Annotated in this window: 94 protein-coding genes, 2 tRNA genes and 1 pseudogene (2 of these 97 only partly in view); 43 read left to right on the top strand and 54 right to left on the bottom strand. The window is 66.0% G+C overall.

The features are described 5' to 3' along the window. Together SKC41_RS16470 and SKC41_RS16465 are read right to left on the bottom strand one after the other, a co-directional pair. Positions 1-1319, bottom strand: partial view of an acetyl/propionyl/methylcrotonyl-CoA carboxylase subunit alpha gene (locus SKC41_RS16470; RefSeq protein ID WP_330978546.1) — the 5' portion only. The gene continues 667 nt to the left of window position 1, outside the view; only the first 1319 of its 1986 coding nucleotides appear in the window; it begins with the start codon at positions 1317-1319; its stop codon lies off the left edge, out of view. A 5-nt stretch (positions 1320-1324) separates the two neighbouring features. After that, positions 1325-2911: a carboxyl transferase domain-containing protein gene (locus tag SKC41_RS16465; RefSeq protein ID WP_330978545.1), complete on the bottom strand. Its 1587-nt coding sequence runs from the start codon at positions 2909-2911 to the stop codon at positions 1325-1327. A gap of 250 nt (positions 2912-3161) precedes the next feature. On the opposite strand from SKC41_RS16465, the gene SKC41_RS16460 reads away from it, so the two are divergent. Together SKC41_RS16460 and SKC41_RS16455 are read left to right on the top strand one after the other, a co-directional pair. Then, entirely contained in the window at positions 3162-3806 is a 645-nt protein-coding gene (locus SKC41_RS16460; RefSeq protein WP_330978544.1) for an SACE_7040 family transcriptional regulator, read from the top strand. A gap of 69 nt (positions 3807-3875) precedes the next feature. Then, a complete protein-coding gene (locus SKC41_RS16455) occupies positions 3876-4676 on the top strand; it encodes an MmpS family transport accessory protein (RefSeq protein ID WP_330978543.1) in 801 nt (266 codons plus the stop codon). Here SKC41_RS16455 and SKC41_RS16450 read toward each other — a convergent pair. Then, positions 4673-6022 (bottom strand): MFS transporter, encoded by a 1350-nt coding sequence (locus SKC41_RS16450; RefSeq protein WP_330978542.1) that lies wholly within the window; start codon positions 6020-6022, stop codon positions 4673-4675. The two genes, SKC41_RS16455 and SKC41_RS16450, sit on opposite strands and share 4 nt — an antisense overlap. A gap of 88 nt (positions 6023-6110) precedes the next feature. Here SKC41_RS16450 and cmrA point away from each other — a divergent pair, with 88 nt between their 5' ends. Next, entirely contained in the window at positions 6111-6917 is an 807-nt protein-coding gene (gene cmrA, locus SKC41_RS16445) for a mycolate reductase (protein WP_330978541.1), read from the top strand. Positions 6918-6920: 3 nt separating this feature from the next. Here cmrA and SKC41_RS16440 read toward each other — a convergent pair whose 3' ends face one another. Continuing rightward, complete coding sequence (locus SKC41_RS16440) at positions 6921-8495, bottom strand: helicase HerA-like domain-containing protein (protein ID WP_330978540.1); 1575 nt, start codon at positions 8493-8495, stop codon at positions 6921-6923. Between the two features lie 96 nt (positions 8496-8591). Here SKC41_RS16440 and orn point away from each other — a divergent pair, with 96 nt between their 5' ends. The 3 genes from orn to SKC41_RS16425 all read left to right on the top strand — a co-directional run bounded on the left by orn (position 8592) and on the right by SKC41_RS16425 (position 11487). Beyond that, positions 8592-9239 (top strand): oligoribonuclease, encoded by a 648-nt coding sequence (gene orn, locus SKC41_RS16435; protein WP_330978539.1) that lies wholly within the window; start codon positions 8592-8594, stop codon positions 9237-9239. A gap of 34 nt (positions 9240-9273) precedes the next feature. Continuing rightward, positions 9274-9349: transfer RNA gene (locus SKC41_RS16430), tRNA-His, on the top strand. A gap of 476 nt (positions 9350-9825) precedes the next feature. Continuing rightward, positions 9826-11487: a cyclic nucleotide-binding domain-containing protein gene (locus SKC41_RS16425; protein WP_330978538.1), complete on the top strand. Its 1662-nt coding sequence runs from the start codon at positions 9826-9828 to the stop codon at positions 11485-11487. 5 nt (positions 11488-11492) lie between these two features. On the opposite strand, the gene SKC41_RS16420 is transcribed toward SKC41_RS16425, so the two are convergent. Continuing rightward, positions 11493-12689 (bottom strand): L,D-transpeptidase, encoded by a 1197-nt coding sequence (locus SKC41_RS16420; protein WP_330978925.1) that lies wholly within the window; start codon positions 12687-12689, stop codon positions 11493-11495. Positions 12690-12937: 248 nt separating this feature from the next. Between SKC41_RS16420 and SKC41_RS16415 the strand changes: the two genes are divergently transcribed. Beyond that, positions 12938-13013 (top strand) — tRNA-Lys (locus SKC41_RS16415). Positions 13014-13102: 89 nt separating this feature from the next. On the opposite strand, the gene SKC41_RS16410 is transcribed toward SKC41_RS16415, so the two are convergent. Beyond that, positions 13103-15511, bottom strand: a complete 2409-nt coding sequence (locus SKC41_RS16410) for a hypothetical protein (RefSeq protein ID WP_330978537.1) — start codon at positions 15509-15511, stop codon at positions 13103-13105. Positions 15512-15802: 291 nt separating this feature from the next. Between SKC41_RS16410 and SKC41_RS16405 the strand changes: the two genes are divergently transcribed. Beyond that, positions 15803-17539 carry a DUF3556 domain-containing protein gene (locus SKC41_RS16405; RefSeq protein ID WP_330978536.1) on the top strand — a complete coding sequence of 579 codons (1737 nt, stop codon included), beginning with the start codon at positions 15803-15805 and terminating at the stop codon, positions 17537-17539. A gap of 126 nt (positions 17540-17665) precedes the next feature. On the opposite strand, the gene SKC41_RS16400 is transcribed toward SKC41_RS16405, so the two are convergent. Further along, positions 17666-17893: a DUF3618 domain-containing protein gene (locus SKC41_RS16400; protein WP_090609456.1), complete on the bottom strand. Its 228-nt coding sequence runs from the start codon at positions 17891-17893 to the stop codon at positions 17666-17668. Between the two features lie 104 nt (positions 17894-17997). Between SKC41_RS16400 and bcp the strand changes: the two genes are divergently transcribed. Continuing rightward, positions 17998-18471 (top strand): thioredoxin-dependent thiol peroxidase, encoded by a 474-nt coding sequence (bcp, locus tag SKC41_RS16395; RefSeq protein ID WP_330978535.1) that lies wholly within the window; start codon positions 17998-18000, stop codon positions 18469-18471. Here the strand turns inward: bcp and SKC41_RS16390 are convergent, their stop codons facing one another. Continuing rightward, entirely contained in the window at positions 18472-19848 is a 1377-nt protein-coding gene (locus tag SKC41_RS16390) for a cytochrome P450 (RefSeq protein WP_330978534.1), read from the bottom strand. 172 nt (positions 19849-20020) lie between these two features. On the opposite strand from SKC41_RS16390, the gene SKC41_RS16385 reads away from it, so the two are divergent. Together SKC41_RS16385 and SKC41_RS16380 are read left to right on the top strand one after the other, a co-directional pair. Continuing rightward, positions 20021-20314, top strand: a complete 294-nt coding sequence (locus SKC41_RS16385; protein WP_330978533.1) for a hypothetical protein — start codon at positions 20021-20023, stop codon at positions 20312-20314. 377 nt (positions 20315-20691) lie between these two features. Beyond that, positions 20692-20952, top strand: a complete 261-nt coding sequence (locus SKC41_RS16380; RefSeq protein WP_330978532.1) for a DUF3060 domain-containing protein — start codon at positions 20692-20694, stop codon at positions 20950-20952. 54 nt (positions 20953-21006) lie between these two features. Here SKC41_RS16380 and SKC41_RS16375 read toward each other — a convergent pair whose 3' ends face one another. Further along, positions 21007-21258 (bottom strand): hypothetical protein, encoded by a 252-nt coding sequence (locus SKC41_RS16375; protein WP_330978531.1) that lies wholly within the window; start codon positions 21256-21258, stop codon positions 21007-21009. A gap of 85 nt (positions 21259-21343) precedes the next feature. Continuing rightward, on the bottom strand, positions 21344-21940 hold the full coding sequence (locus SKC41_RS16370; RefSeq protein ID WP_330978530.1) for an HdeD family acid-resistance protein: 597 nt from the start codon (positions 21938-21940) through the stop codon (positions 21344-21346). A gap of 123 nt (positions 21941-22063) precedes the next feature. On the opposite strand from SKC41_RS16370, the gene SKC41_RS16365 reads away from it, so the two are divergent. Then, a complete protein-coding gene (locus tag SKC41_RS16365) occupies positions 22064-23296 on the top strand; it encodes an AI-2E family transporter (RefSeq protein WP_330978529.1) in 1233 nt (410 codons plus the stop codon). Between the two features lie 26 nt (positions 23297-23322). On the opposite strand, the gene dmpG is transcribed toward SKC41_RS16365, so the two are convergent. From dmpG to SKC41_RS16345, 4 genes are read right to left on the bottom strand one after another with little or no spacing between them, the layout of a single operon-like run. Next, positions 23323-24351, bottom strand: a complete 1029-nt coding sequence (gene dmpG / locus SKC41_RS16360) for a 4-hydroxy-2-oxovalerate aldolase (protein ID WP_330978528.1) — start codon at positions 24349-24351, stop codon at positions 23323-23325. 2 nt (positions 24352-24353) lie between these two features. After that, positions 24354-25301, bottom strand: coding sequence for an acetaldehyde dehydrogenase (acetylating) (locus tag SKC41_RS16355; protein WP_442931628.1), 948 nt, complete (start codon positions 25299-25301; stop codon positions 24354-24356). 16 nt (positions 25302-25317) lie between these two features. Further along, a complete protein-coding gene (locus tag SKC41_RS16350) occupies positions 25318-26106 on the bottom strand; it encodes a 2-keto-4-pentenoate hydratase (protein ID WP_442931694.1) in 789 nt (262 codons plus the stop codon). A 5-nt stretch (positions 26107-26111) separates the two neighbouring features. Then, a complete protein-coding gene (locus SKC41_RS16345) occupies positions 26112-26759 on the bottom strand; it encodes a TetR/AcrR family transcriptional regulator (RefSeq protein ID WP_330978526.1) in 648 nt (215 codons plus the stop codon). A gap of 84 nt (positions 26760-26843) precedes the next feature. Between SKC41_RS16345 and SKC41_RS16340 the strand changes: the two genes are divergently transcribed. From SKC41_RS16340 to SKC41_RS16330, 3 genes are read left to right on the top strand one after another with little or no spacing between them, the layout of a single operon-like run. Continuing rightward, positions 26844-28391, top strand: a complete 1548-nt coding sequence (locus SKC41_RS16340; protein ID WP_330978525.1) for a bifunctional 3-(3-hydroxy-phenyl)propionate/3-hydroxycinnamic acid hydroxylase — start codon at positions 26844-26846, stop codon at positions 28389-28391. Positions 28392-28399: 8 nt separating this feature from the next. Next, the gene (locus SKC41_RS16335) at positions 28400-29245 is read left to right on the top strand and encodes an alpha/beta fold hydrolase (protein WP_330978524.1); all 846 of its coding nucleotides are present in this window, start codon (positions 28400-28402) and stop codon (positions 29243-29245) included. A gap of 8 nt (positions 29246-29253) precedes the next feature. Continuing rightward, entirely contained in the window at positions 29254-30267 is a 1014-nt protein-coding gene (locus SKC41_RS16330; RefSeq protein ID WP_330978523.1) for a VOC family protein, read from the top strand. 19 nt (positions 30268-30286) lie between these two features. On the opposite strand, the gene SKC41_RS16325 is transcribed toward SKC41_RS16330, so the two are convergent. The 4 genes from SKC41_RS16325 to SKC41_RS16310 form a co-directional block, all read right to left on the bottom strand. Continuing rightward, on the bottom strand, positions 30287-31612 hold the full coding sequence (locus tag SKC41_RS16325; protein ID WP_330978522.1) for a dipeptidase: 1326 nt from the start codon (positions 31610-31612) through the stop codon (positions 30287-30289). 36 nt (positions 31613-31648) lie between these two features. Then, entirely contained in the window at positions 31649-32041 is a 393-nt protein-coding gene (gene acpS, locus SKC41_RS16320; RefSeq protein ID WP_090604769.1) for a holo-ACP synthase AcpS, read from the bottom strand. Between the two features lie 28 nt (positions 32042-32069). Continuing rightward, a complete protein-coding gene (locus tag SKC41_RS16315; protein ID WP_330978521.1) occupies positions 32070-41324 on the bottom strand; it encodes a fatty acid synthase subunit beta domain-containing protein in 9255 nt (3084 codons plus the stop codon). A 561-nt stretch (positions 41325-41885) separates the two neighbouring features. Beyond that, a complete protein-coding gene (locus SKC41_RS16310) occupies positions 41886-42605 on the bottom strand; it encodes a DUF1906 domain-containing protein (protein ID WP_330978520.1) in 720 nt (239 codons plus the stop codon). Between the two features lie 296 nt (positions 42606-42901). Between SKC41_RS16310 and SKC41_RS16305 the strand changes: the two genes are divergently transcribed. Beyond that, positions 42902-44053, top strand: coding sequence for an aromatic ring-hydroxylating oxygenase subunit alpha (locus SKC41_RS16305; protein ID WP_330978519.1), 1152 nt, complete (start codon positions 42902-42904; stop codon positions 44051-44053). Here SKC41_RS16305 and SKC41_RS16300 read toward each other — a convergent pair. Then, positions 44036-45388 (bottom strand): secreted hydrolase, encoded by a 1353-nt coding sequence (locus SKC41_RS16300; protein ID WP_330978518.1) that lies wholly within the window; start codon positions 45386-45388, stop codon positions 44036-44038. The two genes, SKC41_RS16305 and SKC41_RS16300, sit on opposite strands and share 18 nt — an antisense overlap. Before the next feature lie 101 nt (positions 45389-45489). Between SKC41_RS16300 and SKC41_RS16295 the strand changes: the two genes are divergently transcribed. Further along, the gene (locus SKC41_RS16295) at positions 45490-46968 is read left to right on the top strand and encodes an aldehyde dehydrogenase (RefSeq protein ID WP_330978517.1); all 1479 of its coding nucleotides are present in this window, start codon (positions 45490-45492) and stop codon (positions 46966-46968) included. On the opposite strand, the gene SKC41_RS16290 is transcribed toward SKC41_RS16295, so the two are convergent. The 6 genes from SKC41_RS16290 to SKC41_RS16265 all read right to left on the bottom strand — a co-directional run bounded on the left by SKC41_RS16290 (position 46963) and on the right by SKC41_RS16265 (position 51656). Next, positions 46963-47493, bottom strand: a complete 531-nt coding sequence (locus SKC41_RS16290) for a maleylpyruvate isomerase N-terminal domain-containing protein (protein ID WP_330978516.1) — start codon at positions 47491-47493, stop codon at positions 46963-46965. The genes SKC41_RS16295 and SKC41_RS16290 overlap by 6 nt on opposite strands. Then, complete coding sequence (locus tag SKC41_RS16285) at positions 47486-47932, bottom strand: MaoC family dehydratase (protein ID WP_330978515.1); 447 nt, start codon at positions 47930-47932, stop codon at positions 47486-47488. Before SKC41_RS16285 ends, SKC41_RS16290 begins: the two co-directional genes overlap by 8 nt. Continuing rightward, on the bottom strand, positions 47929-48402 hold the full coding sequence (locus SKC41_RS16280; protein WP_330978923.1) for an FAS1-like dehydratase domain-containing protein: 474 nt from the start codon (positions 48400-48402) through the stop codon (positions 47929-47931). Before SKC41_RS16280 ends, SKC41_RS16285 begins: the two co-directional genes overlap by 4 nt. A gap of 70 nt (positions 48403-48472) precedes the next feature. Continuing rightward, positions 48473-48898, bottom strand: a complete 426-nt coding sequence (locus SKC41_RS16275) for a nuclear transport factor 2 family protein (RefSeq protein WP_090604788.1) — start codon at positions 48896-48898, stop codon at positions 48473-48475. Between the two features lie 61 nt (positions 48899-48959). Next, positions 48960-50543, bottom strand: a complete 1584-nt coding sequence (locus SKC41_RS16270; RefSeq protein ID WP_330978514.1) for an AMP-binding protein — start codon at positions 50541-50543, stop codon at positions 48960-48962. Positions 50544-50546: 3 nt separating this feature from the next. Further along, on the bottom strand, positions 50547-51656 hold the full coding sequence (locus SKC41_RS16265) for a Rieske 2Fe-2S domain-containing protein (protein WP_330978513.1): 1110 nt from the start codon (positions 51654-51656) through the stop codon (positions 50547-50549). 93 nt (positions 51657-51749) lie between these two features. Here SKC41_RS16265 and SKC41_RS16260 point away from each other — a divergent pair, with 93 nt between their 5' ends. Then, positions 51750-53048, top strand: coding sequence for a cytochrome P450 (locus SKC41_RS16260; protein ID WP_442931625.1), 1299 nt, complete (start codon positions 51750-51752; stop codon positions 53046-53048). A gap of 87 nt (positions 53049-53135) precedes the next feature. On the opposite strand, the gene SKC41_RS16255 is transcribed toward SKC41_RS16260, so the two are convergent. Continuing rightward, positions 53136-53327, bottom strand: coding sequence for a ferredoxin (locus SKC41_RS16255; RefSeq protein ID WP_090604796.1), 192 nt, complete (start codon positions 53325-53327; stop codon positions 53136-53138). Positions 53328-53338: 11 nt separating this feature from the next. After that, positions 53339-55729 carry a CaiB/BaiF CoA-transferase family protein gene (locus SKC41_RS16250; RefSeq protein ID WP_330978511.1) on the bottom strand — a complete coding sequence of 797 codons (2391 nt, stop codon included), beginning with the start codon at positions 55727-55729 and terminating at the stop codon, positions 53339-53341. A gap of 114 nt (positions 55730-55843) precedes the next feature. Between SKC41_RS16250 and SKC41_RS16245 the strand changes: the two genes are divergently transcribed. Together SKC41_RS16245 and SKC41_RS16240 are read left to right on the top strand one after the other, a co-directional pair. Continuing rightward, positions 55844-56677, top strand: a complete 834-nt coding sequence (locus tag SKC41_RS16245) for a FadR/GntR family transcriptional regulator (RefSeq protein ID WP_330978510.1) — start codon at positions 55844-55846, stop codon at positions 56675-56677. A gap of 17 nt (positions 56678-56694) precedes the next feature. Then, positions 56695-57414, top strand: a complete 720-nt coding sequence (locus SKC41_RS16240) for an SDR family oxidoreductase (RefSeq protein ID WP_330978509.1) — start codon at positions 56695-56697, stop codon at positions 57412-57414. Here the strand turns inward: SKC41_RS16240 and SKC41_RS16235 are convergent. Continuing rightward, complete coding sequence (locus SKC41_RS16235; protein WP_330978508.1) at positions 57377-58261, bottom strand: LLM class flavin-dependent oxidoreductase; 885 nt, start codon at positions 58259-58261, stop codon at positions 57377-57379. The two genes, SKC41_RS16240 and SKC41_RS16235, sit on opposite strands and share 38 nt — an antisense overlap. A gap of 70 nt (positions 58262-58331) precedes the next feature. On the opposite strand from SKC41_RS16235, the gene SKC41_RS16230 reads away from it, so the two are divergent. The 6 genes from SKC41_RS16230 to SKC41_RS16205 all read left to right on the top strand — a co-directional run bounded on the left by SKC41_RS16230 (position 58332) and on the right by SKC41_RS16205 (position 65642). After that, entirely contained in the window at positions 58332-59399 is a 1068-nt protein-coding gene (locus tag SKC41_RS16230; RefSeq protein ID WP_330978507.1) for an acyl-CoA dehydrogenase family protein, read from the top strand. After that, positions 59396-60517 carry an acyl-CoA dehydrogenase family protein gene (locus tag SKC41_RS16225; protein ID WP_330978506.1) on the top strand — a complete coding sequence of 374 codons (1122 nt, stop codon included), beginning with the start codon at positions 59396-59398 and terminating at the stop codon, positions 60515-60517. The genes SKC41_RS16230 and SKC41_RS16225 overlap by 4 nt, the downstream gene beginning before the upstream one ends. A 2-nt stretch (positions 60518-60519) precedes the next feature. After that, a complete protein-coding gene (locus tag SKC41_RS16220) occupies positions 60520-61668 on the top strand; it encodes an acyl-CoA dehydrogenase family protein (RefSeq protein WP_330978505.1) in 1149 nt (382 codons plus the stop codon). Continuing rightward, positions 61665-62606: an acyl-CoA dehydrogenase family protein gene (locus SKC41_RS16215; protein ID WP_330978504.1), complete on the top strand. Its 942-nt coding sequence runs from the start codon at positions 61665-61667 to the stop codon at positions 62604-62606. The genes SKC41_RS16220 and SKC41_RS16215 overlap by 4 nt, the downstream gene beginning before the upstream one ends. Further along, positions 62603-64102 carry a class I adenylate-forming enzyme family protein gene (locus SKC41_RS16210; RefSeq protein ID WP_330978503.1) on the top strand — a complete coding sequence of 500 codons (1500 nt, stop codon included), beginning with the start codon at positions 62603-62605 and terminating at the stop codon, positions 64100-64102. The genes SKC41_RS16215 and SKC41_RS16210 overlap by 4 nt, the downstream gene beginning before the upstream one ends. Positions 64103-64199: 97 nt before the next feature. Continuing rightward, a complete protein-coding gene (locus tag SKC41_RS16205; protein ID WP_330978502.1) occupies positions 64200-65642 on the top strand; it encodes an HNH endonuclease signature motif containing protein in 1443 nt (480 codons plus the stop codon). On the opposite strand, the gene SKC41_RS16200 is transcribed toward SKC41_RS16205, so the two are convergent. Next, positions 65639-66118 (bottom strand): hypothetical protein, encoded by a 480-nt coding sequence (locus tag SKC41_RS16200; protein WP_330978501.1) that lies wholly within the window; start codon positions 66116-66118, stop codon positions 65639-65641. The two genes, SKC41_RS16205 and SKC41_RS16200, sit on opposite strands and share 4 nt — an antisense overlap. Positions 66119-66145: 27 nt before the next feature. Continuing rightward, positions 66146-70579: a cation-translocating P-type ATPase gene (locus SKC41_RS16195; protein ID WP_330978500.1), complete on the bottom strand. Its 4434-nt coding sequence runs from the start codon at positions 70577-70579 to the stop codon at positions 66146-66148. Positions 70580-70773: 194 nt separating this feature from the next. Here SKC41_RS16195 and SKC41_RS16190 point away from each other — a divergent pair, with 194 nt between their 5' ends. The 5 genes from SKC41_RS16190 (at position 70774) to SKC41_RS16170 (ending at position 76312) form a co-directional block, all read left to right on the top strand. Beyond that, complete coding sequence (locus tag SKC41_RS16190) at positions 70774-71106, top strand: hypothetical protein (protein ID WP_330978499.1); 333 nt, start codon at positions 70774-70776, stop codon at positions 71104-71106. A 120-nt stretch (positions 71107-71226) separates the two neighbouring features. Next, complete coding sequence (locus SKC41_RS16185; protein ID WP_330978498.1) at positions 71227-72255, top strand: hotdog fold thioesterase; 1029 nt, start codon at positions 71227-71229, stop codon at positions 72253-72255. A 76-nt stretch (positions 72256-72331) separates the two neighbouring features. After that, positions 72332-73537, top strand: a complete 1206-nt coding sequence (locus tag SKC41_RS16180; RefSeq protein WP_330978497.1) for an amidohydrolase family protein — start codon at positions 72332-72334, stop codon at positions 73535-73537. 218 nt (positions 73538-73755) lie between these two features. Next, positions 73756-74187: an anti-sigma factor antagonist gene (locus tag SKC41_RS16175; protein ID WP_330978496.1), complete on the top strand. Its 432-nt coding sequence runs from the start codon at positions 73756-73758 to the stop codon at positions 74185-74187. 160 nt (positions 74188-74347) lie between these two features. Beyond that, positions 74348-76312, top strand: a complete 1965-nt coding sequence (locus SKC41_RS16170; protein WP_330978495.1) for a SpoIIE family protein phosphatase — start codon at positions 74348-74350, stop codon at positions 76310-76312. Here SKC41_RS16170 and SKC41_RS16165 read toward each other — a convergent pair. The 6 genes from SKC41_RS16165 to SKC41_RS16140 all read right to left on the bottom strand — a co-directional run bounded on the left by SKC41_RS16165 (position 76309) and on the right by SKC41_RS16140 (position 82546). Continuing rightward, positions 76309-77550 carry an acyl-CoA dehydrogenase family protein gene (locus SKC41_RS16165; RefSeq protein ID WP_330978494.1) on the bottom strand — a complete coding sequence of 414 codons (1242 nt, stop codon included), beginning with the start codon at positions 77548-77550 and terminating at the stop codon, positions 76309-76311. The two genes, SKC41_RS16170 and SKC41_RS16165, sit on opposite strands and share 4 nt — an antisense overlap. Beyond that, positions 77547-78698 (bottom strand): acyl-CoA dehydrogenase family protein, encoded by a 1152-nt coding sequence (locus tag SKC41_RS16160; protein WP_330978493.1) that lies wholly within the window; start codon positions 78696-78698, stop codon positions 77547-77549. The genes SKC41_RS16165 and SKC41_RS16160 overlap by 4 nt, the downstream gene beginning before the upstream one ends. Positions 78699-78818: 120 nt before the next feature. Further along, positions 78819-79784: an alpha/beta hydrolase gene (locus SKC41_RS16155; RefSeq protein WP_330978492.1), complete on the bottom strand. Its 966-nt coding sequence runs from the start codon at positions 79782-79784 to the stop codon at positions 78819-78821. A 199-nt stretch (positions 79785-79983) separates the two neighbouring features. Then, positions 79984-81147, bottom strand: a complete 1164-nt coding sequence (locus tag SKC41_RS16150) for an amidohydrolase family protein (protein WP_330978491.1) — start codon at positions 81145-81147, stop codon at positions 79984-79986. Continuing rightward, on the bottom strand, positions 81144-82190 hold the full coding sequence (locus SKC41_RS16145; RefSeq protein WP_330978490.1) for an amidohydrolase family protein: 1047 nt from the start codon (positions 82188-82190) through the stop codon (positions 81144-81146). The genes SKC41_RS16150 and SKC41_RS16145 overlap by 4 nt, the downstream gene beginning before the upstream one ends. Beyond that, positions 82187-82546, bottom strand: a complete 360-nt coding sequence (locus SKC41_RS16140) for a Rieske (2Fe-2S) protein (protein WP_330978489.1) — start codon at positions 82544-82546, stop codon at positions 82187-82189. The genes SKC41_RS16145 and SKC41_RS16140 overlap by 4 nt, the downstream gene beginning before the upstream one ends. A gap of 181 nt (positions 82547-82727) precedes the next feature. Here SKC41_RS16140 and SKC41_RS16135 point away from each other — a divergent pair, with 181 nt between their 5' ends. Further along, on the top strand, positions 82728-83954 hold the full coding sequence (locus SKC41_RS16135) for a cytochrome P450 (protein WP_330978488.1): 1227 nt from the start codon (positions 82728-82730) through the stop codon (positions 83952-83954). Then, entirely contained in the window at positions 83951-85108 is a 1158-nt protein-coding gene (locus tag SKC41_RS16130) for a Zn-dependent alcohol dehydrogenase (protein WP_330978487.1), read from the top strand. Before SKC41_RS16135 ends, SKC41_RS16130 begins: the two co-directional genes overlap by 4 nt. A gap of 3 nt (positions 85109-85111) precedes the next feature. Here the strand turns inward: SKC41_RS16130 and SKC41_RS16125 are convergent, their stop codons facing one another. The 8 genes and pseudogenes from SKC41_RS16125 to SKC41_RS16090 all read right to left on the bottom strand — a co-directional run bounded on the left by SKC41_RS16125 (position 85112) and on the right by SKC41_RS16090 (position 93365). Then, positions 85112-85843: an SDR family NAD(P)-dependent oxidoreductase gene (locus SKC41_RS16125; RefSeq protein ID WP_330978486.1), complete on the bottom strand. Its 732-nt coding sequence runs from the start codon at positions 85841-85843 to the stop codon at positions 85112-85114. Positions 85844-85870: 27 nt separating this feature from the next. Further along, entirely contained in the window at positions 85871-87775 is a 1905-nt protein-coding gene (locus tag SKC41_RS16120) for a YhgE/Pip domain-containing protein (protein WP_330978485.1), read from the bottom strand. Positions 87776-87777: 2 nt separating this feature from the next. Continuing rightward, positions 87778-88455, bottom strand: coding sequence for a hypothetical protein (locus tag SKC41_RS16115; RefSeq protein ID WP_330978484.1), 678 nt, complete (start codon positions 88453-88455; stop codon positions 87778-87780). Positions 88456-88467: 12 nt separating this feature from the next. After that, complete coding sequence (locus tag SKC41_RS16110) at positions 88468-89094, bottom strand: TetR/AcrR family transcriptional regulator (RefSeq protein WP_330978483.1); 627 nt, start codon at positions 89092-89094, stop codon at positions 88468-88470. Positions 89095-89150: 56 nt separating this feature from the next. Next, positions 89151-89279: pseudogene (locus SKC41_RS16105) on the bottom strand (SDR family NAD(P)-dependent oxidoreductase); the annotation flags it as partial. Between the two features lie 48 nt (positions 89280-89327). Next, positions 89328-90941 carry a benzoylformate decarboxylase gene (gene mdlC, locus SKC41_RS16100; RefSeq protein ID WP_330978482.1) on the bottom strand — a complete coding sequence of 538 codons (1614 nt, stop codon included), beginning with the start codon at positions 90939-90941 and terminating at the stop codon, positions 89328-89330. A gap of 172 nt (positions 90942-91113) precedes the next feature. Beyond that, positions 91114-92334, bottom strand: a complete 1221-nt coding sequence (locus tag SKC41_RS16095; protein ID WP_330978922.1) for a cytochrome P450 — start codon at positions 92332-92334, stop codon at positions 91114-91116. Between the two features lie 11 nt (positions 92335-92345). Beyond that, a complete protein-coding gene (locus SKC41_RS16090; protein WP_330978481.1) occupies positions 92346-93365 on the bottom strand; it encodes an LLM class F420-dependent oxidoreductase in 1020 nt (339 codons plus the stop codon). A 142-nt stretch (positions 93366-93507) separates the two neighbouring features. Here SKC41_RS16090 and SKC41_RS16085 point away from each other — a divergent pair, with 142 nt between their 5' ends. Further along, positions 93508-95004, top strand: a complete 1497-nt coding sequence (locus tag SKC41_RS16085; protein WP_330978480.1) for an acyl-CoA carboxylase subunit beta — start codon at positions 93508-93510, stop codon at positions 95002-95004. Here the strand turns inward: SKC41_RS16085 and SKC41_RS16080 are convergent. The 4 genes from SKC41_RS16080 to SKC41_RS16065 are packed head-to-tail and all read right to left on the bottom strand — an operon-like array spanning position 94994 to position 99227. After that, positions 94994-96052, bottom strand: coding sequence for a TIGR03857 family LLM class F420-dependent oxidoreductase (locus tag SKC41_RS16080; protein ID WP_330978479.1), 1059 nt, complete (start codon positions 96050-96052; stop codon positions 94994-94996). The two genes, SKC41_RS16085 and SKC41_RS16080, sit on opposite strands and share 11 nt — an antisense overlap. Continuing rightward, entirely contained in the window at positions 96049-96429 is a 381-nt protein-coding gene (locus tag SKC41_RS16075) for a nuclear transport factor 2 family protein (protein WP_330978478.1), read from the bottom strand. The genes SKC41_RS16080 and SKC41_RS16075 overlap by 4 nt, the downstream gene beginning before the upstream one ends. Further along, positions 96426-97574 (bottom strand): alpha/beta hydrolase, encoded by a 1149-nt coding sequence (locus SKC41_RS16070; protein ID WP_330978477.1) that lies wholly within the window; start codon positions 97572-97574, stop codon positions 96426-96428. The genes SKC41_RS16075 and SKC41_RS16070 overlap by 4 nt, the downstream gene beginning before the upstream one ends. Before the next feature lie 30 nt (positions 97575-97604). Further along, positions 97605-99227, bottom strand: coding sequence for a flavin-containing monooxygenase (locus tag SKC41_RS16065; protein WP_330978476.1), 1623 nt, complete (start codon positions 99225-99227; stop codon positions 97605-97607). A 214-nt stretch (positions 99228-99441) separates the two neighbouring features. Here SKC41_RS16065 and SKC41_RS16060 point away from each other — a divergent pair, with 214 nt between their 5' ends. From SKC41_RS16060 to SKC41_RS16040, 5 genes are read left to right on the top strand one after another with little or no spacing between them, the layout of a single operon-like run. Then, on the top strand, positions 99442-100434 hold the full coding sequence (locus tag SKC41_RS16060) for a Rieske 2Fe-2S domain-containing protein (RefSeq protein ID WP_330978475.1): 993 nt from the start codon (positions 99442-99444) through the stop codon (positions 100432-100434). Then, positions 100431-101069 carry a cysteine hydrolase gene (locus SKC41_RS16055; RefSeq protein WP_330978474.1) on the top strand — a complete coding sequence of 213 codons (639 nt, stop codon included), beginning with the start codon at positions 100431-100433 and terminating at the stop codon, positions 101067-101069. The genes SKC41_RS16060 and SKC41_RS16055 overlap by 4 nt, the downstream gene beginning before the upstream one ends. Further along, complete coding sequence (locus SKC41_RS16050; protein ID WP_330978473.1) at positions 101066-101686, top strand: PaaI family thioesterase; 621 nt, start codon at positions 101066-101068, stop codon at positions 101684-101686. Before SKC41_RS16055 ends, SKC41_RS16050 begins: the two co-directional genes overlap by 4 nt. 19 nt (positions 101687-101705) lie before the next feature. Further along, positions 101706-103370 carry an acyl-CoA synthetase gene (locus SKC41_RS16045; RefSeq protein WP_330978472.1) on the top strand — a complete coding sequence of 555 codons (1665 nt, stop codon included), beginning with the start codon at positions 101706-101708 and terminating at the stop codon, positions 103368-103370. Beyond that, complete coding sequence (locus SKC41_RS16040; RefSeq protein ID WP_330978471.1) at positions 103367-104194, top strand: SDR family NAD(P)-dependent oxidoreductase; 828 nt, start codon at positions 103367-103369, stop codon at positions 104192-104194. The genes SKC41_RS16045 and SKC41_RS16040 overlap by 4 nt, the downstream gene beginning before the upstream one ends. Here SKC41_RS16040 and SKC41_RS16035 read toward each other — a convergent pair. Beyond that, the gene (locus tag SKC41_RS16035; protein ID WP_330978470.1) at positions 104191-105690 is read right to left on the bottom strand and encodes a coniferyl aldehyde dehydrogenase; all 1500 of its coding nucleotides are present in this window, start codon (positions 105688-105690) and stop codon (positions 104191-104193) included. The two genes, SKC41_RS16040 and SKC41_RS16035, sit on opposite strands and share 4 nt — an antisense overlap. Before the next feature lie 107 nt (positions 105691-105797). On the opposite strand from SKC41_RS16035, the gene SKC41_RS16030 reads away from it, so the two are divergent. From SKC41_RS16030 to SKC41_RS16015, 4 genes are all read left to right on the top strand, one after another. Continuing rightward, a complete protein-coding gene (locus SKC41_RS16030; protein WP_330978469.1) occupies positions 105798-107015 on the top strand; it encodes a cytochrome P450 in 1218 nt (405 codons plus the stop codon). Between the two features lie 60 nt (positions 107016-107075). Then, a complete protein-coding gene (locus SKC41_RS16025; RefSeq protein WP_330978921.1) occupies positions 107076-108293 on the top strand; it encodes a CaiB/BaiF CoA transferase family protein in 1218 nt (405 codons plus the stop codon). Between the two features lie 96 nt (positions 108294-108389). Continuing rightward, a complete protein-coding gene (locus SKC41_RS16020) occupies positions 108390-109535 on the top strand; it encodes a thiolase family protein (RefSeq protein ID WP_330978468.1) in 1146 nt (381 codons plus the stop codon). Between the two features lie 12 nt (positions 109536-109547). After that, entirely contained in the window at positions 109548-110777 is a 1230-nt protein-coding gene (locus tag SKC41_RS16015) for an amidohydrolase family protein (RefSeq protein ID WP_330978467.1), read from the top strand. Positions 110778-110783: 6 nt separating this feature from the next. Here the strand turns inward: SKC41_RS16015 and SKC41_RS16010 are convergent, their stop codons facing one another. The 5 genes from SKC41_RS16010 to SKC41_RS15990 form a co-directional block, all read right to left on the bottom strand. Beyond that, positions 110784-111146, bottom strand: coding sequence for a carboxymuconolactone decarboxylase family protein (locus tag SKC41_RS16010; protein WP_330978466.1), 363 nt, complete (start codon positions 111144-111146; stop codon positions 110784-110786). Positions 111147-111192: 46 nt separating this feature from the next. Continuing rightward, on the bottom strand, positions 111193-111585 hold the full coding sequence (locus SKC41_RS16005) for a hypothetical protein (protein WP_330978465.1): 393 nt from the start codon (positions 111583-111585) through the stop codon (positions 111193-111195). Further along, on the bottom strand, positions 111575-114535 hold the full coding sequence (locus SKC41_RS16000; RefSeq protein WP_330978920.1) for an MMPL/RND family transporter: 2961 nt from the start codon (positions 114533-114535) through the stop codon (positions 111575-111577). Before SKC41_RS16000 ends, SKC41_RS16005 begins: the two co-directional genes overlap by 11 nt. Positions 114536-114573: 38 nt before the next feature. Continuing rightward, positions 114574-115005: an MmpS family transport accessory protein gene (locus SKC41_RS15995; protein WP_330978464.1), complete on the bottom strand. Its 432-nt coding sequence runs from the start codon at positions 115003-115005 to the stop codon at positions 114574-114576. A gap of 199 nt (positions 115006-115204) precedes the next feature. Further along, on the bottom strand, positions 115205-115343 hold the 3' portion of the coding sequence (locus tag SKC41_RS15990) for a metal-sensitive transcriptional regulator (protein ID WP_330978463.1). It continues 131 nt past the right edge of the window; 139 of the gene's 270 nt are visible here — the last part of the coding sequence; its start codon lies off the right edge, out of view; the stop codon is at positions 115205-115207.

The raw sequence follows: 115343 nt of genomic DNA, 5'->3' as shown, positions 1-115343 counted from the left end.
GTGTCCAGGTCGCCGGCTTGCACACGCTCGTCGGCGAGCAGGAAACGGAGGAATTCGATGTTGGTCTGCACGCCCAGAATCGTCGTCTGCGCCAGTGCCCGGTCGAGTTCGGCGAGCGCCTCGTCGCGATCGGCGCCGTGGGCGATCACCTTGCTCAGCATCGGGTCGTAGTCGCTGCCCACCACCGTGCCCGCCAGCAACGAAGAGTCCACTCGCACACCAGAACCCGAGGGTTCGAAGACGTCGAGCACCCGGCCGCCGGTGGGCAGAAACCCCCGCCCCGGATCCTCTGCGTATACCCGCGCCTCGATCGCGTGCCCGCTGAGCTCGATGTCGTCCTGGGCGAAGGTGAGCTTCTCGCCGGCGCCGACCCGCAGCTGCCACTCGACGAGGTCGAGCCCGGTGACCGCCTCGGTGACGGGGTGTTCCACCTGCAGGCGGGTGTTCATCTCCATGAAGAAGAACTCGTCGGGCTGCTCGGCGGAGACGATGAACTCCACCGTTCCGGCCCCGATGTAGTCCACGCTGCGGGCGGTGTTGCAGGCCGCGGTCCCGATCCGCGCACGGGTCTGCGGATCCAGCAACGGCGAGGGCGCCTCTTCGATAACCTTCTGGTGACGCCGCTGCAGACTGCATTCACGCTCGCCGAGATGCACCACGTTGCCGTGGCCGTCAGCAAGAATCTGTACCTCGATATGCCTGGGCCGCAATACGAATCGCTCCAGGAAGAGCGTGTCGTCGCCGAACGACGACGCGGCCTCCCGGCGCGCGCCGACCAGCGCCTCGGGCAGCCGGGCCGGGTCTTCCACCAGCCGCATGCCCTTACCTCCGCCGCCGGCCGACGGCTTGATCAACACCGGATAGCCGACCTCGGCGGCCGCGGCGACGAGCTCGTCATCGGTCAGCCCCGATTTCGCCACCCCGGGCACCACCGGAACGTCGAAAGCGGCAACGGCGTTCTTGGCGGTGATCTTGTCGCCCATCACCTCGATCGCACGGGCCGGCGGGCCCAGGAACACCACCTCGGCGCGCTCGCACGCGGCAGCGAAATGAGCGTTCTCGGAAAGGAATCCGTAGCCCGGGTGGATCGCCGCAGCGCCGGTGCGGGCCGCGGCGTCGAGCACTTTTTCGATATCGAGGTAGCTCTCACGCGCCGGCGCCGGCCCCAGTCGCACCGCTGTGTCGGCTTCTTGCACGTGCCGCGCCTCGGCGTCTGGATCGCTGTAGACGGCCACCGACCGGATACCGAGCCGGCGCAAGGTACGGATCACCCGCACGGCGATCTCGCCGCGGTTGGCCACTAGGACGGTGTCAAACACTGCACTCACATCCGGAAGACGCCGTAGGAGACCGGTTCCAGTGGCGCCTGGGCGCACACCGAAAGGGCAAGCCCGACATACATTCTCGTATCGGCTGGGTCGATGATGCCATCGTCCCAGAGCCGGGCCGTCGAGTAGTACGGGTTGCCCTGGTCCTCGTACTGGGCTCGGATCGGCGCCTTGAACGTTTCCTCTTCGTCGGGCGACCACGGTTTGCCCGACGCGCTGAGCTGTTCACCGCGCACCGTGGCCAGCACGGAGGCCGCCTGCTCGCCACCCATCACCGAGATCCGGGCATTGGGCCACATCCACAGAAAACGGGGCGAGTACGCCCGCCCGCACATCGAATAGTTGCCCGCGCCATAGGATCCGCCGATCACAACGGTGAGTTTGGGCACCCGGGCGCACGCCACCGCGGTGACCATCTTGGCGCCGTGCTTGGCGATGCCGCCGGCCTCGTAGTCGCGGCCCACCATGAAGCCCGCGATGTTCTGCAGGAACAGCAGCGGAATCTTGCGCTTATCGCACAGCTCGATGAAATGCGCTCCCTTGAGCGCGGATTCGCTGAACAACACGCCATTGTTGGCGATGATCCCGACCGGGTGGCCATGGACGCGCGCGAATCCGGTCACCAGCGTCTTGCCGTATTTCGCCTTGAATTCCCTGAATTCGCTGCCGTCGACCAGCCGCAGGATGACCTCGTGCACGTCGTACGGCACCCGCGGATCCGGTGGGACGACGTCGTAAAGCTCGGTCTGCGCATGTTTGGACTCGACCGTGGGCAACACCTCCCACGGGCTGGGCTCGCGCGGACCGAACGTGGCCGCGATGACACGCACGATGCGCAACGCATGCTCGTCGTCGTCGGCGAGATGGTCGGTCACCCCGGAGACGCGCGAGTGCAGGTCGCCGCCGCCGAGGTCTTCGGCCGAAACGATCTCTCCGGTAGCGGCTTTCACCAGTGGTGGGCCGCCGAGGAAGATCGTGCCCTGCTCGCGGACGATCACCGCCTCGTCGCTCATCGCCGGCACGTAGGCGCCGCCTGCCGTGCACGAGCCGAGCACCGCGGCGACCTGAGGAATTTCCTTGGCGCTCATCGTTGCCTGGTTGTAGAAGATTCGTCCGAAATGCTCGCGATCGGGGAACACCTCGTCTTGGCGGGGCAAGAAGGCGCCACCGGAGTCGACCAGGTAAATGCACGGCAGTCGATTCTGCAACGCGACTTCTTGAGCGCGCAGGTGCTTCTTGACCGTGATCGGGTAGTAGGTGCCGCCCTTGACCGTCGCGTCGTTCGCGACGATCACGCACTCGCGCTCCGATACCCGCCCGATGCCGGTGATGATCCCGGCCCCGGGGGATTCGTCGTCGTACATCCCGTTGGCGGCCAGCGGGGTCAGCTCCAAAAACGGGCTACCGGGATCGAGCAGCCGGTCCACTCGTTCGCGCGGCAACAGCTTGCCGCGGCTGACGTGACGCTCCCGCGCACGCTCATTGCCGCCCAACGCCGCGGCCGCCAGTTTGGTGTTCAACTCCTCGACCAGCCGACGGTGCTCGTCGGCGAACGACGGTGCGACCTTCAGCGACGCACTCATGGCCGCTCCAGCAGCTCGTCCATTGCCGCAGCAGCCTCCTCGCCGTCGGGGGGTCCAGGCACTTCAGTTAATGCTCATTAACTGACGCCGAGAATACCATCGGCGGCGTTGCCGCGTCCAGGGACGAGTCCACCGCCCGGTGGACGTGCGGTGCGCTCGCCGTGCTGCGGGAAGCCGAGTTAATCGCCAATAACTCGTGCTACGTTAGTGACGATTAACCGAAACTTCCGGACGGAGGCGAAGGGCGGTCATGACAGCGTCCAATCCCGACACCCCGACCGGCCGATCCGAAGCGCCAAATCGCCGCAGCCAGTTGAAATCCGATCGGCGACTGCAACTCCTGGCCGCCGCCGAGCGACTCTTCGCCGAGCGCGGATTTCTTGCGGTCCGTCTCGAAGACATCGGCGCCGCCACCGGCGTCAGCGGCCCGGCGATTTACCGCCACTTCCCCAACAAGGAGTCGATGCTGGTCGAGTTGCTGGTCGGCATCAGCGCCCGGCTGCTCGCCGGGGCCCGCGAGGTGACCGCGCGCAGCGCCGACGCGGCCGACGCACTGGAAGGGCTGATCGATTTTCACCTCGACTTCGCATTCGGCGAGCCCGATCTGATCCGCATCCAGGACCGCGACCTGGCACACCTGCCCGCGGCCGCCGAGCGCCAGGTGCGTAAAGCGCAGCGGCAGTATGTAGAGGTATGGGTCGGCGTGCTGCGCGAGCTGGACCCCGCGCTGGCCGAAGCCGATGCGCGGCTGGCGGCGCACGCGGTGTTCGGCTTGCTGAACTCGACGCAGCACAGCATGAAGGCGGCGGAGAAGCCGGCCCGCGGGGCACGGTCGCGCGCCGTCATGCGGGCCATGACGATCGCCGCGCTGGGGGCCGGAGGCCAAGCCGGCTGAATCGGGCGTCATCGAGAGATTCCCCGCCCAGCCGCTCGGCTTAGGTACCCTGCAAACTGTGAGGTGGACATGAACGATCCACGTCGACCCGACCGGTTTGGTCCCCCTCAAGCGGGGTCCGAACCGACCGGGCCGATTGGCCCGCGGAACGCGCCGCTCGCTGATCCGGCCTACGCCGACCAAGCGCCGTACGCGCCTGCCTACGGCGGGTATGCGCCGCCGTGGGCGCCGAGCGTGAACGAGACCAACACCACCCGACGCCTGCCGGCGTATTGGCAGCAAGACCAGGACCAGCCGCCGCCGGGCGGGGGGCCTCCGGGGGGCATGCCTCCCCCGCCGCCGGAAGGCCCGAGATCGCCGCGCTGGTTGTTGATCGGCGCCGGTGCGGCGGTGCTGTTGATGGTCGCGCTGTTGATCGCGCTGGTCCTCACCAACGGCGCGCTGAAGACCCAGACCGCCGTGCCGCCGTTGCCCGCCATGCCCACGTCGAGTGCGCAAAGCCCGACACCTCGCACGTCGACGCGGACATCGCCGCCGCTGCAGACGCTGCTGCCGGTGCCACCGCCCAGCGGCTCGGCCGGGCCCGCGCCCACTCCGGGCGCGATGCAAAACGTCGTCTACACCGTTAGCGGCGAGGGCCGGGCCATCAGCGTCACCTACTGGGACACCGGCGACGTGATCCAGACTGAGTTCAATGTCTCGCTGCCGTGGACCAAGCAGGTCAGCCTGTCGCAGTCGGCCGCTCATCCGGCCAGCGTCACCATCATCAACATCGGCCACAACGTCACCTGCTCGGTGACCGTGGACGGAGTTCAGGTGCGCCAGCGCCTCGGCGCCGGCATCACCGTCTGCGACGCCGCCGGACGCTAGGTCTGTTCGACCGGTTCCGGCACGGCGGTGTGGCGCGGCGGGACCCGGACCGCGATCATCGCGATCAGTCCCGCGATCAGCACCAGCGATATCCCGCCCAGCCCGGCGCGCACCGCGCCGAAGGCGTCGACGAACACCGAGAACAGCCAGGGCGCCACGAACGCGACGGCCCGGCCCGTCATCGTGTACAGGCCGAACGCCACGCCTTCCCTGCCGTTGTGGGCCATCTGCAACAACAGGGCACGCGCCGAGGACTGCGACGGCCCGATGAACAGGCACAGCGTCAGCCCGCACACCCAGAAGGCCACCGGACCGGAGAGCACCATCATGGTGAGTGCCGAGGAGACGATCGCCACCAGCGACCCGACGATGACCGGCTTGGACCCGATCCGGTGATCGACAAAACCCCCCGCGACGGCGCCGACGGCGGCGACGATGCTGGCCGCCACCCCGAAGATCAGCACGTTGGCCTGCGAGATGCCGTACACGTTGACCCCCAGCACCGCGCCGAAGGCGAAGATCGCCGCAAGCCCGTCGCGGAACAGCGCGCTGGCACCCAGGAAGTAGACCAGGTTGCGGTCCCGGCGCCATTCCGCGGAGATCTCGGTCCACAGCTTGCGGTAGCCGCCCAGCATGGTCGTCGGCTGGTGCACCTCCGCGCTGTCCGGCAGCCGGTGCGCGACAAGGAGCAGCGGCAGCCCCAACACCGCCAGCCAGGCCGCGGCAGCCAGCATCGCCTCCCGGACGTAGAGCCCGTCGGCCACGGGCACGCGCAGCAGCCCCCGTACCGCATCGGGTCCGGAGCCCGAGCCGGCGATGAAGCCGGTGTAGATCAGCAACAGCAGCAGCACGCTGCCGAGGTAGCCCGACGCCCAGCCCAGACCGGAGATTCGGCCGGCCGTCTGCGGGGTCGAGAGCTGACGCAGCATCGCGTTGTACGGGACGCTGGCCAGGTCACCGCAGGCCGCCGTCGCGCCCAGCAGCGCCAGCCCGGCCCACAGGTAGGCGGGCCGGTCGTGGATCAGGAACATCGAACAGGTCAGCGCCACCGCCAGGCCGGTCAACACGCTCAGGGCCACGCGCCGCCGATGCGGCGACTCCACCCACACACCGACCAGCGGCGCCAGCAGTGCGACCGTCAACCCGGCAAGCGCGCCCGCGCGGCCCAGCCAACTCTCCGGTGTGGTCCTGCCGGGCAGCCCCTCTCCCACGCTGCTGGTCAGGTAGACGGAGAAGACGAAGGTCGCCACGATCGCGTTCAGACCCGTCGACCCGCAGTCCCACAGCGCCCACGCCACCACCCGAGATCGCGCGACCCCGCCCGCCCCCGGTTCCGGCTGACCCATGCCCGGCACTCTATTTGTTAAGCCGACAAGCCGCCGCGCACGGTTGCGCCGTTGTCGGACAGATGTGGCCGCTGTCTACGATTGGCGCATGCCAGTACCCGCTCCCGACCCCGATGCGCGCGCTGTTGTCACTGGAGCTTCGCAAAACATCGGCGAAGCGCTGGCCACGGAATTGGCCGCGCGCGGACACCACTTGATCGTCACCGCGCGACGCGAGGACAAACTCAACGACCTTGCCGCTCGGCTAGCCGAGAAGTACGGCGTGACCGTGGAAGTGCGGCCCGCCGACCTCGCCGACCCGGTGGAACGGGCCAAACTGTGCGACGAATTGGCCACCCGCAACATCTCCATCCTGTGCGCCAACGCCGGCACCGGAACGTTCGGTCCGCTCTGTCGCCTCGACCCGGCCGGCGAAAAGGCTCAGGTGCAACTGAATGCCGTGGCGGTGCATGACCTGACGTTGGCGGTACTGCCCGGGATGGTCGAGCGCGGCGCGGGCGGCATCTTGATTTCCGGTTCAGCGGCGGGCAATTCGCCGATTCCCTACAACGCCACCTACGCCGCCTCGAAAGCGTTCGTCAACACCTTCAGCGAGTCGTTGCGCGGTGAACTGCGCCGCTCGGGTGTTCACGTCACGCTGCTGGCGCCGGGTCCGGTGCGCACCGATCTGCCCGAGGACGCCGAGCGGTCACTGGTCGAACGACTGGTGCCCGACTTCCTGTGGATCTCGACCGAGCACACCGCCCAGCTCTCGCTGGATGCGTTGGAGCGCAACAAGATGCGCGTCGTTCCGGGCCTGACCTCGAAGGCGATGTCGGTCGGGAGCGGGTATGCCCCGCGCGCGATCGTCGCGCCGATCGCCGGCGCGTTCTACAAGAAACTCGGCGGCGGGTAAGCCCTATTTGCGGCGCCGGCCCGTCCCGAAGATGCTTTTGACGGCTTCGCGAATCGCGGTGTTGATGCCGCTTTTCACGGTGGGATTCTGCAGCACTTCCTCCCACATGGCCGGACCCTTGGGCTCAGCCGGCGCGGGCATCGGCGGTATGTCGTAGGGGTCCGGATACGAAGGCAGCGGGTCGTATTGCCCCCGCGGCGCCGGAGCCTGCGGTGACGGTGGGGGAGGTTGGCGCACTTGAGGTTCCGACGGCTGCGCAATCGTCTGGCCGTATTTTGCTTGCAGCGGGCTGTCTTTCGCGGCCTTGGCGATCTCATCGGCGCCGATGGCGCCCATCAGCGACCGGGGAACCCGCATGCGCGTCCAGGCAACCGGCGTCGGCGCGCCCTTCTCGGACAGCACGGTGACGACGGCCTCACCGATACCCAGCGAGGTCAACGCCGACTCCAGGTCGTAGACATCGGTTTTGGGATAGGTACGGACGGTCTTGGACAGTGCCTTCTGGTCATCGGGGGTGAACGCGCGCAGGGCATGCTGAATTCGCGCGCCCAGCTGGGACAGCACGTCGTTGGGCAGATCGGTGGGCAACTGGGTGCAGAAGAAGACCCCGACGCCCTTGGAGCGGATCAGCTTGACCGTCTGCTCAACCTGGTCGAGAAACGCTTTCGACGCGTCGGTGAACAACAGATGCGCCTCGTCGAAAAAGAACACCAACTTGGGCTTGTCGATGTCGCCGACCTCGGGCAGTTCGTTGAAAAGGTCGGCGAGTAACCACATCAGGAAGGTGGAGAAGATCACCGGCCGCAATGACTGACCACTGAACTCGAGCAGCGAGACGGTGCCGTGGTTCTGGTTGTCGACGCGCAGCAGGTCGTGCGGATCGAGCTTCGGCTCGCCGAAGAAGGTGTCGCCGCCCTCGCCCTCGAGGTTCACCAGGGAGCGCAATATGACGCCGGCCGTCGTCGACGACACCCCGCCCAGGGATTTCAGGTCGGCCTTGCCCTCGTCGCTGGTCAGGTGACTGATGACGTTACGAAGTTGATCCAGGGTGACCAGCGCGCGATTGTTCTCTCTTGCCCAATGGAAGATCAGACCCAGGGTCGACTCTTGAGTAGCATTGAGCCCCAACACTTTTGATAACAAGACCGGCCCGAAACTGGCGACGGTCGCGCGGATCGGCACGCCGAGCCCCTCGGTGCCCAACGACAAGAACTCCACCGGGAAGCCGGTCGCCGCCCAATTGTCCCCGGTGTCTTTGGCGCGCGCCGCGGTTTTGTCGTTGGCCTCCCCCGGCCGGGACAGTCCCGACAGGTCTCCCTTCACGTCGGCCATCAAAACCGGAACCCCAGCAGCGCTGAGCTGTTCGGCGATCAGCTGCAGCGTCTTGGTCTTGCCGGTACCGGTCGCTCCCGCCACCAGACCATGCCTGTTGACGGTGGCCAGCGGGATGCGAATCTGCGCGCTCGGGTCGGCGGTGCCGTCGATGACGACGGTGCCCAATTCCAGTGCCTGGCCTTCGACGGCGTAGCCGCTGGCGATGCGCTGTGCGGGTCCGCCGGCCGCCGATTCGGTGGTCATCGCTGCCGTGCCCCTCTCGGGAGAAACTTGCAACGGTCAACACTACTTGCCAGGGGGCGACGGGGGCAGCGCTCACGTGGGCTTACGCTGAGCGCTGTGCGCGACGAATTGGTGTGGATCGACTGCGAGATGACCGGGCTGGAGCTGAGCTCGGACAAGTTGATCGAGATCGCGGCCCTGGTCACCGACGCCGATCTCAACATTCTCGGCGACGGCGTCGACGTGGTGATCCACGCCGATGACGCCGCCCTGTCGTCGATGATCGACGTAGTGACCGAAATGCACACTCGCTCGGGGCTGATCAACGAGGTGCGGGCGTCTACCGTCGACCTGGCTACGGCCGAGGCGATGGTGCTCGAATACGTCGGCAAGTACGTCAAGGCGCCCAAGACGGCGCCACTGGCGGGCAATTCGATCGCCACCGATCGTTCGTTCATCGCCCGCGATATGCCGGCCCTGGACGCGTTTCTGCATTACCGGATGATCGACGTCAGCTCGATCAAGGAACTCTGCCGCCGCTGGTACCCCCGCGTGTACTACGGCCAGCCGGCCAAGGGACTGTCCCACCGGGCACTGGCCGACATCCGCGAGTCGATCCGCGAGCTGCAGTTCTATCGCCGCACCGCGTTCGTGCCCCTTCCCGGGCCTTCTACCAGCGAAATCGCGGCGGTGGCCGCCGAGCTACAGGGCACCGACGGCACGGCGCAGACAATTGATTCGGCCGCCGAGCCACCGAACCGCTAGTATCGACAGTCGCCGCTTCTAGCGGGCGGCCGTGGTGGGTGTAGTTCAGCTGGTAGAGCGTCAGGTTGTGATCCTGAATGTCGCGGGTTCGAGTCCCGTCACTCACCCCACAAGGTCAGAGGGCTTATCCGCCCTCTGACCTTTTTGCTTCTCCGGGGCGATCGCAGCTCGGCGGCCAGCGAAACCGCCGCTGCGCGGCCGCCAATCGCGATACCGGCTCGCGACCTATTGCGCTGTGCCGCAATGACCTTGCGACGCCGACCAACATTGTTGGCTGCGCACGCCAAATCCCGACATCAACCCGGTGCCGATATTTGCCAGCGCCGGCCTTCCCCGCGATCCATGGCGTACTATCACCCCATTGCATAAGTTCGGAGTGGTCATGTCTGTTCTGAAGTACAAGGTCGTCCTCGTCCTGGTCCTCGCGTTCACGGTCCCGGCGGCATCGGGGTGCACGGCCACCCTGGTGTGCGACCCGCTCTTCACCTGCGCATAGCATTTTCGTTGTAATCCATTGCGCTGCAACTAATTCACGCTGCAGAGCGAATCTCGAGCGGACATGTCAGCCGACCGATATGCTGACCGGATGGCCGAGGCGCCGGCACGAGCGAGTCGGTGGGCGGCATTTCGCAATGCCCTTTCCAATGCCAATATCGCCAGGGCGGAATCATCGATCGCCGCCGGCGTCGTCGCCCATGTCGCCTGGGTCTCGACGATGTTGGTCGTCACCTTCGATCTGTTGGGCCCGGTGGGCCCCGGCTGGTTCCTGATCGTTCGCCAGATCACCGGGGCGATCAGCGCCCCCGTGTATGCCGCCCTGGCGGGCCGGTTCCGGCGCGAGCGCGTGCTGGCCGGCTCCATTGTCGCCCGGGGAGTCGCAGTGGCGCTTGTGATTCCGCTGTTGGGACACCACACGGCGACCGCGCTGCTGTTTCTGGTGATCGCACTGGAAGGGCTCACCCAGTCCGCCCCGAAGGCACTGAACGACGCACTCATGCCGTGGCTGGCCGACTCTCCGGCCCAGCTGGTCGCCGCGAACGCCGTTTCCGCCCTGCTCGAGACCTCCGGGGTGTTGGTGGGCGCGGGTGTGGCCGCCGCGGCATTGGGGTCCGCCGGACCCACCGCCGCATTGGTGACCATCGTGGTGTTCTGCGCGCTGGGGGCATCGCCGCTGTTCACCATTCGCGGGATCGACACCCGGGTGCGCAACGAGGGCTCCCGAGTCGTCAACGAACTCGCCGGCGGCATCGGCGTGCTTCGCAGGTCAACGAACGCCCGGGTGGTCGTCGCCGTCATGGCCATCACCGCATCGCTGACCGGTACCGCGCAAAGCATCGTCGCCAGCATCGCGAGTGACCTTTTGCATATCGGGGCGTCGGGGACCCCCGTGCTGATCGGGGCGGTCGGTATCGGCGGACTGGTCGGCGGTATCGCGAGCCTCTCGCTCGGCCGTCATTCGATGTCGCTGCCGATGGTCCTCGGATTTCTGGCTTGCGTGGCGGTCTTGTTGGCACTCGCGCTGACCTCGGCGGTGGCGCTGGCCATCCCGCTGCTGAGCGCGTTCGGCATCGGGATCGCCTACCAAATCGTGTGCGGGCGCACCCTGTTGCAGCGCAGCGCGTCCGGGCGGTCGCTGGACCTACTCGCCGGAATCAACGCGGTGATCGCCGTCTCGGTCGTCGGCGTGGCCGGGTTCTGCGCCGCCGAGATCAACGCCGCGATCGGAGTGCGCGGAACGCTGCGCGTGGCAGCCGGTTTGGCGCTGCTCGGCGCGATCTACGGCCTGCTGCGCGTCCTGCGGGTGGAACGGCGCTCGCCGGTGCAGCGCGCGGAATTGGACGCCATCAGAAGCGTGGCGGCGTTTCGGCCGTTGTCTGTCGCGGCCGCCGACCAGCTTGCCTCGGCACTGATCGCCATCGAGAGCGCCGAGGGCGATGTCGTTGTCCGGCAAGGCGAATCCGCCGACGACATGTTCCTGATCGGTTCCGGCGTCTTCGACGCCGTTGTCGACGGCCAGTCGGTGCGAACGCTGCGTGACGGTGACCACTTCGGCGAGATCGCCCTGCTGTTCGACGTGCCGCGCACCGCCACGGTGCGATGCCTGCAGGCGGGCACGCTGTGGCGGCTGCGCCGGGAGGATTTCCTGAGCGCCGTCACCGGAAATTCGACCACTCAGAGCGCGATGCAGGCGATCGTCGACCAGCGACTCGAGCACGCCGGCAGCCTCGGCCGCAAACCCGAGGACTAGCCGCGTCAGGTGTTGGCGTTGCCGGCTTTCCACTGCGGCCAGGGGATGTTCCAGTCGCCCAGGCCCTCGGTGCCGGGAAGCGTCGACCCGACCGTATTGACGACCTCGACGATGTCCCCGCTCTTGCTGTGGTCGTAGAACCACTCGGCGTTACTCGGACTGACGTTCAGGCAACCGTGGCTGGTGTTGGTGTGGCCCTGCGCACCGACCGACCACGGCGCGGAGTGCACGAAGACGCCGCTGTAGGACATCTGGGTGGCCCAGTCGACTTCGGTGCGATATCCGTTGGGTGAGTTGACCGGAACCCCGTAGGTCGACGAGTCCATGATGATGTGCTTGTACCGGCCGCCGATGATGTAGAAGCCGTTGGCCGTCGGGGTGCTGTCCTTACCCATCGACGTCGGCATCGTCTTGACGACCTCACCGTTGACCCGGACGGTCACCATCTTGGTGGTGTCGTCGGCGGTCGAGATGACCTCGTCGCCAATCGTGAAGTGGGTCTTGACGTTGTCCTCGCCGAACATCCCGTCGCCCAAATCGACGCCGTAAGTGTTGACCGCGACGTCGACCGAAGTTCCCGACTTCCAGAAATGCTCTGGGCGCCAACGCACTTCGCGATTGTTCAGCCAGTAGAACGCGCCCTCGACGGGTGGGTTGGTGGTGATTTTGATCGCCTTCTGGGCGGCGGCGCGGTCGGCGATGTTCTCGTCGAACCGGATCGCCACCGGCTCGCCGATGCCGACGACCTCACCATCGCCCGGGGCGACATACGGCATCGTCAGGTGTGCGGGTGAACTGGTCGCGAAGCTCATCTGGCGGCTCGCCGCGCCACCGAGACCGGTCGCCTTGACGTTGAGCGTGTAGTGCCGGTTGTAGCCGAGCTGCTCGGTGGTCGACCAGCGCAGCCCATCCGGGCTGAGTTGGCCGTTGATCGCCCGGCCGTTGTCGTTGACCATCGTGACCGACGCCAGCACACCGTCGGCAACGTTCACCGTGACCGGCGCATCGACGGTCACGCCGACGGCGCCGTCCGACACCGAGGAGGTCAGCTTGGGGACCAGCAGGTCGGCAAACGGTGTGCCCTTGTCGAAGATGATCTTCGGCGGCGCGGCGGCGTGGTTGCTGCTACAGGAGACGCCGACCACGGCAAACATAACCATGGCGATAACCAGCCATGATCGGTGTCTGCGCAAAGCCATCATCGAGTGACCTTCCACGACCAATCCTGCTCACGTTCTGGTCACCGCTGACCGAAGAATACTTGCAAATATTCTAATGGGTTACGCCCCGTGCTCACCGCAACTCAGCTGGATGACCTTAAAGCAGCGACGCAAGGCCCGCAAAACGCGGGACGGTCGCCCGCCGCGCAGGCTCTACACTGGGAGGTCGAGCGATTTCGTTCCGCGACGGGATGCCTGTTAAAGTCGCAACGCGGTCGTGGTCGACCAAAGCGCCGTTAGCTCAGTTGGTAGAGCAGCTGACTCTTAATCAGCGGGTCCGGGGTTCGAAACCCTGACGGCGCACCACCGCAGTTCCGCTGTATCGCGACGCTTCGCAGCACAACCTGGCCGCAGACGTTGCGGTAACGGTAGGGCTGGCCGCTGACCCGTTGCTCTTATCGCTTGGGCGCCGATCGCTTGGCCGTGGCCTTGACTCCCCTGGCTTTCGTCGCCACCCGCGTCTGAGCGGCCTTCTTCTTGGGAGAACCGCGGGCCGGGGCGTCGCCGCCGGGAGCCGGAGGCGGATTCTGCGGAGCGTCGGATCCTGGAAGGTCGTCCTGTCCCAAATAGGCAAGGTGTAACGACCGCAGAAAATCCTTGTCCTCGTAGATCGGCATCAGGTCAGCGGCGCCGTCGAAAACCGTGGTGAGCCATGCCGAGCTTTTTGACGCGCTGGAGAGCTTCCATGCGGCCGCCCACATTGCGCCAAGCGTCACGGCTCCCGCCGCGATGACTTCGATGGTCTGCTCGCCGCAGTTCTCCCAGAGCGCGTCCAGAACCGCGGCGGCCTTGGTCGCGCTCTTGCCCCCGCCTGGGTGGGCATCGTTGTAGATCTGGCAGATCGTCTCGGGAGGCAGCGTCTGCTGGGCGAAAATCATCAAATCCATTGCCGCCTTGGCGGCGTCGCGCGGACTGTGAATCGCGCGGGGCGTGAAGCTCAGGTTTTTGATTGCATCGCCGATCCGGGCCGCGATGTCGTCGGCATGCGCGTCCACCATGTTGTCCTCATACGTGGCGTGCACGCCGGTGCTGGCCCCATTCAACCCATCGGAGTGTTGGGAGGAATGCAACGGCTGGCAGGCGTCGCCAACATAGTGCGCCAGGCAGCCGGCCGCTGCGAGAAAACTTGCGCCGTCTCCGTTCTTCGCGAATTCCACAATCTGGGCGAAGACCTGCCAGACGCGAAATGGTAGCGCCCCTTGGTTATTGGACGTTGCTGTCGACGCACTGGGAAGCGGCGCATCTTCATAGAAGCTCAGCCAGGTGCTGTGATTCAGCGAGTCCTCGTCGGCTTCATAGCCGGCAATCAGCGTTTGGCCGTCGCCTCCGGGAAGATCGATATCGGCGTAGTGGTTCCAGTTCTCCATCGCCCGCGCGACTTCCGGCTTGACCCGGTTGATATTCGTCTTCCACACCACATCCGGCACATCGCTGAGCGGGACGAAATCCTTGGCCTGCAGATGAGTCGCCAGTTCGAGTTGCTCGTCGCTGCTGAAACTGAGGTTGTTGATGTTGGCAATGAAGAATTTCTGCAACGCCTGGTTTCCCACCAGGAAGCAAGCCTGCTGACCGATTTTAAAGTGCCCCACCGGTCCCCAATACTGAAAGCGTTCGGCCGCGGGTCCGGCGAGCAGATCGAGATTCAGTTCCCGCAGGATCACTGCCATCGACGTCGCCAGCGAGAACTGCAGGAATTGGCCGGCACCCGGACCGTTGCTGATTCGCTGGCCCCCCCACTCCAGACCGAACGGCGAACGCGTGCCCGGCTCCACGACTCCGTCCAGGCACCAAAGTGACCCGGAATCGCCCGGCTGCGTGACCAGCGGGCCCGTGTCATCCGATCGCGCCCCGATTACGAAATCGGCGACATAGTCCCGCCCACCAACCGACTTGTATCGATAGAAAAGGGCTTTGACCTCTCCGCGCATTTCTCCGCTGGCGGCGCCACACCCCGCCACCGGTTTCCCGATCCAGGACAGCGAGGCGGTGCCCGCGCTGAAATCCGCCACGTCACCGATCGATTGGGTGAGCGCGTCCGCCTCCCAAATATGGGCATCTTCCAGCCGGACGATAGCGGCATCAATATTCACTACGGCATCCCTGCCCGGCAGGCTGGGGTACACATCCGAAAATGTGCGCTCCGTCAGGTTGGGCGTTCCAAGAGTGCTCCCGACCACCATGGGAACGCCGCGTATCAAAGCTCGCACGGGCCGCCCCACCTCGCCGGCGAGGTGGGCGTTGGTCAGGACATAGAAGTCACTGCCATCCGAAACCATGCAGGCAATCGTGCCCATCCGGCGCATGCCCTGGGCGTCGACATAAACAGGCGAACCGACGCCGAGCGAACTGGCCGCGAGCAGGCTCGGGTCGAGGGTTCGGGCCGGGAGATCAGCGGACTCCGCGAGGACCACGCACACCGGAACAATGCGCCCATCCGGCATATACACGAACGGGGGAACCACATCCTCGGGCCGTTTGATCAGCTCCTCGAGGGTTTGCCATTGCTTGACAAACACCAGAATGCACGGCCACGACCATCTCGTTACTTTGGAATTCAGCAGGGTGCGCGGTGCTGCCTTGGGGTGGCGATCGTGGGCCTGACCAGCGCCCGCTTCGTGCACGTCATTGTCGGTGTCACGGATGAGGTAGCGCCCAATCGCGGTGGAGAACACGTTCGTTTTGTGTGCGAGGTGCACGTGAAACTGGTCGCGGGCATCCAGCAGATCACGGATACCAAGCGAGTGAAAGTCGCTGGCGCTCAGTTGTTGGTGATCTTGCGACAAGTTGTGTGTGGTGTGACGCATGGACTTGCCTCCGCGAAGCTTTCGGCTATCAACTTGCGAGTCTCTGTGCGCCGGTCCAACTCGACCGTCGCGGCGAATTCGGGGACGCCACCAGTCATTAACCGGGCCGCGTTCTTTCGATCAGCGGGTCCGGGGTTCGAAACCCTGACGGCGTTCCACTAGAACCCCGAACGCATTGGTCGTCATTGTCTGCCTGGCAAATCCTATCGCGCGATGGTTGCTGAGAGTAGTTTCTCCTCGGTGCCAGTTCTCGATTGGCATCCCCGAAAGAGCCGCGCCGAAGGAGCCGCAATGGGGTTCATCAAACCCAACCTGCCCGTCGTCGACGTAGCCGAGTGGAGCAAGTTGCCTCGCGCCCAGCGGATCATCCCGATGCAGCGCCATGTCGCCGAGAACGGTTTCGGCACTCCCCTGATCATGCATGTGATGTACGGCGTGAAGATCGCGCTCTACATCCTTGGCGGCTGGTTCTTCGGATGGTGCACCACGGGCATCGGCGGCTTCGGCGACGTCAGCATGTGGTGGTCGGAGCCGATCGTGTTTCAGAAGGCCGTGCTGTTCACCATGCTGTTCGAAGTCGTCGGTCTGGGTTGTTGTTTCGGGCCGCTGGCCGGGCGCTACTTCCCCCCGATGGGATCGATCCTGTACTGGCTGCGGCCCGGCACCATCCGGCTGCCGCCCTGGCCGAAGCGAGTGCCGCTGACCAACGGCATCGACCAGACCCCGTTCGACGCGCTGCTCTACGGTGCGCTGCTGGTATTGCTAACGATGGCTCTGGTATCCGACGGGTCCGGCCCAATTCCGGCTCTGCACACGGTAATTGGCGTGCTGCCGCGGTGGCAGACCATCGCGATCCTCGCGGTGTTGGCCGCAATCAGCCTGCGCGACAAGGTGATCTTCCTGGCCGCGCGCGCCGAGGTGTACGGGCCGCTGGCGCTGGCGTTCCTGTTCGTCGGGCCCGACATCGTCATCGGAGCCAAGCTCGTCTTCATGGTGATCTGGTTGGGCGCAGCCACATCGAAGATCACCAGACACTTCCCGTTTGTGATCTCGACGATGCTGGCCAACAATCCGTTCTTGCCCTCGGGCGTGCTCAAGCGCTCGCTGTTCAAGCGCTATCCGGACGACCTGAGGCCCAGCGCGTTGTCGGGCTTCATCGCGCACTTCTCGACCGCGATCGAAGGTTTAGTGCCACTGGCGCTGCTCTTCTCCCATGGCGGCTGGCCGACCGCGATCGCCGCATTCGTGATGATCGTGTTCCACCTGAACATCCTGCTGGCCTTTCCGATGGGGGTCCCGCTGGAGTGGAACGTGTTCATGATCTTCGGTGTGCTGTGGCTGTTCGTGGCGCATGCACAGATCGGTCTGTCGGATCTGACCAGCCCCTGGCCCGTCGTGCTGTTCGCGGTCATCACGACGGTCGTCGTGGTGGGAAACCTGTTCCCGCGCAAGGTTTCATTCCTGCCCGGCATGCGTTACTACGCGGGCAACTGGGACACCACGGTGTGGTGCGTCAAGCCCGCGGTGGACGACAAGTTCCGCACCGGCTCCCGTGCGCTCGGCCCGATGCAGCACCTGCAACTCGAGCGGCTGTACGGCAGCAAGGAGGAGACCCTGATCCCCCTGCACCTCGCGCTGGCGTTCCGCGGCATGAACACCCACGGGCGGGCGCTGCTGACGCTGGTGCACCGCGCGCTGGCCGGCTACGACGAGGACGACTACAACCTGTGCGAGGGCGAGGTGCTGTGCTCGATGGTGCTGGGTTGGAACTTCGGCGACGGCCACATGCACAACGAGTGCCTCATCGAGGCGCTACAACAGCGCTGCGGCTTCGAGCCCGGAGACGTGCGGGTGGTGATCCTCGACGCGCAGCCCATCCAGCGACAGCGGCAGGAATATCGGCTGGTGGATGCGGCGACGGGTGAATTCGAGCGTGGCTACGTCGATGTCGAGGACATGGTCACCACCCAGCCGTGGGCCGACGATCTCCCGGTGCACGTCGAAAGCAGTCGTGTCAGCGGTTCCTGACCCGGCACCGGCACGGCCTGAATCGAGTGTGCGGCTACGGCGACGATTCGGCGATTTTCCCGCCCTGGCCGCACAGCCAAAGCCACGGAGTCACACTCGACGGCCGCGCTTGAGGGCTGGGCCGCGTCAGCGGTTCCTGACCCGGCGCACCACGATCACGACGACGATCGCACCGACACCGGCCAGGGTGACGACGACGGCGGGCTTGGTGACAAACCCGATCACCCGGATTTTGAGGTCGTCGGCAAGACGGCGAGGGTTGGCACGCTCGGCGAGTGAATCGACGGTTGCCGCGAGCTGGTCGCGGGCGAGGTCGATCTCCTGCTTGATGGCTTCGGGGTCCCGGTCGGCCACGGTCCTGTCCTCCAAGTCCTCCATAGTCGGCGTGGTGCACCTGAGGCACTACCCTAGATCAGCTGGCCTCGATGCCAGCGCGCCGGGAACAGAAAGGACCCACGTTGACCGAGACCACGCGGCTGGCGCCGGGCGATAAAGCGCCCGCCTTCAGCCTTCCCGACGCCGACGGACACAAGGTGTCGCTGGCCGACTACAAGGGACGCCGTGTCGTCGTGTACTTCTACCCGGCGGCCTCGACGCCGGGGTGCACCAAGCAGGCCTGCGACTTCCGCGACAGCCTCGCCGAGCTCAACGAGGCCGGCCTCGACGTCGTCGGGATCTCACCCGACAAGCCTGAGAAGCTCGCCAAGTTCCGCGATGCGGAGGGGCTGACGTTTCCGCTGCTGTCCGATCCCGAGCGCAAGGTGCTGACGGCGTACGGTGCCTACGGCGAAAAGCAGATGTACGGCAAGACGGTCACCGGCGTCATCCGCTCGACGTTCCTGGTCGACGAAAAGGGCAAGATCGCCGTCGCGCAGTACAACGTCAAAGCCACGGGCCACGTCGCCAAGCTCAGGCGCGATCTGTCGGTGTAGTCAGTCGCCGATGACGGCTGCCGCGGTGTGCTCGGTGATGGGCCGCGCACATCCCTGTTCGTCGCAGACCCGCTGCAGCTTCTCCAGCGTCTCGTCGAGCCCCGGCCCAAGCCGCCTGCCGGGGGTGAAGGTGGCCGGCAGGTGCTGCATGCCCTGGATCACGCCGATGGTCGGATAGTGCACGGTGCCCTCGGGGTCGCAGCGGTAGTCGGGCATCCGGTCGAGCACCGCCGTGAGCATCGACTTGAACACGACGCGCGCGACATTGGAGCCGATGCAGCGGTGGATGCCGAGCCCGAAGCTGAAGTGCCGATTGTTCTTACGGCCGAGGTCCAAACGATTCGGATCGGGAAACACCGAGGGGTCGCGGTTGGCCATCGCCCAGGACAGCCACAGGCGATCGCCCTCCTTGAAACGTGTGCCGGCGATTTCGAGATCGGCGGCGATCGTGCGACCATCCCCGGGCGCAGGCGTGAAGTAACGCAGGAATTCCTCGGTGGCCGAGTCGAGCAGCGTGTCCGATTCGCGCCGGAGCAGTGCGCGTTGCTCGGGATTTTCGCCTAGCCATTCGAGTGCGTGCGCGGTCAGCGCGGTCGTCGTGTCGAAGCCTCCGCCGATGATCAAGCCGAGCATTCCGAGCAGTTCGCTGTCGGGGGCGGGTTCGCCGTCGATCTGAAGTCTTGCCAACGCATCCACCAGGCCGGGGCGCGGGTTATCCCGGATCTCGAGGAGGTGATTGAACAGGTCGGCCCCCATCGCCATGGTCTGGTCCAAAACCCTTGGCGCGTCCGGGGAATCGGCCGGGGTATAAACATTGGCGTGAGCCGGCTCGCAATAGAGCTGCCACTTCTTCAGCGGAACGCCCATCATCGCCAGGGTCAACACAGCGGGCACGACGTTCGCGAGATCGTCGACGAAGTCGATGCGCCCTCCTTCGATTTTCTCGTCGATGCTCGCCCGCACGATCTCGTCGACAAACGGCTTCCAGCGCTTGACGGCCGCCGGCGACAGGTAGGGGTTCAGGATGCTGCGGTAGGCGGAGTGCTCGGGTTCGTCCATCTCGAGCATGCCGCCGCGGACGCCGGTTCCCTGCGGCAGCGTGGGAATCGTGATGCCCTTGTAGCCGGTGCCTTCGCCGGTCACGTCGTGATCGTTGGACACGTGCGGGCATCGAGCGAGTTCGAAGACTTCGCGGTTGCCCGCGGCCACCCAATGCCCGTCATAGGTGTCGGTCCACGCCAGCGGGCACCTGGCATGCATCTCCTCGGTGATCGCGGTGAACCGTTCGCGGTACTCCGGAGTGTGGCGATCAAAGTGGTAACGGTTGGTCTTGCCGGCCCTGTCTGCCTTGCCGGTCAGCGTGTCTTCCGTGGTCACCGTGGCCTCTCCTGCGGACGAGTGGCTGCCTATAGAAGCAGTATGCGGCGAGACGGTCCGTCTACAAAGTAATTCTGGACTTAATTTGGGATCGGTAGCCGCCCGCGATAGCCAGAATTTCGGTAATGGATTGCCGTGATGTACGGCGCAATTGGCAGCGAAAGGTCTACTGATGAATACACCTCGCACCTTAGGTCGAATCGTCGCGGGCGCGCTGATATCCGGTGGCGTGGCCGTGGCCGGCCTGGGTCTGGCCGCACCTGCCCAGGCCGGGCCGTCCTATTGGCATTACTGCCCCGGCCAGAAATGGGGATACACCGTTCCGATACCGCCGGGATTTGATTTGAGTGTGTGCCACTGGTTCGCCGTCACCGTGACCAGCGGCCCGTCCGGCCCGGTGTATCACTTCGAGGAGGCCAATCCGGCCGACGTACCCCCACCGGCACCCGGCTTCCCCTGGCCGTGAACTGTCGCGACCTCGACGCGACGACTCCAAAACTGAACCGCAGAGCGGATTATTGAGCAATGGCCCCGAAAGAAGACCCGGAGAAACGAGATCCTGAGGAATACATACGCGACCTGGAGCGCGGCACCGGGCAGCCGTCAAGGGGTGCTGCGCAGTCGTCAAGGGGTGCTGCGCAGCCGTCCGGTATGTCGAACAACAGCGGCCGGGGCGCAGACCGCTTACTGGGGGGAACGTGGTGGCGGTGGTTTGCGGGCGTCGCGAGACTAGCGAACACGCCGCGAGGTCGGGTGGTACTGGTGGGCGCGTTCGCGGCTGCGTTCGCGATAGCGGCCCTGTTGGGTCATTACTCCGGCACCACAGTCCAAGGAAATCTCACCATGATCAACGCCGGCGCGAAGGACACGATCGACTGCAACGACGGAAGCCTGAGGCTGGAAGGCGACAACAATACGTACACGGTCACCGGCCACTGTCGCAGGCTGGACGTCGCCGGAAGTGCAAACCATGTCACCGTCGACAGTGCCGACATCATCAGTGCCTTCGGCGACGACAACGCGATCGCTTACCACTCCGGGTCGCCAACGATCAATAAGACGGGTAACAACAACACCGTTTTTCAGCGCCCACGCCCCCGTTGACAGGCGGTCGGTGAAGGTGCCGGCCAGTCGAACGCAAGATTGCGCAACGACCGATCAGCACTGCGCGCCTTCGGCTTTGGTCAGCTCCCAATCCAGCCACGCTGTCGCGTAGCGGATTCTGTTCTTCGCGTGATCGACCGATTCGGGCTTGAGGCTCAACCGGTCGAGACTCTGCTCCGCGACGTGGCCGGAGTGATCGGACACTTCTTTTGCCCCGCAGCTACACGACACTCGGGGATCGTCGACATGCCCAATCGCGCGGTGTTCCTCGATGACCTCTCGGGTGGGGCGGATCAGATCAGGCACGGCACGCCTCCTTTATCGCGAGGATGAGGGAAGTAAGCCTTGCGGCACAGCATCTTTCGACCTAGTGCCGCTGATCGCCCGGGAACTAGCGGGCGGCGCCTGCCAGGCGCTGAATTCCTTGCGCCGTGTGCTCGACCGTCCTGCGTGCTTGGAATGCCCAAATGATCTGACAAATTCCGATGACGACCAGCCATGCCCCGGTGACGGTCGCCAGCATGACGATGCTGTCGAATGGCCAAGTGAGCACGATCATCCCGGCAATCGCCGTGAGGATGCCCAGAAACGTATGCCACCCTCGCCCCGGCAGCTCGGAATGGCTAATCGCCAGCACGGCTTCCGATACGCCTTGGAATATGAAGCTGACGCCGATCCAGATCGCCAACAACATCACGGCAAAGCCGCCGCCGAAGTGGCGGAAAGCCAAAACTCCTAGCACCACCGACAGCGCCCCGCTGATGAGCATGAGAACCCGGCTGCCGACGGTGACGTCGAGCGCCAGCGCGAAAGCGATCTGCCCTATCCCCGATATCAGCAGGTATGCGCCGAATAACACTGCCGCGACAAGGATCGATTTACCGGGCCAGATCAAAATCACAACACCCAAGGCCAGGGCCATCAGCCCCGAGGCGATCACCGTTTTCCACGCGTTACGAAAAACTTCTGGCGTCTGCAAGATGGTCATGCTCAGCTCCTAAAGCCAGCTTGTCGGCATACCAACAGGACATAGTGTGCGCTTGCGCGGAATTCCCGACGTAGGGCACAAAGTCCCCTTGTGCATCACGAATCGGGGCTACAGACTCCGGCGATGAGCGGTGATCACCAAGAAGGGCACAGCGATCCTCGCGTACGGGCACACGTGGTTGACAACGCAAAGCCACGGCACCACCTCGACGATCGAGGTCATCACCCCTTGGTCGGTCAGCCGCACAGCGATGACGAGGGACCGATCGCCGACGCCGAACTGCGCGCCGCGCAATTGCGTTCCGGCGAGCACCGATTTGGCCGGCGTGGTGAGCGGTTCGACCGGCGCTCCCCATTTGTCGTCGGGTTGACCGCATCGGCCGGCGTGGCCGTGACGTATGGCGCGGTGCGCGTGCTTGGATCGATGTCATCGGTGTTGTTGTTGATCAGCGTCGCAATGTTTTTCGCGCTCGGACTTGAGACCGCGGTGTCGTGGCTGGTCAACCGAAAGTTGCCGCGCTGGGCGGCCGTGACCGTCGTCGTGACCCTGGTGCTCGCGCTAACTGCCGGGACGTTGGCCGCCACCATTCCCCCGCTCGTACAGGAGGCGCGCCAGCTCGCCGAGCAGCTGCCGCATTACCTGCAGCACGCCCACGACCGCTCGTCGCTGATCGGCCGGATCGACGAGCGCGTCCACCTGCAACAGCGAATCACCGAGACGGTCAACGGATCCGGCCGCTTCACCGTCACGGGGATCGTGCGGACGGGTTCGCAGGTGTTCGGGGTCGTGTCCCACGTCGGTATCGTGGCCATGCTTACCGTGTACTTCCTCGCCGATATGCGACGCATCCGCGCGGGCTTCTACCGACTCGTGCCCAACTCCCGGCGGCCACGCGCGATCCTGATCGGTGACGAGGTGGTGGCCAAGTTCGGCGCATATCTGTTTGGGAATGTGCTGACTTCGGTCATCGCGGGGTTCGCGACATTCGTATGGTGTCTGCTGCTCGATATCCCCTACGCAGTCCTGCTGGGCGTGGTCGTGGCCGTCTTGGACCTCTTCCCCTACGGCTCAACCGTCGGGGGCTTCATCGTCGCCGCCGTTGCACTCAGCGTCTCCATCCCCGTCACCGTCGCGACTGTCGCCTTCTACATGGGCTTCCGGCTTGGCGAGGATTATCTACTGACGCCCAAGATCATTGGTCGCGCCGTGCGAGTACCGGCCGGTGTCACCGTAGTCGCCGTGCTCCTGGGCGCGGCGTGGCTGGGCGTAGTTGGAGCGCTGGTGGCGATCCCGGTCGCAGCAGCTCTGCAGTTGCTGGCCCAGGAATTGCTCTTTCCCGTGCTGGACGAGGCATGAAATTGCCGAAGCCCTTGCGGCGAAGGTCAATGCGCAGTCGCGCCCGACAGGTCCAGGGCGATGTCGACGAGCATGTCCTCCTGCCCACCGACCATCCCACGACGCCCGGCCTCGACGAGAAGCGTTCGTGCGTCGACACCGAAGCGTTCGGCCGCCGCCTCCGCATGCCGCAGGAAGCTGGAGTACACACCGGCATAGCCGAGGGTGAGCGTCTCGCGATCGACGCGCACCGGACGTTGCTGCAGTGGGCGAACCAGGTCGTCGGCGGCATCCTCGAGGGCGTTGAGATCGCATGCGTGCCGCCAATTCATGCGGGTAGCGGCGGCAATGAAGACCTCCAGTGGGGCGTTGCCCGCACCTGCACCCATACCGGCCAGTGACGCGTCGACGCGGCGACACCCATGCTCGACGGCCACCATCGAATTCGCCACACCCAGCGACAGGTTGTGGTGGGCGTGGATTCCGACTTCTGTTTTTGGACAAAGCTTTTGGCGCACCGCGTTGACACGCTCGGCGACATCCCTCATGGTCATTGCGCCGCCGGAATCGACGACGTACACACAGCCGGCGCCAAAGCCCTCCATCAAGGCGGCCTGCTCAGCCAGCGCCTGGGGGGTTGCCATGTGGCTCATCATCAGGAAGCCGACGGTGTCCATGCCCATGTCGCGGGCGGCCGAGATGTGGTGTGCCGCAATGTCGGCCTCGGTGCAGTGGGTGGCGACCCGCACCACGCTGGCACCCGCCCGGTGCGCCGCGGCGAGATTTCGGATGGTACCGATTCCCGGCAGTACCAGGGTCGCGATCTTAGCGCGGCGCACCACAGCGGCGACCGCCTCGATCCACTCCAAATCCGTGTGTGCACCAAACCCGTAGACGCAGCTGGACCCGCCGAGCCCGTCGCCGTGAGCGACCTCGATCGAGTCCACACCCGCGGCGTCCAGCGCTGCCGCGATGTCGGTGACCTGCCGCAGACTGTATTGGTGGCGCACCGCGTGCATCCCGTCACGCAGGGTAACGTCACTGATGTAGAGCCGCTCAGTCTCAGTGCTACCCATGGTCAGACACCCACCTTCTTCGTCGCATGTGCCGCAATGCTTTTCGCGGTCGCCAGTGCCGCCGATGTCATGATGTCGAGGTTTCCGGCATGGGCGGGCAAGTAATCGGCGGCGCCCGTCACCTGCAGCAGGCCGGTGATCCTGGTGCCGATGAACTTCCCCGTCTCGAAAATGTAGAGCGCGTTGTCCGGACCGAAAGACTCGAACTGCACCGGCTGTTTGAGCCGGTATCCGGGCACGTAACGCTGGACCCGCTCGACCATCGCTGCGATGGCCGCCTCGACGGCGACGTGGTCGCAGTCGCCCTCGACCAGGCAGTACACCGTGTTGCGCATCAGGATCGGCGGTTCGGCCGGGTTGAGGACGATCATCGCTTTGCCTCGTTGGGCTCCGCCGACGACTTGCAAAGCGGTGGAGGTGGTCTCGGTGAACTCGTCGATGTTCGCACGGGTGCCGGGCCCGGCCGACCTGGACGAGATCGCCGACACGATCTCGGCGTAGGACACCGGCGCAACTTGGTTGACCGCGGCCACGATCGGCACCGTTGCCTGCCCGCCACACGTCACCATGTTGAGGTTCGGCGCGTCTATGTGGTCTTCGAGATTGACCACCGGAACGCAGAATGGGCCGATGGCAGCCGGGGTGAGGTCGAGCAGTCGTACACCGGTGTGACGCAACGCCTCCCAGTGCCTCAGGTGGGCCTCGGCAGAGCTGGCGTCGAACACCAACCGAATGTCATCGAAGCCGGGGAGGGCGAGTAACCCGTCGACCCCCTCCGAAGATGTCAGCACACCAGAGTGTTTCGCCCGTGCCAGCCCGTCAGAAGCCGGGTCGACACCGATCATCGCTGCCATAGTCAGCGGTCCCCCGCTGCGCAGGATCTTGAGCATGAGGTCGGTGCCGATGTTGCCCGACCCGATGATCGCCACCGGAAAAGCTGCACCGGTCATGGGGTTTCCTTTCGATCTACGCGAAACTGAGGCCGACCGCGCCGAGGCCGGTGATCGTGGCGGATGCTCGGTCACCGGCCTCAACAAACGCGGCTGTCGTGTAGGAGCCGGACATCACGAATTGTCCGGCCTCGATTGCGGTTCCGTACTCGGACAGCGCGTTGGCCAGCCAAGCGACGGCCACAGCCGGATCACCCATCACGGCGGTGCCCTGCCCGGTTTCGACGAGCGCATCGTTGCAGTACAGCGCCGCGGTGGTGGCGCGCAGCGCAGGCGCGTCGGACATCGGCACCCATTTGCCCAGTACCACCGCACCGGAGCTGGCGTTGTCGGCGACGGTGTCCGCCAAAGTAATCCGCCAATCGGCGATGCGGCTGTCCACGACTTCCAGCGCTGCGGCCACTGCTTCGGTGGCCGCCAGCACCTCGTCGACCGTCACCCCCGGCCCGCGCAGCGGCGCCCGCAGCAGAAACGCCACCTCGGGCTCCACCCGCGGCGCGCAGAAATCGCCCCTGGGCACCGTCGCCCCGTCGGCCAGCATCATCGTGTCCAGGACGTAGCCGAAGTCCGGCTCATGGACCCCCAACAGAGTTTGCATCGGTGCCGAGGTCAGCCCGATCTTGTGGCCGCGCACCTGCGCGCCCGCACCGACGTGACGGGCCAGATTGCGGCGCTGCACCCAATATGCCTGAGCCACATCGAGATTGGGGTACGAGTCGGTCAGCGGCGGGATGGGGTTGGCGCTCACCTGTGCGGCGTACAACCGCTGAGCCGCCACGTCCAGCTGGGGGTCCTCAGCGATCACATTGGTCATTTGAGATCCCCGGATTGTAAGAGCTGAGTCGCCGAGTCGAAGACCAGACGGGCATGCAGTTCGAACAGCTTGATCAGGTCAACCGAGTCGCCACCGACCTCCTTGGCGATGAACAGCCCGTCGGCACCGGCGATCGCGTACGTGGTCAGCAGCCGCACGCTGTCCTGATCGAGGTCGGGTGCGACATCGCGCACGATCGTCTCGAATCGGTGAAAGGCCCGGTCGCGCACCTGCAGGAACATCTCCCGGGCCCGCGGCTCGACGGGGCGACGCTCCAGCGCGAGCATCAGCCCCAGGCGGATGAAGTCGGGCGCATCAAGTAGCGCCTTGGCCACCTGCGTGCCGAGGTCGACCACCCGCTCGCGGACCATCGCCTCGCCCGGCAGATCCAGCGCGGCCAGCCACCGGCCGAAACTTCGCTCGATGACCGCGGCTATCAGGTCGTCCTTGTCGGTGAAGTGCCAATAGATCGAGGTCGGGGGCAGGCCGCTTTTCTTGCTGACCAGCGAGATCGTCGTGCCTTCGTAACCGCGTTCGGTGGCGACCTCGGTCGCCGCATCCAGGATGCGTTCGCGCGACTGTTCGCCGTTGGCGCGGGTGCGTCTGCGGGCGCGAGGTTCGCCTGCGTCGGTGCCTGTCGTCACGGTGCCTCCCTCGGGGTGTTGACGGTCACGTGACAAAAGCTTACTGTATGGAGCACTACATTAACAAGCGGCGAAGGGGCCGACATGAAAGACCAAAAAACCTATGACGTGGCGATCGTCGGTTACGGCCCGGTCGGCTGCACCGCGGCGAACCTGCTAGGCCAACTCGGCCTCAATGTCGTGGTGGTGGAACGCGACCCCAACATCTATGCCCGTGCCCGCGCCATCTCCACCGACGAGGAAGTCGTTCGCATCTGGCAGCAGGTCGGGCTGGCCGATCGCCTCAACGCCGATATGCAGCCCGGCTCCGGGGCGGCGTTCGTCGACGCCAACGGCGTGCCGTTCGTCAGGCTGACGCCCGTGTCGCGGGGCAACGGTCACCCGCCGCAGCAGTTCATCTATCAACCCGCGCTGGAGACGGTGTTGCGCGAAGGGGTCGACCGCTTCCCCAACGTGTCCGTCCTGCTCAACCACGAATGTCTGCGGCTCATCCCCCAGGAGGACGGGGTCGAATTGATGCTGGCCGACCTCACCACCGACGATTTCCGCCGGATTCGTGCCTCCTATGTGATCGCCGCCGACGGCGGGTCAAGCGCCATTCGTGCCCAGCTGGGTGTCGGGTTCAGCGGCCGGACCTACGCCGAGCGCTGGATCGTCATCGACACCAAAGTGCTCGAGGAATGGCCCGGCCACGACCGGCTTCGGTTCCACTGCAACCCCGACCGGCCGACCGTCGACTGCCCCACCCCGCTAGGACACCACCGCTGGGAGTTCCCGGTGCGTGACGAGGAGGACGAGAACGACTTCCTCAACGAGGAGGCGATCTGGAAGGTGTTGAGCCGCCAGGGAATATCTCCGCAGAATGTGCGGATCCTCGGCTTCGCCTGCTACAGCCACCATGTCCGCTTTGCCGACCGATGGCGCGCGGGCCGGATCTTCCTGGCCGGCGACGCCGCACACGCGATGCCGCCGTGGATCGGCCAGGGTATGTGCGCGGGCGTGCGCGATGTGGGGAACCTGTGCTGGAAGCTCGGGGCCGTGCTGAACGGGTCGCTGCCGGAATCCGTGCTCGACAGCTACCAGGCCGAGCGCCTGCCACATGTCAAAGAGGTGACCAACCGCGCGGTCAAGACCGGCAACCTCATCATTCAGCGGAATCGGTTCCGGGCAACCGTCCGCAATCATCTCTTCCGTACGGCGAGCAAGGTGCCGTACTTCCTCAGCTGGTTGCGCAATCACCGCTGGCTGCCCGACGCGCGCTACCGTGACGGTCTGCTGGCGCACAACGGAAACGGGGCCGTCGGCTGGCTCATCCCGCAACCTTGCATCCTCGACGAAAAGGGCGACAACGTTCGTCTCGATGACGTGATCGGCGGCCGCTGGACCGTGCTGCACACCGGGCGCGCCGCGCAGTGCCCGGACTGGCGGGCGGCGGGCGTGCCCGTCCTGCAGGTCACCTCACCCGGGAGTATTCCGCGTGCGGACTGCGTGGTCGACAACGACGGGTCGCTCATCGCCTGGCTCGGCAAGAAGGGCGCCGCGGTGGTGGCCGTTCGGCCCGACGGCTTCGTCTACGCCGGCGCCAGTGATCGCCAACCCTTGCCCCCGCCGCCGGCCGGCTTCAAATCTTAAGGAGAACAATGAGTATCGGCACCATCACCGAACGCACCGTGTGTGTCAACGGAAAAGAGATCTTCGTCGCCGAGAGCGGCACCGGCCCTGCCGTCGTCCTGCTGCACGGCGGTGGCCCGGGCGCCTCGGGTATGTCGAATTACGCGCGCAACGTCGACGCGCTCGCCGCAGACTTCCGCGTCCTCGTTCCGGACATGCCGGGCTATGGCCGCTCCACCAAGGGCGTCGACCGCCGAGATCCGTTCGGATACCTCGCCGATCACATCCGGGGCATGCTCGACGAGCTCGGCATCGGCCATGCGCATCTGGTCGGAAATTCCTACGGCGGCTCGTGCGCTCTGCGACTGGCCCTAGATACTCCGGACCGAGTCGACAAGCTTGTGCTGATGGGTCCCGGTGGCATCGGAACGACCCGCGGCCTGCCCAGCGAGGGGTTGCGAAATCTGCTGGCGTACTACGGCGGCGACGGACCGAGCCGACAGAAGCTGCGCACGTTCATCCGCTCCTACCTGGTGCACGACGCGGACGCGGTGCCCGACGCGCTGATCGAGTCCCGCTACCAGGCGTCGATCGATCCCGAGGTCGTTGCCGACCCTCCCCTGCAACGCCCATCCGGTTTACGCACCCTGTGGCGAATGGACTTCACCCGCGACCGCAGACTCGGCAGTCTCACGACGCCAACGCTGATCATCTGGGGGCGTGACGACAAGGTCAACAAACCCGGCGGCGCCGCGATGCTGGCAGACCGGATGCCCAACGCCGACGTCCTGCTCGCTGCGCGCACCGGGCACTGGGTGCAGTGGGAGCGCGCCGAACTATTCAACGCAGTCACCGCTGCATTTTTGAAAAGCTGAGGATCAAAATGTCTACCGCTCAACCATCTTCGGTGTTCGGCAACGTGCACCTGGGTTACGTCGTGATCGAAACCAACAAGATCGGCGACTGGAAACGCTTCGGCCGCGACGCGATCGGCATGCACCTCGACGAGCTGACGCCCGACACCGTTCGATTCCGTCTCGACGACAACGAATGTCGCGTGCTGCTACGACGCGGGCCGGCCGAGGACGTGGTCACGCTGGGTTGGCAACTCGACGGCCATGCGACATTCGACGAAATCAGCCGACGCGTCGCCGACCACGGGGTGCCCTCCGTCGAGGGCACCGACGAGGAGGCGAAGCTGCGCGGTGTCGAGCGCTTCCTGCGGTTCCCCGGTCCGAACGGACTCTCGCAGGAGATCTACACCACCGCCCGCACCTCTGCGCTGGCTCTGAACATACCCGGCAGCGGATTCGTCACCGGCGCAGGCGGAATGGGCCACGTGGCCCTCCCGACCAAGAAACCGCACCTGGTCCGTGGCTACTACAACCACGTCTTCGACGCACGCCTGTCGGATTACATCGACGAGACGATCAACGGCATGAAGCTCAAGATCCGGTTCCTGCGGGTCAACGAGCGGCACCATTCCGTAGCAATCGCCAACGCAACAATGTTGCCTCTCAACCCGATTCGCACCCGAGTCCAACACGTGAACGTTCAGCTCGCCACGCTCGACGACATGGTTGCTTCCTATCAACGCAGCAAGGAACTGGGATTCGGCATCGCGCTGTCGGTCGGCCAGCACACCAACGACAAGGAGCTGTCCTACTACGCGCTGACGCCGTCGGGATTCGAGTGGGAGGTGGGGTGGAACCCGATCGTCGTCGATGAATCCACCTGGAGCCCCACCACGCACCAGGGCATCAGCATCTGGGGGCACCAGCCGGAAGGGCAAACCGTCGTCGACAAGCTCAACCAGTTTGCGGTGGCCGCGCGCTCGGTGCTGCAGCGGGAAGACACGGTCGCGGCGCTCAGCGCACCCGGGATCGCCGACGACTAGCAGCCGGCTAGGCGGCCGGCTAGGCCAGCTTCGCCAACAGCAGGGCCTCGGCTATGGCCGCGCGTTCCAGCACGCCCAAGTGCAGGCTCTCGTTGATGCTGTGTGCCTGGGTTGCGGGATCTTCGACTCCGGTCACCAGGATTTTCGCCTGCGGGAACGCCTCGGCGAACTCCGCGATGAACGGGATCGACCCACCCATGCCCATGTCGATCGCGTCGGTGCCCCACGCCTGCCGGAACGCCTGGCGCGCGGCGTCGTAGACGCTGCCGCTGGCGTCAATCGCGTAGGGCTCACCGATGTCGCCGCGGGTGACGCTGATCCGCGCGCCCCACGGGGTGTGCTGTTGCAGGTGCAAGGTCAACGCATCCAGGTGTGCGGCCGCGTCGCCGCCGGGCGCCACCCGCATGCTGATCTTGGCGCGGGCCCTGGGGATCAGCGTGTTCGACGCCTTGTCGATCGGCGTGGTGTCGATGCCGATCACGGTGATCGCGGGTTTGGCCCAAAGCCGCTGCGGCGCAGAACCCGAACCGATCTCGGACACGCCGTCCAGCAGGCCGGAGTCGGCGCGCACCCGCGCGGGCGGGTAATCCACCGCGGCGGCGGTGCTTTCGTGCAAGCCGGCGACGGCCACGTTGCCGTCGTCGTCGTGCAGGCTGGCCAGCAGCCGCACCAACACGCTCAGCGCGTCCGGCACCACGCCGCCCCAAATTCCCGAGTGCAGACCATGGTCAAGGGTGGCCACTTCAACCACGCAGTCGACCAGGCCGCGCAGCGTCACCGTCAGCGCCGGGGTTTCGGTGCTCCAGTTGTCCGAGTCGGCAATGACGATCACGTCGGCGGCCAGTGCGTCGCGGTGGGCGGCCAGCAGCCGACCCAGCGACGGCGACCCGGATTCCTCTTCGCCTTCGACGAAGACCGTCACGCCCACCGGCGGCTGGCCGCCGTGCGCCCGGAATGCGGCCAAATGCGTTGCGATACCGGCCTTGTCGTCGGCGCTGCCGCGCCCATACAGCCGTCCATCGCGCTCGGTCGGCTCGAACGGCGGCGATGCCCACTGCTCGCGGTCGCCTTCGGGCTGCACGTCGTGGTGGGCGTACAGCAGCACGGTCGGCGCGCCGGCCGGTGCCGGATGCTGCGCGATGACGGCCGGGGCGCCACCCTCGCTGACGATACGCACCTCGCTAAAACCGGCCTGGGACAACAGATCCGCCACTGCCTGCGCACTGCGATGCACCTCGTCGCGGCGGCCCGGATCGGCCCACACCGATTCGATCCGCACCAAGTCCTCGAGATCGCGGCGCACCGACGGCAAGACATCGCGGACGCGCTCAACCAGATCGCTCATGGTCTTGAGGCTAGCTCGTCGGCGCGGCCAGGCCGCTCAGGACGTTTCGAGGATGGCGACCGCGGCCGCGGTATCCCCTTCGTGAGTCAGCGACACATGGATCGTGACGTCGGCCAGATGTTTGGCGATGTCTCCGGTCAACCGCACCCGCGGGCGTCCCCACATGTCGGTGACGACTTCGATGTCGCGGTGGATGTCCTCGCGCAGGATCGGCCGCTGGGAGAACCGTGACCCGGACCAGGCCTTGATCACGGCTTCCTTCGCGGCCCATCGTGCGGCCAGGTGACGCGCCGCCGACGAACTCTTGTCGGAGGCGTCGCGGCGCTCACCCGGCGTAAATGTCTCGGAGAACACCGTTCCCGGTTGGTCAACCTGGTCGGCGAAATCCGGAATGGAGACGAGATCGATCCCCACACCGACAATGCCCATGGCTGGCCAGGTTAACCGATCGCCAATGTCATCCGGCAGGCACCTCATAGGCGTCGTCATCGCCCAGTCGCGCGACCGGGTTCAGCAGCATCGAAGCCTCCTGGCGCTTCTCCGGCGAGCTGTGGTCGAAACGACGGTCCGGCGGCCGCTGGTACATCGGCTCGCCGCCGGCGATGGCCGACACCAACCGGCGCTGACCGGCCAGCAGGCGTGCGTCCGCGCGTCGCTGGTAGTCCTCGCGCTCGCTCGGGTCCAACGTGGCGATAAACGCCTGCGGGTGCACCAGCGCGACCAGCCCGGACACGTGACCGAACCCGAGGCTGGTCAGCATCCCGGCCTTGAGCGGGAACTTCCCGCCCAGGCGCAAGGTGTCCCGCACCCAGACGAAGTGGGCCGATCCGGACAGCTCGTCGTCGACGCAGTCCAGGCTGCGGTTCGGCGGGATCACGCCGTCGCGCAGCATCTGGCACAGCCCCATCATCTGGAACACCGCCGCGCCACCCTTGGCGTGCCCGGTGAGGCTCTTCTGCGACACGATGAACAGCGGAGCACCCTCGGAGCGGCCCAGCGAGTCGGCCAGCCGCTCGTGCAGCTCGGTCTCGTTGGGATCGTTGGCCAGCGTCGACGTGTCGTGCTTGGAGATCACCGCGATGTCGTCGGCGCCAACACCCAACTTGGCCAATTCGCGTGCCAGTGGCGAGTCCTTGCCGCCGCGGCCCGCGCCGAGCGCCCCCAGGCCCGGGGCCGGGATCGAGGTGTGCACACCGTCGCCGAAGGACTGCGCGAAGCCCACCACCGCGAGCACCGGCAGACCCATCTTCAGCGCCAGGTCACCGCGCGCGAGCAGGATGGTGCCGCCACCCTGGGCTTCGACGAAGCCAAGCCGCCGACGGTCGTTGGGCCGCGAGAACTTCGAGTCCGCGATGCCGCGGTCACGCATCATCTCGGTGCTGGCGGTGGCCGCCATGTCGCCGAAGCCGATGATGCCTTCCAGCGTCAGGTCATCGATACCGCCGGCCACGACCATCTCGGCCTTGCCCAACCGGATCTTGTCGACGCCCTCCTCGACTGACACCGCGGCCGTCGCACACGCGGCGACCGGGTGAATCATCGAGCCGTAGCTGCCGATGTAGGACTGAACCACGTGCGCGGCGACGATGTTCGGCAGAACTTCCTGGAAGATGTCGTTCGGCTTGTTACGGCCCAACAGGTTTCCGTGGTACATCGTCTGCATCGAGCTGCCACCGCCCATGCCGGTGCCCATGGTGTTGGCCACCAGGCTCGGGTGCACGTAGCGCATCACTTCGGCGGGGCTGAAGCCGGCGGACAGGAACGCGTCGACGGTCGCGACGATGTTCCACACCGCAAGGCGGTCAATGGAACTGGCCATGTCCGCGCTGATGCCCCACACGGTCGGGTCGAACCCGGTCGGGACCTGGCCGCCGACGACCCGCGACAGTTTGTTCTTCCGCGGCACCCGAATTTCGGTGCCCGCCTTGCGGATAACTTGCCAGTCGCTCGAGTCGGGCACCGGCCGGATGACCGTGTGCTCCGGGTCGAATTCGGCGAACGCGCGGGCATCGGCCTCCGAGGAGACGACGAACGCGAAGTCCTTGTCCAGGAACACCGACACCAGCAGCGGCGACGCGTGGTCGGGATCGATCGAACCGTCGTCGACGAACTCCCGGATGCCGCAGCGCTCGACGACGATGTCGTGGTAGCGCTCGACCAGTTCGGCCTCGTCGATCAGGTCACCGGATGCCGTGTCGTACCAACCCGGTTGGGGGTCGTCCTCCCAGCGAATCAGCCCGGTGGTCCAGGCCAGCTCGAGCACACCCGCGGCCGACAGCTCGCTGTCGACCTCCATCTCGAAGCGGGTGCGCGACGACCCGTACGGGCCGAGTTCGGCGCCGCCGACGATGACCACCAGATCGGCCGGGTCGAGGTCGAGGTCGGCCCATTCCGGCGGCGGTGCCGGGGTGAACCCGCGCGGCGGGGACGGCAGCGCGGCAACGGTTTCCGGGTTACCCCGGCCGCTCTCGTCGTCTTCGACTGCCTCCGAGGACATCTCCTCGCGCGCTTTGGCGGCCAACTCGGCCATGTCGAGCTCGACGTCGCCGAGACCGCCGGTCAGATCCGCCTCGATCGGCTTGCCCGCCGCGGCCACCTTCGACTCCACGTCGCAGAGGGCCAGCAGCATCCCGGCCATCTCGTCGGTGGAGTAGGTGGTGACACCGGCCTCCTCGACGGCGGTGACGATGGCGTCGTTGTGACCCATCAGCCCGGTGCCGCGGGTCCAGCCAATCAGCGCATGCGCCAAGCTGACTCGCGCGGCCCACGAGGATTCGGCGTTCCAGCGGCTCACCAGAGCGTCCAGCGCGGCCTTGGCCTCTCCGTAAGCGCCGTCACCGCCGAACATTCCGCGGTTGGGCGAGCCCGGCAGCACCACGTGCAGACGTGACGCGATGTCGCGCTCGGCACCGATCTTGGACAGGCCGCCGATCAGCCGCTGCACGGCCCACAGCAGAACCTTCATCTCCATCTCGGAGCGTGAACCGGCCTCCGACAGATCGCCGGCCACCCGCGGTGCCGCGAACGGGAACAGCAGCGTCGGGGTCTGAGCATCCTTGATGTGAATCGACTGCGGCCCAAGGCTTTCGCTCTGCTCGGTACCGACCCATTCGACCAGGGCGTCGATGTCGGAGTAGGAGGCCATGTTGGCCGCGACCACCCACAGCGTCGCACCGAACCGGGCGTGGTCGCGGTACAGGTTGCGGTAGAACGCCAGCCGCTCATCGTCAAGCTTGGACGTCGTGGCGATCACGGTGGCACCGCCGTCGAGCAGACGCGCCACGACCGACGCGGCGATCGAACCCTTCGACGCCCCGGTGACGACCGCGACTTCGCTGCTGTAGGGACCGGGGTCCGGGTTCTCGGCGCCCGCCGCGATGCGGCCGAACAGCGAGGCGTGGATCTGCTGGCCCGCCGCCAGCGCCTTGCCCTGCCACCAAGTCGCCTGGGTGGCGACGACGTGGCCGGCGCCCTCGAAGCGCTCCGACAGGCGCACCCAATCGGCGTCGATGTCGCCCTCGTCGGTCAGCCACAGCTTGACCAGGTCCTCGCGGGCGCTGGCCCAGCGGTCGTCGAACACGACGGCCTTCTTGGGCTCGAACGCCGGCGCCACCAAACGTGGCCATTCCGAACCCAATTCGGTGGTGACCAGGTCGATCAGTTCGGCGTCGGTGGCCACCGGCGATGCGCTGACCGTGTCGTCGAGACCCAGCTGACCCAGCACCAGGCGGGCCGCCGAAGCGAGCACGCCGTCACGGCCGGTGATCTGGTCGGTGAACTCCGACAGTGCAGCGGCGTCGATGGTCGCTCCGCCACCACCGCCCGCCGAGGGCAGCGCCACCGAAACGCCGTGGCGCGCAGCAACCGAGGCGACCGCGGCGTCGATGACCTTGTCGACAGAAGCAGCATCGGCCAGCGCGCCCTCGTGCAGGTGCCCCATCGCACCGCCGCGCACGCTGGTGCCCTCGCGGGTTCCCAGCGCAACCTCGACGACGACGTGCTTGGCCCAGCCCTCGCCGAGCTCCCAGGTCTTGGTGACTCGCTCGGTGATCGCGGCCGGCCGCTTGCCGGACGGCCCGAGGACCGTGCGCAGCTGGTCGTTGATCGCGTCGGAAAGCACCGGGCCGTAAGGCTTGTAGGTGCGTGCCAGTTTGGTCACCTGCGACCGCAGCCCGGCCAGGTCGGCCTCTGCGGCACCGTCGATAGCACCCAGGTTCAGCTCCGAGCCCAGGTCGACCAGCAGCTGGTTACGCCGCGACGACGCACCGTCGGTGATGGACTCGATGGAGTCCAGCTGCTCGATCTGGTCGATCCGCATCTTGGCCGACAACGCGATCAGCGCCAAAGTGGCGTCGGCCGCGTCGAATCCGATGTCATCCGGCCGCGGCGCGCCCGAGGGCGCGGTGGGCGCGGCGGCCGGTGCGGCGGCTGCCGGCGCGCCCGCCTCGACGGCCGGCTCGGCGACGTCCTCGGCCTCCGGCTCGGGGTCGGTGTCGTTGGCGAACAGCACCGCGGCGTCGCGCTCGGCGTTGAGCACTTCGACTGTGCTGTGGGCATATTCGGGCAGCTTGAGGGTGTTGGTGGCAAGTCCGGCGACGGTCGGCGCGGACTTCACGCCGATCTCGACGAACCGCTCCACGCCCAGACCGCCGGCGGCCTCCTCGATGAAGAGCAAGTCCTGGGTTTCGATCCAGCGCACCGGGCTGGCGAACTGCCAGGCCAACAGCTCGATGAAGACCGTGCGAGCCATCTCGCGCGGCCGCTCGGCCAGCCAGGTGTCGTAGTCGGCCAGGATCGGGTCCAGCGGTTCGGCGGGCACCAGATCGCGGATCTCCTGGATGAAGTCGCGATCCAGCGTGAACGGCCGCGGCACCAGGTTGGGGATGTAGCGCCCGATCACCAGATCGGGATCCTGGTCGCGCGGCATGACGCGCTCCAGCGAGCGGCGGAAGTCGGCAACGCCGACTCGCAGCACCCGCGAGTGGAACGGCACGTCGATGCCCGGCACCAGGATGAAAGAGCGCTTGCCGCCACTGATCTCGCGACGCTGCTCCACGGCTTCCTCGAGGGCCTCGAGACCGCGGACCGTGCCGGCGATCGCGTACTGCGATCCGCGCAGGTTGAAGTTCACGATCTCCAGGAATTCGCCGGTGCGCTCGGCGATTTCGGCGACGAAGTCGGTGACCTGGTCGTCAGGCAGGTCGATCTGCGAGGGACGGATCGCGGCCAACCGGTAGTTGGAGCGGCCCATCTCGTCGCGCGGCACGATGTCGTGCATGTTCGACCCGCGGTGGAACACGGTCTCCAGCAAGGCTTCCAGCTGATAGACGCCCAGCACACAGGCCAGCGCGGTGTATTCACCGACCGAGTGACCGCACGCGATGGCGCCCTCCACGAATGCGCCCTGCTCGCGCATCTCGGCGACCTGGGCGGCCGCCACGGTCGCCATCGCGACCTGGGTGAATTGCGTCAGGTACAGCACACCGTCGGGGTGGTGGTAGTGCACGCCACTGGCGATCAGGCTGGTCGGGTTGTCGCGCACCACGTGCAGCACCGAGAAGCCCAGGGTGTTGCGGGTGAACCTGTCCGCGTCGTCCCAGACCTTGCGTGCGGCCTTGGAGCGGGCGCGGACCTCCATGCCCATGCCCTTGTGCTGGATGCCCTGGCCGGGGAACGCGTAGACAGTCTTCGGTGCGGCCAGTCGTGCGGTCGCCGACATCACCAGGTCGGTTCCGACCTTGGCGGTAACCTCCAAAACCTCGGCGCCCTGGTCGATTCCGACACGGTCGACCCGGAAGTCGACCTCGTCACCCGGACGCACCATGCCCAGGAAGCGCGCGGTCCAGCCGATCAGGCGGGCCGGCGGGCGGGCCTGGCCGTCGGTCGCGGTCACCGTGTGCTGCGCGGCGGCCGACAGCCACATGCCGTGCACGATGGGCGATTCCAGGCCGGCCAGCAGCGCGGCGGCCCGATCGGTGTGGATCGGGTTGTGGTCACCGGACACCACGGCGAACGGACGCATGTCGACCGGCGCGGTCATGGTGACGTCGCGGCGTCGACGGCGCGGGGTGTCGGTGGTGTTCTCCGACACCGCGCCACCCGCGCGGGACGGGTCGGTGAGTTCGGCCGAACCGGTACGCCCGAGGATCGCGAATCGCTCCTCGAGGGTCGCGATCGTCTTGCCGTCGGGGCCGGCCACCGTCACCGAGACCGGGACAACCCGGCCCATGTCGGTATCGACCGCCGCCGAAGCCGTTGCGGTAACGGTCAATTGGGCCGGCTGCGCGGGCAGCTTGCCGACCACATGAGCGGCGTGGTCGAGGTGGACGAGGCTCAGCAGGCCCTCGATGACCGGCACACCGGCCTCGGTGACCGCGGAGCCGATCGTGGAGAAGACCGCGGGCCAGCACAGGCCGACCAGCGCGTCGGGCACGGTGGTGAGGCTGGGTGCCAGGCGCTCGCCGAAGGTGGCCGTGACGCCGGTGTGGTCGGCGACGCGCTCGGGATCCCAGTCCACCGTCACGGTTGCGGTCCCGTCGGTGACCGTCGGGAGGGATTCCGGCCCTTGACCATCCCCGACACCGGCGGCGATCGCCAGGACCGCGCGCATCGCGGCGATGGCGTCGTCGGTGGAGACCATCGGCGCACCGCCGTCAATGGTGTTGGCGTGCAACGTGAACGGGATGTCGATCCAGACCCCGGACACCGGGACGCTCAGAACGACGCGCTCCTCGGACTGGACCTGCAGGCGAGCACCGGTGGACGAGTGCGTGGCGCGCTGACCTTCGTGGACCAGCCAGTCGGCCGGATCGGCGATGCGGTGAACCGGGTTGGTGGCGGTGCGCCCGGCCCACAGCACATCGGGGGCGTCCAGCACGACGGCCAGCGGCCCGGTCACATCCGCGCGGCCCAGCCGGCGCGAGCGGACGGCTTTCGCCTCGCCGCCGGCGGCCAGCACGTCGTCGATGGCGGCCTGCTCGAAGCGGTCGAGCAGTTCACCCACGGGCTCGTCGACCCGGGTGATGCCGGCGACCGCGGCGGTGCCGGGGATGATGCATACCTGGTCGGCGTCGTAGCGGGCGTCGTGCGCCTGCCACAGCGAGTCGCTGCGCCACCAGCGGCGCACGTCCTTGTCGATGACGGGCACGAAGTTGACCGGCTTGCCCAGCGTCTTGCACAGGGTGACGAAGAACGGCACGTCGGCGGGGTGCAGCACAACGGTTTCGGCGTCGGGGTAGCTCGCGAGCAGCTGTTCGATCGCCGCGCGCGGATTCTCCAGCAGCGCCTCGTCGTTGAACAGCGTTTCGATCGGGCCGTGGTCCTGCGGGTGCAACCGGGCCTCGGCGCGCTGCAGCATCTGCTGGAAGCGGTCGCGCCAGGTGTCGGCCAGCCATGGGCTGCCGGGCGCAGCGGTGTCCGCGGTCGAGTTGCCCTCACCGATGGCGAGCTCGATGTACCGCTGCAGCCACTGCAGATAGGTCATTTCCCGGACATCGCCGAAGTACGGCTTGGCGGTGCCGGCCATCGCGGCGATGATCTCGTCGCGGCGTTGCGCGACGGCGTCCGCGTCACCGGCGACCTCGTCGAGCAGCCGGCCGCAACGCGAAGCGGTGTTGTCGATCTCGTGGATGTCCGCACCGAGCTGGCTGCGGCTGGAAGCCATGCCGCCCTGGGCTTTTCCGGCGCCGATCCACTGGTCGGTGCCGGTGGTCTCGACCAGCATCTGCTTGACCGACGGGGACGTGGTCGCCTCCAGCGTGGCCATCGCCGCGGTGCCGACCAGGATGCCGTCGATCGGCATCGACGGAAAGCCGTAGGACTGTGACCAACGGCCGGACAGGTACTCGGCGGCGCGCTCGGGGGTGCCGATGCCGCCGCCGACGCACACCGTGATGTTGGAGCGCGAGCGCAGCTCCGAGTAGGTCGCCAGCAGCAGGTCGTCGAGGTCTTCCCACGAATGGTGGCCGCCGGCACGCCCGCCCTCGATGTGCACGATCACCGATTTGGTGGGCGCCTCGGTCGCGATGCGGATGACCGAGCGGATCTGCTCGATGGTGCCGGGCTTGAACACGACGTGACTGATGCCCACGTCGTTGAGCTCGTCGATCAGTGCGACGGCTTCCTCGAGGTCCGGGATGCCGGCGCTGATCACCAGGCCGTCGATCGCGGCGCCGGCCTGGCGGGCCTTCTGCACCAGGCGCTTACCGCCGACCTGAAGCTTCCACAGGTAGGGGTCGAGGAACAGGGTGTTGAACTGATAGGTGCGGCCCGGCTCGAGCAACCCGGCCAGCTCCTCGATGCGGGCACCGAAGATCTCTTCGGTGACCTGACCGCCGCCGGCGAGTTCGGCCCAGTGTCCGGCGTTGGCCGCGGCGGCGACGATCTTGGCGTCGACCGTGGTCGGGGTCATGCCCGCCAGCAGGATCGGCGAGCGCCCGGTGAGCCGGGTGAATTTCGTCGAGAGCTTGACGCGGCCGTCGGGCAGGGTCACGACGGTCGGCGCATAGCTCGACCAGGGCCGTGCCACCTCGGGGGTGGCGCCGACGGTGAACAGGTTGCGCTGACCGCCGCGGGTGGCGGCGGGCACGATGCCGACACCGAGGCCGCGGATCACCGGTGCGGTGAGGCGAGTCAGGATGTCGCCGGGGCCCAGGTCGAGAATCCAGCGTGCACCGGCGTTGTGTACTCCGGTGATCTCTTCCACCCAGTCGACGCCGCTGACCAGGATGGCGTCGGTCAGGCGCCGGGCCAGCTCGACATCGAGGCCGACCTTCTCGGCCCAGCGGCCCACGATCTCGATGCCGTCGGCCAGCCGCGGGGTGTGGAAACCCACCTCGACCTGTACCGGGTCGAAGACGGGCGCGAAGACGTCGCCGCCACGCAGCTTGTTCTTGCGGTCGGCGTCTTCTTTCTCGGAGATCTGCTGGCAGTACAGCTCGAAGCGGGAGAGTTGCTCCGGCGTGCCGGTGATGACGACCGAACGCCGGCCGTTGCGGATGGACAGCACCGGGGGCAGGACGGTGCGAACGTCCTGGGAGAACTCCTCGAGCAGCCGCTGAATGCGCTCGGGGTCGGCGTTGGTGACCGAAACCATCGGCGGGCGATCGCCGAGCACGGAGATGCCGCGGCGGCGGGCCACCAGCGTGCCGGCCGCACCGATCAGCTGGGCCAGGGCCAGCAGCTCGACGTCGCGAGCGGCGGCCCCGTCCTTCAATGCCTTGAACGCCTCGACGGCGAGCACGCCCTGGGAGTGGCCGGCGACAGCGACCGGCGGGGTCGCGGTCCAGTCCATGCCCTGTCGCGCCAGGGCACGCACGGCCGCGATCTGGGTGAGCAGCACGCCCGGCATCGACACCGCGGCCGACGTCAGGTGCTTGCCCGCGGGCGTCGGGTCCTCGGCCGCCAGGGCGCGCACCCACCGCAACGGCTCGAACCCGATCGGACGCACCACCACCAGCTCTTTGGCCACCGGCTCGAGCAGCAGCTCCGCCTCGCCGACCAGCGTGGCGATGTCGGTCTCGATGCCCGCCGAGGACACCAGCTCTTCCAGGGTTTCCAGCCAGTCGCTGCCCTGACCACCGAACGCGACAGCGTACGGCTCGCCGGCCGTGAGACGGTCGACCAGAGCATGGGTGTCCCCCGCAAGCGGACGGTGCCCCCAGTGCGGGCCTTCACCGTCGGCGGACAGCCGGTTGTGCTCGTGGATCGTCACCTTGTATATCTCCCTGTGTGCGTCTTCACGTATCGGTTCGTTCGGCCTGTTGAGGGTCCCGGCGGGCGGGGCCCAGCTGGCTCTGGGTCGATTCCGCTTTGAATCGCAGCCCGAATAGCGGCTGACCGGTGTGTTGTCGGCGGCCACTCCTCTCGACCAAGCGGCGCGGCGGACTGCATCGGCTGTACTAAGAGTGTCATAAGGATTCGGGTCGTTTTTCTGCGCAGATCGGTTACTGGTGAGTTCTACGCACGGGTAACCGTGTCGTGGGTAACACCGGGATTAACCGGCCTTCCGGGTATCCAGAACAAACGTCCTGCATGCAGGTGGTTACGGTCGAGTAGCTATAACTGCGCTGTTCAAGGCGGCATTGTTATCAAATCGTTATGTTAAGAATTTGTAGTGCGCGCCGCCTCTCGTGCCGCGGCGGTGCGGCCGTCTCACACTCGCCGCCGTCGGCGCGGTGCGGCGAACGGCGAACGAGTGTTTGCTGGAGCCGGCTTGCGCTAGCGCGGCCGGATCGGCTATGGGGTCAGGAATAGCCGCGACGGCGCGGGGTTGCTAGGCCCACTGCCCGAATTGCGGCTTGAGGATCTCGTTGATGTCCACCCCAACGCCGCCCACGCTGCGCTTATCGATCTCGACCTGATGCAAATTGGCCGCCGGATGGGCATAACCCTTGGGCGAACCCCAGTTGTGCTGCCAGAAGCAGGAGCCCAGGCCGTCGTGCAGCGCCCAGTCGATCGTTTTGGAGTTGGCGTAAACGCCCGTCCGCTGGTGTCCGATCACCGACTCCCAGGACCGCAGGTACGGAGCGATCAGGCTTTTGTACTGCTCGTAGGACGGGTCGTCGTCGATCGATGCGTAAATCGGCGCGTTGGGGGGACCACCGGCCGCCTCGTGTAGCTCCATCCCCCGCTTCGCGTGCTGCAGCCCGGCGGTGGCGCCGCCCAGCCAGTCGGCGGAATTGCCCTTGCCGTACTGATAGCAGGAGACAATCTTGAGCCCGCTGCTGTGCAGGTCACGGGCTTCGGCGAGCTGGATCGGCTTGCCCAGCATCCAGTTGCCGCCCGGCCGCCGGTCGGAGACATAGCGGATCGACCCCACAGCGCCCGCGGCCTGGATCTGACTGGCCGGGATGACGCCCGCGGCGTAGTCCAGCAGGGTGCCCAGCGATGCCGAGGCCGACGGCGCAGACATCGACGATGCGGCGGCGCCCAGGCCAACCAGAGCCGGGGTCGCGGCCGCGAATCTCAGCACGTCACGACGCGAAATCGACACATCGGAAAGGGTACGACACAAACATCAGTAGACACATCAGTCACACTGGTCACAGGTTTGTCTCTTCTGGGCATCTCGCGTTTAGTTCGCGGCAGTCCCATCGGGCGGTTACGCCCGTCGAGTGTGCGCTCAGGGCGGCGACACGCCGGGCCGAGCCGCCGTACGCGCACACGCAAGCCGCGAGCGCACCCCAAAGCCGCCGAGCCAGGTCACGACCCCAATTTTTATTGTCACTATTAAGTTTATAAAGTTAGCGTCAGGGGACGAGACAGCGCTCAACCGCAGGGGGCTTTGCGATGGACCATGACCAACTCATCGACCTGACCCGACGGGCCTTGAAGTTGGCCCGCGACAAGACCACCGATCTGGCCCCGCGGCCGTACACCGTCGACGCCGGCGATTACACATCGCTCGAGCGACACGTCAGCGATAGGGCGTTGCTGCTGGCCAGCCCGCAACTGGTCGGCTACGTCAGCGAGCTGCCCGCACCCGGCGCCTACTGCACCAAGACCGTGATGGGGCGATCGATCCTGCTGACACGGACGTCCGACGGGTCGCTCCACGCCTTCGACAATGTCTGCCTGCACCGCCAATCCCCCGTCGTGACGGGGTGTGGCTCCGCGAAGCGGTTCAGCTGTCCCTACCACGCCTGGACCTACGACAACACCGGAAAGCTGGTCGGCCTGCCGGGCCGCGAGGGCTTCCCGGATACGACGGTCAAGTCCGACTCATTGACCGAACTCCCCGCCGCCGAGTTCGCCGGGTTCCTCTGGGTGGCGCTGGACAAAGACGCCACCCTGGACGTCGCCGCGCACCTGGGCCCGCTGGCCGACGAGCTCGACTCGTGGGGCATCGGCCGGTGGTCCCCGTTGGGCGAAAAGGTCCTCGACGTCCCGATCAACTGGAAGCTGGCTGTCGACACCTTCGCCGAGAACTACCACTTCGCCACGGTGCACCGGGACACCTTCGCCACGATCGCCCGCAGCAACTGCACGGTGTTCGATTCGTATGGGCCACACCATCGGTTGATCTTCCCGCTCAACGCGATCCTGGAGCTGGAGAATGTTCCCGAGGAGCAGTGGGACCCGTTCCACAACATGGTGGTGATCTACGCGTTGTTCCCCAACATCGTGATCTCGGTGACGATCGCCAACGGCGAGCTCTTCCGGATCTACCCCGGCGACGAGCCCGGCAGGTCGATCACTGTGCACCAAAACTCCACGCCCCTGGATCTTTCCGAGGAATCCATCGCGGCCGGCGCTCAAGCCGTGTTCGAGTACGCGCACGCCACGGTGCGCGACGAAGACTACAAGTTGGTGGAGGGGCTGCAGGCCAATCTCAGCTCGGGCGCACGCGATCATCTGGTGTTCGGCCGCAACGAGCCGGGGCTGCAGCATCGCCACATCGCGTGGGCCGAGGCGCTGGCAGCCTCAGCTGCCGTCGACTGACTCCACCTCGGACAGCACCGCGATCAGATCATCGAGAAGCGTTGCAAGCGCGCTGTTTTGCACGGGAAGCGCCCCGGTCAGCAGTTCGGCCGCCGCGCCGCGACGGCCCGCCGCAACCAACGGCACCAGCTCGTCGACCATCGACTGCAAGCCGGGGTCGACGTCGGCGACGGTGGTGGCCAGCACCTCGACCAGCTCCCAGTCCCGGTACAGCGCGAACGAACGCTCGTTGAACGCGAAGCCGCTCACCGGTGTACCCCACAGCGTGCCCTGGTAGCGGTACGGGCCTTCCATATATTCGATCGGCAGACCGTGCGCCGGGGCCGGCACCAGCGGCTCACCGATGAGATCGAGTTGCAGTGTGGCGCAAGTAATTCGGTGCCGGTCGGACATGTATCGGGCCGGGGCCGGCGGACGCATCAGCGGCCGCACAGTTTCCGGCCACCGCACGTAGCTGCTGACGGTGACCTCTACGTCCTCGGCGCACTCCGGTGCGATGGCGGGGTCGGGATGGCTTGTCGTCACACCGGTAAACGGTTGCAGCGCATTGCCGTTCGTGCGGTCGAACTGCCGCCAGATACTCAGGTCCACGCCGTTGTCGAAATTGATCGTGCGCCATTCGTGCGAGCGGGACCGCGGGTCTCCCCCTGATCCGCCGCCGCCCGCATACTTCGGGAACCACTGCCGGTCGACATGTCCGCTGCTACCGGAGACCTGTTCGACCGTCTCGCCCCAGCGCAGCGTTCCGGTCATCGACATACCGGTCTGGAAATACGAGTACGTGTCGTCTTGGCCGAAACAGGCGATCTTGCCGTTGTAGGTCGACGCCCCCACCGGCGTCGGCGCGCGCGTCGGGGTGACGACCAAATCCAGCCGCATGGACCGGCCCTGGTGGTCCTGGCCCACCAGGCTGACTCGATACGTGTAGGGCAGCAATTCACCGTCGCCGTCGCGGCATGTCGTCCAGGACGCGGTGCCGGCACTGCTCTGGTAGCTGATGTCGAGATAGCCTGCGGCCATGGACAATTTGCGCTGCGCGCCCGGTTCCATGTTCTTCGGCGGCATGTCGTAGTCGGTGTATGTGCCGTAGTCACCGGTATCCAGATCGAACAGCGCCATCGTGTAGAAGTCGGCGACCACCGTTCCCCCGGGTTGGTTCTTGTTGAAGATGGTCAGGAACGCAAACGACCGGTCGCTCTCGACGGCCTGCAGTTGTCCGGCGATGAACCAGGTGTCGGACTCCTGGTCGCGATGTTCACCCTCGGCCTCGGGGAAATTCAGCTGGCTATCCCCGGGCACCAACTGATACGGGTAACTGCGCCAATCGGTGTTCATTTCGGCTTCCTTGCCACGGCGCTATCCTTATTCTTTGCTATGTTAGCGTCAATAGCGAAGTTACGGCCACGCCCTCACCCCCGGCCCAAGGAAGTGCCCCGATGACAGAACAATCCGACCATCGGACCTACTCCGAACTGTTCATCGGAGGGCAGTGGCGCAAGCCCGCCAATCCGCAACAACTGGCCGTGATCTCGCCGCATACCGAAGAGCCGATCGGCCACGTCCAAGTCGCCGGGCCCGAGGACGTCGATGCCGCGGTTGCCGCCGCGCGCCACGCCTTCGACCACGGCCCGTGGCCACGATTGACCCACGCCGAACGGATGGCCAAGGTCGAAGAGCTTGCCGCGATCTATGCCGGCCACGTCGACGAGATGGCCGATCTGATCACCGACGAGATGGGGTCGCCGCGCACCTTCAGCCGGATGGGCCAGGGTGCGGCGGCCGCGGCGTTGATCCACCTCACGCTGGCCGCCGCCCGCGACTTCCCCTGGACGGAACGCCGGCAAGGTGTGCTCGGCGAAGTGCACCTGCGCCGGGCGCCGGTCGGTGTGGTCGGGGCGATTGTGCCGTGGAACGTGCCGCAATTCCTGATCATGCCCAAGCTCATTCCGGCCCTGATTGCCGGCTGCCCGGTCATCATCAAGCCGGCACCCGAAACACCTTTGGATGCTTTGTGGTTGGCCGAAATGATCGAGCAGCTCGACCTGCCTGACGGCGTGGTATCGGTGCTGCCGGGCGGTACCGACGTCGGTGAGGCGCTGGTGCGTCATCCAGGCGTGGACAAGATCTCTTTCACCGGATCCAGCGCGGTCGGACGCCGCATCGCCACGGTCTGCGGCGAGCAGCTCAAGCGGGTGAGCCTGGAACTGGGCGGCAAGTCGGCGGCGATCATTCTGGATGACGCCGATATCCCGAAGACGGTGGCCGGGCTGAAGTCGGCCAGCCTGATGAACAACGGACAAGCCTGTGTCGCCCAGACCCGCCTTTTGGTCAGCGATCGACGGCACGACGAGTTCGTCGACGCGTTGGCCGAGATGATGTCGGAACTCAATGTCGGGGATCCGACCGACGAGGCGACCGACATCGGCCCCCTTTTCGCTCAACGACATCAGCGCCAGGTGCAGGAGTACATCCAGTCTGGACAGACCGAAGGTGCGCGCATCGTGCTCGGTGGCCTCAATAGCGCACAAGACAGGCCGGCCGAGCGCGGCTGGTACGTGCGGCCAACGCTTTTCGTCGACGCGACCAACGACATGCGCATCGCCCGCGAGGAGATTTTCGGGCCGGTGCTGACCGTGCTGCGGTATCGCGACGAAGCCGACGCGGTCCGGATCGCCAACGAGAGCAACTACGGCCTGGCCGGCTCGGTGTGGACCGCGGACATCGCCCACGGCCTCGACGTCGCCGCCAATGTGCGGGCAGGCACCTACGGCATCAACATGTACACACTCGACATCGGAAGTCCGTTCGGCGGGTTCAAGCACTCGGGCATCGGCCGCGAGTTCGGGCCGGAAGGTCTCGACGAATATGTCGAGTTGCAGACCGTGATCGCCAAGGGGCAGATGCCACCGCTATAAAGCACTGGGCCATAAAGGATCCCGGCCCAGGCGTGCAAGGAGTTTGGCCTGCACATCCGCGTCGTTGCGCACCGCGACCGGTGCATTGAACATTCCCGATGCAGCCAACGCGCCCGGATCCGCCGTCAGACCGTCAAAAAACATCTGACACCACACGGCGTCTAAGCGATCATCACCCTCGACCGCCCGAGCCAGATCCCAGGTGTGCACCAAAACGTCCCGACTCAGATTCGGCAGCAGCCGATACGCATCCAGCTGCCCGGCTTTCCCGGATGCAAAGGCCCCCGCCAGGGATCGGTAGGTCAGTTGCCATCGCGCCCGCGGATCGTCACGCGGTCGGTCGGGCTTTAATCCCAAGGGCCGCAGCAGCAGAACGTCGTGGAAGCCGATAACGTGCTCGAGCACCGCCCGGGCGTCCCAGGCCTCGCATGGGGTGCGACGATCCCATTTGCCCTCGGCCGCGGCGACCGCCTCGCCAAACCGTCGACACACTGCCAGATGCAGTTCGGCTGTGTCGTCAACCACTCGAGGGCATCTGCAACGTGAGCTCGACCGGACAGCACAAGACGCCGTGTTGGTTGGTCACTTCGATCGTGAGGTCGACCAGCCGGCGCGGTGGGTCCACCGAAGTGTCCAGCCGCTTGGCCACCGCCCGGCCCCGGCCGATCATCGTGTCACCCGCGTAGATCGAACCGGCCAGCCGCAGCGAACGCCGCACCACCCGGCTGCTCGGCCCGGCCCAATCGGTGGCGACGCGATCGGCGAATCCGGCGAGATGCATGGTGTTGAGGTAAATCGTTGGGTTGCCCTGACTTTGGGCGTATACGGGATCGAAGTGGCCCGGGAAGTAGTCCCAGGTCGCACCGGCGTTCTCGACCACCCGCTGGTAGCTGATTTCGTCGATCACCTCCGGCAACTCGACGGGAACGGTGATCTCGTTCCAATCCAATTCGGCAGGCTTCATGCCGACGCGGCCGGGGTGAAGCGGAACAACGTGTTTCGCGACCGTGCGACGACGGTTCCGTCCTGACGGCGATAGGTCTCCAGCGTCTCGATGAAGTGGCCGACACCCAGCCGGGTCTGCTTCTCCGGTGACACCGAGACCAGTTCCTCGACACTGGTGAGCACGTCGCCCTCGAGGATGGGTTCGGTGAACTCGACGTCGTTGGCGGCATTGATGAATGTGGTGCCCGGCAACGGCACGCGCAAGATCAGCGACGCGGCCGGCCGCCGGCCGCCGGGCTCCCACGGCGGGGGTATCAGCCATCCCATCAGCAGACCCGGCGGGGCCAGCAGGCCGCCCCACCGCTGCCGGGCGAATTCGGAGTCCCAGTACGACCGGTTGCCGTCGTGAATCATCGAGGCATACAACTGAATACGCGCACCGCTGACCGGGTTCACCGCGGTCCGTGGTTCGCTTGCCGCGCCGACCATCGCCAGCGCGTCTTCGTAGGTGCCGAAGGCTAATTGATAGCTGAGATCCGAATCCACGTATCGGTGCCGCTTACATGACGAGCGGATGCCGGCTCGGCACCACATCCCAGGAGAGGTTGCGCGACGTGTAGTACCAGCCGCCGCGCTCGTAGATCAGCTCATCCCGGTAAGTCCCGGTGGCGCGCAGCGTGGTGTCGCCGAAGGCGGCGGAGAACAGCACCGCGACACAACGCTGCATCGCGTGGACACCGTCGACCGCGATCTCGTGATCGATGGTCACCAACCGTTGCCCTTCGCCCCCGTCGAAGGCCAGCCGAAGGTCGGCGAACAGTTCACCGTCACGAACGAAGCTGGCACCGGAATGACGAAACGTCGCGATCCAGCTATCGCGGTCGCCGTCGGAGTATGCGCGATTGTGCCGGGCGTTCAGATTCAAGATCGCATCGCGGCCAGTCGCGGCGTGCAGGAACTGTTCCTGCTGGTAGGACAAGGTCATTTCTACTCGCCAGCCTCTCCCCGAAGGAAAAAAGAAACGAACTACGTAACATCGACTTTACTTACCGCTTAACAATATATCCGTATTCTTCGCGATCCCAGACCCCTGAACTTAAACCTTTGGCGCGCAATAAATCTTTACGTACCCGCCCGATAACGTTCTTCGGGAGTTCGTTGACCTGGTCGACGTACCGGGGCACGCAGAAGTAGGGCATCCGCTCGGCGCAGAAGTCGAGCAACTCGGCGCAATCCAGCACCGCGTCCGGACACGGCGCGACCACGAGCAGGATGTCGTCCTCGCCCAATTCGCTGGGCACCCCGATCGCTGCGGCCTCGGCGACGGCGGGATGACCCATCACGACCCGTTCCACTTCGACCGAGGAGATGTTCTCGCCGCGCCTGCGCAGCGAATCCTTGATGCGGTCCACATAGGTCAGGTTCTGATCGGCGTCGAGTCGGCCGAGATCACCGGTGCGAAACCATTCCGGGTGCGGGTCCACCCGCGCGTCCTGGCCTAGGTAGCCCTCGCTCATCACGTGCGGGTGCCGGGCCCGGCAGGCGATCTCGCCCACAACGCCGGCGGGCAGCGCGTTCCCGTCGTCGTCGACGATGCGCACGTCGAAGTTGGGATTGGGCCGGCCCGATGTTCCGGGCACCCCCTCGTCGGACACGCCCTTGACCGCGATCGGGAAGGCCTCGGTCATCCCGTACATCGTGACAAGGCGGCAGCCGTAACGCTTTTCGATGTCGTGGTAGCAGCCGGCGTCGATCGGCGCGGCGGAGATGAACCGCAGCGGCAGCTCCGCGTCGCTCGGGTCGGGGGGCTGGTTGTACAGCATCGACACCATCGCGCCGGCCCCGGCAAAGCCGACCGCGTCGTGGGTGCGGATGTCATCCCACACCTGGCCGGGGTGGAAGGACTGCGCCAACACGGTCGTCGCGCCCACCAGCATCGGGGCCAGCACGCTGGGCGCGGCGCTCAAGTGGAACAACGGCATCGCCGTCCACAACGCCTCCCCCGCTTGCAACTCCCAGGCCGACGCAACCGTCGCGGCCACCGAGAACAGGTAATTCCAGGTTGTGGCAACGGCTTTCGACGGTCCCGTAGTGCCCGACGTGTAGAACAACGCCCCCACCTCCCCGTGCCGCGCCGGGTTGTCCGCACCGCGGGCAGCTCCGGCGTTGAGGGCCGCACGAAGCGAATCATCTTGCACCACAACGTCGGTCACCGTGTCCAGCCGGTCGGCAACTTCGTCGACGCGCACACGGCGCTCGGGGTCGGTGACAATCACCTTGGCCCGCGCCAACTGCAGGCTGTGCAGCAGGAAGTCTCCCTTGTTCGCGGCGTTGACCGCCGCGCTCACCGCGCCGACGCGGGCCGCACCCAGCCAGAAGTACACCCATTCCGGGCAGGTTCCGGTGAACAACGCCACCCCGTCGCCGCGGCCCACGCCTAATTCGCTGAGCATGTTCGCCGCCGCGCAGGAGCGCTGCCGCATCTGCTCGAACGTCACCTCGATCCCGGCGATCGACATCATCACCCGATCGGGGTACTGCTCGGCCCGGCGATCCAACACGTCCGGAACGGTGAAACGAGCCACGCCGAAATCGGAGGGGCCCGGGGGCTTACTCCGAACCGAATGCATCACTTAGGCTTTCGCGGCCGCCGGGTCGGGCTCGCCGCCGGCGGTGTACCCGAAGTCGTGAGGCGACGGCTCGACGTCCGGGTAGAAGCGGTGCGCCCAGCGCCGCAGCGCCGCATAGTCGCGTGCCTCCTCGGGAGCCAGGTTCGGCTTCTCCAGGTACTTCATGTTCTCCCAGGTGAAGAAGTCCTGTTTGATGACTTGTTGTTGCAGCGCCAGGAATTTCGCGGCCCGGCCAGTGGGCTCGTCGCCGGTGTCGCCGGGCTCGCGGACGGAAGCCTGGGTATAGAAGTAGTCGGTGTAGTCCTCGTCGACCGGCGTCTGGCCGGTGACCTCGATGGTGGCCACCAGGTCACTCGGGAAGCGGACGAGCCCCAGCCCCAAAGAGTAATTGTCGTAAACGATCTTGGCGTCGACCGGCCCGTTGGGCGTCAACCACGTCTTGGCCCGGCCCCCACCGAAGTGGGCGTTGACGGTGGCGTGCAGGTGATAGCCCGCCACTTCGAACGAGGCCGTATTGGCCGGGTTAGCGGCCTTGTGTACGTACTGCACGTGATACGGGTCGGCCGCATTCTCGATGATCATCTGCGCGTGCACCTTGACCCGGTTGAGCATCCGGCTGTGCGGGTGCAGCGGGTAGTACTCGCCGGTTTCCAGTTCGGGCAGCGCCGGCGGCTGCCAGTACGGTGCCCGGCCGTGGCGTTCGTGCCAGACCAGGACGAAGCCGTACCACTCCATCGTCGGATAGGTGCGGATGCGGACGTTGTTCTTGCAGCCGATCTTGCTGTACGGGATCAGCGCGTTGCTGCCGTCGCCGCGCCACTGCCAGCCGTGCCAGGGACAGACGATGTTCTCGTTGTCGACGGTGCCGCCGACGCCCATGTTGGCGCCGAGGTGCTGGCAGTAGGCGTCCAGCACGTTGACCTTGCCGGAAGCCGTGCGGAACAACACCAGCTCCTCGCCGAAGTAGTGCAGGCGCTTGACGTCGCCGGGCTTGACGTCGTCGGCGAAGGCGACGATGAACCACCCGGTCGGGAACCGATAGGTGGACAACGCAATGCCGGACTGTCCGAACTCCTGTTCCGACGGGTCCGTCTCTGAGATCGTATTCGTCACGAGAACTCCGTTTCCCACGCGGCCGGGCGCATTTGGGCCGCTCTTACCTCACCGCGTTTGGGCGACTAAAGTCTATTTTTACTATTTTAATCATTGAACGTCAATGCGGCGGCTGCCGGATGTCGCGTGGCTGGAGAGCGAGCGGGGTTTCACATGACTACTGCTGCAGTGGACCTAGCCGATTTCGCGTTGTGGCGTAACGGTTTTCCCGACGAATTGTTCGCCGAGTTGCGGCACACCAGGCCACTTTTCCGGCACGACCTGACACCGGGTGTCGCCGACACGGTCAAGCGCCAATTCTGGGTCGCGACCAAGCACCGGCATGCGGTGCGCCTGCACCGCGACACCGAATCGTTCACCGCGGCCGACGGCCCGCTCATCCAGCCGGTCGCCCTGTTCTCGTCGTCCCCAACGATCATCACGCTGGACCCGCCGGAACTGAACAAGCGCCGCAAACTCATCTCCAACGCCTTCAATCCACGCGCGATCGCCAAGCTGGAGGACGGCATCCGGGCGCGAGCGGCGCAGCTGGTCGACGCGTTGCTCGCCACGAGCGGCGGGGACTGGATCTCCGACGTTGCCGACGCGTTGCCGATGACGGTGATCGGCGACATCATCGGCATCCCGGACGCAGACCGGCCGCGAATCTTCGACATCTTCGACCGCATTCTGAAGGCGCTCGCACCCGAGGCAGGTCCGAGCGGGAAGGTAGAGCTCGAGCTCTTCGGCTCGGTCTTCGCATACGCGATGGAGCTGACCGCCCACAAGCGCGACAACCCGACCGATGACATCTGGAGCACGCTGGCGACCGCGGTGATCACCGGCGACGACGGCGAGGAGTTTCGCCTGCCCGAAAACGAGCTGGAGTTCTTCTTCTTCGTGCTCGCGTTCGCCGGCAGCGACACCACCAAGAACGCTCTGGCGATGGGGCTACAGGCGTTCGTCGCCAATCCGGAGCAGATCGAACGCTATCGCGCGGATGAAGCGGTGCGGCCCGGCGCCGTCGAGGAGGTGCTGCGCTGGGCCTCCCCGGTGGCGTACTGGACCCGCACCGCGAAGGTCGACGTGGAGATGGACGGCCAGCACATCCCCGCGGGCGAACGGGTGGTGTCGATGCTGCGTTCGGCCAACCGCGACGAGGAGGTCTTCGAATCGCCGTTCACCTTCGACATCGGCCGGCAACCCAACCCGCACGTCGCGTTCGGCGGCGGCGGGCCGCACCACTGTCTGGGCGCGATGCTGGCACGCGCCGAGCTACGGGCCGTGCTGGACGAGCTGCTGCTGCGCTGCGATCGCATCGAAATCGGGCAGGCCACCGTGTCGTATCCGAACCTGACCACCAACATGTCGATCTACGACGAGATGCCGATCTCCCTGACCGAACGGCGCTGAGTCAGATTGCCCGACTCTCCCCCGTCGCGGCGCGACTGGGGCACCCCCACACTCGGGCCTTTCCGGCGCTCGCCGTCGACAGGCGAGTCAGTCCTGCAAGCGCAGTGCGGCCTTGGGGCATTGCTCCACGGCGGCGCGCACGTCAATCTCGCGATCCGGCGGCACCGGACCGTCCGCAATCTGCACCACGTCCTCGTCGCCCAGTTCGAAGATGTCCTGGGCCAGCGATTCACAAAAGCCGTTGGCCTCGCACAAGGTCTCGTCGACGGTCACGCGCATCAGTTGCCTCCTTATAGGCCCTTCGGGCGGGTTCCGATCACGCCGCCGGCAGCGAGGTTCGCCAGTTCTTCGTCGGTCAGCCCGCACCGATCGCGCAGTACTTCTCCATTGTGCTCGCCCAGCAGCGGCGGTGGGCGAAGCAGCCACCGATCCTGTCCGGTAAGCGAAGCGAACGGCGGGCACGGATACAGGGCCGACCCGATGCTCGCGTGCTGCAGCTCTTCGAAAAAGCCCCGGTCGCGCAGTTGGGGATTCTCGGTCACCAGCGACGGCGAGACCACCGGCGCCGCAGGCACGCCCGCGCTCGCCAGCCGCTCCACCGTCGACTCCAGGGGCTGCGCGGCGAACCACTGCCGCAGCCGGTCGTCGATGTCGTCGGCGCGCTCGCGTCGTCCGTCGGCGGTGCCCAGACCCTCGTCACACCAGGCCGGGCGCCCCATCACATCGACGAGTGCGGACCACTGCTGGTCGTCGCGCACGGTGACCGCGATCCAATCGTCGTCGCCGGTACACCGGTACAGGTTCTGGATCAATCCCCCGAAACCACGATTGCCGTTGCGGCTCAGAGTCTTTCCGTATACCTCGTATTCGATCGCCTGTATCGCGGCGGCGTTGAGCACCGTCTCGAGCATCGGTAGCTCCAGCTGCTGACCCGTTCCGGTGCGTTCGGTGAAGCTCAGCGCGGCCAGCACGGCGAAGGCGGCGTGCACCCCGGCCAGCGGATCGCAGGCGCCGCGCGGCGCCACCGGCGGGGCATCGGGCAGTCCGGTCACCCAGGCCAGCCCGGCGAGCTGTTCCATCGTGGGGGCAAATCCGACCCGGTCGCGCCACGGGCCGTCCAACCCGAACGCGGGCATCCGGGCGACGACGAGCTTGGGATTGACCCCGAGCAGCACGTCGGCGGTCAGGCCGAACTGGTCCATCACGCGCGGTGAGAAGTTCTCGATCACGACGTCGGCACCGGCCACCAGTTTCTTGAACAGCCGCCGCCCCTCTTCGGAGCCCAAATCCAATGTGACCGAACGCTTGTTGGTGTTCATCGCGTGGAACACCCAGCCGTACTCCCACCAGTCGTCCACGTCCTTGCGCATCCCGCCGGAGTACCGAATGCCGTCGGGACGCTGGATCGACTCGACCTTGATCACCTCCGCGCCGAACGCCGCCAGCAGGTGGGTTGCCGCCGGCCCGGCCCAGAACGCGGTCAGGTCGACGATCCGGACCCCTTCCAGCGGCCGGGTCCGCGACGCCGCCTCGGCTTCGGGTCCCCTTGTGCGCCAGGGTGATTCGTCGTTGTCGGCGCCCGGAGCGGCGGTCTCGCCGACCGGGGCCGCCGCGCACGCCGACATCAGCCACGGCGCGCGGGGCTGATGAAAGCCGGCGGGGTTGCGCCGGAATACCCCGCGTTCGGTGGCGTATTCCATTTCCCGGATGGTGGCGCCGTTACCCAGTGCCGCGATCGGCAGCCGGAACAGTTGGCCGAGCTCGACGATCTCCGCGACGGTGCGTTCGGCCAACCACGGGCCGATCTGCTCGCGAATCAGGTCACGATAGGCCCACCGGCCGATCTGAAAACGCAGGTGCTCAATCTCTTCCAGGGCCGGGCACTCGACCATCGCCAGGAAGTCGAGCCATTGCTGACCGGTCACCATGGTGATCCCGACGTAGCCGTCCTTGGCCAGCTCGATCGACGGGACTTCGGTGGTGCGGCTGATCGGCGGCACCCGCAACAACTGCGAATGCAGCCATTCGCTGCTCTGCATCAGCGTCATCGCCTCGAGCATCGAGAGGTCGAGATGCTCACCGGGACCGCCGTGCTCGACGCGACGACGCACGGCCAGCGCGCCGAACGCGGCGAACACACCGCCCATGTACTCCCCCAGGTCGCCACCGATCGAGATCGGGGGCCCGGCCGGATCGCCGCGGAAACCGGGCGAGCCGGCCCATGCCTGCAGGGTGAACTCGCTGGCAGCGCGGTCGGCATAGGGTCCGGTCCAGCCGAAGTCGGAGATCGTGACGACTACCGCCTGCGGTGCGTCCGCGAGCAGCCGACGCGGATCGATGCCCAGCGCTGCGGCGCGCGACCGGCCGGCGGTGAGGATGATCACGTCGGCGGCCGCCAATTCGGCACGCAAACGCTGCGAGCCGGGCGCAAACGTCATGCTCTGCTTGCCGGCGTTGAGGTAGCTGTAGAACGGCGACGCCTGGTCGTCGGGCACCGGCGAACACGACGCCGAATAGCGCCGCAGCCAATCGCCTTGCGGCGGTTCGATTTTGCGCACCCGCGCCCCGGCGTCGACCAGCAACTTGCCGCAGTAGCTGCCAGCTATCCGGTCGCTGATCTCGACGACCCGCAGCTCGTGCAGCGGTGTCGGACGGTCGTCAGACCCCTGGCTCAATTGCATCCGCCCTTCCGATCGACACGCGATCAGAGATGCTATTTATATCATTACTGCTAAAATAGCTAAGCCAGCTGAGTGCGCGCTCGCCGCTCTTCCCGCTGCTCCTGCGAGGATTGGATGACCACCCTGGGAATTGGGCCCGATGCCCGTCGCCGGTTGTCGGCGCCGAGGATCGCCGAAATCGTAGCCGACGAACTGCGCCGGCAGATCATCGACGGCGACCTCGCCGACGGCGATCTGCTGCCGCGCCAGGAAGTACTGGTCGAACAGTTCAACGTCAGCCTGGTCTCGCTGCGCGAGGCGCTGCGCATTCTGGAGACCGAGGGCCTGGTGTCGGTGCGCCGCGGGAACCGTGGCGGCGCCGTCGTGCACGCACCGGCCAAGACCAGCGCGGCCTACATGCTCGGACTGTTGCTGCAGAGCGAGGCCGTTCAGGTCGAAGACCTGGGCATGGCGTTGCAGGAACTCGAGCCCGCGTGCGCCGCACTGGCGGCGCAGCGGCCGGACCGGGCGGACACCCTGGTGCCAGAACTCAAGCAGGTCAACGATTCGATGGCCGAGCACCTCGACGACGGACGACTGTTCACCGAAATCGGCCGCCAGTTCCACGATCTCATCGTGCAGGGCTGCGGAAACCACACCATCATCGCGGTCGTCGGCAGCCTGGAGACGCTGTGGAGCAGCCACGAGCGTCAATGGGCCGACGAGAGCGCGGCGCGCGGCACCTATCCCTCGCTGACCCAGCGGCGTGCGGTCCTCAACACCCACGTCAAGCTGGCCGAGACCATTGCGGAGGGCGACGTCGACCGGGCGCGGCGCATCGCGGGACGTCACCTCGCCGATACGCAGACCTATGTGCTGGCCGGTCGGCCCAGCCAACGGATCTATGCGCTTTCGCCGCAGGCTCATTCTCGTTCAGGGTCACGCCCGCGCGATCTCCGGCAGTCCTGAGGAAGCCACCCATCGACATGCGAACCGCGTTGGTCACCGGCGGCAGCGGCGGGATCGGAAAAGGCTGCGGGCGCAAGCTCGCCGAACTCGGTTACGACGTGGTCCTGGTGGCCCGCCGCGAGGATCCATTACGCGCGGCCGCCGAGGAGATCGGGGCCCGTCACATCGTGGCCGACGCATCCGATCCGGACGGATTCGCCACTGCGATAAGCACTTTGGAGACGGTCGACCTTGTCGTTCACGCCGCCGGCGCGCTCGGCGGAACGTATGCGCGCAAGCAGACTTTCGAGCAGTGGCAGACCATCATCAAAGCCAACCTGGATTCGTGCTTCGTGGTGACCGCCGCGATGCTGCCGCGGATGCACCCCGGATCCCGGTTCGTATTCATCTCGTCGTCGGCCGCTCACGAGCCGATGATGGCCCGCACCGCCTACTCCGCGTCGAAAGCCGGCATGAACGCGTTCGCCCGCGCCCTGGCGCTCGAAGTCGACCGCGACGGCATCGCCGTGCACATCGTCACGCCGGGCCCAGTGGAAACCGAGATGTTGGCCGACGTTCCCTTCGAGATGTTCGCGATTCAGATCTCCGATGTCGCCGGGGCGGTCGCCTGGCTGGACACCGTGGACCCGTCCGTCGATCTGCCGGAGATCCGGCTGTCCGCGGTGCAGCGGGGTCCCTACGCCCGGCCGCCGGTCGTTCCTAGCGAAGCCCGCCGCCGGCGTCAGGGAACGGCTTGATCACCGTTTCGCCGAACTCGTGCAGCGACTCCGGCTTCGCGAAATCAGCGAACCACACATAGAACCGCTCGACCCCCTGGGCGGCCAGGTCCGCGAAATGCCGGGTCAGCTCGTCCGCGTCACCGCATACCAGCCCCGCCCCGAGCACGCCGAAGCGCCGGGTGCTGACCTCGCGCACGGTCTCGGGGTCGGCACCCGAGTGTGCGAACCCGATCATCTGCTGCACCGAGATTCGGGCGCTGCCCACCGACGGGGCCAGCTTGGGCAGCCGGTCGATGTGGTCGGCCTGCAGGTTCCACCAATCCGCGTGATTGCGAACAAGTTCCATCATGCGAGGCCCGCTGCCACCCAGCACCAGCGGTATCGGATGGTTGCGCCTGGGTAACTGAACCGCGCCGTCGTCGCTGGCCGCCCCCTTGGTTTCATCGCCCCAGTACTGCCTGATCAGGGCCAGGTGACGGCCAAGCTGCACAACGCGGGCCACCGGATCCTGCTGACCGACATCGAATCTGGTGAACTCGGCGGGCCAGGATCCCGAACCCAGGCCCAGATCGAACCTGCCGTCCGATGCGTCCGACAGGGTGACGGCTTGCTTGGCGAGCACGGCTGGATGCCGAAAGGCGTCGCACAGCACCAGATGTCCGATCCGCAGCCGCTCGGTCTTGGCCGCCACCCAGGTAGCGACGGCCATTGCCTCCCAAATACTTTCGCCGGGCAGCCCGGGAGCCTCGAGGTGATCGATGAACGCCATTCCGTCGAAGCCACTGGCTTCGGCCGCCCGGGCCCGTTCCGTGATGTCGCCCACCGACAACCGCACCTGCGGCAGGAACAGATACCACTCGACCATGCGCCCACCTATGCTCGTGCCGATTGCAACAGCGCGGCTAGTTTACTATCTTTATTATGTTAGGGGTCTTATGGATGTCGGACTGACTTCGGATCAGCTGTCGCTGCGCGACACCGTGCGCGACATTCTGCGTACCGAATGTCCTCCCGATGCCGCCCGGCAGGCCCTGACGGACCCGGAGCGCTGGCGCGCTCTGTGGAAGACCGTAGTCGACTTGGGTTGGACCGAACTCGCTGCGCCCGCAGGCAGTGACTTCGGGCCCGTCGAGCAGGCCCTTGTTCTCGAGGAGTGCGGTGCCGCGTTGGCCCCAATTCCGTTGCTCAGCAGCGTCGGTTTGGCCGCGGGTGTATTGCGGTCCTGTGGTCTGGACAAGGAGCTCACCGATATCGCCGGCGGCGTCGTTGCCACCCTGGCGGTGCACGCCAAGGGATCTCGGCTGCCCGGGCCACCGCTGACACTGCGCGACGGACGGGTGCGCGGCCGGGCGGTCTCGGTCCCCAACGCGGCTCGGGCAGAGCTGATCGTCACGCTGGCCAAATCCCTCGACGGCTATGTCGCCGTGGTGGTGCGCACCGGCGACGGCGTGACGATCACCGCGGGCGAATCCACCGACCCCGCGCACCCGCTCGCCGACGTGGAGATCGACGCCGAACCCGTCGCCTTCGCGCCCGTCGACCTCGAGTCGGCCCTGACCGCACCGATGGTGGCCGTCGCAGCCGATCTGGTCGGCACCGCCAGCGCCGCTTTGCACCTGTCCGTCGAGCACGCGAAGTCGCGCCGTCAGTTCGGCACACCGATCGGGGCGTTTCAGGGAATCAAGCACGCGCTGGCCGACAACTATGTGGGCGTCGAGCGCGCCCGCAGCCTCACCTACGCGGCCGCGGCCGGCCTCGCCGATGCGAACACCGCACCCGCGGACGCCTGGACGGCCGCGGCATTGGCCAAGGCGGCGGCCGGTGACGCCGCGGCCAACTGTGCCCGCACCGCCGTCCAGGTGCACGGCGCGCTGGGGCAGACCTGGGAGCACGACGCCCACCTCTATGTCCGGCATGCCTGGCAGGGTGCGGCGCAGTTGGGAGACAGTCGCGCGCTCTACCACCAGGTGGGCTGCCGCTTCGTCGCCGGCGGTGCGGCATGACGACTCCATCCGAGGTGGTCGCCGAGTACGTCGACTGGTTAGCCGCATTCCTGCCCAACGACTACTACGAGAACTACCGCCGGTATCGCTGGGACATCCCGCTGCGCCGCGACCATCAGCGGGCCGCGTTCGAAGCCGGGTGGATCCAGCCGACCTGGCCGCGTGAGCATGGCGGCCGATCGCTGGGCCTGCGCGACGCGATGGAGATACGGATCGAGGGCGCCCTGCGGTCGGCGCCCAAGTTGCCCAACGTTCAAGGGCCGGGCGTCGCCGCGCCCGGCATCCGCGAGTTCGGCACGCCCGCCCAGATCGAGCGCCTGCTGGTGCCGCTGCTGCGCGGCGACGAATGGTGGGCGCTGGGCATGTCCGAACCGGAAGCCGGATCGGATTTCGCCGGACTGCGCACCCGCGCCGAGCAGGACGCAGACGTCTTCCGGGTCAACGGTCATAAGATCTGGACCACACAGGCCCACGAATCACGGTGGTGCACGCTGTATGCCCGCACCGATCCGGACGCGCCCAAGCACCGTGGCATCTCGTGCCTGATCCTCGACCTGCACTCCCCCGGCGTGCGCATCGAACCCATCCGGATGTCGTCGATCTCCGATGAGACGTTCTGCGAAGTCTTCCTCGACGACGTCGAGATCCCGGTGCAGAACCTGCTGGGCCCGGTCAACGGCGGCTGGAACGTCGCGCTGTCGTCGCTGCACCACGAACGCCAGATGATCTGGATCATGAACTGGGTCGAAATCAAGCGCGGACTCGACGCGGTGCGCGGGACAAGTCACGGCGCCGGCGAGGACGGCCAGGATCTGTGCGCCGAACTCGGGTCGCTGCTGGCCGACGCCGAAGCGCTGCGGGCCACCGGATACCGAGCACTGAGCAACGAACTGGCCGGCCGGAACAGCCCGGAAGCCGACATCATGAAGCTGCTCGGATCGGTTACTTTGCAACGGGTTTGGGAACTCGCCGCCGCCGCCGGAGGAGCGAGCTCGGCCAGCGACCCGGATCTGCTGTTCGAACGCCAGGACGCACTCGCCGCCACCATCTACGGCGGAACGTCGGAGGTGCAGCGCAACATCATCGCCGAGCGACTGCTCGGGCTGCCGAAGGGATAATGATGGATTACGACCTCGGCGACGACGCCGTCGAACTGCGACACCGCCTGCGGGAGTTAATCGCTCACCACGTGCCACCCGACTTCCTCGGGGCCTGCACGGAGGATCCGGCGGACCTCGCCACTACCGAGACGTTCTGCAAGCTGCTGGCCGTCGAGGGGCTGCTGGCGCTGGCCTGGCCAAAAGAGCATGGCGGCGGCGGTGGTTCGGTCTGGCAGCAGACCGTGCTACGCGAAGAGATGTGGGCCCAGCACGAGCCCCGCGGTCCGCAATACATGGGCATCAACTGGGTCGGTCCGGCACTGATGCGCTATGGCACCGAAGAGCAGAAGGCCAAACACCTGTCGGCTATCGCCTCTGGCGATGTGATTTGGTGCCAAGGCTTTTCCGAGCCGGAGGCCGGATCCGACCTGGTCTCGTTGCGTACCCGCGCCGTTCCCGACGGCGAGGGTTGGCGCATCACCGGCCAGAAGGTGTGGACGTCGTACGCTCAGATGGCGTCGTGGTGCGTACTCGCGACGTGCACCGATCCCGACGCGCCAAAGCACAAGCGGCTCACCCTTTTTCTGATCCCGATGGATCGACCCGGATTAACGGTACGGCCGATCCCGTCGATGCTGGGCCCGCATCACCTCAACGAGATGTTCCTCGACGACGTGCCGGCGCATCCCGGTGACGTCCTCGGTGAGCCCGGTGACGGCTGGCGGGTGATGCGCGAAGCGCTCGCGTTCGAGCGCGTCGGCATCGCACGCTATGCACGCTGCGAGTCGCTGCTGCACCGCATGCAACGCGAGCTGGGCGAGGACTGGGACCGGCTGCCCGAATCACTTCGGGCGCGGTGGGTCCGGGCACTTGTCGATTTGCGAGTGGCCAGGCTGCTGGCATACCGCGCGGTGTCGCTGCAGGACGACCCATCGGCGGGGGCGGCGGCCAGCGCCGCCCGCATCGCGACCACCACCTGCGATCAACAGGTCGCCGAGCTGCTGTTCGACGTGCTGGGACCGATAGCGCTGGACAGCGGGGCGTCGTCGGCACTGCACGGGGCGATTGAAGACCATTGGCGCTACGCACAAGCGGCCACCGTGGCATCGGGCACCATCGAGGTGCAGCGGATGCTGGTCGCCCGAGACGCTCTGGGAGAACGCCGGTGAAAACCACACTGCCACAAGATATTAACGACTTCGCGGCCGTCGCCGCCAAGCGATTCGACCGGCTGGGCGGACCACCGGCCGCGCTGCGGGCCGAGCAAGACGACAGCGTGCGGGACGCGGCGCGCGGCGCCCTAAGCGAGCTCGGCGCGTTCGAACTCGACGTCCGGTCCGATCCCGACGACGTGCTGGCCGCGGCGGTGCTGTGCCAAACCGCCGGTGCGCACGCGCTGCCCTATCCGCTCGTCGAGGAGCTGCTGGCGATCGACGGTGCCCGGCTGGCCCTGGTCAACCCCGAGGCGCCGCGCATCGACCACGGCGACCTGCCCGGCGACTGGATCGCCGCCGACCTGGACGGCAATCGCTATCGGCTACAGATCGCGTCGCGAACCAGCGCCAAATTGGGGCCGTTCCTGGTGCCGGCCTCAATCAGCGCACCCGACGGGACAGTTCCGGCCGCCGACGTTAATCTTCATCTCGTGCTGGGATCATGGCGGATTCTGGGAGCGATGCAGCGATCGCTGCAGATCGTCACCGACCATGTGCAGGCCCGCATCCAGTTCGGCAAACCGCTGGCGGACTTCCAGGCCGTCCGATTCGCCGTCGCGGATGCCTCCGTCGCGGTACGCGGCCTGCACGAACTGGCGAAATACACCATTTGCCGCCCCGAATCGCTGCCGGCGCAGGTGCATTCCGCAGACGCGCTGGTGCTGCGGTTCAAGGCCACCGACACCGCACGGCAAGTGCTGCGCACCTCGCACCAGCTGCTTGGGGCGCTGGGTTTCTGCGACGAGTCCGATGTCAGCGTGCTCGACCGGCACACCCAGCCGCTGATCCGCCTTCCCCTGGGCGCCGAGGCCCTCGGGCTGCGCCTGATCGCCGACGTCCGCGACGGCTCGCTGGAGACCCTGTTCAGCGAACCGGTTTCGGAGCCCGCATGACGACGGAGTCCGCCACGGCCGGGGTGACGCCGAATCCTTTCGAAGACGGAGTCCCGTTCGGAACCAAACTGGCCGAGCTGGCCGAGGAGCTGGGCGACAAGCCCGCGGTGACGATTGTCGCGCTGGACGGCACCGCCCAGACGCTGAGCTTTAGCGAGCTCGAAGCCCGCGCCAACCAGTGGGGACGGGCGCTGGCCGCCTGCGGAGCTGAAACGGGTTCGCTTGTCGCGCTTGCTATCCCGAACTCACAACACCTGGTGCTGGCCGCGCTGGGGTGTTGGAAAATCGGCGCGGTCCCGATTCCCATGCACTGGGATCTGCCCGAATGGGAGCGGGATCGGGTGCGCGCGGTGATCGACCCCGCCGTCGTCGTCGACGAAGACACCCGATGGGAGTTGGAAGCCCGGGCCGCCGGGGAATCGACCAGCCCCCTGCCCGAGGCAGTTTCCCCCCATGCCAACGGAATCTGTAGCAGCGGGTCGACGGGCGTACCCAAAGTGATCCTCAGCTTGGCTCCGTCGCTGTGGATACCGCAGCACGGCGAACCCTTTCTGTCCAACTGGACGCCGGTGGACAAGCCGCAGACGATCCTGGTGCCCGCACCGATGTATCACACCAACGGCTTCGCGACCTTCCTGATGCTGCTCAGCGGCGACCATCTGGTGATCCTCGAAAAGTTCGATGCGGCAGTGTTTGTCGATGCGATCGAGCGGTATCGGGTCACCAACTTCACGGCCACGCCGACCATGCTGGCGCGCATCGCGGCCCTGCCCGACATCCGGCAGCGCGACCTGTCCAGCGTCGTGTTCATCCTGCAGGGCGCCGCGGTGATGCCGCCGTCGCTGCTGCACACCTGGTTCGAGCTGCTCAGCCCCGAGCAGATCGTGACGGCCTACGGCATGACCGAGAATCTCGGCCTCACCGCATTACGCGGTGACGAGTGGCTGGCGCACCCCGGCAGTGTCGGACGCGGCTTCCGCGACACCGAGATCCGGATCCTGGATGCCGACAAGAACCCGCTGGGCCCCGGCGAACACGGTGAGGTCTACCTGCGCTCGGTGATGAGCGCGGGCTACCGGTATCTGGGCGGGGCGCCGCCGCTGCCGTCGACCGACGACGGATTCCGTTCCGCCGGCGACATCGGTCATCTCGACGAGGACGGCTTTCTCTACATCGTCGACCGGCGGGTCGACATGATCGTCAGCGGCGGTGCGAATGTCTTTCCCGCCGAAGTCGAGTCGGCGCTCGCGGGGCACCCCGGCATCGCCGACGTCGTGGTCATCGGACTCGCCGACGAGCGGTGGGGACGCCGCGTGCACGCGGTCGTGCAAGCCGCCGACGGCGCGGAGCTCACCGAGCAGCAGGTGATCGAGCACGCCAAGGACCGGCTCGCACCTTACAAGGCGCCCAAGACGGTCGAGTTCGTCGATGCGATACCTCGGACCGCGGCGACGAAGGTCAATCGCTCGGCGATGATCAAGGCCCGGGAGGGCTGAGGATCGACGTCGTTGATCGCCGCGTGTAGCGGTAACCCGCGGCGGGCGACGGTTCCACAGGCAAAAGTTGTCGGACCCGCTTTGTATGATCGAACGTATGTTCGAGCGGTGCGAAGAATCGGCAGCAGTGATCGATCGGATCTGCGCGGCGTCGCTTGCGGAGAACCGGGCGGCCGGTGCGCGGCTCGCGGCGATCGGAGAACTCGACGCGTTACGGCTGCGCGAGTGCGGGGAGCGGGAGTCCTGGGTGAGCGACACCTGGGACGCGATTTCGGCGGAGGTCGCGGCGGCGCTGAATATCAGCCAGGCGCTCGCGTCGAGTTATCTCAACTATTCACGAGCCATGCGAAATCGACTGCCCCGCATCGGCACCGCGTTGATCGCCGGCGAGATCAGCTATTCGACGTTCCAGACGATCGTGTATCGCACGGACCTGATCACCGACTCCGACGTGATGGCAGCAGTCGACACGGAGCTCGCGACGAGGGTGCGACGGTGGCCGTCGATGACTCGCGGCCGGCTGAGCGCGGCGGTGGATCGAGTCGTAGCGCGGGCAGACCGCGACGCGGTGCGCCGCGCCCGTGAGCAGCAGGCGGATCGCGAGTTCTCACTCTGGGACGGCGGCAACGGCTTGACCGAGGTGTTCGGACGGCTCGTCACCACCGACGCCCGTGTGGTGGATGCACGGTTAAATGCATTGGCGCACAGCGTGTGTGACGGAGATACGCGCACCGTGAAGCAGCGCCGGGCCGATGCCTTGGCGGCACTGGCGGCCGGTGCGGAAAGACTCCGGTGCCGGTGCCGGCAGCCGACGTGTCCCGCCGCCACATCGCCGGTACCGAGCCCCGTGGTGATCCACGTAGTAGCCAGCCAGTCCAGCGTCGACGGGACCGCACCGGAGCCCGCCGCGCTGATCGGCACCGATGCCCTCATCCCGGCCGAGTTGGTTGCGCAACTGGCGGATTCGGCAAGGCTGCGCCCGCTGACCCAGCCCGGCTGTGCGCCGGCGGAACGCGGGTACGTTTCGTCGCAGGCACTGGCCGATTTTGTGCGCTGCCGGGACCTGACCTGCCGGTTCCCCGGCTGCGACAAGCCGGCCACCGAAACCGATCTCGACCACACCATTCCGCATGCGCAAGGCGGCGCCACCCACGCATCAAACCTGAAATGCCTTTGCCGCCAACATCATTTGGTCAAAACATTTTGGGGATGGCGAGATCGGCAGCTCCCCGACGGCACGGTCATCTGGACGTCGCCGTCCGGGCGCACCTACGTGACCACTCCCGGCAGCGCACTGCTGTTTCCCGACTTGTGCGCGCCTACCGGCGAGGTGGTTGCGCGCGTTCGACCCGAGCCGTGCACCGATCGCTACGCCATGATGCCGCAGCGGCGCCGCACCCGAGCCCAAAGCCACGCCAACTACGTCACCGCCGAACGACGGCTAAACCGGCAAGCCCGCGAGCGACTCCAGACCGCCTCGGCCGCAACACAGCTCACGCCACAGGGCCGACTGCCCGACGGCGAGCCACCACCCTTCTAGACGTGGTGGCCGAAGACGTCTTCCATGACTTCACCGACCGCGGCCAGCGAACGGCTGGAGTGTTGCTTGACCAGTACGTGGCCGCCCAGTACGACGATGGCGATCGGCAGCTCGACGGCCCCGAACACCAGCAAGGCAGTCAGTCCCGCGACGTAGACGATGTCGTGCTTGTCGGGCCGGTGGAACCTTCCGATGATCGGCAAATCGATCGACCGTGTCTCCAGCTCCCGCAGGGTGCGCAGGGTCCGGGCGCGCTTGGAGTTCGGGTGCGCCTCGGCGTAGGCCGCCCACCGCTGCGCAAAGGTCGGTCCGAAACGGAGCTCTTCCTGCAGCTCTTCCTGCAGCTCTTCGTGGAGCTCATCGTGCAGCTCGTCATGGAGTTCGTCATGCAATTCGTCGTGCAGCTCGTCATGGAGCTTGTCCGAGTCGGAATCCGTTGCAGCCGAGCCGTTTTGTTCTTCGTCCAGCGTGGTCATGTCTGTCTCTCTCCGTTGTGTCGTCGGTTAACCGGCTGGTGTGAGTGCCAATTGGTGTGCCCGGTCACCCTTGGCGCCATTGCCGCTGTCCATACCCGGGAGCTCCTGGGCCCACGTCGTGAGCGAACCCACCATGTTGTTCAAGACGTTGTCGGCCTCCCCGCCGTACTTCGATACGCGTTTCCCGATCATCGACGCCATCCGGATCAACAGGTCCGGCTTGGCCGCCGTGAGCACGGTCAGCGCCGCGGCCGGGGCCACACCTTCGATCCACCCCAACGGACCCAGCGGCACACAACCGACGAGTTGGCTCAGACCTGGGGTTGTGATCAGGGCGGCCATCGCGACGAAAGTGCCGGCGACAGTGCTGACCACGAGCGGATCGCGCGAATCCAGCAACGTCTGGCCGAGCTGCGTGGTGACCAAGCCCACCAGACCGACCGTCGCCGCACGCTGCGGGGCGGCGCGGGTAAAGGTGGCCAGGCTCCACGAGGCGCTTGCGCCAATCGTGGTGGCGGCGCCGCGGATAGCGACGGTCTCCATCAGATCGTCCATGTTGATCCCGCGCTCCGACGGCGGTCGCATGTTGCGCACCGCGCTCACCGCGACGGCCGTCGTGGGAAAGACGTCGGTCAGAATGTTCACCAGCAGGATCTGCCGTGCTGTCAGCGGCGCCATGCCCCGGACCATCGTCCCGTACATGTTGAAAGCCACTTCGCCGGCGTTGCCGCCCAACAACATTCCAACCGCGGCCTGCGCTTGCTGCCACAGCCGGTGCCCTTCCTCGATCGCCTCGAGAAGGCTTCCGACGCGGCCCTCGGTCAGCACCACGTCCGCGGCGCCGCGCGCCGGGTCGCTGCCGTGCGAGGACACACCCACGCCCACGGCCGCTGCACGGATGGCCGCGGCGTCATTGGCGCCGTCGCCCACCATCGCGGTCACGACCCCGGAATTGCTGATCTGCTGGACGATCTGGACCTTCTGCTCGGGCGACATGCGCGCATAGATCACATTGGTCTTGACGACCTCGGCCCGCTCGGCGATCGACAACCGCTCCCAGCGCGCGCCGGTGATGATGCAGTCCTCGGGGACGTCGAGCCCGATCTCGCGCGCGATCGCGCGCGCGGTAGCCGGGTGGTCACCGGTGATCACGCGCACACCGATGTCCCGTTTAGCCAGCCCAAGCAGGAGCTCCCGCGCGTCGGGCCGCGGCGTGTCGGTGATCCCAAGGAAGCCCAGCAGGCGAAGTCCGTTGCGGCACAACGGTTCCAGGCCCTTGTCCTGAGCGATCTCGAGCTCATCCTCAGTCAGCGTCTTGTCGGCGACCGCGATCACCCGAAGGCCCTGTGTCGCCATGCCGTGGACGTGTGCCAACAGCTCCTCGCGAAGGTCGTCGTCTAGACCCTCGACGCACGCCGAGAGGACGATTTCCGGTCCACCCTTGACCGCCAGGGTGTCGCCGTCCAGCCCGGCCGCGTAGGCCCGGCCGGCGCGGAACGGCAGTTCGCGGTCGCGCTTCGGCTGGCTTCCGGCCCGGTTGACCACCGCGGCATCCGTCGCCTGCAGCGGAGCGTGCTCGGTCAGCGCCACCGGGGTGGCCAGTGCCGCGCGCTCGAGAATCACGTCCTCGTCGAAACCCGGCTGTGCGGAGATATTCGTTACCACCAACCGGTTTTCGCTGAGCGTCCCGGTCTTGTCGAAGCAGACCACCTCGACGCGACCCAGCGTCTCGACCGACCGCGGCGCACGGACCAGAACATTGCGCTCGGTCAATCGCCTGGCCGCCTCGCGCTGAGCCAGCGTCGCCACCAACGGGAGGCCTTCCGGCACCGCGGCGACCGCGCAGTACACCCCGCTGGTGACGGCCTCCTTGATGCCCGATCCCCGCAGCAACGCGGTGGCAATCACGCCCACACCACCGGTGAGGGTCCACGGCAGCACCTTCGCGGTCACCGCCGCCAGCTGGGCGTGCAGGCCCACCTCGTCGCGCCGCCGCGGAGCCAGGGCCATGGCCCGGCCCGCGGCGGTCGCGTCGCCGACCGCGACGACCACCGCGCGGCACACGCCGCTGAGCACCGTCGAGCCCTCGTAGATCATGCAGGCGCGTTCGGCCAGTGGACGACCCGGCGTCGGTGCGGGGTTCTTGGTCACCGGCAATGACTCACCGGTCAGCGACGATTCGTCCACCTCGACGGCGACCGCGCGGAGCACGCGGGCGTCGGCGGGGACCAGCTCGCCGGACCGGACTTCGACGATGGTTCCCGGCGTCAATTGCTCGGTGGGTACGAGTTCGAACTGGTCGGGGCCGGTGACGACGCGTGCGGGCGGCGTCTGGGCGCTGAGCATCCTGTTCAGCTGACGATCCGAGCTGAGTCGCTGCGCCGCAGCGATCGCGGCGCTCCCAACGAGCACGATCCCGACGAGCACACCGTCCATCGGCGAACCGACGAGCGCGCTCGCCATAGCGCCGGTGGCAAGGATCGGGGTGAGCGGATCCTGCATCTCGTGCCACATCGCGTCCACGACTTCTTTACCGCTGTCCGCGAGTCTGGCGACCAGCGCCTGTGTCCCGGTTTTCGGCAGCTGTGGCACGGCAGCGACGGGACCGTTGGCGAGCTCAGGCCACAGCACCCGAATCTGTTCGTGCGCCTGGTCGGCATCCAGCGCATGCCATTCGGTGTCGGCGGCAGCGGCCGGATCGGGCTGCATCGCCACCCCCCGCCCGATCACGTATCCGGGGATCAGCGCGATGGCGGCGGCCGCGATGCTGGGCCGCACGCCCGCTGCCCGAACCCCGGGCAACAACGTCAGCGAACCCAGAAGCGTTCCGGCAGCGGCCAACTCGACGCCTCGCCGCGCGGCCGATTTGGCCGCGGGGATGGCATCGATAATCCGGCAGGCAACCTTCAGATTCGGAATCAGGACGTCGGCCGTCCATGCGGGCGCCGCCCGCCCGGCCGGCCAAACCCCCAGCGCGAGGTCCGCGGCCGCGAAGGCGAGCCGAAGGTCACGCCCGATCACCGCGACGATCTTTCCGTCGGCCTGCAATTGCCGGACCGCTCCGAAGATGGTGAGGTCCACGTCGTCGTTGTCGAACGGCAGCAGTTCGTCGAACGTCCCGCGCAGGTGGCCGGCATCGGCCTGATCCACCGAGATGAGCTTGAGATCGGCGCCACGCGCCGCGGCCATCAGTGGTTCGGCGTACGGGTCGGCGTTGCGCGCCACCACGACCTCGAGGTCCTCCAGCTCCGGCAGCTGATGCGCGGGTGACAACGAGCAACCGGTGTGGACGCCCGGGCCGAGCAGACCGTCGTTGACATCCGTTTGGGCGCACTGCCATACCTTCGTGCGCAGTTCGCCGTCGACGCCGCTGATCTCGGCAACGCGCATGGTCTCACCGATCAGCACCGCGGGCTCGACGATCAGCACATCGACACCGTCGAGGCGGCGGATCGCGTCGGGTCGCATCACCAGCGTGTGGTGGTAGCGGTTCAGGCCGGCGCAGAACGTGGTGGCGAACGACTCACGGGCGTAGTTGAGCGCCCGCGGCGCGGCGACGATGACCGCCTCGCTCGCCAGCATCGCGCCGCCGCTGACCGTCAGGGCGATGGCGCCGGCAAGGCCCGCCGCGGTTGCTGCACGGGCGTAGTTCTCCGAGGCGGTGTCCGGCACCGGACGGGGCCGTGACGTTTCCGGGTGCGGCTCACACTGCGCGCTGAGCGCAAGGTGGGGTTCGTGCTCGTTCCAGGCTTCCACGGCCGACAGCGCCTCAATGAGGCGCAGGCTCCGAAGGCACATGTCGGCGGCGATCACCGACGGGGTGTGGCCGAGCGACTGGGTGACGGCGGTGCCCAACGCGAGCAGTGCGTCGGCGCGCCCGCGCCCGAGGGCCCGCTCGAAGACCCGGCGGACGTCGGGCTGCGCCTCGGCGAATGTGGTCGCGGCGGCGAAGGCCCGCGGCAGTCTCGGCATCCGCGTCACCTGCAAGATCGTGGTCACACCGAGCGAGATGGCCTTGGCCCCCAGCAGACTCATCCGGTTGACGACCTCCGCGCCATCCCCGGGGATATCGATCACCGACAACCGGTGCGCGGTCTGCGAACCGAACTCGTCGGCCGGCTTGTTTCGATCGGCCTTGGCAGTGAAGGCCCGTTCGATTGCCTCCACCATCAGCGCCAAATCGTCTACGGTAGGCCCGTTTTCGTCGAGGTCGACGATCAGGCGCGACAGCGGCCAGTTCACCTGGGTGCGTGCGACGCCGATGGTGCTGCCGATCGTCCTCTCCAGGACGGTCTCGTAATCGGACGAGCGGGTCGCCTCGGGCATACGCAGCTCAATCCACCCCCGGCCATTGCCGGACCAGCGGCGGCGGGGACGGTCCCCGCCCAACAACTCAGCTGCCGCGGCTGCGCCGCCTGCGACCACCATTCGAAGCCCCGAGACGATCGGCTCGATGACCATAGTGCGCTTTACGCCCTCTCGCGATAGTTAGCTTTGACATTGCAGATTCACGCAGCAGACTCGTCGAAGTAGTACGTGCGTGCTACACCGTAGGGACTGAGAGGATCTAAGAGCGCGACTTAGAGCTTCTGAAAAGCAAACGGACGACAAATTATTGCCCACGCACACAACAATTCGAATCTTGGGAGGCCACAGTGACGCTCATCGAACGAGCCACTAAATCGGCGAACTCGGTTGCCGACCAAACGGTTTCAACAGTTAGCCAGATCGGGACCGCGGTCGCCGAGGGCGTCGTCGTTACAACGAGGGACATTCGCACCGGAATGCGGGAGGGCCACATCCGCCCCCGGACCGCCGTCGTCGCCGCGGCGGTCGGCCTGATCGCCGTCGTCGAATGGCCAATCCTGCTCGCTGCCGGCGGTGTCGCGCTGCTCGCCAGCAAACTGAAGAAGCGGTCTCCCGAGACCGAAACCGAGGGCGCAACCGAGATCGAGACGATCGACATCGAGACCGACACCCCCGAATAGGCTTTCGCCCGATCCCGGCGGCCGGGCACACCGCGGCCGACACCCCACGGCACGCTGGCCCGCGCGGTAACCTCATTCTCGACGCGCACGCATTGCGCGACGGAAGGGGACCTAGCGCACATGACCGCCCCCAGCGAGGAAGCCGAGGTGACGCGCGGCGACCGCTTCATCAAGACGGCCGTGGAGATCCTGCGTGAGACCGGGCGCACCGACTTCACCGTGCAGGAGATCGTCGCCCGCTCCAAGACCTCGCTGCGGGCCTTCTACCAGCATTTCAGCAGCAAGGACGAACTGCTGCTCGCGCTTTTCGACAGGACCATTTCGCTATCGGTACAGACCTGGCGCGCCGAGACCAACGGGCTGGACAGCACATCCGCGCTGAAGCTGTTGCTCGACCGCATCGGCCAGCAACCGGAATCGAGCACCCAGGACAGCCTGAACCGGGCGCTGGGTCTCTATAACCAGCATCTGGCCGAGACGCGCCCCCGCGAATACGCCCGCGTGCTGTCCCCCTTGCATCAACTGATTCGCGACATCGTCGGGCAGGGCATCACCGAGGGGGTGTTCAACCCGGGGCTCGATGTCGCGGCGTCGGCGGCCATCGTCATGCAGACGATCATGGGAACGCAGCGGTTGCATTGGCTGGGCACCGAATTGAACGGAACCCCGGTCGACGCCGGCCAGCTGTACGACTTCCTCAGCCGCGCGCTGGGCATCCGCGACACCGACGACGAGACCGGCCCGCCCTCGCTGGCCGAGCTGTTCGCCCAAATCGGCCTGCGCGCGGGCTCCCGCAACGGCGAATTCGCGATGACGATGCCGGTAAGTCCGAACGTGGTCAACACTTCTGGGGCACTACAGGGTGGACTGATCGCCACCCTCGTCGACGTCGCGGGGGGCCAGTACGGGCTGGATTTTCTAGAGCCGGGCACCACCATGACGACCGCGGATCTGTTCGTCCGCTATCTGCGCCCGATCCGGCAAGGCGCCGCGTTCGCGGTGCCCCGGATGCTGCGCGCCGGCCGGCGGGCGATGGTCATGCAAATCGACATCTACGGCGACGGCGACGACGAGGTGGCCGCGACGGCGACGGTGAATTTCGCCATCATCAACGGTGCGACACCCAAGGGTCTCCGGGCGGACACCTGACACCGGTACACGGTATTGCGGGCAAGTGGTAACGTCGTTACCACCCAAAGAGAATCCAGCCCTCAAGGAGATCGCTATGCCGTCTCGCGAGCTTCCCTTCCCCGTATTCGACGCCGATAACCACATGTACGAGCCGCAGGAGGCGCTGACCAAGTTCCTGCCGGAGAAGCGCAAAAACGTGATCGACTACGTGCAGGTTCGCGGTCGCACCAAGATCGTGGTGCGCGGACACATCAGTGACTACATCCCCAACCCCACCTTCGAGGTGGTGGCCCGTCCGGGCGCCCAGGAGGACTACTTCCGCAACGGCTCGCAGGGCAAGAGCTACCGCGAGATCCTCGGCGAACCGATGAAGGCCATCCCCGCGTTCCGCGAGCCGGGCGCCCGCCTCGAAGTGATGGACGAGCTGGGTATCGACTACGCCCTGATGTTCCCGACGCTGGCCAGCCTCGTCGAAGAACGCATGAAGGACGACCCGGAGATGACCCACGACGTCATCCACGCACTCAACGAGTGGATGCACGAGCAGTGGTCCTTCAACTACAAGGACCGCATCTTCGCCACCCCGGTCATCACCCTGCCGATCGTCGACCGCGCGCTCGAGGAGCTGGAATGGTGCCTGGAGCGCGGCGCCCGCACCGTTCTTGTCCGCCCGGCGCCGGTGCCCGGCTACCGCGGCAGCCGGTCGTTCGGTCTGGAAGAGTTCGATCCCTTCTGGCAGGCCTGCGTGCGCGCCGAGATCCCGGTCTCGATGCACGCCTCCGACAGCGGCTACTCCGAGCTGCTCAACATCTGGGAGCCCGGCGACGAGTTCCTGCCGTTCAAGCCGACCGCCTTCCGCAGCCTGGCGATGGGCCACCGGCCGATCGAGGACGCGTTCGGCGCCCTGATCTGCCACGGCGCCCTGACGCGCAACCCCGACCTGCGAATCCTGTCCATCGAGAACGGCGCCGACTGGGTGCCGACCCTGTTCAGGGGCCTTAAGGGCGTCTACAAGAAGATGCCGCAGGCATTCGCCGAGGACCCGATCGAGACGTTCAAGCGGTGCGTCTACGTCAGCCCGTTCTGGGAGGACCGGTTCGCCGAGATCGTCAACATGGTCGGCACCGACCGGGTGGTCTTCGGATCGGACTGGCCGCACCCCGAGGGCCTGAAAGACCCGATCACTTTCGTCGACGAGCTCGCCGCCTTCAGCGACGAGGACAAGGCGAAGATCATGGGCGGCAACCTGATGGAGCTGATGAAGGTCTCCCAGCCGGCCAAGAAGCCCGTCTCGGCCTGATCCGGGCCTGATCCCGCTACCTTGTAGCGCCCGCCTCCGAGCGACGTCCCGTCCAGGTTGTCTCTCGGAGGTGGGCTCTTTTGTGTGTCCTGGTCAAAAGCGGGACTATAGACGCGGCCTTCGACCTTGCTATAGAAAAGAATCTTCCCTCCGAACACGGATGCCGTGCACCGGCGTCCAGGACGGTCCCGACGATGTGGCCGGGTAAGGAGCGCACGATGAATCTGGCTCCGGTCGAGTCATCAGTGACCAGAGTGACGCTAAGCCCCCGGTTGGTTTCCGAGCTGGGCGATCCAGGCAGCACGCTGCGGGCGGCAACCCAACGCAGCGGCGCGGTCGTGATCATCCGCGCGGGCGGCGAGGTCGACGCCTCCAACGAGCACACCTGGCGGGGGCTGGTCGAGGAGGCGGCCGCGGTCGCCGCGGCACCGGGCCCCTTCATCGTCGACATCAGCGGCCTTGATTTCATGGGGTGCTGCGCGTTCGCGGTCCTGGCCGCCGAATCGCAACGATGCCGTGCTCGCGGCCTCGCATTACGGCTGGTCAGCTGCGATCCCAGCGTTGCCCGGGTCATCCAGGCGTGCAATCTCGGCGGCGTATTGCCCCTGCATCCGACCATCGACACCGCGCTGGCCACGTCGGTGGCCTGAGAGCGGGTAATCGAGGTCACCGCCCGTTAGCAAACTGATGCGTGAGGCACCCCCCAGCAATTGCTAATCTAATTACTTGCGTGTGTCGAATAGAACACCACGCATTGTTGGATTTCTCGGTCCATAACGGCCCGCAGGGAGGCTCAGGAGGGACGGCCATATGGTGGCCGAAAAGGACTGGGACAAGATTGTCGGTGCGGCTGATGACGTGCGTCGCATCTTCGAAAAGGTCCCGGCGATGCTGATCGGTCTGGAAGGGCCGGAACATCGCTTTGTCGCGGCCAACGCCGCCTACCGCGCCCTGAATCCGGTGCTCAACCCGGTGGGAATGCTGGCGCGTGAGGTCTATCCCGAGCTGGAGAGCCAGCAAATCTTCCAGATGCTCGACCGGGTCTATGAGACGGGCGAGCGGCAATCCGGGGTCGAGTGGCGGCTGCAGGCCGACTTCGAAGGAACCGGAGTCGAGGAACGCTACTTCGACTTCCTCGTGACGCCACGCCGCCGCAAGGGCGGAGCGATCGAGGGCGTACAGATCATCTTCGACGACGTCACGGATCGCGTGCAGGCGCGGTTGGCCACCGAGGCCCGCATCGAGGAACTCTCCGAGCGCTATCGCAACGTCCGCGATTCCGCCATCGTCATGCAGCAAGCGCTGCTGGCCTCGTCCGTGCCCGTGGTTCCCGGCGCCGACATCACCGCGCAGTACCTCGTCGCCACCGAAGACACCGCGGCCGGCGGCGACTGGTTTGACGCGATACCGCTCGGGGACCGGCTGGTGCTCGTCGTCGGCGACGTGGTCGGCCACGGCGTCGAAGCCGCGGCGGTCATGTCGCAGTTACGCACCGCGCTGCGGATGCAGATATCGCAGGGCTTCAGCGTCACCGAAGCGCTCGAAGCCGTCGACCGCTTCCACGAGCAGGTGCCTGGGTCGAAATCGGCCACGTTGTGCGTGGGCTCGCTCGACTACGCCACCGGTGAATTCCAGTACTGCACCGCCGGGCATCCGCCGCCGCTGGTGGTGAGCGCCGCCTCGACCGCGCGTTACGTGGAACCGTCGGGAGCCGGTCCGCTCGGCAGCCGCGTCGGCTTTCCGGTACGCAGCGAAACGCTGGACATCGGCGATTCGATCCTGCTGTATTCCGACGGCCTGATCGAGCGGCCCGGGCGCCCGCTGGGCGCCAGCACCGCGGAATTCGCCGACCTGGCCGCCAACATCTCCGCCGGTGTCGGCGGGTTCGTCATCGATGCACCGACGCGAACCATCGACCGCATCTGTTCGGAGACGCTCGAATTGCTGCTCCGGTCAACCGGCTACAGCGACGACGTCACACTGCTTGCCGCGCAGCGCCGCACTCCCCCGGCTCCGCTGCACATGACGCTGGACGCGACGATCCACGCCGCACGCACCGTGCGCTCCCGGCTTCGCGGCTGGCTCTCCGAGGTCGGCGCCGACGCCGACGACATCTCCGACGTCGTGCATGCGATCTCCGAGTTCGTCGAGAACGCGGTCGAACATGGTTACGGCACAGAGGTTTCCGACGGCGTCGTCGTCGAGGCATCGCTGTCCGGCGATGGCAACCTGCATGCCGCGGTGATCGACCGCGGACAGTGGAAGGATCACCGTGAAGGCGAACAGGGTCGCGGGCGCGGGCTCGCGATGGCAGAGGCGTTGGTTTCCCAGGCCCTCATCACCCGCCGCGACGATGGGACGACGGCCAGCCTGACGCACCGTCTATCACGGCCGGCCAACTTCGTCACCGACACGATCGTCAGCCGGGCAGCCCACCGCCGGGCCATCGACAACGAATTCGTCTCGACCGTCCGCGAGTCCGGCCACATCGTCGTCAGCGGTGACGTCGACTCCAACACCGCGTCCACGCTCGACCGCCTGATTGCCGTCGAAAGCCGTTCGGGCATAGCCCCTTTGACGATCGACCTTAGCGCCGTCACCCACCTGGGGTCCGCGGGCGTCAGCGCGCTTGCGGCCGCCCGTGACCGGGCGTTGCGGCAGGGTGGCGACTGCGTACTGATCGCCCCGCCCGGCAGCCCCGCGCATCACATCTTGTCGATGGTCCAGATGCCCGTCAGCAGCGGCGACAGCGAGAACGTCTTCGCTGAAGACTAGTTCTTCCCGTGCCGCACCTGATTGAACGGTACCCCTCGGTCGGCGGCGTATTCGCGCGGGAAGCCCAGCACCCGCTCCCCGATCACGTTGCGCGCCATCTCCGTTGTGCCGCCACCGATGGCGACGCTTTGGCGCACCAGGTACCGCAGTCCGGCCTCCAGGCCGTCGCCGATCTCCCCGACCACACCGGCTGCCCCCGCGACCGCCATCGCGGTGTCGAGGTCCACCTGGACGGTCTCGGCGTGGAAAAGCCGAATCAGCGTGCCGGCCGCCGGCGGCAGCACACCATCACGGACATTGCGCGACACGTGATCGATCAGCTGCTCGGCCACCATCCGGTGCACCAGCGCCCGGCCGGCCATCTCGCGGACGCGTTTGTTGTCGGCCTGACCGGTCTTCTCCAAAAGCCCAACGTAGTCAACGGGATTGGCGTTGCCGCCCTCGCTGCCGCTGCCGCTGGCGAACTCCGAACCCTGGCCGACTGCCCGCCGCTCGTGATACAGCTGACGTGAGGCCACCGCCCAGCCGCCGTTGACCTCGCCCACCACGGCTTCGTCGCCGACGTCCACGCCGTCGAAGAACTCCTCGCAAAACTCCGTCGAGCCGCTGAGCATTGTGATGTGGCGCAACGTGATTCCTGGGTGATCGATCGGCACCAGGAACATTGTCAAGCCTTCGTGCTTGGGCACATCCCAGTTGGTGCGGGCCAGGCACAGGCCGTAGTCGGCGGCGAACGCACTGGTGCTCCAGGTCTTGGCGCCATTGATCACCCATCGGTCACCCTGGCGTTCGGCCCGGGTGATGACGCCGGCCAGATCCGATCCGCCGCTCGGTTCGCTCAGCAGCTGCACCAGCACCTCGTCGCCGCGCAGCGCGGCGGCGATGTGCTGCTTCTTCTGCTCTTCGGTACCGGTGTCGAGCAGAGTGGCGCAGCAGATGGTGAACGTCGGGATGTTGAGGATCAACGGCAGCTCGTAGCACAGGGATTCGTCGTCGAACGCCTTCTGGTAGGCGTAATCCAGACCCAGGCCGCCGTATTCTCGCGGGAAGCAGATGCCCGCGAATCCGCCTTCGTAGAGCCGCTTTTGCAATTCCCGGGCGCGTTTCCAGGCGTCCTCGTCGTCACGCGGTGCCGGCGGCGGCGAATCGGGGTCGATGCGAGGCATGTTGTCCGCCAACCACGCTCGGGCGCGGGCGGCGAACTCCGCAACGGATTCGGTGATCTGGTCGTGCGTCATTTCGCGGTACGGCCCGCTTTCTCTGACTCATACACCCGCAAGTTGTGTTCTTCCGGGGTTCCGAACAAGGAGCGGTACAACGTAACTCGCCTCAGGTAGAGGTGTAGATCGTGTTCCCAGGTGACCCCGATGCCGCCGTGCATCTGTACGCAGCCCTGGACGATGCGCCCCGCCATCTCTGAAACGTAGGACTTCGCGACGCTGGCCGACAGGCCCGCGGCGGGTGAGCGCTCCGCGATGTCGGCAACCGCCGCGGCCGTGGTGGCGCGGCACGCTTCCAGCCACAGCTTCATGTCGGCGAAGCCGTGTTTGAGCGCTTGGTAGGACGCCAGCGGACGGCCGAACGTGTGCCGGTCCAGCGCCCACTGAACGGTGAAGTCGAACACCGTTTGCACGACGCCGACCACCTCGGCACATTGCAGCATCTGAGCGATCTGGCTCTGCCGGTCGATCAGCGCGGCCGTCTCGGCGGCGCTGCCGACGGCCGCGGACGAGTCCACGACCACCCCGTCGAAATGCACTCGCGCGTATTGCTTGACCAGATCGACCGACTGCTGCGGCTCGACCCGAACCCCGGGCGCGTCCGTCGGGACCAGGAACTGACGAACCTCGCCGCCGCAGCGCGCCACCACGAGCAGTAGGTCACTCTGGGCGCCCGCCTCGACGCGGTCCTTGGTGCCATCAAGACGGTACGTGCGATCGCCCGCGTCAGTCTGGGTCGCGGTCACCGACGGGTCCAGCGGCTCCCAGCCGCCGCCGGGTTCCGAGACCGCCCAGGACGCCACGGTTTCGCCGGTGATCAGCGCCTCGATGACCGCCGCGTGCGATTGCGCATCGGCGCATTCGGCCAGCGCGGTGAGCACGACGCTGACCGGGTACAGCGGGCCGGGTGCGACGGTCTTGCCGAGCAATTCGGCGACCGCGGCCAGATCCTCGACACCGCTGTGCGAGACGCTGCCCCCGCCCAACTCCTCTGGAACCAGCAGGCCGGTCCAGCCGAGCTCCGCGGCGCGCCGCCACCAGGCCGGGTCGAAGGAAACCCCCGCCGCGTGCAGCTCCCGCACGCGAGACAGCGGCGCTTCCTTCTGCAGAAACGATTGCGTTGTCGAAACGAAGAGTGCCTTTTCAGGCGAGTCCACGGCCGTCATGACACCGACAGACCCTTCCGCAGCATTCGGTCGCCGTCGCCAAGAATCACGTTCTCGATATTAGCAAATGCCAATACCGTAAGCGCTATTGGAGTTCGGTCGATACACCCGATCGAGCAGCTACATCGCGAACACGCGGCGCACCGACTGCGCGTGCAAGGCCCGGTTCTCTTCGGAGACGACCCAATCCGGAACCAGCGAGTCGAAGCCGTTGAATGTCGCCGCGATGACGTGCAATTCGGTGTGTACAAAGGCGTGCAGCAGCCGGTTGGCGTAGTCGATGGCTTCGTCACGGCATGGGTCGATCTCCGAGCAGCTGATGAAGGTGGGCGGCAGGCCCTCGAGGTTCGCCCGGTGCGCCGGAACATGTTGACCGCTGGCGCTGGCCGGACCCAGGTAGTGACCCCACGCCCGGCTCACCGCCGGACCGTTGAGTCCCGGCGTGCGCTGAAATTCGCGCCGCGACGGCGTGGCATCGCTGTCCAGCATCGGCTGGTGCAGGATCTGCATCCGGATCTGTGGACCCTCGGCGTCGAACATTCGCTGCGCCAGGCTCGCGACCAGGGCGGCACCCGCATCCCGGCCCATCACGGCCACCCGGCTGGAGTCGACATTCAGCTCCGCGCAGTTCCGGATGGCGTAATAGAAACCCGCCTCGACGTCGTCGAGCGCCGCCGGGGCCGGATTCTCCGGAGCCAGCCGGTAGTCGACCGAAACCACCAGGCAACCGCCCTCGCGAGCCAGCTCCACGCACGCCGCGTGGTCGGTGTCGAGGTTGCCGGACACGAAGCCGCCGCCGTGGGCGTAGACCAGCAACGGCGCTCCCGCGTCACCCTCGATGCGGCCCCGGTAGAAACGGAGGTTCAGCTGCTGGCCGCCCGGGCCGGAGATCGAGCGGGTTTCGACGGCCACGCCCTCGGTATCGACTGCGGCGGCACGCTCGGCGGCCGCCCGATTGGCCTGCTCTCGCTCGGCGGCCAATGTCTCGGCACGGAATTCGACGATGCCCACCGCGCTGGCGGCGTCGCGCAGCACCGGGTCGAGGCGGTTAATGCCTTGCGGGCGGGTCAGATCCGTTTGCGTCATACCCTCTCAACTTCCGGGCTCATGGTTGCGGGCCGCCGTCCGGGCCTGGCGGGAGGCCAGGTCGGAAACCATATTCAAGGTAGACCTGGTCAACCGCGAGTCGTCGCACTGCCACAGCCGCGTGCAGCCGGCGACGTCGAACGTCGGCAATTTCGGGTGATATTCGCCGATCAGAGCCCGCGGGCCGGCCCGCGGCGGCTCAGCTTCCCGGCGTGGCGGCCTCGCCGGGGAGTGCCTGGACGGTCGCCGGCAACCCGTACAGAGCCGTGGCGTTGCCGCGCATGATCCGCTCCCGCTGGTCGGCGGGGAACCTGTTGATCGCGTACGTCGGCGAGTCATAGCTCCAGTGCGGATAGTCCGTCGAGAACATGAGATTGTCTCCCAGGTCCATCATTTCCAGATACTCGCGGAACTCTACGGTGTCGACGTCTTCCAGGGGCTGAGTGGTGAAGCGGACATGCTCGCGCACGTAGTCCGACGGACGGCGTCGTACCTGCGGCAAGTCGGCGCGGCGAGCCTCCCAGATCCGGTCCATCCGTGACATCACCGGCATCGCCCAGGTGAAGCCGCCCTCGATGAAGACCACCCGCAGGTCGGGGTGCCGATCGAAGGCGCCGTCGAAAACCAGGCTCATCAGGTGCGAGACGTACAGCAGCGGCCAGGACGCGAAGAAGTCGTGCCAGTGCGCGGGATTGCCGACGGGATACAGCGGGACCAATTCGAACGGCGTCTGACCCATCAGATGCGTGGAGATCGGTAGCCCGTTGCGGGATGCGGCCTCGTACAGCGGATCGAAATGCGGGTTGCCGAACGGGATTCCGCGAGTCTGCGGTGTCATCAGCACCTGGGCCATGTAGGGATGGCCGGCCCATCGCTCGACCTCGCGCGCCGCCAGCTCCGGGGTCTGCGCGCTGACACTGATCGACCCGCGCCAGCGGCCGTGCGCGTTGTGCTTGTCCAGCCACACGTCGGCGAGCCAGTCGTTGTAGGTGGACTTGAGCACGTGCTCGGCCTGGGGCAGCTGCGCGTCGCACATCGGCTCCAGCGACGCGATGCTGACACCCGCATCGACCAGCAGTTGCTTGGCGGCGTAGTCCGGGTCGCTGCCGGCGGCCCCGCCGCCCGGCGGCCACGAGTCCATCCGCAGCGACGACGTCTTGAACGAATCCGGGGTGTCGTAGAAGTACGACATCGGGCTCACCGCATTGGCGGTCGGCCAGATCTTGTCCACCCATTCGGCCGGCGCGTAGGACTTGAGCACATCGGTCGACACCGGCAACGGGTGGACGTCGGTGTCGACGATGGTGACGGCGATGTGGTCGTCGCGGTGGGTCTGCGATTCGACCCGTTCGATAGTGGTCATTGCGCTCGCTCCTTTGCTCCAAGCCCGTACAGCTCACTGGCGTTTCGCCACAACACCTGCTCGCGCTGCGCTGCGTCGAGCCCCTGGGCCGCCACCTCGGGCGACGACGTCGACCAGTGGGGGTAGCTCGATCCGTACATCAGCAGGTCGGTCTTGCCGGTGAATTCCATCCAGCGCTGCGTGTGGGCCACCTCGACCGGCCCGTCGAATGCCGATGAGCAGAACCGGACATGGCCGGGCAGGTATTCGCTGGGATACCGGTCGACCCAGGGGGTCTGATCGCGCATCGACAACCAGAAGGTGTCGAGGCGCCACATCAGCGGGGTGAGGATGTCGTAGCCGCCGTCGGCGAAAACGAATTTGAGGCCGGGAAGCCGGCCGAACACGCCCTCGATGATCAGTGTGGCCAGATGCACGAAATAGTTCAGCGGCATGAACGACGCATAGCCGGGGTAGGTGTGTGCGTGCCCGGCGAACGTCGGGGCATGGTCGACGCCGTTGCCACCGTTGATATGCACCGCGACCGGCAGCCCATGCGCGGCCGCGGCCTCCCAGATCGGTTCGAACATCGGCTTGCCGTACGGCTCGCGCGACTGCATCGGGATACCGACCTGCACCAGCTTCGGATGGCCGGCCAGGCGTTCGATCTCCGCGACGGCGCCGCGGGGGTCTTCCGGGTTCACCTTGATCGTGCCCCGGAACCGGTCGGTGGTGTCGGGTTCGAGCCAGCGGTCCAGCAGCCAGTCGTTGACGGCGGCGCAGATGCTGGTGTTGAGCAGGTAGTCGGCGATGTTGCCGCGCGTCAACGGATTCAGGATGGCGTAGTGGACTCCGGCGTCTTCGAACAAGTGGCGACTCACGGTGTCGGGATCCGAGCCCGGGTAGTGCTCCCCGTAGAGATCTTGGCGGTAGTCGCCGCCGGGTGCCTGATACCACTGCTGTTCGACGTCGGGGACCGCGCGCAGTTGGTGGGCGTCCGGGAGGTAGCGCCGGATCTCGGCGTTGTAGCGGAAGTGCGGTTGCACATTGGTGTCGACAATCATGCGGTCACATACACCTGCCCGTCGGTGACGTCGACTTCGTAGGTACGGACGCGACGACGCGGATCGGCGACGCTTTGACCCGTAGTGATGTCGAATTCCCAGTTGTGCCAAGGGCATCGGACGATCTGCCCGGCGCGCACCCGGCGTATCCCGCCGGGCTCCTCCGGCGCCGCTTCGGTAGTGCCACCGAGCAGGCCCAGGCATAGGGGGGCGCCCTCGTGGGAGCAGTAATTCACGATCGCGTACAGCGCGCCCTGCACGTTGTACACGCCCACGCCGAACTTGCCGACATCGACGAGTTTCATCCCGCCGGGTGGCAGCTCGTCGAGGGAGCACACCAATCGCCGCTGGGCCACTTGAGAATCACCGCCTCGTTGACCTATCCGGATCAATACTGAGCCCGTTACGGTAACCATCACAAGCCTTGCTATTTATACTATGATAGCGAAAATCCGCTCGGAACACCCGCCGCAGACGCCGGGGCGGCCATGACCGGCCCGCGTCAACGGCCTTACCTGTTGCTCAGGAGGAGCGCTGATGCCGTTAAGCACCGACAACGTCGGCCAGCCCGTCACCCTCGATTACACCGGCGAAACCAGCCCCTATCCGTTCTACGAATACATGCGGCGCACCGACCCGGTCTGGCACGGCGCCCTCGGGGACCACTCGCAGATGCCCGAGGAGCTGCGGCCGAACGACGAGTGGGTGCTGTTCGGCTATGACGGTGTGTTCCAAGCCTTCCGTGACGACCGGATCTTCACGTCGGCCGCCTACGAGAAAACCATCGGATTGGTCATGGGGCACACCATTCTGGCGATGGGCGGCAAGGAACACCACGACCACCGCAGCCTGGTGGCCAAGGCTTTTCGGGCCACCGCGCTAGAACGGTGGGAACCGTCGGTCATCGGGCCGGTGTGCGACCAGCTGATCGACGAAATCAAAAACGACTGTCACGCCGACCTGGTCAAGGCGCTGACGTTCGAGTTCCCCACCCGGATCATCTCGGTGCTGCTCGGATTGCCCCCGGAGGATCTCGACATGTTCCGGCGGCTGTCGCTTGACCTCATCTCGATTCCGACCGACATCATGGCGGGGCTCAACGCCGCGTCCGAGCTGCACGGCTACTTCCTCGAGCAGGTCGAGCAGCGGCGCCACAAGCTCACCGACGACATCATCGGTGACCTGGTCGCCGCCGAGATCGACGGCGAGAAACTCACCGACGACGCGATCATCGCATTCCTGCGCCTGCTGCTGCCCGCCGGACTGGAGACGACCTACCGTTCGTCGGGCAACCTGTTGTATCTACTGCTGACCCACCCTGAACAGCTGGAGATGGTCCGGCAGGACCGGTCACTGATCCCCGCCGCCATCGAAGAAGGTCTGCGCGTCGAGACGCCACTGACGATGGTCATGCGCACCACCACCGAAGAAGTCGAAATCGGCGGCAAGATAATCCCCGCCGACGCGCAGATCGACATGTGCATGGGCTCGGCCAACCGCGACGAAAGCCGTTGGCCCGACCCCAATCGCTTCGACATCCATCGGCCGCGCCAAGCCCACATCGCATTCGCGGGTGGCATCCACATGTGCCTCGGTATGCACTTGGCCCGGCTGGAAACCCGGGTCATGTTGAACAGCCTGCTCGACCGGGTTTCGAACCTCGCCTTTGTTCAAGACGACGGCACCGGCGAGGAGTCCAAGATCATCGGCCTCACCTTCCGGTCGCCGAACAAGCTTCCCGTCACGTTCACCCCCGCCGCATGAAAAGCCGCGCGGCGATCCTGCACGATGTCGGCGGGCCGTGGTCCGTCGAGGATTTCGAACTGGACGCACCGCGGGCCGGGGAGGTGCTGGTCGAGATGGCCGCGGCCGGGATGTGCCACTCCGACGACCACATCCTCAAGGGCGACATGTCGGCGCCCAACGAGATGTTGCGCTCGCTGGGATTGCCCACCATGTTCCCGATGATCGGCGGTCACGAGGGTTCGGGCGTGGTACGCGAAGTCGGGCCCGGCGTAACGGAATTCGTCCCCGGCGACCACGTGGTGATGTCGTTCGTCGCCGTGTGCGGACAGTGCCGCTGGTGCGCAAGTGGTATGGAGTACATCTGCGACATGGGTGCCGGCGTGCTGACGCCGGGCATGCCGACCGACGGCACCTACCGCCATCACACCGCCGACGGCAAGCCGCTGGGCCACCTGGCCAAGGTGGGCGCGTTTTCCAAACACACTGTGGTTTCCACGAATTCGCTGGTGAAGATCGAGCCGCACCTGCCGTTGGTACCCAGCGCGCTGTTGTCCTGCGCGATACCGACCGGGTTCGGCTCGGTGGCCAACCGCTCCAATATGCGACCGGGTGACACCGTCGTCGTGATTGGTGTCGGGGGAATCGGCACGGGCGCGATTCAGGGTGCCCGGATCGGCGGTGCCGCGCACATCGTCGCGGTCGATCCGGTTGATTTCAAACAGAAGTCAGCGTTGCAGTTCGGCGCCACCCACACCGCCGCATCCGCGGTCGAGGCAATGGATCTGGTGCGTGACATCAGCTACGGAGTCATGGCCGACGCCGTCGTGGTCTCGCCGTCGTTGATCACGCCCGACGACGTCCGCGACGCGGTACGGCTTACCCGCAAGGGCGGAACCTGTGTGCTGACCGGGATGACCTCGCAGCTGACCAGCTCCGTCAAGATCGATCTGCAGGATTTCATCCTGTCCAACAAGTCGCTCGCCGGCACCGTATTCGGTTCGTGCAACCCGAAAGCCGATGTCTTTCGGCTGGCCCGGCTCTACCAGACCGGGCAGCTGCAGCTCGACGAGATGATCACCCGGCGTTATCGACTCGATGACATCAACGACGCTTACGACGACCTGCTGAACGGCCAAATCGTCCGGGGCGTCATCGATTTCGGGATCGAATAGCTGCTACTTTCGGCGGCCGATCACTCGCTGCAGCTGGCCGTAGGAGTCGATCGGGCTGTGCAGGGACAGGCCGCCATCGGCGTGCACGACCTGGCCTGTCACCCAAGGCAATTCCAGCACACCCACGATGGCCCCGGCCACGTCGTCGGCTTGGCCCAGGCCGCCGAGCGCGGTGCGTTCGGTCAATCCTTCCACCCAGCCCGGTAGTGCTTCGGGGTTGGGCAGCATCGGCGTCCGAGTGACACCGGGCCCGACGGCGTTCACCCTGATGCCGTGTGTCCCCCACTCCACGGCGGCGACCTTGACCAACATGTCCACGCCGGCCTTCGATACGCAATAGGCGCCCATGTCGCGATCGGCGATCGAACCGCTGATACTGGACACCGCGACAATCGAACCGCCTTCCCCGGCGTCGATCATGGCTTGGGCCGCCGCACGGATCGTCAACCAGGTGCCGGTCAGATTGATCCCGAGAACCCGTTCCCACTCCGCGGGCGATTGTTTGAGCAGCACACCCGAGGCTCCGATCGCGGCGCAGGTAACCACCCGGGTGGGCACCCCATGTTCTTGCACGGTTCGTTCCATCGCCGCCGAGACCGCGCCGGGATCGCTGATGTCGCAATCGATGTCGCCGCCGACCAGGTCCCACACCACGACGTCGTGGCCCGCGTCGCGTAACCGGCCGGCCACTTCCGATCCGATTCCCGACGCTCCGCCGGTCACCAATGCGGTCATATGAGCTTCCTCTCGATTGCAGAGCCGCTACATCTTGATCGCGGGGATAAGCCTGCTGAGATTCCAGAGGCGATCTCGTCGCGCCGACAGCGACGAGATCGCCAGCGCGACAGCCGTTATCGCGACCAACACGGTGACCGCTTGCCAGAGCCGCGCGTCGATGCCGCCAAGGATGAGCTGGCGGAGTCCGTTGACACCGTACGTCATCGGATCGAACCGATGCAGGATCTGGAAGGGCCGCGTCGTGGTTTCCACGGGGTACATGCCGCCGGCGCTGACGAGCTGCAGCATGAGCAGCGCCATGATCAGCACGCGTCCCACCGCCGGGCCCACGAGTGCGTTGATCGCTTGGGTCGCGGCGACGAATGCGGCCGAAATCAGGATCATGAAACCCAGCATCGCCACCGGGTGCACGGCGTGCATGCCGAGAGCGAACCGGACCACGCAGTAGAGAATGATCGCCTGGAACAACGCGATCGCGGCCGCCGGCAGGTAGCTGGCGAGTACCGCACGGATCTCGAGCACCTCTGCGGCGATTGCGCGACTCTGTAAGGGCCGCAGCACCATCCACAGCACCAACGCGCCGAAGAACAGGGCCAGGGTCAGAAAGAACGGAGCCATGCCGGTGCCGAAGTTGGGCGCGGCATTCTCATGCGAGGCTTCGAGTTGCACCGGCCCACCGATGGTGTCGGCGACCGCGTCCTTCTGCTGGGTCGTCCAGTTGGGCAATTGGTTGGCCCCGTCGGCGAGTTTGGTCGACAGCTCGGCCGATCCCGCCTTGAGTTGGTGTGCGCCGTCGTCGAGTTGTGCTATGCCGCTCGCCAATTCGGCATTACCCGACGCGAGCTGCTGGGCTCCGTCGCGGAGCTGGGTGAGCTTGCTCGTCAGCTCCTGCCCCTTGTTGCCGACCTGGTCGAGGGCGGATCCCAGCGGGCTGCCGGGTGTGCGCAGCGCGGAGGTCATCGCGATGGCCGCGTTTTGCGCGTCGGTCAGGCGCTGGCGGATCTGCGGCGTGAACTGATGGCCCCGAAGCTGATCCTGGATGCTGCGCAGGTTGTTGGCCAACGGGTCCTGTCGCGCGGAGAGCTGATCGATCACCGGTGACAGCGAGTCCGCGGCACCATCCTGTGCCGTGGCGATCGCGCCGATCTGGTCGTTGGCCTGTTGCAGCGCCGCCGCGCCCTGCTGCAGTTGCTGCGTGTTGCCGCTGATCTGCGACAGCGCCCTGGCTATCGCGAGCAGCGGGTCGGTGGCCTGGTTGATTCCGTCGGATAATTGCTGGGCGCCGGCGGCAAGCCGCGCGGAGCCGGACCGGGCGGTGTCGAGGCCGGCGACCAGCTGTCCGGCGCCGTCGTCGAGTCGAGCGGCGCCGTCGGCGGCCTGCTTGATCCCCGCACCGGACGAAATCACTACCGACAACAAGTGATTGACCGCCTGCCCGGAGATCCGGCTGGACACAGCGCTGAGCACCTGGCTGATGGCGGTGCGACCGATGCTCGTGGAGATGTAATTGTTGGCGTCGTTGTAGACGGCGATCAGGTTGGCCTTCTTCGGCTGCCCGGTCACCGGCGATGCGATCGCCGCGCTGAAGTCCGGCGGCAGCTCGACCATGAAGTAGTACTTACCGTGGTCGACTCCGCTACGCGCTTCCGCCAAGTCCACGACGTGCCAGTCCAAGCCGCCGTCCGCGGTCAGGCTCTTGGCGATGTCGTCGCCGGCATTGAACTGCTCGCCGGAAACGACGGCGCCGCGGTCGGAATTGACCAGGGCGACCGGCATTTTGTTGGTGTGGCCGAAGGGATCCCAGAACGCCCACAGATACAGCGCCCCATACACCAACGGCAGCAGCATCAGCACGACGATCGCGACGCGCGTCAATCGGCTGCGGCCGAAACGCTTGATCTCCGAGCCGAATGCGAGTCCAGCCAACATCTTCAATTCCCTCCGGTCAGGACGCGGCGATCGTGAAGCCCATGCTCGGGTGCGTCGGTGCCGAGCGGGTTGGCGACGCCGACCACGACGGTGCGCTGCTTCGCGATCACGCCGAGCCGCTCCACCGCGATCGCTCGCCTGGAGTTGTCGCGCACTTGCTCGAGGTCGCCGACCACCAGGATCGGACGATTCGACAGCAGCGCCAGCGTGATGCGCAGCAAAAACAGTTCCAGATCGGACAATTCGACGATGTAGGTGCCGGAGGACGGCGGGGGTATATCGCCGAAGACCTCCGTCAGCTCGGCCTGACCGGCTTGCAGCGGCACCAGTGAATACCATGGCGCCAACCACCGGCGTTGCTCGGCGAGCACGGTCGCCACGGTCACCGACTCCTCCAGCTCGTCGATGTCGTCGAATGCCGCGATCGCGCAATGGCGGCGAATCGCGCGCGGCGTGGTTTCGCCGAGCACGGTCAGCGAGCCGTAGGTGGCCTTGAAACGTCCCGCGAGCGTCAACAGCAGCGTGGTCTGTCCCGGTCCCCCGGGCATCTGAATCGCGTGAAAACCCGGCGTCAGGGCAAGGTCGACGCTCGAGAAGATGGGCCCGTGTTCGCCGTCGACCCCCAACCCGTTGGCGGTGATTATCGGAGCACTGGTGTCCGGATCGTCTTCGGTGTCCATGGTGTCGTTCCCCTAATCGCCGGAAACCGGAATCGATTCCAGCAGTGCGGTGATCAGTTGTGCGAGCAGGTCGGGGTTGATGCTTCCGGGGCGCAGCACCTCTTCCATCGCGACGCCCAGGTTGATGGTGACGACGAGCTGGGCGACGTCGACCAGCCGCCGATCCGACGGCACGGTGTCGGTCGATTCGACGATGTGCAGGGCCTGGTCGGCCGCGGCGCGACGGCGCCCGATCAGCCGCTCGCGAAGCTGCGGATCACGCTGGGCACGCAGCCAATACTCCACGAGCAGCACGTAGTAGTCGGAATGATCGCGAACGGAGTCGAGCACCGACCGGCTCACCTCGCGTGCGGCCGCCGCCGTGTCGCCGCCGCTGCTGTCCAGCGCTATCGCAATCTGTTCGCCGCGCAACTCGAACTCGCGGTCAACCAGCGCCAGGAACAGTTCATCCTTCGACTCGAAGTTCGAGTAGACGGCGCCCTTGGTGAAGCCCGCGGCCTGACCGATCGCGTCGATGGTGGCACCGGCGAACCCCTCGGCCGCGAACACTTTGGAGGCCGCATCCAGGATTCGGTCGCGAACCTCGCCCCGGGTGGGACGGGTGCGATGCGGCTTCACCGGTGACATGTCCAGCAGCATACTCCCCAGTATCGGTTAGATACCAACGGGTATCGAATGGTCTATCGAGGGCGCCGTGTCCATTCGACACCGGGAGCGCTCGAGGCGAGCCACACCAGCTGATCGGCCCCCTCGTCGACGGTCGCGGTGAAGCGCGCCTGCGGCGTGTACTGCTGCATGAAAACCAGGAACCGCGATCCCGATGCGCGGCGTCATCTCGTCACGCGGGATCGTCACCGCGTGTTCGAGCCGGGTCAGCCCAGATGCGCCAGCTGTGGTTTGGTCCGCACCACGATGACCGTGGGCCCGTCGGCGGTCAGCGCCGTCGTGAACTCCGTGGCGAGCTTTTCGGTGGTATCGACATTGACCGCCCGGCAGCCGAAACCCGTTGCCAAAGAAGCAATGTCGAGCCCCGGAAGATCGAGACCGGGCACGTTCGGGGTTTCCTCCAGCAATGCGAACGCTTTGAGCACCGAGTACTCCTCGTTACGCATCACCACGAAGACGATGGGCAGCCGGTGCTGGGCGGCGGTGTAAATCGCCTGGATCGAGTATTGAAACGAACCGTCGCCGATCGTGGCGATCACGGTGCGCTTGACGCCGCGAGCGCGATCGCCGAGTGCGACGCCTACCGCGCCCGGCACGCCCCAGCCGATGCCACCGCTGGCGGTCGCGAAGAACGAGCCCGGTCGGGTGGTGGGCAGCCAATGCAGCTGCTGAGCCATCGTCGACGTCGACTCCGTGACGACCGGGGAATCCGCGGGTTTGACGGTGGCCAGCGTGGACCACGCCGCATCCGGGGTCAGTGGCGACGAGTCCGCGTCGACGATTTCGATCTTCGCGGCCGGCGCGGCTCCGGCGGAAGCGGTACCGCGGTCGCTGATCAGACCCACCAGCTGCTCGAGGGCCAACCGGGTATCGCTGATCAGGCTGTCACCGACGGGTGCGGCCCCGGCCAGCGCGGGGTCGGCGGTGATGTGCAGTAATTCGCTGCCCTCGGGCAGGTACTCGCCGGCTACATACGGGTAGTACCGGAAGACCTGGGCGCCGATCACCACAACCAGGTCGTGACCGCGCAGCACCTCGGCCACCCCGGCGATGGTCAACGGGAGCATGCCCCGATATTGCGGGTGGTTCTCCGGAAACGACGCACGGTCGGGCAGCGGGCCGCTGTGAACCGGGGCGCCAAGCTTTTCGGCAAACGCCACACCGGCGTCCCAGCCGCCGCTGCGATCGACCTCGGGACCGAAGACCAGCAGCGGCCGCTGCGCGTTGTTGATCCGGTCGGCGAACTCCCGCAGCCGCTCGGCATCGGGCGCCACCCGGTGGCTGACGGTGCGAACGACCGCAGGCCCCAGTGCCGGCTTGTCCCAGTCGTCAAGCGGTATCGACAGATACACGGGCCCGGCCGGCGGCTGCAACGCCACCGTGTAGGCGCGCATGAATGCCGCGGGCACGTCTTCGGCACGCTTGGGTTCGTACGCCCACTTCACCCAGGGCAAGGGCAGCAAATTTTCATTGGGATTGGTCAAGTACGGCTCGCACAACACCATTTCCCGGGTCTGCTGGCCGGCCGTGACGATGAGCGGGGTGTTGCCCTTGTACGCGGTCATCAGGCTGCCCATCGCGTTGCCGGTCCCGGCGCTGGTGTGCAGGTTGACCAACGTCGGTTTGCCGGTGGATTGCGCAAACCCGTCGGCCATGGCCAACACCGAGGCTTCTTGCAGCCCAAGGACATAGGTGAAATCGTCGGGGAAGTTCTTCAAGAATGTTTGCTCGGTAGAACCGGGATTACCGAACACCGTGGTAAGGCCCAATTTGCGGAGCAGGTCGTAGGTGACTTCGTGGACCGTTTTCCCGTTTGCCATGAGCTGCCCAACTTTCTATACCCAGGCCCCAAGAGGCCGCACGGCAGTGCGTCGCGATTCAGTCTCGCCCGTCAGCGCGGCGGTGTCGATGTAATCCGGCACAGCGTTGGTGGGCGCCCGATGTGCCCATGCACAACGCCATCAAAAGGCTGCGCAACCCTAGCGGGGCGGCTCAGGCCAGCGAGTAGCGCACCGGGAGGTGCTTGAGGCCGCCGACGAATGTCGTCGCAACCAGTTCGGGATCGCCGGTCAGCTCAATCGATTTGAGCCTGGGCAGCAGCTCGGAGAAGAAGCTGTTGACTTCCATTCGGGCCAGCGCGGCGCCCATGCAGAAGTGCACGCCGTAGCCGAAGGCCAGGTGTTTGTTGGGGTCACGCCCCACGTCGAAGCGGAACGGATCGTCGAAGACATCCTCGTCGCGATTGCCCGACACATAGGACAGCAACAGGGAATCCCCTGCGGCAATCGGCACTCCGCGTACGGTGGTGTCCTCGTTGGCGGTACGCATGAACTCCTTGACCGGGGTGACCCAACGGATCATCTCCTCGGTGGCCAACGGCATCAGGTCGAGATTGTCACGCAAGCGCCTCTGCTGATCCGGGTTTTCGATAAGTGCCTGCATGCCACCGGAAATGGTCGCGCTGGTGGTGTCGTGACCCGCGGTGGCCACGATCAGGTAGTAAGACACGGTGTCGATGTCGGATAGCGGCTCGCCGTCGACGCGGGCGTTGGCGATCGCCGAGGCGAGGTCTTCGGTCGGGTTCTCGCGGCGCGACGCCGTCACGTCGTTGAAGTAGCCGAACATGTCGAGCAGTGCGGGGATCTGGTCCTCATTCGTGGTGCCGCGCTTGAATTCGCTGTCTTCGCTTCCGAACAGCTCCTGGGTGAGCTTGAGCATGCGGGCGAAGTCGGCTTCCGGGATGCCGAGCAAGGACATGATCACATAGAGCGGATAGTTCACCGCGATCTGCTGGACGAAGTCGCATTCCGGCCCGACGGCCAGCATCTTGTCGACGTAGATCTTGGCGAGTTCGTCGACGCGCATCTTCATCGCGCGCATAGCCTTTGGCCGAAACCAGTCCGAGCCGATCGCGCGTACCACCCGGTGTTGCGGGTCGTCCATGTGAATCAGCGTGCGCACTCCGGCGTTGGCTTGCAGCTCGTCGCCCACGGTGGTGGTCAGCACCGGGCGCGGCCAGTTGGTGAACTTCATGTTCTCGCGCTCGATGTCCATGATGTCGGCGTGTTTGGTGATAGCCCAGAACGGCTTGTAGTCCGGCACCTCAACCCACGACACCGGCGCGGCGGCACGCAAGTGCGCCAGCGCCGCGTGCAGCCGCTTCTCGTCGGTGTACGCCAACGGATCTGCCAGAGACTTTCCGGCGTCGTCCATCGTCGTTGTGCTCACTGGCGAAACTCCTTCATTACGGCGGTAATACAGGATGGTGAAGCGTTGTAGAAGATCGGCAGCACGCGATCGACGCCCTCACACCGGCTATGCAGCGCGGCTCCGACTCTGTCGACGGGACCGACGACCGCGAAAGCACCCAGCATTTCGTCGTCGATCAGCGATCCCATCGCATCCCATTCGCCTTGCTTGGACAGACGATTCAGCTCGGTGTGCAGCCCGCCCCAGCCGTGCAACTCGAGCACCTTGCGGTACGCCGGCGTGGAGCCGTAGAAGGCGATCTGCTTGCGGGCAGCCGTCATGGAAGCTTCCAGTTCGGCGTCGCTTTCGCCGGTCGCGACCATCACCTCGGCGCAGACTTCGAAATCCGAACGACCGCGGCCGGCCCGCTGCGCCCCGCGCAACAGCGCCGGCACCGTCACCTCGTTGAGGTAGCGCTTCGAAACCATCGGGTGGCCGAGGTGACCGTCGGCGACCTCACCGCACATCTCGGTCATTCCCTCGCCGACCGCCGCAACGAACACCTTCGGCACCGGGTACGGGTGCTGTTCCGGGGTGAACATCGGCGTCATGATCTTGTGGGTATAGAAGTCGCCTTCGAAACTCAGCTTGGCTTCGCCGTTCCACGCCGACCAGATGGCGTGCAACGCGGAGACGAATTCGCGCATCCGGCGGGCCGGATGACTCCACGGCATGCTGAATCGCTTCTCGATGTGCGGCTGGATCTGGGTGCCCAAACCCAGAATGAAGCGGCCCTGCGAGTACGCCTGCAAATCCCACGCGACGTTGGCGACGGTCATCGGATTGCGCGCGAACGCCACCGCGATGTTGGTGCCCAGTTCGAGCCGCGACGTGTGCTCGGCGGCCAGCAGCAGCGGCAGAAACGGGTCGTGACTGGTTTCGGCCGTCCAGCCCCCGTCGTAACCGTGTTGTTCCAGGTTGCCGACTGCTTCCACCACGCGGTCGAGGCGATTGGGGATGCCGCCGTCGATCTTGAGCCGGGGGCCGTCAGGCATGCGGGTAACTTTACAGTAAGCAATCCAGTATGTGACCCTGCACATCTAGGGACGATCGCAAGCGCGGCGTAGCCGGGTGCAGCGGGTCGTCACCATCGGACTAGGCGCGCACGATCGCATCCGCACGAGGTAGGACTGACGCATGACAAAACCCCCGGATTGGGAGGAAACGCTCTCCGATCTTGCCCGTCGGCGTCAGCACGCACGGGGCATGGGCGGCCCGGAGCGGCTCGACAAGCACCGAGGCAAGGGCAAGCTCGACGCCCGCGCGCGCATCGAGCGGCTCCTAGACCCGGGCACCTTCCGCGAAATCGGCACGCTGGTCGGCGGCGAGGTCGCGGCCGACGCGCTGATCGTGGGGTCGGGATCGATCAACGGCTCACCGGTGATGCTGGGCGCCGAGGACTTCACCACGATGGCCGGCAGCATCGGACCCGGCGGCAACTCGAAGCGCTACCGCATCGCCGAATTGGCGCTGCGCGACAAGACTCCGCTGGTGATGCTGCTCGAAGGCGCCGGCTTCCGCCCCGGCGGGGGACACTACGGGCGCGCCCCCACCGACCTGCTCGCTCAGGCTCAGTGCTCGGGCAAGGTGCCAACGGTCGCCGCGGTGTTGGGCCCCTCGGCCGGACATGGCGCACTGGTGGCACCGGTGTGCGACTTCCGGATCATGAGCGCCCAGGGAGCGATCTTCACCGCGGGGCCTCCGGTCGTGAAAGAGTCGACGGGAGAAGACATTTCGAAGGAGGACCTCGGCGGACCCGTCACCGCCCTGCCCAGCGGAGTCATCCACAATGTGGCCGACGACGACGAGGCCGTCATTGCCGACATCCGGCGTTACCTGTCGTACTTCCCGCCGAGCGCATGGTCCTACCCCTCCCCGCTGCCCCGCGACGAAGACAGCGAGCCACGGCCGACGCCGGAACTACTCGACATCGTGTCGCGCGACAACCGCCGCGTCTATGACATGCGCGCCGTGCTCGACGTGGTCTTCGACCGGCCGGACTGGTTCGAGGTCCAGCCGCGGTACGGCAAAGCGATCATCTGCGCGCTGGCCCATCTCGGTGGTCATCCGGTCGCGGTCGTTGCGAACCAGCCCAACGTGCTCGCCGGCTCCATCGACGCCGACGCCGCGGACAAGGCGGCACATTTCATCATGGTGGCCGACTCATTCCACCTGCCGCTGATCTTCTTCGCGGACAATCCCGGCATGCTGCCCGGCAGCCGGTCCGAGCGCAGCGGCGTGCTGCGCGCCGGCGCGCGGATGTTCGCCGCCCAGACGGCGGCCAGCACCGTCAAGCTGCATGTGACGCTGCGTAAGGCGTACGGGTTCGGCTCGATGGTCATGTCGCTGTTGGGTTTCGACAGCCAGTCCGCGACGTTCGCCTACCCCGGCGCGACGATGGGCGCCATGAGCGCAGCGGCGCTGGGCCGGGCGACGCATGCCGGCGAGGACGTCACCGCGAAGTTGCGTGACGCCGAGTTGCAGGCGTCGTTTCGCTCGGCCGAAAGCATGGGATTCGACGAACTCATCGATCCCCGCGAGACCCGCGACGCCTTGCTGGCTTCCCTGCTGCGAGGTCTGTCGGCCCGCCAGGCCGCCGCGCAGCCGGTGAGCCGGACCGTCATCATGCCGTGAGTGGCGTGCTCCCCGCCCGGTAGGCGGTGACGACCGGCTCCAGCTCGTCAGGTGTCGCGCCGTGCATGATCAGCGCGTCGGCCCCGTATTCGAACTCCTTGCGGATGCGGTCCGCACACTGCTGAGCTGAACCGGTCGCCGACGGCTGCAGCCACTCGTCGGGAATCAGCGTCGCGATGTGCTCGATCTGCTCCGCCGTGGCCTTGTGGTCGATCCCGCCGGCGATCGAGGTGACGACGGAGTCGGCCCGGAAGCGTTCCAGCACAGCCGGATCCCAGTCGTTGGTCTGCACCATCAAGTCGCCGTACCCCTGCAGGTAAGTGGCCAGCCGGGCGACGGTCTTCTTCAGCCGCAGCTCTTCGGGAAGATGGTCACCGACCGTCGCGAAGCACGACCACACCCGCACGCTGTCGGGGTCGCGGCCCGCCTTCTCCGCCGCGGTCTTGACGGTTTTGACGCAGCGCTGCAACGTCTCCGGCGTGAAGTAGGTGTGCAGGATGACGTCGTCGAATGCGCGGCCGCCGAGCGCGAGGGTGTTGGGCCCGAACGCCACCAGCGCGAGTCGGATGTCCTCGTTGAAGTCCGGATCCAGGAACAGGATCGGATATTTGCCCATCGGGCCTTCGTGGTTGAAGATCAGCTCGCCGTGGAACAGGCGGCGCATCACCTGGGCCCAGTCCTCCATCTGTGCGGTCGTGACCGCCGGGATGCCGAAGGCGCCGTAGATCGCGGCGATGCCGCGGCCGATGCCCAGCGTGAAGCGTCCGCGGGAAAGCCGGTGCATCGTGGTCGCCCACGATCCGGTGATCAGCGGATGCCGGGTGTTGTGATTGGTTGCGGCAGTGGCGATCTGCATCCGGTTGGTCACCGCACAGGCCGCCCCGACCAGTGACGACGCTTCCTTGACGTTCCAGCGCTCGGAGATGAACGCGGTGCCGAGGCCCAGCTCCTCGCCGCGGCGCGCTTCGTCCATCAAAGTCGACGGGCCCTCGCCTCCGGCCCCGGCCAGCAGGTAGTAGCCCAATTCGTCGAGCACGCGGTCAGTCAATTCCAAACTCCTTGGTGGTAGCCGCAATTCCAGACTTCGGTGATCCGGCCGGCAACGACGCGGAACACCTCGATGCTGGCGATGTGGGTTTCGTTGCCGTCGTTGGTGGTGATGGTCGAGTCGTAGACGATCGCGACGTGCTCGCCGTCCTCATTCGCGATGACGACGTTGAGGTCAAAGTGCAATGACTGGACTTGCGCCCACATATCCGTGACCCGGGCAACGGCCTCGGCATGAGTGAGTGTTCGTGCCGCACCGACCTCGTGCCGGATAACGTTGTCTCCCAACAACTCCTCAGCCAGTTCGACATCGCATTCGTTCCAGACCACCAGGTTGTAGAGTTCGACGACCTCGCGCGCCGTACGAACCGCCATCATCGCTGGGACACCGGTTCTGGCCCGTTTTGCGAGACCACCTCGCGCAGGAATCGCTCGGAGACCTTTTGCACGCGACGGGAGAAGATGTGACCCACGTGGCTGCCGTCGTACCAGTACAGCTGACCGCCCCAGCGTTCCTGCAGCGCGTCGGTGGGCTCACGCATCGCCATGCGATCGTGCCACGCCCCGACGATCAGCCGGCGCTGCGGCGGCGGCGCCGGGTCGACCGCCAGCGGATCGATCACCGATGTCAGCTGCGCGACCACCGGGGATCCCAGCAGGTCCCGGAATCCGTCGCGCGCCGATCCCCAGCGCGTGAGGTGCCGGGCGATCATCGCGTTGAGCCCCAGAATCGGGGTGTACAGCGCCACCGCATTGATTTGGCGCTCCAGGTGCGAAACCAGCGCGGCCACCGGGGTACCCATCGAAATACCGGACACCACAACGGTACTGGCCTGCGGCTGGACCCAGCGCACCACGGCGCGTACCTCCGACACCGAGCGCATCATGCCCGCGACATTGCCGAGTGGATCCATGTCCGGGTAGGCCGGCCATTCGCGGCGCCGGCACCCGTGGCCGGGTTGGACCGGCATCGCGACGTTGAACCCCAACGTGTGGTGGATGTGGCCGATGCGAGACAGCAACAAATCCTCGGCGCCGCCCTGACCGGCTCCGTGCACCCAGATCAGCCACGGCCGCGGCCGGTCGCGGTGGCGGCACAGGTGCACCACCGCGCGCGCCGCACCACTTAGGCCCTCGGCAGCCAGCGTCTCCGGGAGCTGCGGGTCATGCTCGAACGTCATCCGTTCGTAGGCCAATCCCCCGATGCGGTGCCGTCGTATCGACTTCACCTGCAAGGGTTTTGGTGCGGCATGGGCGCCGTCGATGCCCAGCGTCGATAACTCCTCGGCCGCCGGCGCGCACGCGCTGAGCGGCCGGACATCTTTGGTCAGGTTGCCGCCCAGCAAGGTGAAGCCACTCAAGACAAGTTCGTCCAACATGACCTCGCCGAACTGGCGCACTCCTCGCCGCGAAGCCGGGACCCAGCCCGTTGATTCGTTGAGGCCGGCCACGGTGCGCGGCAGCACCAAGCTCAGTTCGCGGCCGATGTCGAAGGAACGCTTCGCCAGCGAAAATCCAGCCATGCCGCTCACCTTAAACCAGCCCCGAATCAGTCACGCCAACTTGAAACCGGCATATCCGGCGGCGGCGATTTCGTCGCAGCGGCGCCGATATTCCGGGATCCCACCGGTATAACCCATGTACATCCGCTTCTTGCCGGGCACGTTGCCGCCGTTGTACCAGGAATTGCAGGACGGGTGAACCAACACCGTGGGCGCGACCAACGCGGTGGCGTGGTCCATCCATTCCTGTTGCGCGGTACTGAGCGCCTCGATCGTGCGTATTGCGTTGTCGCGCAGATGCGTGATGCAATCACCGATCCACTCCACATGTTGCTCCAGCGCCGCGACGAAGTTCGTGGCGGCGCTCGGGCTGCCCGGGCCCTGGATGGTGAACAGGTTCGGGAAGCCGGCGACCGCCAGCCCGAGGTAGGACAGCGGTCCCTCGGTGGCCCAGAATTCGCCGAGCGACATCGCGTCGCGGCCGCGGATGTCGATGCGGGACAGGGCCCCGGTCATCGCGTCGAATCCGGTGGCGTAGACGATCACGTCCAGCTCGTACTCATCGGTTTCGGTGCGGATGCCGTTCGCGGTCACCTCGCGAATGGGCGACTTGCGCAGATCTACGAGCGTGACGTTGTCCCGGTTGTAGGTCTCGTAGTAACCCTGGTCGATGATCGGCCGCTTACACGCGAACGGATGCACCGGCACCAACGACGCCGCCGTCTGCGGGTCCTTGACGATTCGGGCCACCGCTTCGCCGTAGAGCTGGGCGGCCATCCGGTTGGCTTCGATGTCGAAGAAGATGTCGCTCCAGTTGAGCGCACCCATCACGCCGTTCTCCTCGATGGCGCGCAGCTGCTCCTCGCGCGACGCCGACTTGATCGCCGGACTGCTCAGCATTTCCAGCAGGACGGAAAAGGCGCTCAGCCGCGCCGCCCCGATCGGGTGGGCCCGCTGGGCCTCGCGGATCTCGTCGTAGCGGCCCTTCATCTCGTCGAGCTCGCCAGGCTCGAACTGGTGCACGCGCCAGGGCAACGTGTATGCGGGTGAACGCTGAAACACGCAGAGCTGCAAGGCTTGTTGAGCCACCACGGGGATCAGCTGAACTCCGGTCGAGCCGGTGCCGATCACGCCGACCCGTTTTCCGGTGAGGTCGAAGCCGTCCTTGGGCCAGCGGCTGGTGAACAGCGAGGTTCCGGCGAATGTCCCCATTCCCGGGATATCGGGCTCCAGCGGCACCGAGAGGATGCCGGAGGCGGCGACGACGAACGGTGCGACCAAGGTCTCACCGGATTCGGTGCGCACCAGCCACACCGCCGCGTCTTCGTCGAACTCCATCGCGACGACCTTGGTGTGGAACGCAATATCGCGACGCAGGTCCAACCGGTCGGCGACGAAATTCAGGTAAGCCTCGATCTCCGGCTGGGCCGGCATCGACTCGGTCCAGACCCATTCCTGCTGAATCTCGTCGGAGAAGCTGTAGGAGTACTCGATGCTTTCGATGTCGCATCGCGCTCCGGGGTAGCGGTTGAACAGCCAGGTGCCTCCAACGTTTTCAGCCATCTCCAGCACTCGGGTGCGGACGCCGAGCTGCCGCAACCGATGCAGCATGTACAGGCCGGAGAACCCGGCGCCGATCACCAGCACATCGACGGATGCATCCAACTCAGGCATCGTCACCTCCGTGACCTGCCAGGAGCCGGCGTTTGCCGTCCAGAAAACGGCAGCACCGCACCTTGGATTTCCGGAGCCCTGCCAGCTCATCAGCCACCGAGACAACCACCTGCGTCATCACGCTCCCTGCCCCGCCCTGGACGAACTTCTGAGGACCTGCTGAAATCTATACTGTAACGGGCTTAGTATCTAGCAGAACGTGGGAGGAGCCGCCGTGAAAGTCCCGTTCACCTGGAAGGTCACCGGGTGGTTCATGGTCGGATGGTCCCCGGAGTTCCCCGTTGGCGAGGTTCGGCCGCTGCAGTACTTCGGCGAAGATCTCGTCGGCTATCGAGACGAGTCGGGCGAGCTGCACGTGCTGGAGGGACATTGCAAACACCTCGGCGCCCACATCGGTCACGGCGGCAAGGTGGTCGGCGACTGCGTCGAGTGCCCCTTCCACGGCTGGCGCTGGGGCCCGGACGGCACCAACCGCTACATCCCCTATCAGCCGGACCGCCCCAACAAGGCGCTGCGGCTCAAGTCGTATCCCGTCCAGGAGCAATACGACTGCGTATTCGTCTGGCATCACCCCGACGGCAAGGAGCCGCAGTGGGAAATGCCGGACATCTTCCGGAAGTTCCCGCAGTTCGAGACCGATCCGGCCGGTTACTACCGGGCGTATCCGGAGTTCTCCCGGCGTGCCGAGCGCGAACCGGTGCATCCGCAGATCGTCGCGGAGAATGCCCCCGACAGCGCCCATTTCGAGTACGTCCACCACGCGACGGTGACACCGCGGGTGTTGGACTGGAAGATCGTCGACCACGAATGGCAATTCATCGCGGGCTGGCCGGATGCGCGCAGTGACAATCCCGACGATCTCGCATTGCGGTTCCACAGCCACCTGTTCGGTCTCGGCGGGGCGATCAGCGTCTTCGAGGGCGCGCAGAATCACCGCCTGATCTTCACCTGCACGCCCGTCGACGACGAATGCTCGGACCTGTTCTATTCGATCTGGTGGCCGCGCATCCCCGGTGATGACTCCGAGGTGCCCGAGGGCAAACTGCGCGACCTGATCGAAAAGCAGTTCCTGTCCACCGTCTTCGACGACCTGCAAATCTGGCGTTACCAGAAGTACGTCGAAAATCCGGCACTGTCCAAGGTCGACGCGAAAGGCTATATGGCACTGCGAAAATGGGCGACACAGTTCTACGACGTCCCGGCATGAAGCCACACCTCGCCGACCTCGTTGCTCCCGCACACACCGCGATCGTCGCCCAGGAATGCCAGGGCGCGGTCATGGGCCCCGACGCGGGGCTGGCGATGCTCGCCGAGGAAGCGAGCCGGGAGGCACTACCCAACATCGTGCGGCTGCTGCCGGCGGCGCGGGCGGCCGGCGTGCACGTGGTGCACTGCCTGGTGCAGCGGCGGCCCGACGGGCTCGGGTCCAACCACAACGCCAAGATCTTCGCAATGAGCGGCGGCAACCAGGTGGACATCACTCCCGGTACGCCAGGCGCCGAAGTGTTGCCCGAATTAGGGCCCGATCCAACGGATTTGGTGCTGCGCCGCTGGCACGGGGTGGGACCGATGGGCGGCACCGACCTGGACGCGGTGCTGCGCAACCTCGGCGTGTCCACGATCGTCGTGGTCGGCGTTTCGCTGAACATCGCCATACCCAACGTCGTGATGGATGCCGTCAACGCCGCCTACCGCGTTGTCGTCCCCCGCGACGCCGTCGCCGGCATCCCCACCGAGTACGGTGCTGCGATGATCGCCAACACGCTGTCGCTGCTGGCAACGATCACCACGACCGACGACCTGCTCCAGGTATGGCAGCAGCAGACGCAAGGATCCCCATGACCGACACGGCACCCACCACCCGCGGCGGGTTTCCCGACGTCAAGCCCGTCGAGGATGCGCCGTCCGAGCTCGGCCCGTTCGTCGCGGCGCTGCGGCGGCTGCAAGACCTGACCGTGTCCACCAACCCGGAACCAGCGCTGTGGGCCGCCGCCGCCACACACCTGCAGAACGCCTGTGCCTTGCTGGACGGTCACCAGGTTCCGGAGACCGAGGCGGTGGCCGGCCGGGTGCTGAGTCTGCCCGGGTTGGCCCACCCCTTGATGCCGCCCTGGCTGGTGACGGAATCCGGGCCCGACGGGGTGACGATGGAAGGACACTTCACCCAATCCCACGTGGGTGGCAACAATGCCGTGCACGGTGGCATGATCCCGCTGTTCTACGACTGGATGTTCGGCATGGTGGTCTCCACCGCGGGCATTCACCCGACCCGCACCGCCTACCTGCACGTCGACTACCGCAAGATCACCCCGATCGATGAACCGTTGATCGCCAAAGGACGAATCGGCAATACCGAAGGCAGGAAAGTCTTTATCTCCTCGACGATGACGTCGGCCGACGGGTCGCTGCTCAGCGAAGCCAACGGCCTGATGGTCCGCCTGCTACCCCACCAGCCGTGAGAGGCGCTTGAAGCCAAAGATGTCAGACACCGCAACACAATTCACAGTCCCCGCCGTCGCCCGGGCGGTCGCGGGCGCGATCGGCGACCGCGAGCTGCTGATCCAGGGCGATCGGCGGTTCAGCTACGCGCAGACCATCGAGCGGTCCAACCGTCTCGCGGCGTATCTGCACGCCCGGGGCCTTGGCTGCCACACCGAGCGCTCCGGGCTGGCCGGCCACGAGGTGGGCCAGGACCTGCTCGGACTGTACGCCTACAACGGAAACGAATTCGTCGAGTCGTTGCTCGGCGCCTTCGGAGCCCGCGTGGCACCGTTCAACGTCAACTTCCGCTACGTCAAAAGCGAGCTGCAGTATCTGCTCGCGGATTCGGGCGCGACAGCGCTGGTCTACCACGCCGCGTTCGCGCCACGGGTGGCCGAAGTCCTGCCCGAGCTCCCGAGGCTACGCGTGCTGATCCAGATCGCCGACAACTCGGGCAACGACTTGGTGCACGGCGCAGTCGATTACGACAGCATCGTCAGATCCAGCCCGTCGACGCCGCCGCCGGTGCAGCACTCCCCAGACGACCTGTACGTCCTCTACACCGGCGGCACCACGGGGATGCCCAAGGGTGTGTTGTGGCGCCAGCACGACATCTTCATGACGTCTTTCGGCGGCCGCAATCTGATGACCGGCGAACCCGCCGGCTCGGTCGACGAAATCGTGGAACGAGCCGCCGCGGCCCCGGGAACCAAATTGATGATCTTGCCGCCGCTGATCCACGGCGCGGCGCAGTGGAGCGTGATGACCGCCCTGACCACCGGGCAGTCCGTCGTCTTCCCTTCGGTCGTAGACCATTTGGACGCCGACGACGTGGTCCGCACGATCGAGCGCGAACGGGTCTCGGTGGTGACGGTGGTCGGAGACGCGATGGCCAGGCCGTTGCTCGCCGCCCTGGAGAAGGGCCTGGAAAACGGGACAGCGGACGTGTCGTCGCTCGGCGTGATCGCCAACGGCGGTGCCGTGCTGACGCCGTATGTCAAGGAGCGCTTGATCCAAGCGCTGCCGAATGTCGTTGTGGTGGATGGTGTCGGATCCTCGGAGACCGGTGCGCAGATGCATCACATGTCGGCGTCCGGCGCGGTGTCCACCGGCACCTTCAACGCCGGACCCGATGCGTTCGTGGCGGCCGAGGATCTGTCGTCGATACTGCCGCCGGGACACGACGGAATCGGTTGGCTGGCCCAACGCGGTTACATTCCACTCGGTTACAAGGGCGATGCGGCCAAGACCGCCGCGACCTTCCCGGTGATCGGTGGTGTGCGGTATGCGATTCCGGGTGATCGGGCCCGCCACCGCGAGGACGCCAGCATCGAGTTGCTGGGCCGCGATTCGGTGACGATCAACTCCGGCGGCGAGAAGATCTTCGTCGAGGAGGTCGAAACCGCGATCGCGTCGCATCCCGCGGTGGCCGACGTGGTGGTCGCGGGACGGCCCAGCGAACGGTGGGGTCAAGAGGTCGTCGCCGTCGTCGCGCTGGCCGAAGGGGCGCACGCCGATGCCGAGGATCTGGTGATGCACGCCGCGCAATCGCTGGCTCGTTACAAGCTTCCCAAGGCGGTCCTCTTTCGCCCCGCCATCGAGCGCAGTCCATCGGGCAAGGCCGATTACCGCTGGGCGCGCGAGCAGGCGGCACAGGCATGAAGTATCAGGATCGTGTCGCCGTCGTCTCCGGTGCCGGGTCGGGGATCGGGCGCGCCTTGACCTATGCCCTCACTCAAGACGGGGCGCACGTGGCGGCATCCGACATCGACAAGGCGAATCTGGCGCAAACACAGGCTATGTGCCGGTCCGGCCACGTCACCACGTATCAGGTCGACGTCGCCGACCGCGACGCGGTGTGCGGCCACGCCGAAGACGTCCGCCGCGATCTCGGGCCGGCGTCGATGCTGTTCAACAACGCCGGGGTCGACCTGTTCGCCAGCGTGGCAGACATGTCCTGGAAGGACTTCGACTGGCTCCTCGGCATCAACATCGGTGGCGTGGTCAGCGGGACCAAAGCCTTTCTGCCGCAGCTGATCGAATCCGGAACTACCCAGCGGCCGGCGCGACTGGTCAACCTGTCCAGCGCGTTCGGCCTGATCGCGGTGCCCTACCAAGGTGCCTACAGCACTTCGAAATTCGCGGTCCGGGGATTCACCGAGGCACTGCGCCAGGAGATGATCATCGGGCGCCACCCAGTGACCGTGCATTGCGTGCACCCGGGCGTCGTTCGCACCAACTTTGGGACCAACATGCGCACCGCAGAGACCGAGGATCCCGACCAGGCAGCGAAGTACTTTGGCCGGATGGCACTGACGTCGCCGGAGAAGGCCGCCCGGACCATCCTGCGCGGAGCCGAGAAGAATCGCGCCCGAATCCTGATCGGACCCGACGGGCGGGTGATGGCGGCCCTGCCGCGGCTGCTGGGTGTCCGATACGCCGACCTGATGGCGTACGCCGCGAGGCTGAATCCCAACGCGCGCTAGGGGCGCGGGCTGCCCTTGAGGCGGCGACGGGTCCGGGCCCGGGTCATGCGCATCATGGCGTCGGCATACATGCGCATCGACTTCCCGAAGGGCGGCGCGGCACTGCCGGTGACGCTGAACGGCAGATCGCTTCCCACCACCGACCGGTGGTGGCTGAATGCGTCGAAGCCGGCCTTTCCGTGATAGGCGCCCATCCCGCTGCGGCCCACGCCGCCGAACGGCGCGGCCGACGGAATCATCTGCGCGGCAAAGTCATTACGAGCAACACCGCCGCTGCGGGTGTTGCGGACGAAGTTTCGGAAATCGTCGTCGTCGGGCCCATACCAGTAGGCCACCAGCGGCGCGGGTCGCGCATTGATGTACTCGATGGCCTCGCCCAGACGCGAATATCCCTTGACCACAAGGACCGGGCCGAAGATCTCTTCGCTGGCGATCTTCATGGTGTCGTCGATGTCGCGCACAATGGTGGGCGCGATCTTGCGGGAGCTGCGGTCGGGCAATGGTTCCCCTTCCGGCGCAATGGTTTCCACGGTGGCGCCGTTGGCGCGCGCGTCTTCGATCAGGCCGACGACCCGGTCGAAGTTGGCCTCATCGACACTCGAGCAGTAGTCGCTGTTGGCGACGATGTCGGGGAACATGCCGCGCAGCGTGTCGGACGCGACGCCGACGAACGCGTCGATCTGTTCGTCAGGGACGAAGACGTAGTCGGGGCACACACACACCTGTCCCCCGTTGACCATGCGGCCCTGCGCGATCCGGGCGGCGGACCGACGGATGTTGGCGCCGGGTGCGACGACGACCGGGTTTTTGCCGCCGAGCTCGAGGGTTACCGGGACCAGATTCTGCGCGGCCGCCCGCTGCACCAAGGCGCCGACCGAGGGCGAACCGGTGAAGAACAGGTGATCGAACGGCAGTGTCGAGAACGTCGCCGCGACGTCGGGACCTCCGGTGACGATGGCGAGTTCGTCGGAGTCGAAGTAGTTCGGCGCGGTCGCCTTCATCAATTCGGCGGTGTGAGAGGTGACCTCCGACATCTTGATCATCACTCGGTTGCCGGCGGCGAACGCGGTCGCGGCAGGCAGGATCACGAGATTGAGCGGGAAGTTCCACGGACCGATGATGCCGATCACGCCTAGCGGTGACGGCTGCACCTCGGCGCGCAGCCCGAACAGTGCTGCCGCGCGCATCAGCTTGGTCGCCCGCATCCATTGCCCAACATGGGATCTCGTGTGCTCAATCACCGAGATCATCCCGATGACCTCGGTGAACAACGTCGCCGCCTTGGACCGGGTGCCGAAATCGGTGGCCATCGCGTCGACAAACGCGTCGGTGTTGTCGAGGACGAGTGCCATCAGGCGGTCGATCCGGTTGCGTCGCAGCGCCGGCGACGGCGGTCCGTCGTCGATGAATGCTCGGCGCTGCCTGGCCAGGATCGCGCCCAAATCCGCCCGCTGCTGATCGACTGTGCTGTCAGCGCGTTCACCGAGTGTGCTCATGACGCTGCCGTTCCTTAGCCCATATTGTCTACTGTAATAATTACAGTACGATCTTACGTAACGACTGCCCGGTCGTGCTGAGACGGAAGAAGATGCTGGAGAGTCAGGTGACGACAAACGTTCACACCGCCGGCACCGGCGAGGAAACCGTCGATCTGCGTGACCCCTATCCGTACTTCGCGCACAAGCGCCGTCAGTCCGGTGTTTTCCGCGGGACGGTCATGGATTACAGCAGGACACCCGAGTCCATGTTGCCCAAGAACGAGTACTCCGCGGTCTCGTTCAACGCGGTCAACACCGTGTTTCGGGACGGGCGGGTGTTCAGCTCCAAGCCCTACGACAAGACGATCGGCCTGTTCATGGGCCCGACCATCCTGGCGATGGAGGGCAAGAAGCATCGCGAACACCGCAACCTGGTGTCGGCTGCGTTCAAGTCCCGGGCGCTGGCGCAGTGGGAACCGACGATCGTGCGGCCGATCTGCAACGCGTTGATCGACGAATTCATCGAAACCGGCAACGCCGACCTCATCCGGAACTACACGTTCGAGTTCCCCACCCGCGTCATCGCCCGGCTGCTGGGCCTACCGGACGAAGACCTGCCGATGTTCCGTAAGCGCGCCGTGCAATTGATCAGCTACCACGTCAACTACGAGAAGGCCTTCGAGGCGTCGGCGGCACTGAAGGATTACTTCGTCGAGCAGATCGAGCTGCGCAAGTCCAAGCCCGCCTCCAGACCCACCCAGGACATCATCGGCGATCTGGTCGAGGCCGAGATCGACGGCGAAAAGCTCAGCGACGAGGCCATCTATTCGTTCCTGCGGCTGCTGCTGCCCGCCGGGCTGGAAACCACCTACCGGTCCTCGGGAAACCTGCTGTATCTGCTGCTCACCCATCCCCAACAGTTCGCCGCGGTACAAGCCGATCACGCGCTGATCGGCCAGGCGATCGAGGAAGGCCTGCGCTACGAAACGCCGCTGACCACCGTGCAACGGTTCACCACCGAGGACACCGAACTGGAAGGCGTGCCGCTTCCGGCGCGCTCGGTGATCGGCGTGTGCATCGGTTCGGCCAATCGCGACGAAACGCGCTGGGAACGAGCCGAAGAATTCGACATCTTTCGCAAGGCCGTCCCACACATCTCGTTTGCCGCCGGCGAGCACACCTGCCTGGGTCTGCACCTGGCGCGGCTGGAGACGCGCGTCGCGGTCGAATGTCTACTGAGCCGTTTGACCAACTTCACGGTGCTCACCGACGACGACCCGCATATCCATGGCCAGCCCTTCCGATCGCCGACCGCGCTTCCGGTGACGTTCGACGCCAAGTAGCGTCCGCGGTTAACAGACGTACGGCCTGACGACGGAGTGGTGAGAGAAATGGTCAAGGTAATGCAGGGCATTCGTGTCCTCGAGGTTGCGCAGTTCACCTTCGTCCCGGCGGCGGGAGCGATCCTCGCCGACTGGGGCGCAGACGTGATCAAGGTCGAGCACCCGCTACGGGGCGACACGCAACGTGGCTTCCTCAACATGGGCGGCATTCAGGTCAACCCCGAACGGCATCCGCTGATGGAGCATCCCAACCGGGGCAAGCGCAGCGTCGGGATCGACGTGTCCACTCCCGGTGGCCAGCAAGTGATCTACGAGCTGGCCAAGACCTCCGATGTGTTTCTGACCAACTACAAGCCTTCTCAGCGACAACAGCACAAGTTCGACCTCGAGCACATTCGCGCGGTCAACCCGAACATCATCTACGCCCGGGGTTCGGCCTACGGCGATAAGGGTGCCGAGCGCAACGTCGGTGGTTACGACGGAACGGCGTTCTGGACGCGCAGCGGTATCGGCTACGCGCTGACTCCGGAGGAGCTGGGAGGCGCACTCGGACAAGGCATCCCCGCGTTCGGCGATTCCATCGGCGGCATGTTCATCGCCGGCGGCATCTCGGCTGCGCTACTGCATCGCGAACGCACCGGCGAGGCGGTCGAGCTGGACGTGTCGCTGTTGAGCACGGCGTGGTGGGCCGCCGGCGCCAGCATGACGCAGGGCATGGAGACCGGAGAGGTCATGCGCACACCCATGCCGGGTTCGGCCACCGCGATGTCGGTGAATCCGTTCATGGGCAACTACGAAACATCCGACGGCGGCACGATCAACCTGTGCATCATCAGTCCGACGGGCCATATCCGGGACACCTTCGAGCACCTGGGCATCCCCGAGGCCGCCGACGATGAGCGCTTCTCCGAGGTTCTCCCGTTGATTCAGAACGCCAACGCGGCCGCCGAGTTGATCGCGAAAGCTTTCGCCGCCAAGCCCTTTGAGTACTGGCGTCAGCACCTGAAGACGATGAAGGGACAGTGGGCGCCGTTCCAGAGCCTGCTCGACCTGGCCAACGACGAGCAGGCCATCGCGAACGACATGATCTCCGAGGTCGAAGTCGCAGCCGGCGGAGCGCCGTTCAAGGTCGTCCGCGGGCCCGTCCAGTTCAACCACGAGCCGCTGGAAACCACCCGGGCGCCGCAGGCCTCCGAGCACACCGAGATCGTTTTGATGGAGATCGGGATGGATTGGGACCGTATCGAGGAACTCAAGAATGCCGGAGCCATTGCATGAATCGCGCCGTCGACGATGCAGTGGGGGCACTCCCCCACAAGTGGGAGGTACCCCCACCCGTTTGCGGGGGACAAAGCGATGAGGAGGAGTGGCGCAATGAATGACGTCGCCATCATCGGAGTGGGTCTGCACCCGTTCGGCCGATTCGAGGGCAAGTCGGCGATGCAGATGGGCGTTGACGCCATCCTGGCCGCGGTCGCCGACGCCGGTATCGCCTGGCAGGATGTCCAATTCGCCACCGGCGGCAGCTGGACCGTCGCCAATCCGGATGCGATCGTCGGCATGGTCGGGCTCACCGGCATCCCGTTCACCAACGTGTTCAACGCGTGCGCGACAGCGGCCAGCGCGGTCAAGGCGTGCGCCGACGGAATCCGGTTGGGCGACTACGACATCGGCATCGCGATCGGCTTGGACAAGCACCCGCGCGGGGCCTTCACCGAAGACCCGGCACTGGTGGGCATGCCGAGCTGGTATGCGGAGAACGGGCAATATCTGACCACCCAGTTCTTCGGCATGAAGGCCAACCGCTACCTGCACGACCACAACATCTCCCAGGAGACGCTGGCCAAGGTTGCGGCCAAGAACTTCCGCATTGGGTCCTTGAACCCCAACGCGTTTCGCCGTAAGCCGATCTCCGAAGAGGACATCCTCAACTCGACGATGCTCAACTATCCCCTGACCCAATACATGTTCTGCGCACCGGACGAAGGCGCCGCCGCGGCGGTGATGTGTCGGGCCGACATCGCGCACCGCTACACCTCCAAGCCGGTCTACCTGAAGGCCGTGGAGATCCGCACCCGGCGCTACGGCGCTTACGAGGTCAACACCACGTGCGCACCAGTCGAAGAAGACGTCGCGCCAACGGTTTACGCGGCCCGTACCGCGTTCGAGAAGGCCGGCGTGGCGCCAGGCGATGTCGACGTGATCCAGTTGCAGGACACCGATGCCGGCGCCGAGATCATCCACATGGCCGAGTGCGGGTTCTGCGAGCACGGCGACCAGGAAAAGCTGCTGGCCGAAGGCGCCACCGAGATCAGTGGCCCGATGCCGGTCAACACCGACGGCGGGCTGATCGCCAACGGCGAGCCGATCGGCGCCTCCGGGCTGCGGCAGGTCCACGAAATCGTCCGCCAACTCCGCGGCGAAGCGGGCGACCGCCAGGTGCCCGGGAGTCCGAAGGTGGGGTTCACCCAGTTGTACGGCGCTCCCGGCACCGCCGCGGCGACCATCCTCACGACCTGACGGGACCATTCGATGGCTCAGTTCACCGGGGCGCCGATTTTCGACGCCGACCAACACATGTACGAAACTCCGGAATCGTTGACGAAGTATCTTCCGGAGCGCTACGCGCGGGCCGTCCAGTTCGCCCAGATCGGGCGTCAGACCCGAATCATCATCAACAACAAGGTCACTGACTTCATCCCGAACCCGACATTCGAACGTGTCGCCGCGCCGGGCGCGCACGAAAAGTTCTTCGCCGGACAGAACTCCGAGGGCCTCACGCTGCGCGAGATGCAGGGCCCGGCGATCGCGGCGCCCGCCGCGACCCGCAATCCCGACGACCGGATCGCCGAACTCGACCGCCAGGGCGTCGTCGAGGCTCTCAACTACCCCACGCTGGCCAGCCTGGTCGAGCACTCGTCGGCCGACGACCCCGAGTTGACGCTCGCGATCATCCACGCACTGAACCAGTGGATGCTCGAACACTGGACGTACAACTACCAGAACCGGGTGTTCTCCACGCCGATCATCAATCTGTCCGAAGTCGACGCAGCCCAGCGCGAACTGGAGTACCTGCTGGACAACGGTGTTCGTGCCGCGTTGATCAAACCGGGGCCGGTGAACGGGATTCATGGCTGGCGCTCACCGGCGCTGCCCGAGTTCGATCCCTTCTGGCGTGACGTCGAGGCCGCCGGGCTGCCGATCGTGCTGCACGCCAGCTATCCACCGCTGGACGACTACGTCGCCAAATGGGAACCGCCACACACCCAGAACTTCATGGCGCAGAGTGCATTTCGCTGGATGACGTTGGGCCACCGCGAGATCGCCGACATGATCACCAGCCTGATTTGTCACGGCACGTTGACCCGATTCCCCAAGCTGCGCATCGCCAGCGTCGAGAACGGCAGCTCGTGGATCTTCCCGCTGTTCGGTGACTTCGAAGACCTGCACCGCAAGATGCCACAGAATTTCTCCGAGCATCCGCACGAGGTGTTCCGACGCAACATCTGGGTCAGCCCGTTCTGGGAGGGCTGTGTGGCCGATGTCGTCGACACAGTGGGCTGGGACCGGGTGCTGTTCGGATCGGACTACCCGCATCCCGAAGGCCTGGCCGAGCCGAAGGATTTCTGGAAGTACGCCGACGACATGGACCGACGGCGTACCTACGACTTCATGGGCGACAATGCGCGGCGCTTCATGGGCCTACCCATCGCCAACCCCGACCCGAACGCCACCAATCCCCCGGCACTCGCCAACGCCTGAGCCGCTTCAGTTCACACTCTGCGCATCGATGAATTCGCAGAACGCGTCATAGGCACGAGCTCCGTAGATCGTGGCCGGTCCGCCGTGCATGAGAATGCTCACGCCAATGGCCTCTGCGGCTTCCGCTTTGGAGGCTCCGGCACGAACGGCTCCCTGCGCGTGCGAGGCGATGCAGCCGTCACACTCCGCCACCACCCCGATTGCCAGCGCGATGAGTTCCTTTGTCTTGCTGTCCAGAGCAGCGGAAGTCAGCGCCGCCTTGCTCATTTCGCCAAATCCCCGGTACACATCCGGGATCATCTTGCGCAGCTCGCGGTGCTGCGGATTCAGGTCGTTCAACACTGCGTGATAGTGGTTGTGATCGCTCATATTCTTTACAATTCCTATACCCGCGGGGGTATTCCCCTGGACCGCGTTACGGGCGCGGCGGGATCGATGGCCCTGGCGTCTGGGACGGGCCCGGGCCTCCTGGGCTCATCATGCCGCCGGGGCCCATCATGCCGCCGGGGCTCATCATGCCGCCGGGGCCCATCATGCCGCCGGTGCCCATCATTGGGCACCCAGTCATGCCGGGATGCATGCGGCCACCGGGCCAACCATCTCGATCCCAGCCATGCTCATGGCCCGAAGACCAGCCCAACATGAGTCCCGAGAAGAAGATCACCGCGACGACGAACACGACGCCGGCCACGATGACCACCCAGGCGGCGGCTTGACCCAGCCGGCTCGGCCGGTCGCGCGATTCGGCAACAGGGAGCTGCCCGGCCGCGGTGGCGTGCGGGGCCGCCAATTCAGATTCATCCGTCATGGTTCGAATGATGTCCCATCTCTGCCGCTGCCCGGTAGGGACCATCGGCCCCAATGGCGCCCGCCATCGCCGGCTCCGCTGACGTCTGCGAACCAAAAGGACGCTTGACCGCAGCAGCCTCCTCGCCCAATAGGAGGGAGCGAACCAGCCGCCGCGGCCCGAACGGCCGCAGCATCGAGCTGGCGGGGCGTGGGCGCACGCGGATCGGCCACCAGAACCAGCGTCCCAGCAATGCCGCGATCGACGGCGTCATGAGCGAGCGCACGATCAGCGTGTCGAACAGCAGGCCCAGACCAATTGTCGTGCCGGCCTGTCCAATAGAGCTCAGATCGCTGGCAGCCATTGACATCATGGTGAAGGCGAAGACCAGGCCCGCCGAGGTGACCACCCCACCCGTCTCGCCCATCGAGCGAATGATGCCGGTTTTCAGCCCGGCCCCGATCTCCTCTTGAAAGCGCGACACCAGCAGCAGGTTGTAGTCGGAGCCGACGGCGAGCAGGATGATCAACCCGAACACCGGCGCGATCCAGTTCAAATCCAGACCGAAGAGGTGCTGCCACACCAGCACCGAGAGCCCGAACGCGGCGCCCAACGACAGCAGCACCGTACCGACTATCACCATGGATGCCACCAGTGCCCGGGTGATGATCACCATCACCACGAAAATCAGTGTCAGGGCGGCAATCCCGACGATCAGCAGGTCGTACTGAGAGCCCGACTGGATGTCGCGGTAGATAGCCGCCGTCCCGGCGAGGTAGAACTTGGCGTCGGTTAGGGTTGTGCCCTTGACCGCTTGATGCGCGGCGGCCAGTTCCGGCATGACCGCTGAGATGCCCGCCGGCGTTGCCGGGTCCGCGTCGTGGGTGATGATGAAGCGCGCGGCCTTACCGTCCGGCGACAGGAAGAGTTTCAGGCCGCGCTGAAAGTCGGCATTCTGGAACGCTTCCGGCGGCAGGTAGAAGTAGTCGCCACTGCGAGAGGCGTCGAAGGCCTGACCCATCGCGCTGGCGGTATCGGTCATCTGAGCCATTTGCGTGACCAGACCCGAGAAGCTGCTGTGCATGGTCAGCAGGGTCACCTGCATGGATTTCGCGACCGCGATGATCGGGGGAAACTGGGCGAGCATCTGAGGCATGATCGCGTCGACGTTGCCCATGTCCTTGATCAGCGTGCTCATATTCGCACTGAACTTGTCCACACCATCGATCGCCTCGAACACCGATCTCGACGCCCAACACACCGGGATGTTGAAACAGTGTTGTTCCCAATATAAGTAGTTGCGGAACGGTCTTGCGAAGTCGTCGAAATCCGCCAGATGGTCCCGCATCTCGTTCAGCGTGGCCTGCATCTCGCCCATGTCGCCGACCATGTGATGCGTCGCGCTGCTCATCTGCCCGAGCAAACCCTGCATACGCTCCATCGAGCCGATCATCGCGCCGAGGTCGTCGCTCATCGTGAGCATGTCGGCCGTGCGGTCCCTCATGAATTGGAGGTTCTGCTGGATCGGAATCGACTGGGCACTGATCTGGAACGGTATCGACGTGTGCTCAATCGGGCCACCCAACGGCCGGGTAATGCTTTGCACCATCGCGATTCCCGGGGATCGAAAGACATCTTTGGCAATTCTGTCCAAGATGATCATGTCGCCGCTGTTCCGCATGTCATGGTCGCCCTCGATCATCAGGATATCGGGATTCATGGTGGCGGCGCTGAAATGGCGCTCTGCGGCGGCATATCCGACGTTGGATGGCAGCGTACCGGGTATGTAGAACCGGTCGTTATAGCTGACCTTCATGCTCGGCACGATCAGGATGCCAACGATCGCGATGATCAGCGAGGCGGCGAACACGGGCCCCGGCCAGCGGACGGTCGCGGTCCCAATGCGCCGCCAGCCACGCGTCTTGATCATCCGTCTCGGGTCGAGCAAGCCGAATCGAGTCGCGACCGCGACCACGGCCGGGGCCGCGGTGAGCGCGCCCGCGACCACCACGAGCAACCCCAAAGCCGACGGAATCCCCAATGCCTTGAAGTACGACAGCCGCGCCAGGTGGAGGCAGAAGGTGGCGCCGGCGATCGTCAACCCCGAGCCCAAGATGATGTGAAAGGTCCCGCGAAACATCGTGTAGTAGGCGGTCTCTCGATCCTGACCGGCCTGGCGGGCCTCCTGATAGCGACCAATCAGAAATATCGCGTAGTCGGTGCCCGCTGCGATCGCCAACGAGGACAGCATCGCGACGACGAACGTCGAGAAGCCCAACAGCCCGTAGTTGCCGAGTAGCGCGATGAGCCCCCTGGCCGTGCCCATTTCGAAACCGACCATGACGAGGACCAACAGCACTGTGCTGACCGAACGATAGGCAATGAACAGCATGATCATGATGACCGCGCCCGTCACGCCCATCATTTTGAGCATGCTCTTGTCGGCGGCCTCATTCATGTCGGTGGTGAGCGGTGCCGGGCCGGTCACGTAGACCTTGATCCCGCTGGGCGGTGCTGACCTGTCGACGATCTCGCGCACAGCTTTCACGGACTCGTTGCCCTGGGTGCTGCCCTGGTTGCCGGCCAGATTGAGTTGGACGTAAGCGGCTTTGCCGTCCCGGCTCTGCACACCGGCGGCGGTGAGCGGGTCTCCCCACACGTTCTGGACATGCTGCACGTGCTTGGGGTCGGCCAGCAGCTTGTTCACCAAGGCGTCGTAATAGGTGTGTGCCTCTTCTCCGAGAGGCTTGTCGCTTTCCAGGACGACCATCGCGGTACTGTCGGAATCGGATTCGTGAAAGGTTGCGCCGATCCGTTTCGCGGCGATCATCGCCGGCGCATCTTGTGGCGACATCGTCACCGCGTGGTTGCGCGCGACCGATTCGATCGGCGGCACAAGCACATTCAAGGCAACGGTCAGCAGCAGCCAAGCTATGAGGATCGGCACCGCGAACCCGCGGACAAACCGCATGAATTTCGGGCGAGGCTCGGTGTCGACGCTGTCGGTGCTCATGCGGCTTTCACCAGGCAAGAAGTTTGGGCGTGCCGCCCCGCCGTCGAGCTTTCCGCCTTGACCTCGTCGTTGACGGTGATGCGGCAGCCGATGTTGTCGCCGTCACCTTGCGCCACCACGTTGGCGATCAGGGCCGGCACCGTCGTGTCGATCGTGTAGGTCCAGGGCAGTCTGGTGAAGGTCGCTTGTTCCGACTGGGCGTTCTTGTTCAAGTAGCTCACGCTTCCCGCCGTGTCGCTGGGCCCATACACCTCGTAAGTCACCCGCTTGATGTGCGTCGGCACCAGCGGGTCGGCGCTACTTCCGGTTGCTGTGAAGATTGCGTCGGAGCCGAATACGCCCCGCAACCGGGCGACGGCCACACCACCGAGGGCAACCGCCACCACGACCACGATCGGCACCCACGCTCGCTTCAAAAAGGTCACCATCGGTGTACGTCGACCTCCTTGCTTATCGGCGGGCGCAGTTTGGGCGGCGCTCGATACCCTACCGGGTATAGTATAGGACAGAAGTGAGCAAGACGCCGTCGTGGATCAGCGGATGGACTTTGCGCAGTTCAGCGGGCTACAGACAGCCCATTAACACGCAACCATCAAGTCGCCACGCTAAGAGGTTCGATCGACTGGGTCAGGCCAGCGCGAGGAAGAGCTTCTCCAACTCGTCTTCCGTCAGCGGCTTCTTGCCCTTCGCCCCTTTTCCGGTTGAGCATTCGCGCATACCGGTGGCGACGATTTTGAATCCGGCGCGGTCAAGCGCGCGAGAGACC

The sequence above is a fragment of the Mycobacterium sp. 050128 genome (genome assembly GCF_036409155.1).
In the GTDB taxonomy this organism is placed as follows: Bacteria; Actinomycetota; Actinomycetes; order Mycobacteriales; family Mycobacteriaceae; genus Mycobacterium.
Note: the sequence above shows the minus strand (reverse complement) of the source record. Positions and strands in the feature narration are given on the sequence as shown.

Bases quoted from the DNA above. Each gene is read 5' to 3' on its own strand.
- SKC41_RS16465 (WP_330978545.1), bottom strand. From the start codon at position 2,911: ATGAGTGCGTCGCTGAAGGTCGCACCGTCGTTCGCCGACGAGCACCGT.
- SKC41_RS16460 (WP_330978544.1), top strand. From the start codon at position 3,162: ATGACAGCGTCCAATCCCGACACCCCGACCGGCCGATCCGAAGCGCCA.
- SKC41_RS16455 (WP_330978543.1), top strand. From the start codon at position 3,876: ATGAACGATCCACGTCGACCCGACCGGTTTGGTCCCCCTCAAGCGGGG.
- SKC41_RS16450 (WP_330978542.1), bottom strand. From the start codon at position 6,022: ATGGGTCAGCCGGAACCGGGGGCGGGCGGGGTCGCGCGATCTCGGGTG.
- cmrA (WP_330978541.1), top strand. From the start codon at position 6,111: ATGCCAGTACCCGCTCCCGACCCCGATGCGCGCGCTGTTGTCACTGGA.
- SKC41_RS16440 (WP_330978540.1), bottom strand. From the start codon at position 8,495: ATGACCACCGAATCGGCGGCCGGCGGACCCGCACAGCGCATCGCCAGC.
- SKC41_RS16425 (WP_330978538.1), top strand. From the start codon at position 9,826: ATGGCCGAGGCGCCGGCACGAGCGAGTCGGTGGGCGGCATTTCGCAAT.
- SKC41_RS16420 (WP_330978925.1), bottom strand. From the start codon at position 12,689: ATGATGGCTTTGCGCAGACACCGATCATGGCTGGTTATCGCCATGGTT.
- SKC41_RS16410 (WP_330978537.1), bottom strand. From the start codon at position 15,511: ATGCGTCACACCACACACAACTTGTCGCAAGATCACCAACAACTGAGC.
- SKC41_RS16405 (WP_330978536.1), top strand. From the start codon at position 15,803: ATGGGGTTCATCAAACCCAACCTGCCCGTCGTCGACGTAGCCGAGTGG.
- SKC41_RS16385 (WP_330978533.1), top strand. From the start codon at position 20,021: ATGAATACACCTCGCACCTTAGGTCGAATCGTCGCGGGCGCGCTGATA.
- SKC41_RS16380 (WP_330978532.1), top strand. From the start codon at position 20,692: ATGATCAACGCCGGCGCGAAGGACACGATCGACTGCAACGACGGAAGC.
- SKC41_RS16370 (WP_330978530.1), bottom strand. From the start codon at position 21,940: ATGACCATCTTGCAGACGCCAGAAGTTTTTCGTAACGCGTGGAAAACG.
- SKC41_RS16365 (WP_330978529.1), top strand. From the start codon at position 22,064: ATGAGCGGTGATCACCAAGAAGGGCACAGCGATCCTCGCGTACGGGCA.
- dmpG (WP_330978528.1), bottom strand. From the start codon at position 24,351: ATGGGTAGCACTGAGACTGAGCGGCTCTACATCAGTGACGTTACCCTG.
- SKC41_RS16355 (WP_442931628.1), bottom strand. From the start codon at position 25,301: ATGACCGGTGCAGCTTTTCCGGTGGCGATCATCGGGTCGGGCAACATC.
- SKC41_RS16340 (WP_330978525.1), top strand. From the start codon at position 26,844: ATGAAAGACCAAAAAACCTATGACGTGGCGATCGTCGGTTACGGCCCG.
- SKC41_RS16335 (WP_330978524.1), top strand. From the start codon at position 28,400: ATGAGTATCGGCACCATCACCGAACGCACCGTGTGTGTCAACGGAAAA.
- SKC41_RS16330 (WP_330978523.1), top strand. From the start codon at position 29,254: ATGTCTACCGCTCAACCATCTTCGGTGTTCGGCAACGTGCACCTGGGT.
- SKC41_RS16325 (WP_330978522.1), bottom strand. From the start codon at position 31,612: ATGAGCGATCTGGTTGAGCGCGTCCGCGATGTCTTGCCGTCGGTGCGC.
- acpS (WP_090604769.1), bottom strand. From the start codon at position 32,041: ATGGGCATTGTCGGTGTGGGGATCGATCTCGTCTCCATTCCGGATTTC.
- SKC41_RS16305 (WP_330978519.1), top strand. From the start codon at position 42,902: ATGGACCATGACCAACTCATCGACCTGACCCGACGGGCCTTGAAGTTG.
- SKC41_RS16300 (WP_330978518.1), bottom strand. From the start codon at position 45,388: ATGAACACCGATTGGCGCAGTTACCCGTATCAGTTGGTGCCCGGGGAT.
- SKC41_RS16295 (WP_330978517.1), top strand. From the start codon at position 45,490: ATGACAGAACAATCCGACCATCGGACCTACTCCGAACTGTTCATCGGA.
- SKC41_RS16285 (WP_330978515.1), bottom strand. From the start codon at position 47,932: ATGAAGCCTGCCGAATTGGATTGGAACGAGATCACCGTTCCCGTCGAG.
- SKC41_RS16280 (WP_330978923.1), bottom strand. From the start codon at position 48,402: ATGGTCGGCGCGGCAAGCGAACCACGGACCGCGGTGAACCCGGTCAGC.
- SKC41_RS16275 (WP_090604788.1), bottom strand. From the start codon at position 48,898: ATGACCTTGTCCTACCAGCAGGAACAGTTCCTGCACGCCGCGACTGGC.
- SKC41_RS16270 (WP_330978514.1), bottom strand. From the start codon at position 50,543: ATGCATTCGGTTCGGAGTAAGCCCCCGGGCCCCTCCGATTTCGGCGTG.
- SKC41_RS16255 (WP_090604796.1), bottom strand. From the start codon at position 53,327: ATGCGCGTGACCGTCGACGAGACCTTGTGCGAGGCCAACGGCTTTTGT.
- SKC41_RS16250 (WP_330978511.1), bottom strand. From the start codon at position 55,729: ATGCAATTGAGCCAGGGGTCTGACGACCGTCCGACACCGCTGCACGAG.
- SKC41_RS16245 (WP_330978510.1), top strand. From the start codon at position 55,844: ATGACCACCCTGGGAATTGGGCCCGATGCCCGTCGCCGGTTGTCGGCG.
- SKC41_RS16240 (WP_330978509.1), top strand. From the start codon at position 56,695: ATGCGAACCGCGTTGGTCACCGGCGGCAGCGGCGGGATCGGAAAAGGC.
- SKC41_RS16235 (WP_330978508.1), bottom strand. From the start codon at position 58,261: ATGGTCGAGTGGTATCTGTTCCTGCCGCAGGTGCGGTTGTCGGTGGGC.
- SKC41_RS16230 (WP_330978507.1), top strand. From the start codon at position 58,332: ATGGATGTCGGACTGACTTCGGATCAGCTGTCGCTGCGCGACACCGTG.
- SKC41_RS16225 (WP_330978506.1), top strand. From the start codon at position 59,396: ATGACGACTCCATCCGAGGTGGTCGCCGAGTACGTCGACTGGTTAGCC.
- SKC41_RS16220 (WP_330978505.1), top strand. From the start codon at position 60,520: ATGGATTACGACCTCGGCGACGACGCCGTCGAACTGCGACACCGCCTG.
- SKC41_RS16210 (WP_330978503.1), top strand. From the start codon at position 62,603: ATGACGACGGAGTCCGCCACGGCCGGGGTGACGCCGAATCCTTTCGAA.
- SKC41_RS16205 (WP_330978502.1), top strand. From the start codon at position 64,200: ATGTTCGAGCGGTGCGAAGAATCGGCAGCAGTGATCGATCGGATCTGC.
- SKC41_RS16200 (WP_330978501.1), bottom strand. From the start codon at position 66,118: ATGACCACGCTGGACGAAGAACAAAACGGCTCGGCTGCAACGGATTCC.
- SKC41_RS16195 (WP_330978500.1), bottom strand. From the start codon at position 70,579: ATGGTCATCGAGCCGATCGTCTCGGGGCTTCGAATGGTGGTCGCAGGC.
- SKC41_RS16185 (WP_330978498.1), top strand. From the start codon at position 71,227: ATGACCGCCCCCAGCGAGGAAGCCGAGGTGACGCGCGGCGACCGCTTC.
- SKC41_RS16180 (WP_330978497.1), top strand. From the start codon at position 72,332: ATGCCGTCTCGCGAGCTTCCCTTCCCCGTATTCGACGCCGATAACCAC.
- SKC41_RS16175 (WP_330978496.1), top strand. From the start codon at position 73,756: ATGAATCTGGCTCCGGTCGAGTCATCAGTGACCAGAGTGACGCTAAGC.
- SKC41_RS16170 (WP_330978495.1), top strand. From the start codon at position 74,348: ATGGTGGCCGAAAAGGACTGGGACAAGATTGTCGGTGCGGCTGATGAC.
- SKC41_RS16165 (WP_330978494.1), bottom strand. From the start codon at position 77,550: ATGACGCACGACCAGATCACCGAATCCGTTGCGGAGTTCGCCGCCCGC.
- SKC41_RS16160 (WP_330978493.1), bottom strand. From the start codon at position 78,698: ATGACGGCCGTGGACTCGCCTGAAAAGGCACTCTTCGTTTCGACAACG.
- SKC41_RS16155 (WP_330978492.1), bottom strand. From the start codon at position 79,784: ATGACGCAAACGGATCTGACCCGCCCGCAAGGCATTAACCGCCTCGAC.
- SKC41_RS16150 (WP_330978491.1), bottom strand. From the start codon at position 81,147: ATGACCACTATCGAACGGGTCGAATCGCAGACCCACCGCGACGACCAC.
- SKC41_RS16145 (WP_330978490.1), bottom strand. From the start codon at position 82,190: ATGATTGTCGACACCAATGTGCAACCGCACTTCCGCTACAACGCCGAG.
- SKC41_RS16135 (WP_330978488.1), top strand. From the start codon at position 82,728: ATGCCGTTAAGCACCGACAACGTCGGCCAGCCCGTCACCCTCGATTAC.
- SKC41_RS16130 (WP_330978487.1), top strand. From the start codon at position 83,951: ATGAAAAGCCGCGCGGCGATCCTGCACGATGTCGGCGGGCCGTGGTCC.
- SKC41_RS16125 (WP_330978486.1), bottom strand. From the start codon at position 85,843: ATGACCGCATTGGTGACCGGCGGAGCGTCGGGAATCGGATCGGAAGTG.
- SKC41_RS16120 (WP_330978485.1), bottom strand. From the start codon at position 87,775: ATGTTGGCTGGACTCGCATTCGGCTCGGAGATCAAGCGTTTCGGCCGC.
- SKC41_RS16115 (WP_330978484.1), bottom strand. From the start codon at position 88,455: ATGGACACCGAAGACGATCCGGACACCAGTGCTCCGATAATCACCGCC.
- SKC41_RS16110 (WP_330978483.1), bottom strand. From the start codon at position 89,094: ATGCTGCTGGACATGTCACCGGTGAAGCCGCATCGCACCCGTCCCACC.
- mdlC (WP_330978482.1), bottom strand. From the start codon at position 90,941: ATGGCAAACGGGAAAACGGTCCACGAAGTCACCTACGACCTGCTCCGC.
- SKC41_RS16095 (WP_330978922.1), bottom strand. From the start codon at position 92,334: ATGGACGACGCCGGAAAGTCTCTGGCAGATCCGTTGGCGTACACCGAC.
- SKC41_RS16090 (WP_330978481.1), bottom strand. From the start codon at position 93,365: ATGCCTGACGGCCCCCGGCTCAAGATCGACGGCGGCATCCCCAATCGC.
- SKC41_RS16085 (WP_330978480.1), top strand. From the start codon at position 93,508: ATGACAAAACCCCCGGATTGGGAGGAAACGCTCTCCGATCTTGCCCGT.
- SKC41_RS16075 (WP_330978478.1), bottom strand. From the start codon at position 96,429: ATGATGGCGGTTCGTACGGCGCGCGAGGTCGTCGAACTCTACAACCTG.
- SKC41_RS16070 (WP_330978477.1), bottom strand. From the start codon at position 97,574: ATGGCTGGATTTTCGCTGGCGAAGCGTTCCTTCGACATCGGCCGCGAA.
- SKC41_RS16065 (WP_330978476.1), bottom strand. From the start codon at position 99,227: ATGCCTGAGTTGGATGCATCCGTCGATGTGCTGGTGATCGGCGCCGGG.
- SKC41_RS16055 (WP_330978474.1), top strand. From the start codon at position 100,431: ATGAAGCCACACCTCGCCGACCTCGTTGCTCCCGCACACACCGCGATC.
- SKC41_RS16050 (WP_330978473.1), top strand. From the start codon at position 101,066: ATGACCGACACGGCACCCACCACCCGCGGCGGGTTTCCCGACGTCAAG.
- SKC41_RS16045 (WP_330978472.1), top strand. From the start codon at position 101,706: ATGTCAGACACCGCAACACAATTCACAGTCCCCGCCGTCGCCCGGGCG.
- SKC41_RS16040 (WP_330978471.1), top strand. From the start codon at position 103,367: ATGAAGTATCAGGATCGTGTCGCCGTCGTCTCCGGTGCCGGGTCGGGG.
- SKC41_RS16035 (WP_330978470.1), bottom strand. From the start codon at position 105,690: ATGAGCACACTCGGTGAACGCGCTGACAGCACAGTCGATCAGCAGCGG.
- SKC41_RS16025 (WP_330978921.1), top strand. From the start codon at position 107,076: ATGCAGGGCATTCGTGTCCTCGAGGTTGCGCAGTTCACCTTCGTCCCG.
- SKC41_RS16020 (WP_330978468.1), top strand. From the start codon at position 108,390: ATGAATGACGTCGCCATCATCGGAGTGGGTCTGCACCCGTTCGGCCGA.
- SKC41_RS16015 (WP_330978467.1), top strand. From the start codon at position 109,548: ATGGCTCAGTTCACCGGGGCGCCGATTTTCGACGCCGACCAACACATG.
- SKC41_RS16010 (WP_330978466.1), bottom strand. From the start codon at position 111,146: ATGAGCGATCACAACCACTATCACGCAGTGTTGAACGACCTGAATCCG.
- SKC41_RS16005 (WP_330978465.1), bottom strand. From the start codon at position 111,585: ATGACGGATGAATCTGAATTGGCGGCCCCGCACGCCACCGCGGCCGGG.
- SKC41_RS16000 (WP_330978920.1), bottom strand. From the start codon at position 114,535: ATGCGGTTTGTCCGCGGGTTCGCGGTGCCGATCCTCATAGCTTGGCTG.
- SKC41_RS15995 (WP_330978464.1), bottom strand. From the start codon at position 115,005: ATGGTGACCTTTTTGAAGCGAGCGTGGGTGCCGATCGTGGTCGTGGTG.